This window comes from Streptomyces sp. NPDC038213 (genome assembly GCF_055600495.1).
Genome location: NZ_JBVJYM010000019.1, coordinates 54,373 through 146,107 on the forward strand (window position 1 = coordinate 54,373; position 91,735 = coordinate 146,107).

Annotated in this window: 89 protein-coding genes and 2 pseudogenes (1 of these 91 cut by a window edge); 49 read left to right on the plus strand and 42 right to left on the minus strand. The window is 73.3% G+C overall.

Annotation, left to right across the window (positions count from 1 at the left end; genetic code table 11):
* On the plus strand, positions 1–538 hold the end of the coding sequence (locus ACZ7JZ_RS23885; RefSeq protein ID WP_470942661.1) for a tetratricopeptide repeat protein. 2,522 nt of this gene lie to the left of the window's left edge; only the last 538 of its 3,060 coding nucleotides appear in the window; its start codon lies beyond the left edge, outside the window; it ends in the stop codon at positions 536–538.
* Between the two features lie 149 nt (positions 539–687).
* On the opposite strand, the gene ACZ7JZ_RS23890 is transcribed toward ACZ7JZ_RS23885, so the two are convergent.
* Together ACZ7JZ_RS23890 and ACZ7JZ_RS23895 are read right to left on the minus strand one after the other, a co-directional pair.
* Complete coding sequence (locus ACZ7JZ_RS23890) at positions 688–1,194, minus strand: NUDIX hydrolase (RefSeq protein ID WP_470942662.1); 507 nt, start codon at positions 1,192–1,194, stop codon at positions 688–690.
* A gap of 35 nt (positions 1,195–1,229) precedes the next feature.
* Entirely contained in the window at positions 1,230–1,961 is a 732-nt protein-coding gene (locus ACZ7JZ_RS23895) for a DUF998 domain-containing protein (RefSeq protein ID WP_470942664.1), read from the minus strand.
* A gap of 268 nt (positions 1,962–2,229) precedes the next feature.
* Here ACZ7JZ_RS23895 and ACZ7JZ_RS23900 point away from each other — a divergent pair, with 268 nt between their 5' ends.
* Together ACZ7JZ_RS23900 and ACZ7JZ_RS23905 are read left to right on the plus strand one after the other, a co-directional pair.
* Positions 2,230–2,484: a hypothetical protein gene (locus tag ACZ7JZ_RS23900; protein ID WP_470942666.1), complete on the plus strand. Its 255-nt coding sequence runs from the start codon at positions 2,230–2,232 to the stop codon at positions 2,482–2,484.
* A gap of 50 nt (positions 2,485–2,534) precedes the next feature.
* Positions 2,535–2,885: a MazG-like family protein gene (locus ACZ7JZ_RS23905; protein WP_470942667.1), complete on the plus strand. Its 351-nt coding sequence runs from the start codon at positions 2,535–2,537 to the stop codon at positions 2,883–2,885.
* Positions 2,886–2,906: 21 nt separating this feature from the next.
* Here the strand turns inward: ACZ7JZ_RS23905 and ACZ7JZ_RS23910 are convergent, their stop codons facing one another.
* The 5 genes from ACZ7JZ_RS23910 to ACZ7JZ_RS23930 all read right to left on the minus strand — a co-directional run bounded on the left by ACZ7JZ_RS23910 (position 2,907) and on the right by ACZ7JZ_RS23930 (position 5,966).
* Positions 2,907–3,917 (minus strand): 5'-nucleotidase, encoded by a 1,011-nt coding sequence (locus ACZ7JZ_RS23910; protein WP_470942668.1) that lies wholly within the window; start codon positions 3,915–3,917, stop codon positions 2,907–2,909.
* Positions 3,918–4,077: 160 nt separating this feature from the next.
* Positions 4,078–4,443 carry a fic family toxin-antitoxin system, toxin component gene (locus tag ACZ7JZ_RS23915; RefSeq protein WP_470942669.1) on the minus strand — a complete coding sequence of 122 codons (366 nt, stop codon included), beginning with the start codon at positions 4,441–4,443 and terminating at the stop codon, positions 4,078–4,080.
* Positions 4,444–4,482: 39 nt separating this feature from the next.
* Positions 4,483–4,755, minus strand: a complete 273-nt coding sequence (locus ACZ7JZ_RS23920) for a hypothetical protein (protein ID WP_470942670.1) — start codon at positions 4,753–4,755, stop codon at positions 4,483–4,485.
* A gap of 64 nt (positions 4,756–4,819) precedes the next feature.
* Positions 4,820–5,047: a DUF4287 domain-containing protein gene (locus ACZ7JZ_RS23925; protein WP_470942672.1), complete on the minus strand. Its 228-nt coding sequence runs from the start codon at positions 5,045–5,047 to the stop codon at positions 4,820–4,822.
* Between the two features lie 64 nt (positions 5,048–5,111).
* Positions 5,112–5,966: an alpha/beta fold hydrolase gene (locus tag ACZ7JZ_RS23930; protein ID WP_470942674.1), complete on the minus strand. Its 855-nt coding sequence runs from the start codon at positions 5,964–5,966 to the stop codon at positions 5,112–5,114.
* A 176-nt stretch (positions 5,967–6,142) separates the two neighbouring features.
* Between ACZ7JZ_RS23930 and ACZ7JZ_RS23935 the strand changes: the two genes are divergently transcribed.
* The 6 genes and pseudogenes from ACZ7JZ_RS23935 to ACZ7JZ_RS23960 all read left to right on the plus strand — a co-directional run bounded on the left by ACZ7JZ_RS23935 (position 6,143) and on the right by ACZ7JZ_RS23960 (position 9,295).
* A complete protein-coding gene (locus ACZ7JZ_RS23935; protein ID WP_470942676.1) occupies positions 6,143–6,751 on the plus strand; it encodes a TetR/AcrR family transcriptional regulator in 609 nt (202 codons plus the stop codon).
* 227 nt (positions 6,752–6,978) lie between these two features.
* On the plus strand, positions 6,979–7,779 hold the full coding sequence (locus ACZ7JZ_RS23940) for a hypothetical protein (RefSeq protein WP_470942677.1): 801 nt from the start codon (positions 6,979–6,981) through the stop codon (positions 7,777–7,779).
* Between the two features lie 65 nt (positions 7,780–7,844).
* Positions 7,845–8,264: a hypothetical protein gene (locus ACZ7JZ_RS23945; protein ID WP_470942678.1), complete on the plus strand. Its 420-nt coding sequence runs from the start codon at positions 7,845–7,847 to the stop codon at positions 8,262–8,264.
* Between the two features lie 137 nt (positions 8,265–8,401).
* Positions 8,402–8,836: a type I-E CRISPR-associated protein Cas5/CasD gene (locus tag ACZ7JZ_RS23950; RefSeq protein WP_470942680.1), complete on the plus strand. Its 435-nt coding sequence runs from the start codon at positions 8,402–8,404 to the stop codon at positions 8,834–8,836.
* A 107-nt stretch (positions 8,837–8,943) separates the two neighbouring features.
* Positions 8,944–9,052 (plus strand): annotated as a pseudogene (locus tag ACZ7JZ_RS23955) (type I-E CRISPR-associated protein Cas6/Cse3/CasE); the annotation flags it as partial.
* Between the two features lie 75 nt (positions 9,053–9,127).
* Positions 9,128–9,295: a type I-E CRISPR-associated protein Cas6/Cse3/CasE gene (locus ACZ7JZ_RS23960; protein WP_470942682.1), complete on the plus strand. Its 168-nt coding sequence runs from the start codon at positions 9,128–9,130 to the stop codon at positions 9,293–9,295.
* A gap of 622 nt (positions 9,296–9,917) precedes the next feature.
* Here ACZ7JZ_RS23960 and ACZ7JZ_RS23965 read toward each other — a convergent pair.
* Positions 9,918–10,373 carry a hypothetical protein gene (locus ACZ7JZ_RS23965; RefSeq protein WP_470942684.1) on the minus strand — a complete coding sequence of 152 codons (456 nt, stop codon included), beginning with the start codon at positions 10,371–10,373 and terminating at the stop codon, positions 9,918–9,920.
* An 814-nt stretch (positions 10,374–11,187) separates the two neighbouring features.
* On the opposite strand from ACZ7JZ_RS23965, the gene ACZ7JZ_RS23970 reads away from it, so the two are divergent.
* From ACZ7JZ_RS23970 to ACZ7JZ_RS23995, 6 genes are all read left to right on the plus strand, one after another.
* Positions 11,188–12,360: a bifunctional DNA primase/polymerase gene (locus tag ACZ7JZ_RS23970; protein WP_470942686.1), complete on the plus strand. Its 1,173-nt coding sequence runs from the start codon at positions 11,188–11,190 to the stop codon at positions 12,358–12,360.
* 572 nt (positions 12,361–12,932) lie between these two features.
* On the plus strand, positions 12,933–14,312 hold the full coding sequence (locus ACZ7JZ_RS23975) for a DNA primase family protein (RefSeq protein WP_470942687.1): 1,380 nt from the start codon (positions 12,933–12,935) through the stop codon (positions 14,310–14,312).
* Complete coding sequence (locus ACZ7JZ_RS23980; protein ID WP_470942689.1) at positions 14,309–14,710, plus strand: DUF6009 family protein; 402 nt, start codon at positions 14,309–14,311, stop codon at positions 14,708–14,710. Before ACZ7JZ_RS23975 ends, ACZ7JZ_RS23980 begins: the two co-directional genes overlap by 4 nt.
* A 124-nt stretch (positions 14,711–14,834) precedes the next feature.
* Positions 14,835–15,647: a hypothetical protein gene (locus ACZ7JZ_RS23985; protein WP_470942690.1), complete on the plus strand. Its 813-nt coding sequence runs from the start codon at positions 14,835–14,837 to the stop codon at positions 15,645–15,647.
* Positions 15,648–16,761: 1,114 nt separating this feature from the next.
* Positions 16,762–17,301, plus strand: a complete 540-nt coding sequence (locus tag ACZ7JZ_RS23990; protein ID WP_470942692.1) for a cupin domain-containing protein — start codon at positions 16,762–16,764, stop codon at positions 17,299–17,301.
* The gene (locus tag ACZ7JZ_RS23995) at positions 17,298–17,735 is read left to right on the plus strand and encodes a VOC family protein (RefSeq protein WP_470942694.1); all 438 of its coding nucleotides are present in this window, start codon (positions 17,298–17,300) and stop codon (positions 17,733–17,735) included. Before ACZ7JZ_RS23990 ends, ACZ7JZ_RS23995 begins: the two co-directional genes overlap by 4 nt.
* A 124-nt stretch (positions 17,736–17,859) precedes the next feature.
* Here the strand turns inward: ACZ7JZ_RS23995 and ACZ7JZ_RS24000 are convergent, their stop codons facing one another.
* A complete protein-coding gene (locus ACZ7JZ_RS24000) occupies positions 17,860–18,450 on the minus strand; it encodes an SMI1/KNR4 family protein (RefSeq protein ID WP_470942696.1) in 591 nt (196 codons plus the stop codon).
* A 313-nt stretch (positions 18,451–18,763) separates the two neighbouring features.
* Here ACZ7JZ_RS24000 and ACZ7JZ_RS24005 point away from each other — a divergent pair, with 313 nt between their 5' ends.
* The 3 genes from ACZ7JZ_RS24005 (at position 18,764) to ACZ7JZ_RS24015 (ending at position 22,155) form a co-directional block, all read left to right on the plus strand.
* Positions 18,764–19,495, plus strand: a complete 732-nt coding sequence (locus ACZ7JZ_RS24005) for a nucleotide-binding protein (RefSeq protein WP_470942697.1) — start codon at positions 18,764–18,766, stop codon at positions 19,493–19,495.
* Positions 19,492–20,709 (plus strand): ParB/RepB/Spo0J family partition protein, encoded by a 1,218-nt coding sequence (locus ACZ7JZ_RS24010; RefSeq protein ID WP_470942698.1) that lies wholly within the window; start codon positions 19,492–19,494, stop codon positions 20,707–20,709. Before ACZ7JZ_RS24005 ends, ACZ7JZ_RS24010 begins: the two co-directional genes overlap by 4 nt.
* A gap of 324 nt (positions 20,710–21,033) precedes the next feature.
* Positions 21,034–22,155 carry a DUF7638 domain-containing protein gene (locus ACZ7JZ_RS24015; protein ID WP_470942699.1) on the plus strand — a complete coding sequence of 374 codons (1,122 nt, stop codon included), beginning with the start codon at positions 21,034–21,036 and terminating at the stop codon, positions 22,153–22,155.
* A gap of 25 nt (positions 22,156–22,180) precedes the next feature.
* Here the strand turns inward: ACZ7JZ_RS24015 and ACZ7JZ_RS24020 are convergent, their stop codons facing one another.
* The gene (locus ACZ7JZ_RS24020; protein ID WP_470942700.1) at positions 22,181–22,576 is read right to left on the minus strand and encodes a RidA family protein; all 396 of its coding nucleotides are present in this window, start codon (positions 22,574–22,576) and stop codon (positions 22,181–22,183) included.
* Between the two features lie 135 nt (positions 22,577–22,711).
* On the opposite strand from ACZ7JZ_RS24020, the gene ACZ7JZ_RS24025 reads away from it, so the two are divergent.
* From ACZ7JZ_RS24025 to ACZ7JZ_RS24035, 3 genes are all read left to right on the plus strand, one after another.
* Positions 22,712–23,734 carry a helix-turn-helix transcriptional regulator gene (locus ACZ7JZ_RS24025; RefSeq protein ID WP_470942701.1) on the plus strand — a complete coding sequence of 341 codons (1,023 nt, stop codon included), beginning with the start codon at positions 22,712–22,714 and terminating at the stop codon, positions 23,732–23,734.
* 107 nt (positions 23,735–23,841) lie between these two features.
* Positions 23,842–24,456: a hypothetical protein gene (locus ACZ7JZ_RS24030; RefSeq protein ID WP_470942702.1), complete on the plus strand. Its 615-nt coding sequence runs from the start codon at positions 23,842–23,844 to the stop codon at positions 24,454–24,456.
* 644 nt (positions 24,457–25,100) lie between these two features.
* A complete protein-coding gene (locus ACZ7JZ_RS24035; RefSeq protein ID WP_470942703.1) occupies positions 25,101–25,343 on the plus strand; it encodes a protealysin inhibitor emfourin in 243 nt (80 codons plus the stop codon).
* 58 nt (positions 25,344–25,401) lie between these two features.
* Here the strand turns inward: ACZ7JZ_RS24035 and ACZ7JZ_RS24040 are convergent, their stop codons facing one another.
* A complete protein-coding gene (locus ACZ7JZ_RS24040) occupies positions 25,402–27,654 on the minus strand; it encodes an MMPL family transporter (protein ID WP_470942705.1) in 2,253 nt (750 codons plus the stop codon).
* A gap of 346 nt (positions 27,655–28,000) precedes the next feature.
* Between ACZ7JZ_RS24040 and ACZ7JZ_RS24045 the strand changes: the two genes are divergently transcribed.
* The 3 genes from ACZ7JZ_RS24045 to ACZ7JZ_RS24055 all read left to right on the plus strand — a co-directional run bounded on the left by ACZ7JZ_RS24045 (position 28,001) and on the right by ACZ7JZ_RS24055 (position 30,402).
* The gene (locus tag ACZ7JZ_RS24045) at positions 28,001–29,260 is read left to right on the plus strand and encodes a sensor histidine kinase (RefSeq protein ID WP_470942707.1); all 1,260 of its coding nucleotides are present in this window, start codon (positions 28,001–28,003) and stop codon (positions 29,258–29,260) included.
* An 89-nt stretch (positions 29,261–29,349) separates the two neighbouring features.
* On the plus strand, positions 29,350–30,018 hold the full coding sequence (locus tag ACZ7JZ_RS24050; protein WP_470942806.1) for a response regulator: 669 nt from the start codon (positions 29,350–29,352) through the stop codon (positions 30,016–30,018).
* Between the two features lie 171 nt (positions 30,019–30,189).
* Entirely contained in the window at positions 30,190–30,402 is a 213-nt protein-coding gene (locus tag ACZ7JZ_RS24055) for a DUF6458 family protein (RefSeq protein ID WP_470942709.1), read from the plus strand.
* Between the two features lie 429 nt (positions 30,403–30,831).
* Here the strand turns inward: ACZ7JZ_RS24055 and ACZ7JZ_RS24060 are convergent.
* Positions 30,832–31,830 (minus strand): annotated as a pseudogene (locus ACZ7JZ_RS24060) (glycoside hydrolase family 26 protein); the annotation flags it as partial.
* 161 nt (positions 31,831–31,991) lie between these two features.
* Positions 31,992–32,486 (minus strand): GNAT family N-acetyltransferase, encoded by a 495-nt coding sequence (locus ACZ7JZ_RS24065; protein ID WP_470942711.1) that lies wholly within the window; start codon positions 32,484–32,486, stop codon positions 31,992–31,994.
* Positions 32,487–32,652: 166 nt separating this feature from the next.
* On the opposite strand from ACZ7JZ_RS24065, the gene ACZ7JZ_RS24070 reads away from it, so the two are divergent.
* Together ACZ7JZ_RS24070 and ACZ7JZ_RS24075 are read left to right on the plus strand one after the other, a co-directional pair.
* Positions 32,653–33,174, plus strand: coding sequence for a MarR family winged helix-turn-helix transcriptional regulator (locus tag ACZ7JZ_RS24070; protein ID WP_470942713.1), 522 nt, complete (start codon positions 32,653–32,655; stop codon positions 33,172–33,174).
* 49 nt (positions 33,175–33,223) lie between these two features.
* A complete protein-coding gene (locus ACZ7JZ_RS24075) occupies positions 33,224–33,451 on the plus strand; it encodes a hypothetical protein (RefSeq protein WP_470942715.1) in 228 nt (75 codons plus the stop codon).
* An 8-nt stretch (positions 33,452–33,459) separates the two neighbouring features.
* On the opposite strand, the gene ACZ7JZ_RS24080 is transcribed toward ACZ7JZ_RS24075, so the two are convergent.
* Entirely contained in the window at positions 33,460–34,053 is a 594-nt protein-coding gene (locus ACZ7JZ_RS24080) for a nucleotidyltransferase domain-containing protein (protein ID WP_470942717.1), read from the minus strand.
* Positions 34,050–34,808 (minus strand): hypothetical protein, encoded by a 759-nt coding sequence (locus ACZ7JZ_RS24085; RefSeq protein WP_470942719.1) that lies wholly within the window; start codon positions 34,806–34,808, stop codon positions 34,050–34,052. The genes ACZ7JZ_RS24080 and ACZ7JZ_RS24085 overlap by 4 nt, the downstream gene beginning before the upstream one ends.
* 175 nt (positions 34,809–34,983) lie before the next feature.
* Between ACZ7JZ_RS24085 and ACZ7JZ_RS24090 the strand changes: the two genes are divergently transcribed.
* From ACZ7JZ_RS24090 to ACZ7JZ_RS24110, 5 genes are all read left to right on the plus strand, one after another.
* Entirely contained in the window at positions 34,984–35,448 is a 465-nt protein-coding gene (locus tag ACZ7JZ_RS24090; protein ID WP_470942721.1) for a hypothetical protein, read from the plus strand.
* Positions 35,449–35,530: 82 nt separating this feature from the next.
* Complete coding sequence (locus ACZ7JZ_RS24095; protein WP_470942723.1) at positions 35,531–36,256, plus strand: DUF6766 family protein; 726 nt, start codon at positions 35,531–35,533, stop codon at positions 36,254–36,256.
* A complete protein-coding gene (locus ACZ7JZ_RS24100) occupies positions 36,256–36,837 on the plus strand; it encodes a cysteine hydrolase family protein (protein WP_470942725.1) in 582 nt (193 codons plus the stop codon). The genes ACZ7JZ_RS24095 and ACZ7JZ_RS24100 overlap by 1 nt, the downstream gene beginning before the upstream one ends.
* Positions 36,838–37,007: 170 nt before the next feature.
* Positions 37,008–38,228: a zinc-dependent alcohol dehydrogenase gene (locus ACZ7JZ_RS24105; RefSeq protein WP_470942727.1), complete on the plus strand. Its 1,221-nt coding sequence runs from the start codon at positions 37,008–37,010 to the stop codon at positions 38,226–38,228.
* Positions 38,229–38,284: 56 nt separating this feature from the next.
* Complete coding sequence (locus ACZ7JZ_RS24110; protein ID WP_470942729.1) at positions 38,285–39,331, plus strand: DNA topoisomerase IB; 1,047 nt, start codon at positions 38,285–38,287, stop codon at positions 39,329–39,331.
* Here the strand turns inward: ACZ7JZ_RS24110 and ACZ7JZ_RS24115 are convergent.
* A complete protein-coding gene (locus tag ACZ7JZ_RS24115; protein WP_470942731.1) occupies positions 39,282–39,665 on the minus strand; it encodes a hypothetical protein in 384 nt (127 codons plus the stop codon). The genes ACZ7JZ_RS24110 and ACZ7JZ_RS24115 overlap by 50 nt on opposite strands.
* Before the next feature lie 135 nt (positions 39,666–39,800).
* On the opposite strand from ACZ7JZ_RS24115, the gene ACZ7JZ_RS24120 reads away from it, so the two are divergent.
* Positions 39,801–40,571, plus strand: coding sequence for a tetratricopeptide repeat protein (locus tag ACZ7JZ_RS24120; protein ID WP_470942733.1), 771 nt, complete (start codon positions 39,801–39,803; stop codon positions 40,569–40,571).
* Between the two features lie 36 nt (positions 40,572–40,607).
* Here the strand turns inward: ACZ7JZ_RS24120 and ACZ7JZ_RS24125 are convergent, their stop codons facing one another.
* On the minus strand, positions 40,608–41,618 hold the full coding sequence (locus ACZ7JZ_RS24125; RefSeq protein ID WP_470942735.1) for a TIGR03557 family F420-dependent LLM class oxidoreductase: 1,011 nt from the start codon (positions 41,616–41,618) through the stop codon (positions 40,608–40,610).
* A 678-nt stretch (positions 41,619–42,296) separates the two neighbouring features.
* On the minus strand, positions 42,297–43,028 hold the full coding sequence (locus ACZ7JZ_RS24130; RefSeq protein ID WP_470942737.1) for a hypothetical protein: 732 nt from the start codon (positions 43,026–43,028) through the stop codon (positions 42,297–42,299).
* 263 nt (positions 43,029–43,291) lie between these two features.
* On the opposite strand from ACZ7JZ_RS24130, the gene ACZ7JZ_RS24135 reads away from it, so the two are divergent.
* The 5 genes from ACZ7JZ_RS24135 to ACZ7JZ_RS24155 all read left to right on the plus strand — a co-directional run bounded on the left by ACZ7JZ_RS24135 (position 43,292) and on the right by ACZ7JZ_RS24155 (position 46,902).
* Complete coding sequence (locus tag ACZ7JZ_RS24135) at positions 43,292–44,797, plus strand: cytochrome P450 (RefSeq protein ID WP_470942740.1); 1,506 nt, start codon at positions 43,292–43,294, stop codon at positions 44,795–44,797.
* A 179-nt stretch (positions 44,798–44,976) separates the two neighbouring features.
* The gene (locus tag ACZ7JZ_RS24140) at positions 44,977–45,657 is read left to right on the plus strand and encodes an HAD family hydrolase (protein ID WP_470942741.1); all 681 of its coding nucleotides are present in this window, start codon (positions 44,977–44,979) and stop codon (positions 45,655–45,657) included.
* Between the two features lie 449 nt (positions 45,658–46,106).
* Positions 46,107–46,316, plus strand: a complete 210-nt coding sequence (locus ACZ7JZ_RS24145; RefSeq protein ID WP_470942742.1) for a hypothetical protein — start codon at positions 46,107–46,109, stop codon at positions 46,314–46,316.
* Positions 46,313–46,627 (plus strand): SCO4225 family membrane protein, encoded by a 315-nt coding sequence (locus ACZ7JZ_RS24150; RefSeq protein WP_470942744.1) that lies wholly within the window; start codon positions 46,313–46,315, stop codon positions 46,625–46,627. The genes ACZ7JZ_RS24145 and ACZ7JZ_RS24150 overlap by 4 nt, the downstream gene beginning before the upstream one ends.
* 68 nt (positions 46,628–46,695) lie before the next feature.
* Positions 46,696–46,902, plus strand: coding sequence for a hypothetical protein (locus ACZ7JZ_RS24155; RefSeq protein WP_470942745.1), 207 nt, complete (start codon positions 46,696–46,698; stop codon positions 46,900–46,902).
* Here ACZ7JZ_RS24155 and ACZ7JZ_RS24160 read toward each other — a convergent pair.
* Both ACZ7JZ_RS24160 and ACZ7JZ_RS24165 read right to left on the minus strand, forming a co-directional pair.
* The gene (locus tag ACZ7JZ_RS24160; RefSeq protein WP_470942746.1) at positions 46,860–47,702 is read right to left on the minus strand and encodes a hypothetical protein; all 843 of its coding nucleotides are present in this window, start codon (positions 47,700–47,702) and stop codon (positions 46,860–46,862) included. The genes ACZ7JZ_RS24155 and ACZ7JZ_RS24160 overlap by 43 nt on opposite strands.
* A 334-nt stretch (positions 47,703–48,036) precedes the next feature.
* Positions 48,037–48,804 carry an NPP1 family protein gene (locus ACZ7JZ_RS24165; RefSeq protein ID WP_470942748.1) on the minus strand — a complete coding sequence of 256 codons (768 nt, stop codon included), beginning with the start codon at positions 48,802–48,804 and terminating at the stop codon, positions 48,037–48,039.
* Positions 48,805–49,000: 196 nt separating this feature from the next.
* On the opposite strand from ACZ7JZ_RS24165, the gene ACZ7JZ_RS24170 reads away from it, so the two are divergent.
* Complete coding sequence (locus tag ACZ7JZ_RS24170) at positions 49,001–49,690, plus strand: hypothetical protein (RefSeq protein WP_470942749.1); 690 nt, start codon at positions 49,001–49,003, stop codon at positions 49,688–49,690.
* Between the two features lie 64 nt (positions 49,691–49,754).
* Here the strand turns inward: ACZ7JZ_RS24170 and ACZ7JZ_RS24175 are convergent, their stop codons facing one another.
* A complete protein-coding gene (locus ACZ7JZ_RS24175; protein WP_470942751.1) occupies positions 49,755–51,581 on the minus strand; it encodes a putative Ig domain-containing protein in 1,827 nt (608 codons plus the stop codon).
* 192 nt (positions 51,582–51,773) lie between these two features.
* On the opposite strand from ACZ7JZ_RS24175, the gene ACZ7JZ_RS24180 reads away from it, so the two are divergent.
* On the plus strand, positions 51,774–54,857 hold the full coding sequence (locus ACZ7JZ_RS24180; protein WP_470942753.1) for a helix-turn-helix transcriptional regulator: 3,084 nt from the start codon (positions 51,774–51,776) through the stop codon (positions 54,855–54,857).
* Positions 54,858–54,887: 30 nt separating this feature from the next.
* Here ACZ7JZ_RS24180 and ACZ7JZ_RS24185 read toward each other — a convergent pair whose 3' ends face one another.
* The 6 genes from ACZ7JZ_RS24185 to ACZ7JZ_RS24210 form a co-directional block, all read right to left on the minus strand.
* Positions 54,888–55,526, minus strand: coding sequence for a GNAT family N-acetyltransferase (locus ACZ7JZ_RS24185; RefSeq protein ID WP_470942754.1), 639 nt, complete (start codon positions 55,524–55,526; stop codon positions 54,888–54,890).
* On the minus strand, positions 55,523–56,710 hold the full coding sequence (locus tag ACZ7JZ_RS24190; protein ID WP_470942756.1) for a ThiF family adenylyltransferase: 1,188 nt from the start codon (positions 56,708–56,710) through the stop codon (positions 55,523–55,525). The genes ACZ7JZ_RS24185 and ACZ7JZ_RS24190 overlap by 4 nt, the downstream gene beginning before the upstream one ends.
* A gap of 162 nt (positions 56,711–56,872) precedes the next feature.
* Complete coding sequence (locus tag ACZ7JZ_RS24195; protein WP_470942758.1) at positions 56,873–60,883, minus strand: tetratricopeptide repeat protein; 4,011 nt, start codon at positions 60,881–60,883, stop codon at positions 56,873–56,875.
* Between the two features lie 180 nt (positions 60,884–61,063).
* A complete protein-coding gene (locus ACZ7JZ_RS24200) occupies positions 61,064–62,305 on the minus strand; it encodes an NAD(P)/FAD-dependent oxidoreductase (protein ID WP_470942760.1) in 1,242 nt (413 codons plus the stop codon).
* Between the two features lie 95 nt (positions 62,306–62,400).
* On the minus strand, positions 62,401–62,613 hold the full coding sequence (locus tag ACZ7JZ_RS24205) for a DUF397 domain-containing protein (protein ID WP_470942762.1): 213 nt from the start codon (positions 62,611–62,613) through the stop codon (positions 62,401–62,403).
* Positions 62,610–63,485, minus strand: a complete 876-nt coding sequence (locus tag ACZ7JZ_RS24210) for a helix-turn-helix domain-containing protein (RefSeq protein ID WP_470942764.1) — start codon at positions 63,483–63,485, stop codon at positions 62,610–62,612. Before ACZ7JZ_RS24210 ends, ACZ7JZ_RS24205 begins: the two co-directional genes overlap by 4 nt.
* A 301-nt stretch (positions 63,486–63,786) precedes the next feature.
* On the opposite strand from ACZ7JZ_RS24210, the gene ACZ7JZ_RS24215 reads away from it, so the two are divergent.
* Both ACZ7JZ_RS24215 and ACZ7JZ_RS24220 read left to right on the plus strand, forming a co-directional pair.
* The gene (locus ACZ7JZ_RS24215) at positions 63,787–64,254 is read left to right on the plus strand and encodes a hypothetical protein (RefSeq protein WP_470942766.1); all 468 of its coding nucleotides are present in this window, start codon (positions 63,787–63,789) and stop codon (positions 64,252–64,254) included.
* Between the two features lie 103 nt (positions 64,255–64,357).
* Complete coding sequence (locus ACZ7JZ_RS24220) at positions 64,358–64,963, plus strand: class I SAM-dependent methyltransferase (RefSeq protein WP_470942768.1); 606 nt, start codon at positions 64,358–64,360, stop codon at positions 64,961–64,963.
* 22 nt (positions 64,964–64,985) lie between these two features.
* Here the strand turns inward: ACZ7JZ_RS24220 and ACZ7JZ_RS24225 are convergent, their stop codons facing one another.
* Positions 64,986–65,438, minus strand: a complete 453-nt coding sequence (locus ACZ7JZ_RS24225) for a hypothetical protein (protein ID WP_470942770.1) — start codon at positions 65,436–65,438, stop codon at positions 64,986–64,988.
* Between the two features lie 60 nt (positions 65,439–65,498).
* Here ACZ7JZ_RS24225 and ACZ7JZ_RS24230 point away from each other — a divergent pair, with 60 nt between their 5' ends.
* The 3 genes from ACZ7JZ_RS24230 (at position 65,499) to ACZ7JZ_RS24240 (ending at position 71,156) form a co-directional block, all read left to right on the plus strand.
* Positions 65,499–66,341 carry a hypothetical protein gene (locus ACZ7JZ_RS24230; RefSeq protein ID WP_470942772.1) on the plus strand — a complete coding sequence of 281 codons (843 nt, stop codon included), beginning with the start codon at positions 65,499–65,501 and terminating at the stop codon, positions 66,339–66,341.
* A gap of 210 nt (positions 66,342–66,551) precedes the next feature.
* Positions 66,552–69,968, plus strand: coding sequence for a S8 family serine peptidase (locus tag ACZ7JZ_RS24235; protein WP_470942773.1), 3,417 nt, complete (start codon positions 66,552–66,554; stop codon positions 69,966–69,968).
* A 249-nt stretch (positions 69,969–70,217) separates the two neighbouring features.
* Positions 70,218–71,156 carry an ALF repeat-containing protein gene (locus tag ACZ7JZ_RS24240; protein WP_470942775.1) on the plus strand — a complete coding sequence of 313 codons (939 nt, stop codon included), beginning with the start codon at positions 70,218–70,220 and terminating at the stop codon, positions 71,154–71,156.
* Positions 71,157–71,230: 74 nt separating this feature from the next.
* On the opposite strand, the gene rocD is transcribed toward ACZ7JZ_RS24240, so the two are convergent.
* From rocD to ACZ7JZ_RS24275, 7 genes are all read right to left on the minus strand, one after another.
* The gene (gene rocD, locus ACZ7JZ_RS24245; protein WP_470942777.1) at positions 71,231–72,484 is read right to left on the minus strand and encodes an ornithine--oxo-acid transaminase; all 1,254 of its coding nucleotides are present in this window, start codon (positions 72,482–72,484) and stop codon (positions 71,231–71,233) included.
* Complete coding sequence (gene ddaH, locus ACZ7JZ_RS24250) at positions 72,481–73,305, minus strand: dimethylargininase (protein WP_470942807.1); 825 nt, start codon at positions 73,303–73,305, stop codon at positions 72,481–72,483. The genes rocD and ddaH overlap by 4 nt, the downstream gene beginning before the upstream one ends.
* 170 nt (positions 73,306–73,475) lie before the next feature.
* Positions 73,476–74,015 (minus strand): Lrp/AsnC family transcriptional regulator, encoded by a 540-nt coding sequence (locus ACZ7JZ_RS24255; RefSeq protein ID WP_470942779.1) that lies wholly within the window; start codon positions 74,013–74,015, stop codon positions 73,476–73,478.
* A 222-nt stretch (positions 74,016–74,237) separates the two neighbouring features.
* On the minus strand, positions 74,238–74,735 hold the full coding sequence (locus tag ACZ7JZ_RS24260) for a hemerythrin domain-containing protein (protein WP_470942781.1): 498 nt from the start codon (positions 74,733–74,735) through the stop codon (positions 74,238–74,240).
* 57 nt (positions 74,736–74,792) lie between these two features.
* A complete protein-coding gene (locus ACZ7JZ_RS24265; protein ID WP_470942783.1) occupies positions 74,793–75,320 on the minus strand; it encodes a cupin domain-containing protein in 528 nt (175 codons plus the stop codon).
* 158 nt (positions 75,321–75,478) lie between these two features.
* Positions 75,479–76,339: an endonuclease/exonuclease/phosphatase family protein gene (locus ACZ7JZ_RS24270; protein WP_470942809.1), complete on the minus strand. Its 861-nt coding sequence runs from the start codon at positions 76,337–76,339 to the stop codon at positions 75,479–75,481.
* Between the two features lie 109 nt (positions 76,340–76,448).
* Positions 76,449–77,120 carry a hypothetical protein gene (locus ACZ7JZ_RS24275; RefSeq protein ID WP_470942785.1) on the minus strand — a complete coding sequence of 224 codons (672 nt, stop codon included), beginning with the start codon at positions 77,118–77,120 and terminating at the stop codon, positions 76,449–76,451.
* A gap of 313 nt (positions 77,121–77,433) precedes the next feature.
* Between ACZ7JZ_RS24275 and ACZ7JZ_RS24280 the strand changes: the two genes are divergently transcribed.
* A complete protein-coding gene (locus ACZ7JZ_RS24280) occupies positions 77,434–80,538 on the plus strand; it encodes an NPCBM/NEW2 domain-containing protein (RefSeq protein WP_470942787.1) in 3,105 nt (1,034 codons plus the stop codon).
* A gap of 234 nt (positions 80,539–80,772) precedes the next feature.
* Here ACZ7JZ_RS24280 and ACZ7JZ_RS24285 read toward each other — a convergent pair whose 3' ends face one another.
* Entirely contained in the window at positions 80,773–81,642 is an 870-nt protein-coding gene (locus ACZ7JZ_RS24285) for a glycosyltransferase family 2 protein (protein ID WP_470942788.1), read from the minus strand.
* Positions 81,643–81,659: 17 nt separating this feature from the next.
* Positions 81,660–83,018: a tetratricopeptide repeat protein gene (locus tag ACZ7JZ_RS24290; RefSeq protein WP_470942789.1), complete on the minus strand. Its 1,359-nt coding sequence runs from the start codon at positions 83,016–83,018 to the stop codon at positions 81,660–81,662.
* Positions 83,019–83,266: 248 nt separating this feature from the next.
* Here ACZ7JZ_RS24290 and ACZ7JZ_RS24295 point away from each other — a divergent pair, with 248 nt between their 5' ends.
* Both ACZ7JZ_RS24295 and ACZ7JZ_RS24300 read left to right on the plus strand, forming a co-directional pair.
* A complete protein-coding gene (locus ACZ7JZ_RS24295; protein ID WP_470942790.1) occupies positions 83,267–84,319 on the plus strand; it encodes an NAD-dependent epimerase/dehydratase family protein in 1,053 nt (350 codons plus the stop codon).
* A gap of 35 nt (positions 84,320–84,354) precedes the next feature.
* Complete coding sequence (locus tag ACZ7JZ_RS24300) at positions 84,355–85,095, plus strand: LbetaH domain-containing protein (protein ID WP_470942791.1); 741 nt, start codon at positions 84,355–84,357, stop codon at positions 85,093–85,095.
* A gap of 17 nt (positions 85,096–85,112) precedes the next feature.
* Here ACZ7JZ_RS24300 and ACZ7JZ_RS24305 read toward each other — a convergent pair whose 3' ends face one another.
* Complete coding sequence (locus ACZ7JZ_RS24305) at positions 85,113–85,556, minus strand: winged helix-turn-helix transcriptional regulator (protein WP_470942793.1); 444 nt, start codon at positions 85,554–85,556, stop codon at positions 85,113–85,115.
* Between the two features lie 90 nt (positions 85,557–85,646).
* Between ACZ7JZ_RS24305 and ACZ7JZ_RS24310 the strand changes: the two genes are divergently transcribed.
* Positions 85,647–86,492, plus strand: coding sequence for an NAD(P)H-binding protein (locus ACZ7JZ_RS24310; RefSeq protein ID WP_470942795.1), 846 nt, complete (start codon positions 85,647–85,649; stop codon positions 86,490–86,492).
* A gap of 27 nt (positions 86,493–86,519) precedes the next feature.
* Positions 86,520–86,738, plus strand: coding sequence for a hypothetical protein (locus ACZ7JZ_RS24315; protein ID WP_470942797.1), 219 nt, complete (start codon positions 86,520–86,522; stop codon positions 86,736–86,738).
* Positions 86,739–87,190: 452 nt separating this feature from the next.
* Here the strand turns inward: ACZ7JZ_RS24315 and ACZ7JZ_RS24320 are convergent, their stop codons facing one another.
* The 4 genes from ACZ7JZ_RS24320 to ACZ7JZ_RS24335 all read right to left on the minus strand — a co-directional run bounded on the left by ACZ7JZ_RS24320 (position 87,191) and on the right by ACZ7JZ_RS24335 (position 91,608).
* A complete protein-coding gene (locus ACZ7JZ_RS24320; protein ID WP_470942811.1) occupies positions 87,191–88,303 on the minus strand; it encodes an ABC transporter substrate-binding protein in 1,113 nt (370 codons plus the stop codon).
* Positions 88,304–88,462: 159 nt separating this feature from the next.
* Positions 88,463–89,998, minus strand: coding sequence for an NAD(P)/FAD-dependent oxidoreductase (locus ACZ7JZ_RS24325; RefSeq protein ID WP_470942798.1), 1,536 nt, complete (start codon positions 89,996–89,998; stop codon positions 88,463–88,465).
* 236 nt (positions 89,999–90,234) lie between these two features.
* Positions 90,235–90,960, minus strand: a complete 726-nt coding sequence (locus ACZ7JZ_RS24330; protein WP_470942799.1) for an RICIN domain-containing protein — start codon at positions 90,958–90,960, stop codon at positions 90,235–90,237.
* 36 nt (positions 90,961–90,996) lie between these two features.
* Entirely contained in the window at positions 90,997–91,608 is a 612-nt protein-coding gene (locus ACZ7JZ_RS24335) for an RICIN domain-containing protein (RefSeq protein ID WP_470942800.1), read from the minus strand.
* Between the last annotated feature and the right edge of the window lie 127 nt (positions 91,609–91,735).

Sequence of the window (91,735 nt, forward strand, 5' to 3'; positions counted from 1 at the left end):
CGCGGCCGCAGCCGCGCGGGCCTTCGCCGACCTCCTGCACTCCCAGGTGCAGGTACTGGGCGAAGACCACCCCGACACCCTCATCACCCGAAGCGACCTCGCCACCTGGCAAGGCGAGGCCGGGGACCCGGCCGGAGCCGCGCGGGCCTTCGCCGACCTCCTGCACTCCCAGGTGCAGGTACTGGGCGAAGACCACCCCGACACCCTCATCACCCGGGGCAACCTGGCCACTTGGCGAGGGCGGGCCGGGGACCCGGCCGCAGCCGTACGGGCCCTCACCGACCTCCTGCGGTCCACCGTGCGGGTGCTGGGCGAGGACCACCCCATCACCTTCACCACCCGGAACAACCTCGCCACCTGGCAGGGAGAGTCCGGGGACGCCGCCGGAGCCGCACGGGCCTTCGCCGACCTCCTGCACTCGATGGTGCGAGTGGCGGGACCGTACGACGCCGACGTGCAGATCGTTCGGCAGAATCTCGACCTCTGGCGGAGAGAGGCAGGGATGACGACCGGATCGTCGGGCGGCGGTCATGCGTGAGCGGCGTCAGGTGCGGTGTCAGCAGCCACGTCGTCTTCGGCGCCTGCCGGGGTCTCCCGCTCCGGGAAGCTGCCCTCGACCTCGGGGACGCGGACCAGGGCGGCGGGCAGCTGCCGACCGGAGCCGCCCGCGGCCCCGGTCCCGTACGGCTACGTCCCGACGTACCCCAGGTCGACCGGTGCCGCGGGCGGCCCGTCCCGCCGGACGGCCGCGAGGAGTTCGGGGAGTTGTGGCGGCCAGAGGGCCTCGGTGGCGGTGGCGAGTTCCTGCGGCGACCACCAGCGCCAGCGCAGGATCCGGTCCTCCGCGTGCGCGCCCGCGAGGTCGCCGACGGGGTCGCGGTGCGGTCCGTAGGCGAGGTAGATGTGCTCGTGCTGGCGTACGGGGATCCCGGCCCGGGTGAAATCGTGCTCCCACAGGCAGAGGACGGGGGCGGGTGCAGCGCCGGCGCCGGTGCCGCCGAGGTCGATGTCGGTCCAGCCGGTCTCCTCGCGGAGCTCGCGGCGGGCCGCTTCCAAGGGGGACTCCCCCGGGTCCGTGCCGCCGCCGGGCATGGCCCAGTGGACCCCGACCTCCGTGTTGTCGTACCGGAACATGAAGACCGAGCCTCCGGGGCTGAGCACGGCGACTCTGGCCGCCTGTCTGGGTATCCGCATCCGCCCAGCCTGCCAGCGCCCCGCAGCCCTGTCGATCATGAAATGCGCGCCGGACCCGCCGCCCGTACGTCGGCCAGTCCCCGTACGTCGGCCCGCAGCCGGGCGGCGACCGCGGCGAGGGCCAGCAGGCCGAGCCCGGCCCCCGCCGTGAAGGCGAGCACGGTGGCGCCGGAGCTGGCGAATCCGGCGAGGATCCCGAGCGGGACGAGTCGGCAGGCGAGGGCGTGGCCGCGGCGGCCGCCCGCCGCGGCGAAGTGGCGGGCGAACACGAGGAAGGCGGCGCAGAGCGCGAGGTAGCCCACCATTCCGCTGAGCATGTGCAGCACGCCGGAGGTGCTCAGCGTGGTGGCCGCCGCCTCGGGGGCGCCGGCGGGGAAGCCCGCGCCCGGATCGGCGGGGAAGACCGCGGCGAACAGGAACGAGATCCCGAAGACCCCGATCAGCCGCGGGGCCCACGTACCGCCGGGCGCTCCCCGCAGGAGCTGCCGCAGCCCGGCCGCGCCGGCGATGAGCAGCCCGCCGGTCAGCACGAAGAGGGCGACCTGTATCCAGCCGGGCCCGCCCAGGCTGAGCTGGCTGAGGGCGTTGCGCGAGAAGTCGAACCCGTCGCGTACCAGGCCCTGCACGAGCCCCGCCCCGAGGAACAGCGGCCCGGCGACGACGGCGCCGACTGCGGCGAGGGCGGGGATGGGGGCGGTGGTTCGGCCCGTGCCGGGCGTGCCGGGGGTACGCGTCCGGGCAGGGTTCTGGGTCTGCGTCTGGGTCATGGGGTGCCTTCCTCTTCTGGCGTGCGTGCGCGCCACAACGGGAACCGGAAGAACTTAGGAACTAGACGGTACAGTACTTAAATGAGAACTAGACTGTCCAGTACCTATCCACTCTCCATTCCGCGGAACGGCTACTACGGGAGCGCACCGAGGGTTCGGCGGCTGCTCACCGCTATCGGACTTCGCCGCCAAGCGGCCCGACCACCCCGGCACCCCGTCCGAGTGAATCGGCTTGCGCCGGAAATCGAACACCTGGCCTAATCGACTCATGGAGCGCACAACCTTTCCCGACGACCTCCTGCTCACCCAGATCCGGGTGCTCCAGGCGTACGCCGCCCTCGCCCGGCCGCACATAGACCACACCGCGAACCTGCGGTACGAGCTGATCGAGAACCTCCGCCTGCTGTACGCCCACCCGTACTGGACGCAGCCGGGGCACTCCCACGCCGACCTCGTGGAGCTCCGCCGCGCAGCCAGGGCCCGGGCCTCGGCCCGCGGCGGGGACTGGGCCTCGGCGGCATGAGCGGGGACGGACACAGGGACGATGACGGGGACGGGGACGAGGAGGGGGCCATGGACGAGGTGTGGAAGACGGTCGACGAGCTGGCGCGGCGGTTCGCCGAGCGGGACGGCGAGCGCGGGGTCGCGCGGGAGCAGCAGTGGACGCTGCAGGTGCTGAAGATCGGGGAGGAGTTCGGGGAGGCCGCACAGGCGGTCATCGGTGCGATGGGCACCAATCCCCGGAAGGGCCTGTCCCACACCTGGGACGACGTGCACGCGGAGGTGGCGGACACGGCGATCACCGCACTGGTGGCGCTGGCGCGGATGCGGGGAGGGGGCGCGGAGGCCGCGGCCTTCCTCAGGGAGGTACTGGAGCAGAAGTCCGCCGCGTTCCTGGGGCCGGCGGGCAGACAGGAGCGGTGAGCCGGCCCGGGCAGCGGAGCCTCAGGGCTCGCCGGGGTCTGAGGGGTCCGGTGTGGAGGGCGCAGGGGTCTCGTTCAGCCGGCCGAAGGGGACGTGGACGCCCGGCGTCGCGGGGGAGCTGCCCGTCAGGTGTCTGACCTGGTCGTCGAAGAAGATGTGGGGCCTGAGCACCGGCATGATCGTGCTCTTGTCTATGCCGCCGAGGAAGAAGGCGTCGTTGACGGTGAGCCCCCAGCCCTTGAGGCTGCGTACGGCGCGTTCGTGGGCGGGCGCGTTGCGGGCGGTGACGAGGGAGACGTGGACGCGGATCCGGTACGCCGGGTCCTTGGCCCGCTCTTCCTCCTCTCGCTGCTGGAGGCGGTTGACGTTGGCCAGGAAGTCCCGCAGCGGGCCCGGGTCGTGCGGGGTCGCGGCGTTGACGGTCTCGTGGGAGCGGAACCGCTCGATCCCGTCTGTCTGGTAGACCCGCTCCGAGGAGTCGTCGGCGAGCACCCCGTCGAAGTCGAAGGCGATGCGCAGGTCCTGGTCCCCGTACCCGTCCGGGCCGTCCAGGCCTTCCGCGCCCGACTCCTCCTGCGCCCCCGCCCCGGAACCGAGCACCCGGCCCGCCGGCAGCCCGAGGGCCACGGCCTCCCGTACGTCGGTCTCGTTCGCCGACAGGAACAGCGACATGTTGAGGGCGGGCATGAAGTGGTACGGCGAGCGGCCCTGCATGAAGATCGCGCGGCTGATGGGCAGCCCGTGCGACTCGATGGACCGCATCACCCGCAGACCGGTGTCCGGGTCGTTGCGGGACAGGACGATGACCTCGACGAGGGGGTCGTCGGGAGTGCTCAGGTCGTTCAGGGATAGCAGCCTGCGGATGAAGGAGAACGCGACCCCTTTGCCGAGGGTCTCGTCCAAGTGCTGTTCCTGGTAGGCGCGGTAGGCGTCCTCCCCCTGCTCCCGGAAGACGGCGTCCGCCTCGGTCAGGTCGAAGAGCGCACTGGACGCGATCCCGATGACCAGGCGCTTCTCAAGGTCGTAGGCCACGCCGTCGCCTCCCTCCCCCGCGCGGATACCGGGGTCCGCGCGTGCCCATCATGGCAGCAGCCCCCGCTCGAAGAGCGCTCGAGACCTTCTGGAGAGGCGGTCGGAACCGCCTCAGGACCGGGTCGCCGGGTCCCGGGTCACCGCGTCATCGGGTCACGGATCACTGGGTCCAGCCGTGCAGGGCGGCGGCGGCCTTCCGTACGTCGAGCCCGCCGCCCGCGACCTGCCGGACCAGGTCCACGACCTCGATGGGATCGGCCGTGACCCGGTACCCGGAGGCGTGCAGGTAGCCGGCCGCGACCGCGGCGGCGAAGAGTTCGTTGGAGTGCTCCAGCGCGGGTACGAGCACCAGTTGCTGGAGGAGCGCCGCAGCCCGCTGGTGCGCCTCCTCGTACACGGGGGTGTCCATCACGCGGAAGGCGTGCCGCGCCCGGGCGGCCTCCAGGCTCCCCCAGTCCACCACGTCCGGCTCACCGGGCACCTCGCGCTGCGCGACCTCCAGCAGCCACACCAGATCGATCTGCAAGAACATGCGCCTGCGCCCGGCCTCTCCAGATCCCGCGGCTCAGGCGGCGTCGACGCCGTGGCCGCCGACCGCGGGCCGCCCGCCGAGCTCACCGCCCAGGGCCCCGCCCAGACAGCCGCCGAAGTGCTCGGCGAACGCGTCGGCGTTCCGGCCGATGAACTCCCGCGCCCCGTCCCGGAACCGGGCCCCGGCGAGCCCGCGATCCAGCAGCCGGCCCGCATAGTCCTCCGCGGCCACGCGCTGCTCCGCCGCGGAGCGGAGCAGCTGCTCGTACGCCGCGTCACTGATTTCGATACGGATCTCCCGGCCCATGTTTCCTACGGTAGCCCCCCGTCCGCACCCCGCACAGGCCGATGCGCGAGCTCCCCGGCGCGGGTCAGGAGCCGGCCGCCGCGGCATCCTCGGCGCGGGTGTGCGCGACGAGCGCGTTCGCGTGCCCGTGGCCGAGCCCGTGCTCCGTCTTGAGCCAGCCGACGAGCTCCATGTGCTTGGTGAGGGGCGAGGAGCGGATGAGCTCCTGCCATTCCGCAATCGGGCGGCCGTACTTCTTCTCGATCGACGGGAAGTAGCTGGTGGGGTCGCCCTTGGGAGGGGTGGTGGCCATGGTGCTGCCCTTCTGGAGAACGGTCGTGGGTTCAGGGTGTGCGCAGAGAGTCGGGCCGGCCCGCTCAGCCGCGGCTGAAGAATTCGGTGAGGACGGGCGCGAGGGACTCCGCGGCGATGTCGTGGTGCTCGCCGGGGAAGGTGCGCAGGGTGAAGTTGTCGCCGAGCGCGGCGAGTTCGCGGGCGCCGGTGAGCATGTGGGGCGCGCCCGCGTCCCCGCTGCCGACCAGGACGGGGACGGTGACGGCCCGCCAGCGGCCGGTGCGGTCGGCGGGCAGCGGGTGTCCGGACATGGTGCTGCCCATGACCCGGCCGTCGTACGGGAGGGAGCGGGCGGCGGCCTCCATACCGGTCCAGAACGGGGCCTGCCGCATCCCGGCGACGGCCTCGGGCGGCAGCCCGACGGCGGCGGTCAGGAAGTAGGCGGCGGCGTCCCCGTACGCGCCTCGCCCGACGAGCGCGTCGAGGTGGGCGACGTAGTCCCCGGGGAGCGGCGGCCGGCTGTCGTCGGTGACGAACGGCGGCTCGTACAGGGCCAGCCGCGTCACGGCGCTCCCCCGGGCGGCGGCCTCCAGGGCGAGTACGGCCCCGGAGGACATCCCGAACAGCATGGCCCCGCGCCCGTCCCCGTCCCCCTCCCCCTCGGCCCCGGCCTGCGCGATGAGCGCGTCGATGTCCTCGACCTCGCGCTGTACGTCGTACTGCGGGCCGTCACCGCTGTCGCCGCGGCCGCGCCGGTCGTAGGTGACCACGGTGAACCGCTCGGCCAGGAGGGCCGCCAGCGGAGCCGAGGCCTGCCGGGTCATGAAGGCCCCGCCGACCAGGACCACCAGCGGCCCGGACCCCTGCCGCTCGTAGACGATCGGCGTCCCGTCCTCCGAGACCACTTTCCCCGTACCGGTGCCCACCTGCACGTTCATGCGTAACCACTTCCCCTCACGGATGAATCCGGACCTTCCCGGCCCGGCGGCCTCACCCCCGGACTGGAACTAGACCGTACAGTACTACCGCGAGTACTGGTCAGTCCAGTACTCTTTCCGTACGGGTCCCGCCCCACAGGTCCCGGCAGCCGCGACGAGAGGGAGGAACGAGCGACATGGACAGCCGTTCGGAACGCAAGCACCAGGCGATCCTGGAGGCCGCGACCGCCGTATTCCTGAACAAGGGGTACGCGGGCACGAGCATGGACGACATCGCGAAGCTCGCCGCGGTCTCGAAGCAGACCGTCTACAAGCACTTCGCGGACAAGGAGAAGCTGTTCTCCGAGATCGTCCTGGCCACCACCGACCGCATCGACGGCATGATCGACCTGGTGGCGGACGTCCCGGCGGACGCCGAGGCCCTGGAGGCGAACCTGACCCACCTCGCCCAGCAGCTCCTGACCGGCCTGACCCAGCCCCAGGTCCTCCAGCTGCGGCGGCTGGTGATCGCCAACGCCGACGCGTTCCCCGCGGTCGGCGCCGCCTGGTACGAGCAGGGCTTCGAGCGGGTCCTCGGCACCCTGGCCGACACCTTCACCCGCCTCCGCGACGCGGGCCTCCTCAAGACCGCCGACCCGCTGCTGGCCGCCCACCACTTCGCGGGCCTGCTCCTGTGGATCCCGGTGAACAAGGCGATGTTCCACGGCTCCGTCCAGCACGACACGGCCGAACTGAACGCCTACGCCGCCGCCGGCGTCCACACCTTCCTGGCCGCCTACCGCTGACGCGCCGCGACGCGCGCCCGTCCCCCGCCCGCAGTGCGCGCACCCCCGTGACACGCAGCGGAACCGCCGCCCACGACGGCCCGGGACGGGCACCCGCCCGGCTTCCAGGACCTTAGGTCGGAACCCGCAGGAAAATCAACCGGAGTTGAGTGAGAAACAGTTCCCGTTGATGTTTGAACCGCAGACCCCCTGCACCCACCCTCCACGTGCGATGAGAAGATCACCAGATGCCCGAAACCACCCCGTTCATCACCGACCGCTGGCCGATCGCCCCTTCTGCGGAGACCGACTGGCTCGAGGAGCTGGCGGGGTGCGGCGTCCTGGGGTTCCTGCCCCCCGCGCACCCGGACGCCGCCTGGGTCCTCAACGCGATGTACGAACACCCGCAGGCCCCTGCCGACGTGTCCTACGACGACGTCCACCGCGCCCGCCTCGCGGACGGGACGGCGGCACCGTTCACCCTCGCCGGGATCGACTGGAACACGGTAGGCACCGCCACCGGCGGGGGTCTCGGCCGCGCCGAGCACCCCGGCCCCGGCTGGCAGCGGCTGCGCTGGTCGGAGCTGTCCCGGCGGACGGGCGACCCGATCGTGCCGGAGGGCCTGCTCCCCTCCTACCACTGCTTCCCCTCCGCCCGTACGGAAGGGAGCTGGCCGCTGTCCTTCGCACCGCCCACGGAAGGCAGCCTCGACCGCCCCACCTGGGACCGCCTGGTCGACGTGCTCATCGACCACAGCCCGGCCGGCCCGGACACCCGCTGCCTGGCCTACTACAACCCGCTCATGCTCCCGGACGTCGACGTCGACAACCTGCACGTCCGCTCCGGGAGCCTGGGTGACGCCAAGGCTCTCTATGACAACCCCGAGGTGGACTACAGCCCGTCCAACCTCTGGGCCGCCGACCACTCGTGGATCGTCGGCACCGACTACGACTTGTGGGCCACGAAGGTCGCCGGCCCCACCCCCCTGATCGAGGCCCTCCTCACCGACCCCGACCTGGAGGCCGTCCGCCTGCCGTGGGCCCCCTGACTGCGGCCATGCCCCGCAGGCCGCCGCGGCCCGACCGTCAGCCGTGGCGGGCGCGAACGGACCCGATGCTGCCACGCGTTCACGGTGCACGAGGCGGAGCAGGTCGACAATTTCTACGCCCCGCGGACGACGCCAAGCTGGAGCGGAAGAAGAACCCGCCGGAGGGGGAGAAGAACTCGACCGCTTCGACGGGCTCCCTGCCGGCCCTCGTCCTCGCCTTCGAAGGCGAGCGTCCGTACAACTACGCCGGCGCCTTCCAGGCGCCGATCGATGAGAACCCGTCCCAGAAGGGCGGCGAGGGCCCCGCCGGACCGGCGGCCGTCCGCCGGCTTCTGAAGCACCACGCCTTCGTCTCCGAGCGCAGGCCCGACATGAGGGCGAGCCGCGTCCTGACCTACGACCCGCAGATCGGCTCCCTGCTGGACACCCCCGAAGTCCCGCGCTGCGCCTCCCCCGTGCCCTCAGCCCGGGAGCTGACGGCGTGACGCACGTGCTGCTGGTACGGCTCGCCGCCCCCTCCAGTCCTGGGGGGCGGTGTCCCGGTTCTCACGGCGCCACACCCACCGCCGGCTGCCGATCCGGTCTCCGGAGCCCTGGTCTCCAGCGAGCCTTCCGTTCGACCATGGTCACCGAGCGCTGGTACCTGTCCGATGCGACCTTCCTCGTCGGCCTCCAGCACGAGAACGCGGACTGGCTGGAGGAGATCGGGTACGCCCTCGAACACCCGAAGCGGCTGCTGTGGCTCGGGCGGAAGTCCTGCCCGCCCTCCGGAACCCTCGCCCTCGGAGTCGTGACCGGCACGATCACGGAGGTGTTCCGGACCAAGCAGCTCCTTCCCGGGGCCGCTGTGCACGAGTCCCCCGACGCGCGGGGCTCTGCCGGCTGCCGCGTGCCGACGTGGATCGAGACCGCCCCGGGTGCCCGGGCGGCGTCCGCGGTCAAGGACCAGCCAGTCAGCTTCGCCCCGGAGCGCCGGGTCCACGCCACCCGCTGGGAAACCCGTACGCGCATCACCATCCCCGCGACCGCAGACTCCTGGGAGAAGTTCGTCCTGTGACCACGGAACGCTCCTCCTCCCCCGCCCGGTTCGTCACCACCCATGCCGTCCTCACCCTCAACGCCCACCACCCTGTCGTCGCCAAGTCCCTGGTCGACGCCCAGGAGATGCACAGGACCGTGATGAGCGGGTTCCGCGGCTGGGTGGCGGACGGGGACCCGGACGCCCGCGCGCAGATAGGCGTCCTGTCGACCTGGTCGGTGGACTTGAAGGCAGCCGCGCTCGTCCTGGTCGTGGAGTCCTCCGTGCCCGGCGACTGGACCCGCATCCCCCGAGACCCTGACCGTCCGCATGCTTCCGACGGTCTCCAGCTCCACCACCCGCAAGGGGCTGCGCATCGCCCGCGCAGAAATCCGCGGCTCGCTCACGGTCACCGACCCCGAGGCTTTCGTACGGACCCTCACGAACGGCCTGGGGCACGGGCGCGCGTACAGCTGTGGCCTGATCCTGACCCGGTGAAATTCAACCGCCCTTCGGGGTCTCAATAATGTGCACCGCTCTCCCGGCCCCCGGCTCATTCACCCGAGTTGGGGGCTTTCCCCATGGAAAGATATACGTATTCATGCAGTCCCCTGCGTTCTTGCCTCCGGCGGAAATTCATATGTGGCTCCCATTTGTCGCAACAGGATGTGTCGAAGCCGCCCACCCCCACATCAACTCGCTACTGTCATGGTGCAGGGAACCCTGGGACCGGGTTCCTGCACACTCTGCACTCGCTTTGGCCTTTGCGAATATCGGCCTTATTCCTCTGGCGTTGACACATGCTCAACTCGCCGCTCAACCTCATGCCGCGCATATGGCACAAGGAGGGTCAGCCAGCGCACCGATGCCTCCCCATACTCCCTCGTGCTATCCCTGGTCACATGCCTACCAGGCACTGGCCTCAGCCAGGGAGGCCCAGCAGGCGCTGGGCCTCATCAGGTGCCAGCAAGCGCCGGCACAACGTAGTCAGCACACCTCATGGCGCAAAGCCCAGCGACAGGCCCGGATCGCATGAGGTGTGGAAAGCTCCGGCCATGACCCGCATGGCGCGGTCGAAATTCTCACGCCGCTCTTCACCGATCTTTCCGCTACCCGAGATTCACCCAAGGCCGTACCCTCTCTGCTCTCCAAATTCGCGGAGCTTCACCCGTTTGCGGTCAATGTGGATCCACCTTTGACACGGGAGATCCGGGAGGCTGGTATCGGCTATACCCGTATTTACACTGCTGACTGGCCACCCCAGTCTGTTATCGTGCACGCACTGCTCAATCAAGCCGCCGGCGAGCAGCCAGAACAAGAACTCAGGTGGCTCGAATTCGAACTCGGGAATCGTGGGGTCCGCTACATGCCCCATTCGGCAGTAGCTGTTCTGTATGCCGCTCTGGGTGACGTGCAACGCGCTGTCTTCGTTGCGACTCAGCACCCTGAGCCGCTGGGACGTGCCGCTGCGCTTGGTGCCTTCACTGTGGCGGTCCAGGACCTTGCTCTCGCTCTGGCACCCCTTGGGCCTCCGGGAGACGAAGAACTTCGAGATGCTCGGGAGCTGGTCGGGCAAGTGGTCGAGAGAACTGGGTGGTACTACGCACTCCCTGGACTTGCCCGGGTTGAGCCGGAGGCCCTTGGACCCCTTTTGGATGCGGCGTTCTCGTAGGTGGAGGTTCAGGCGAATCCTGCAAGCGGCGGGGGAAGGTGCCGGGCTGGGGTGGGGGCCGGGTGCGGGGTGGGTGGGTGTTCGGGGTTTGGTCGCTTCGGTCGCTTGGGTCGCTCGGGGTGTTTCGGTCGCTGGTGGGTTGACCGTTCGGTCGCTGTCGGCGGCTTCAGTCGCTTGGGTCGCTGCACCTCAGAGGGGCAGCGACTGAACCGCGAGCGACTCAGATGGTTCAGTCGCTGCTTCAGTCGCTAGGTGTTTGTGCAGGTCAGAGGCTATGCAGGGGGTTCTTAGCGACCGAAGCGACTGAAGTTCCCACATATGAAGACATTGGCGTGCGCGTGTGCGTGTCATAGATGGGACCCTTGAGTCGCTTCAGTCGCTATTCTAGTGTGTGGACACGGTCTGAGCTGCGGAAACGGGTCAGCGACTGAAGCAGCGACTGAAAACCTTGAGTCGCTGGCGTCTACGCGTTCAGTCGCTGTGGGGTGAGGGGGCGGACCGGGTGGGAGGGAGTGGGTCGCTTCGGTCGCTGCTTTGTCACCCGAACGCCACGCCGACACACTCCCATCCGAAGGCGTGATCGTCCGCTAGTGTTGCCTTGCCCCATTGTTGAGTTTCAGTCGCTTCGGTCGCTGTTGGAGTCGCACATGCCCCCTGAGCTGCAGTTTTTGTGCAGCGACCGAAGGGCCGGCTCAGTCGCTGAGGGACAGGAAGCCCCGTGAACCGCCGCGCCGCAGGATTCGACACGCCCGAGAGCCGCACCATTGCACGCTGGTGTGCCGAGAAGGGCTGGCCCGTGCACCCGCTTGCTGCGGGCCAGAAGACTCCGCCGAAGAACTGCATGCTCTGCCAGGGGCACGGACACCAGCCTGCCGAGTGCGAGTGCATCCCGGCCGGGCGCTGGTGCCACGGTTTCCATGCCGCGACCACCGACCAGGTCCGGATCGAGAGCTGGTGGGGGGCTCAGCCGCTGATGGGTGTGGGGGTGGCGACGGGTCCGGCCGGGCTCGTCGTGATCGACGTGGATGCGCACGGCGGGGACGTGCCGGCCCGTGACCGGATCCTGCCTGGGATTCCCATCGGGGAGTACGTGGACCTGCGGGGGCTGGAGAACGGCTACCACACGCTCGCGTTGCTCGCTGCGCTGCGCGGTGCCCAGGACCCGGCGTGGGACGAGGACACGATGAGGGTGCGGACGCCTTCGGGAGGACTGCACCTCTGGTACCGGGCTGGCGAGGGACGGGCGTGGCAGTGCTCGGCCGGCAGCAGTCGTACGCGTGCGCTGGCTTGGCAGGTCGACGTACGGGCGACCGGCGGGTACGTCGTCGCGCCGGGAAACGTGACCAAGCAGGGGGCGTACGAGCTGCTCGGACCGTGCCGGACGCCTGCGGAGCTGCCGGGGTGGCTGGCGGAAGAGCTCGTCAGGACAGGGCATTTGGTGAAGAACGAGCGGGAGGGCGGCACGACGGGCGCGGTGGTGAAGGCGCGCGCCAAGTCGGGCCGAGGGGCTGTGGGGGCCGCTGAGGGGCTTTCGGGGCGTCGGAGGGTTCGTACGCCCGGGACGGGAGTTGAGGGGCTCCAGCGGGCCTCCAAGGGCTCTGTGGGGGCGCAGAAGGCTGCTGTGGCGGCGCTGACGACCGTGCTGAGCGAGGTTGCCGAGTGCCGGAGCCAGAGCCAGGGCACCGGTTTCTCCGAGAAGTTGAACCGTGCCGCGTACACCGTCGGCGGGCTCGTCGCCGCCGGGCACCTCTCCGAGGACGCCGGTGCCGAGGCCCTGCGCGCCGCCGCCGAGCACGCCCGTCCCGGCCAGGAGGCCAGGGCCCGGCAGATCATCACCAGCGGTATGAACGCCGGTCGCACGAAGCCCTTGTACGCCGGAGGCCGCGGATGAACCGGTTCGACGGCTCCGGGGCGGGCACGGGTGCGGGGGCCGGTTCGGACGGCGGCGGTGCGGACTTCGACCCGGTCGCGGTCGCGCGGCAGATCCTGGCCGGACCGCCGCAACAGCTCGAACTGCCCGCCCAGCACGCCCCCGAGGAGGAGGCGGCGCACGGCGCAGGAGAGGATGGGGGCCCCGCGGGTGCGGAGGGGCTGGAGGGGGACGTCGGGTTCGTGATGGAGGGGGAGCTCTTCCCCGTTGCGGGAGTTGTGCCTCCCGGGACGGGACAGGTTGCCGGGCAGGGGTCGGGGCAGTTCGTCGTCCAGGCCCAGGCGCAGGGACAGGCCGGGGGGCAGGGTTCGGGTTCGCCGGCCGGCTCCGGTGGTTCTGGTTCCGGGTCGGGTACGGGTGCTGGTCCAGGTGTCGGCTCGGGTGCCGGGTTCTCCGTGCCCGCGCCTGCCCAGGCACCGGCATCGGCGGCGCCCGCAGCGGCTGCTGGGGGGACGGCATCAGGCGGGTCCCGCGGGCGGGTTCAGGCGCAGGCGCAGACCCTGCCCCCGGTGCCCGGTACCCCGCGCGGGCTGATGCCCGACAGTCTCACCGACCGCGGCAACGCCAAGCTGTTCGTACGGCTCTACGGGCGCGAGTACCGGCACGTGCCCGGCCTCGGCTGGTACCGGTGGTGCGGGCACCGCTGGGAGCTCGACGAGGACGACACCGTCATGTGGGCCGCCGGCGAGATGGCCGAGCAGCTCACCGACCACGACCCCGAGGGCCTCTACACCACGACCAACCTGCGCCAGCACCGCCGCCGCGCGCTGTCCACCTCCGGGATGAAGGCCATGCTCATGCAGGCCAAGTCCGCCCCGGGGATGGTGCTGAGCGCGACGCAACTGGACGCCGATCCGTACGCGCTGTGCACCCCCGGCGGGGTCGTCGACCTGCGCACCGGGGTGATCCACGCGCCGGACCCGGGCAAGCACTACCACTCCCGGGCGACCTCCGTGGCGCCCGAGGACATCCCGACCCCGCGCTGGCAGCTGTTCCTCGAGGACACCTTCGGCGACGACGCGGAGGGCAAGGAGGTCATCAGCTTCCTGCACCTGCTGCTCGGTTACTCGATCACCGGTGATGTCGGCGCGCAGATCATGCCGTTCCTGTACGGGATGGGCAAGAACGGCAAGTCCGTGCTGCTCGACGTGATGGTCAAGCTGCTCGGGGACTACGCGGACGCCGCGCCGCCCGGCTTCCTGATGGCCAAGCCCTTCGAGGGGCACCCGACCGACCTCGCCGAACTCCACGGGCGGCGCGTGATCGTGTGCTCCGAACTCAAGCCCGGCGACCGGTTCGACGAGGCGCGGGTCAAGCTGCTGACCGGTGGCGACCGGATCAAGGCGCGGCGGATGCGCCAGGACTTCTTCAGCTTCGACCCGACGCACAAGCTGTGGCTGCTCGGCAACCACCGCCCCGAAGTGGGCACCGGCGGCTTCGCGTTCTGGCGGCGCATGAGGCTGATCCCGTTCGAGCGGGTCGTGCCCGACCACCGCAAGGTGGACAACCTGGCCGACGCGCTCGTCCACGAGGAGGGGCCGGGCATCCTGGCCTGGCTGATCTCGGGCGCGCGCCGGTACCTTGCCGGGGAGAAGGACCTCACGGGGCCCGACCGGGTCCGGATCGCGACGACCGCCTACGCCGAGACAGAGGACCACATGGGTCGCTTCATCAGCGAGGCCTGCGTCCTGCAGATGGGCTTGCGTGCCGAACAGGCCACGATGTATCAGGCGTACCGGCAGTGGTGTGCCGACGAAGGGGCGAACCCGGTGACCTCGCGCGCGTTTGCGGCGCGGGTCCGGGAAACCCTCGGAATGAGCAGCCCGAAGGGCATGCTCACGTCCAACCAGAGGAAGTACTACCCGGGGATCGGCCTCCTCGCCGACCCGGACCATGAGGAGGAGGGTACGTGAGCGCGCTTATCGAACCCCAGCAGATCGCTCACGAATCCGAGATCGTCTGGCTCGAGCCCATCGACGGTCTCGACTACGTACGGCAGAGCCTGGACCGGCTGCAGAACCGCCGGGGCCGGCCGCCGTACCACCGCGACGGCCGGATGGTCGGGTACGCGACCCTCGCCTCGAGCGCCCGTGCCTCCCGCGCCTCGGGCACCTTCCTGCGCCGGGTGTTCTGGCTCCTCCCCCACGACCGGGACCAGCAGCCGGACGGCAGCTACGCGTCGAGCTCGCCCTCGGAGGCGATCGATCCGCGGACGATCTCGCCGAAGGTGACCGGGCACAAGACGCAGCGGTCGGCGGGTCCGCCGTCCCCGGCGATGCGCGAGCTGGGGATAACGCTTCCGGAGAAGTGAGCGGAGCGGGCCTGCGGCTCGAAAGCCGCCGGTTCGGAAACGGTCGCCTCACGCACCCTGTTCGGTCGGCTGTGGCGTCCGTACGATCGGGAACCCTCGTGATCTGACACGGAGGGGGACCGTGGTGAGCGCAGAGAACACCGATCTGGCGGTACGCGCGTTAGGCCTGCTGGAGCAGGCCGGCGGCGAACCCGGCGCGTCGCGGCATCTGATGAGGCTCCGCGTGCTCGTGGAGGACCGCTTGCGGACCACCGAGCTGGGGGCTGCCGCGCTGGCCCGGCTGAGGGCGGAACCGGGCGAGGGGGCACTCGCGATCGCCGTCACCGTCCTGGCCGACGAGATCCTGCGGGACGAGGCCTATGCCTGGGTCCTGGCCGAGGCGGTCGACTCCGGGGGCGGGGGGTCGGACGGCTCCCCCGGTGCGGCGGCCCTGCCGCCTCTGGTCCCCTCCCCTACCGCGACGGGGCAGAACCCGCATCCTCAACCACCCCCACCGGTGCAGCCGCACGTCCAGAGCATGCCGGCCTATCCCCCGCTGAAGTTCCCTCCGCAGGCTGCCCAGGTGCCGCGGTCCCCGGGTCTGACCCCTCCTTCGGCCGACGGTTCATGGCCCTGGCACGGAGCGACCGACTTCACGACACTTCAGGTGCGTCCCCCACTCCCTCCGCATATGAGGAACAGGGTGCTGTGGGTCTGGCTCCTCGGACTGCCGGCCGTCTTCGTCATCAGCCTGGGGTTCGTGCTGGTCGCCGAGTTGACCGGTCACTTCTTCTTCGCCCTCCCCTTGGCGGTGCTGGGCGGGCTCGTGTCGCTCGGAGGATCCGTGGTGTGGGCGGTCGTGCTGCTGCGGCGGCACACCAGCGCCGGGCTGGTGGCTGCCGCCATCGTGAACGGGCTCCTCTTCCTCCTGTTCTTCCTCAGCCGCTTCCTCGTCTGAACGGCTCAGCGGGGACGCCCAGGCCGGATCGTGGCGGTCCCGGCTCGTGAGCCGGGCGAGCAGGTGGTCGGCCGCGGGCTGTGCGGTGTCGCGCGTGGCGCCGAGCGAGATGAGCGCGGCGGTGACTCGGTTCCCGGCGGTGGCCGGGAGGTCCGGCTCGTTGAGGAGGGGCAGGAGCAGGAGGAGACGGGCCTCCGGATCCTGTACCCCGTCGGTCGTGCTCGCCGATGCGGTCGCGCTCGCCGTTCCGGTGGAGGCATCCGCGATGCGGATCAGCTCCTGCCACGCCAGCCCCGGCCCGGACCGCTCCCCCTCCCAACTGGCGGCGTGCTCGGGCTGGGTGCGGCCCGGGTGGGTGAGGAGGTAGTCGATGCCGTACTCCCCCGGGAGGTTCCGCCAGACCACCGTGACCCCGGTGCCGCCCTGCACCGGCAGCCGGAAGACCGGCCAGGCATCGGGGTCACAGAGGACTTCGGACAGGGCATCGGCATCGGCCTCGTCCTCCCCGGTCCATTCGGGGGTCGCGCTCTCCGCGTCCGGCTCTCCGGCGTAGATGGCCATGAGGTGGTTGAACCAGAACCCGGGGCGCGCCATCAGCCCCTCCCCCGCGACGAGCGGGCCTCCGTCGTATCCCTCGATCAGCATCCCCGGATCCTGCCACCCCCCGGTGAGCGGTTGGGCTGCGGAGTGGGCGGAGGGCTCCGGCCTCATCTTCAAAACCCGGTTTTGAAAGGGGCGAGGGTCGAGGGGCGAGGGGTGAGGGGTGAGAGGCGAGGGGTGAGGAGTGTGCGGGGAGTCGGGGGTGGGGGATTTCAAAACCCGGTTTTGAAGAGGGGTGGCTGAGGGGCGTCCCGGGTGGGCTCTGAGGATGGCTGGGCGGCGGCGCGATGGGTGCGGGTGGGTGTGAGTTCAAAACCGGGTTTTGAGAATCGGGGTGGAGTGACCCCTCCCCCACTCCCCCACCCGACGGATCCGGTGGGCTTCGTGGGGGCGGTTTCAAAACCCGGTTTTGAGTTGGGTGGGTGCGAGGGGGCTGGAGGGGTGTGAGGGGGCCATGAGGGGGGGTGGGGAAATGGTCTGGAGGGAGGGGCTGGGAGGACGTACGGTCGTGATCATGAATGAGACGACAACCTCCGGAGGGGCGGTTCAGGGTGGGGCCGGGTCCACTCCCCCGCTTCTGACCCGTTGCGCGGAGGCCGAGACCTGTGCCGACCCGAGCAGTGTGATGACGCTGCTCGGGGAGTCGGGGGCCGCCGGGGACGCGGGTGGGTTCACGAGTTACCGGTCCACGTTCGCCGAAGGTGCGGTCGGCGCTCCCGCCCACTTCCACACCAAGGCGACCGAGCTGTTCTTCGTGATCAGTGGATCCCTGCGGGTGCTCGTGGGCGAGGAGGTCAGCGTGTTGAACGCCGGCGACTTCCTCGCCGTACCCCCGCACACCCCGCACGCTTTCGCCGCCGCCCCCGGATCCGAGGCGGACGTGCTGTTCGTGTTCACCCCGGGCATGGGCCGGTTCGACTACCTCCGGCTGCTGAGCCGGGTGCTGCGCGGCGAGGCTGATCCGAGTGAGATCGCCGCGTCCGGCGAGCGCTACGACAACCACTACGTGGACAGTCCGGTGTGGCGTGCAGAGCTGGAGGGTTCCGCGGCATGAGTGGTGGACTGGGTGATGGCCGGGTGGCGGACCAGGTAGTGGGGCCCGGGATTCATGTGCGGGTTGCTCGGCCTACGCGGGATCTTGCCGCGGCCGAGCGTTTCTACGTGGACGGCCTCGGGCTCGAGGTGCAGTGGCGGACCACTGAGCGGGTCCCCGGGAAGCACGATCTGCTGATGGTCGGTCCGGTTGGCGGTTCCTGGCACTTCGAGCTGACCCATGATCCGGAGAACCCGATCGAGCCCACGCCGACCGTCGAAGACCTGTTCGTCCTCTATCTCGGCGGGCCCGTGGACGAGTCGCTCGTGGCCCGGCTGGTTGCCTCGGGCGGTACGCGGGTCTCGAACCACAACCCGTACTGGGACGAGTTCGGGGTGACCGTCGAGGATCCGGACGGGTACCAGCTCGTGCTGAGCACCCGTACCTGGGGCTGAGGCAGGGCGGCGGAGACGTGGGAAGGGGGCTGTTTTCAAAACCGGGTTTTGAAGACAGCCCCCTTCTTTGGCTCCGGGCCGCTCGGTCAGCCGCTCGGTCAGCCGCTCGGCCCAGCCGCTTGGCTCAGCGGCAGAGCGCTTCGATCGCCGCGCTGAAGCCCGCGAACTCTGCCTTGGCGGCCGAGGTCACCTCGGCGGCGGACTGCCGGCGTCCGGCGGCGTACTGCTCGGCGAGGGCGGTCAGGGCCGGGGCGGGGGTGCCTTCCGTGCTCCCGAACTCCACTGCCTCCATCGGGCCCACGCCGCCCGCGAGGAGCCAGAGGAACGCGGCCAGGTCGCAGGCGACGGGGCCCGTGGCGCCCTCCGAGCCGAGGAAGACCACCGGCTGTTCGTCCAGTGGGCGGCCTTCGCGGACCATCCAGAAGGCGGCGTAGCCTCCGGTGCCGTCCTGCCCGAACACCCGGAAGGCCCCGCCCTCGGCCTCGGTGTTGCCGGTCCAGGCCTGGATCCAGTCGGCGGTCTCGTCCGCGGACATGAACGCGTCGAAGGGTTCGTAGTCGATGGAGGTCGGGGCGGCGTCCGCATCCGCTTCCTCGGCTTCGTCGCCGTACGAGTAGGGGATCTCGATGCGGGAGAGGGCGATGAGGGCCGGGGGGAAGGTCCGGTCGGTGGGGAGGGCGGGGGCCGCGGGGGAGTGCTCTTCTCGGGTGGTCACGGGGGGAGGTTAGGGGATGGGCCCGGCAGGGACCGCGGCGGGAGGGGGGCGGGGAAGGGACGAGGAGGGCATGGGAGGGCGCGGGGGTGGGGATCAACACCGGCTGCTCGGAGCGGTTTTTCAAAACCCGGTTTTGAAAGCGGAGGCCCAGACCGCCACTTCGGCGCCTGATGTGCCGTATTTCTCACGAAAGTGACACGGTTTTCCGCGGTGCGAGATTCCGACGAAACTCCTTGACGTGCAATGCTGTCCAGGTCCGCAGTACCGGCCCCCGTGGCTGGGAAGCACACGGAATCCAAATGGAGAACCATCCATGGCACGCATCACTGCCGTCATCAACCGCAAGGGTGGGGTCGGCAAGTCGACCCTCACCGTCAACATCGCCGCCGTCGCGGCCGAGGTCCTGGGCGAGGCTCCGTCGGGGGAGCCCGACTACGTGGTCGCCGTTTCCAGCGACCCGCAGGGTTCGGCGACCTGGTGGTCGGAGCGGGTGGGCAACGACCTCCCCTTCTCCTTCATCCAGACCAAGTCCCGCAAGGACCTGACCTATTTCCCCGATCTGAAGAAGACCCGCAAGGTCAAGCACGCCTTCATCGACACCCCCGGCTGGATGGACCTGCCGGAGGACGAGGTGCAGCAGGCCGGCGACCCCTTCGGCGACAGTGCGGCGGCCGACGCCATGCGCGCCGTGCTCGCCAACGCCGACGACCTGATCATCCCCGTCGAGCCCGAGCCGCTCGGCTTCATCCCGACCCAGACCACCATCGAGGAAGTCGTCAAGCCGCTGGGCCTGCCGTACTGGGTGGTCATCAACAACTGGGATCCGCGTGACGGAATGGCCGACCTGGAGGACACCCGGGCCTTCATCGAGGGCAGCGGCTGGAACCTCGCCAACACCGTGATCCGCCACTACAAGGTCCATGCACGCGCTGCCGTCGAGGGCACCGTCGTGACCCGTTACAAGAAGAACCGCGTGGCCATGGAGGCCCGTGAGGACTTCTACAAGCTCGCCCTGGAGATCGGAGCGGGGGCCAAGCGTCGATGAGCAAGCGCACCAACTTCGCCAGCCTGATCGGCGACAAGGCCGCGGCGGCTGCCGCGGGCGGCGGGGGAGAACCCGAGAAGAAGCTCCCGCCGAACTCGGCCCTCATGCACACCCTCGTCGGCAACCCCGACAACCCGCGGGGGGAGGGGGAGTACAGCACCGATGACCCCGGGTTCGAGGAGCTGATGGCCACCCTCCGGGAGGTCGGGCAGCTCCAGCCGGTCGCGGTGGTCTCGCGCGAGGTGTTCCTGCGGCTCAAGCCGCAGCATGCCAAGGCGGTCGGTACGGCGGACTGGGTGGTCGTCAACGGCAACCGCCGCCATGCGGCCGCCCGCCAGCTCGGCTGGACCCGCCTCGACATCAAGGTGCAGGATCACCTCGGTGATGGTAAGGGCCTCCTCGACGAGGCCGTCATCATCGAGAACATCCACCGCAAGGCCATCGAGCCCTGCAAGGAGGCGGCGTTCCTCCAGGGGCTGGTCGAGCGGTACGGGTCCCAGGACAAGGTGGCCCAGCGCATCGGCAAATCGCAGATGTACGTCTCGCACCGGCTCTCCCTGCTGAGGCTGGCGCCGGAACTCCAGCACCGGGTGGACGCGGGCACGTTCAAGCTGAAGGCGGCCCGGGAGCTGGCCGCCCGGACGGCGGACCACGAGGAGCAGCGGGCCCAGTTCGCGGAGCACCTGCGGCAGTCCCAGCTGCCGAAGCCGGTGCCTCAGCCGGCCGCGCAGCCGGCGGCCGCTCCGGCGGCTGCGGTTCAGGAGCCTGCGGTGCAGCCGCCTGCGGTTCAGGAGGCGGCGGCTCCGGTTTCGGCTGCGGCTCCGGCATCGGCGGAGGTTCCCGTGGCGCCGGTCGCTCCGGTCGCTTCGGTCGCTCCTGTGGAGCAGGTTCCCGTGGCTCAGGAGCCCGTGGTTCCCGCTGAAGCGGGGACTCCGGTTCAATCGGCGACTCCGGTCGCTTCGGTCGCTCCGGTCGCTCCCGCAGATCCGGACGTACCGGCTGAGGCGGTCGTTCCGGCTTTCGTCCCCGCACCCGTGGTGAAGCCGCGGACCGCGGAGCCCGAGACCGGGGGAGTGGTGGACGATGTGCTGCCGCTGCTGTCGGCCGTACTGGACGTCGTCCACACGCCGGAGGATCTGGTCAACGGCCTCCGTGCGCTGACGGACAGCTCGTACCGGCAGCGGGTCGCCGAGCTTCTGCTGGACCAGCTGTAAAGCGGATGGTCGTTAAGTAGCACCAAGTTCAAAACCCGGTTTTGAAAAATATGGCCCGCAGGCCTCTCCGGAGGCCTGCGGGCCATCTGCGTGGGGTGGGAGGTCGTACAGAAAGGGCTGTGCGGCCCCGTGAGGGCCTGTCAGGTGCCGATGGGTCGGATCATACGGACCCCATGGAGATCGGGCCTCTAAGGGGCCATTCTGCGGTTCGCTTTTCAGGTGGATTTGGCGAATTGCCGGAATCTCGGGTTGCTGGGCGGTCGGGAGGCCTGGCCGACGGGAAAATCGCTGCCGGCCTCGCGGTCGCCGCGGCACAATCCGATGATGATCGGCAACCGGATCACCCATCGCACTGCGGACGGCATCCGCATACCCGGAACCTGGCGGCCCGCTTTCATCTGCAACGGCGGCCAGTACTTCCTCACCGACCTCTTCATCTACGCGGACGCGCTGATCGACTGCTGGGGACTGGTCACCCTGGAGGAGTTCGAGGAGAAGGTGCGCACCGGTTGGGTGGCGACCAGCTTCCCGGAGGGTGCCGACGCGTCCGTCCACGAGCTGGCGGACTGGAGGTTCGGCGAGCCGGAGAGCTGGCTCACCCCCGAGTTGCTGATCGCCGAGGTCCGCGACTCCATCGACGAGTTGAACGGCCGGCCCGATTCCACCGACCGCTGCCTCGCCGCCGTCGACGTCTTCCTCGCCGACCGGACCGAGGAGAACCGCGAGGCGGTCCGGACCGCCTTCCTGGCCGTCCCCGAATCGCAACGACGCTTCGCGCTGGGCGATATGGACCGCAAGGACTGGCCGCTGCGCATCCTGGCGGCCGGGCCCGGCGGCCGGACCTACGTGTCCTTCGACGGCACGGTCACGCAGGAGGACTACGAAGGCGCACTCGCGTACTTCGAGGAGCGGGCCCGGTTGAGGGCGGCGAGGGCCGCGAGCCTGCCCGAGGACGGGCCGGCGGCATCGTACGCACCGGCCGTCCAGCTCTCCCACTCGTACCCGGGCAAGCCGGTGGCCGACCCCGGGAAGCTCGGTCTGCGCCACGACTACCCCGCCCCGATCACGTTCGCGGGCGCGGACTACCCCTCCGCCGCCCACGCCTACTGGGCCCTGTCGGCCGCCGACCCCGGGAGTCGGGACGCGATTGCGGCGGCGGGCTCCGCGGCCGCGGCGCGTACGCTCGCGGGCCGGGGAGCCCGCCGGGAGGGCTGGGAGCAGGCCCGGACCGCGGTCATGACGCGCCTGCTGCGCGCAAAGTACGAGCAGCACCCCGAGTTGGCCGAGATCCTGCTGGGGACGGACGACGCCACCGTGATCTACGGGGACGCCGACTCGGACTTCTGGGGTGACAACTCCGGGCGCGGCCGCAACTGGTCGGGGCGGCTTCTGGAGCTCGTCCGCTCGGAACTGCAGGCGCGGCGGGCGGGGATCCTGGAGGGTTGAGTGGGAGGCCCTCCCGAGAGACGGCCTAGGCGACGGCGGTGCCTTCCAGCTCGACCAACTGGCCCGGGACCGCGAGCCGGACCACCCCGAGCAGGGTGGTGGCCGGAGCTGCCGCGGCGGCGCCCAGCCGGGTGGCCAGGACGCCGTAGTGGGGCAACAGCCCGTCCACGTCGGTGGTGTAGACGTTGAGCCGGACCAGGTCCGCCAGGGTCATGTCGGCCTCGTGGAGTACGGCCTCCAGGTTGTCCAGGCTCAGGGCCAGTTGCGCGGCCATGTCGCCCTCGTGCTGCGGCTTGCCCTCGGCGGACATGGCCGTCTGCCCGGAGCAGTAGAGGGTGCGGGTGTGTCCGGAGACCAGCTCGCCCTGGTTGAAGCCCAGTTCTGCGGACCAGGTCACCGGGTTGACTGCGGTGCGTTCCATCGGCTCTTCAGCTCCGTTCCGTGCGGTGTGGTGCGGTGTGGTGCGGCACCGCGCCGGGGCGGTGCCGCTGTCCGTGGGAAGGAGCCTGCCGGGCAAACACGACACCTTCTGTCGTGTATTGGCTACGCTCTTCGGGTGCGTGCCGACCGGCTGGTCTCCCTGGTCCTGCTGCTGCGGCAGCGCGGGCGTCTGACGGCGGACGCGCTGGCCCGCGAGCTGGAGGTCTCCACCCGTACGGTGCTGCGCGATATCGAGGCGCTGTCGGCGGCCGGGGTGCCGGTGTACGCCGAGCGCGGGCGGCACGGCGGGTTCGCGCTGCTGCCGGGCTTCCGTACCGGTCTGAGCGGGCTCACCGGGCTCAACCAGGACGAGGCCCTCGCCCTGCTGACCGCCGGGGCGGGGCGCACCGGGCAGGCGCTCGGGCTCGGTTCGGCTCTCGCGTCGGCCCTGCGGAAGGTGGTCGACGCGCTGCCCGAGGGGCACCAGGCGGTGGCGGGCGATGCGGCGCAGCGGTTCCTCGTGGAGCCGGAGAGCGACCTGCTGTCGCGGCGGCGGCAGCCGGGGGAGGAGGTGCCGGCGGCGGCGATGGCCGAGATCCGGCGGGCGGTGCTGGCCGGGCGCAAGCTGCGGATCCGCTACGCGGCCGCGGGGCAGGAGCCGCGGTGGCGGACCGTGGACCCGATCGGGCTGGTCACCGTACGGGACCGGGGCTACCTGCTGGCCGTACGGGCCGGCGCCGACCGTACGTACCGGCTGTCGCGGGTGCTGGCCGCCGAGGAACTGCCCGAGGCGGCCGAGCGGCCGGAGCGCGTCGACCTGGACCGGGCCTGGCGGGAGCGCTCGGCACGGTTCCTGTCGGAGGGCCACATCGCCGTACGGGTACGGGTGCACCCGGCCCGCCGGGAGGACCTGCTGAACACCGCGGTGGCGGTACGCGCCGCCGGGGCGAATGGAGCGTGCCCGGATGCGGCGGGGCCGCAGGCCGGTTGGCCCTGCCTGGAGGCCGTGTACCAGGACCTGTGGCACGCGGAATGGGCCCTGTGGCAGCTCGGTACGGACGCGGAGGCCCTGACCCCGCCCGAGCTGCGGGAGGCCCTCCGCACCCGCGCCGCCGTGCTGGCAGCCCGCTACGGGGCGGGCGGCGCGGAGCCGTCCTGAGGGCGGGGAGGCGGGGTGGCGGTCGGCCGGGGCTCGTCCCGGGGGTGCGCGGGTGGGCCGGAAACCGGAGGGGGGTTCGGTGCGTCTCCGCTTTCGGGGTGGTGCTCGTGGGCGGGATGGATCCCCGTACGGGGGCGGGGTCGCGCAGGGCCGGTGCGGTGCTGGTGCTGGTGGCCGGGGTGCTGGTCTACGGCTGGGCGCAGTGGTGTTTCGGGGGTGGGGGTGCGCCTGCCGCGGTGGTTGCCGTCGTGGTCGGCGGGGTGCTGGTCCTGGGGGCCGTGGTCGTGTACCTGCGGCTGGTGCGGGGGAGTGCCGGGGTGTTCGGGGCGTTCCTCCTGGCGATGGGGCTGCTGACGGCGGTGGCGCTGGCCGACCGTACGGCTGCGCGGGAGGCGGTCGCCGAGTGCGTGGTGTCGAAGGTCCACGAGAAGGTCGAGGTCAGCACGGGCGACGGCGCGCCGCCGCCGCGGACCGTGTACCGGCATGTGCTGGCGTGCCCCGGCGGGTATCCGGACGAGCTGAAGGACGATCGCCGGCTCGCGGGGAAGGGGGAGCGGATCAGGGTCGCGTACGACCCCGATCGGCGGGTCTCCCCGGAGCCGGAGGGTGAGCGGTCGCCGTGGGCGTCGCTGCTGCTCGGGCTGGGGCTGCTGGGCGGGGCCGCGGGGGTGGCGGCCCGGCGCCCGTCGGCAGCGTCAGGTGGCCGGGCCGGGGGCCGGTAGCGGCCCGGGGAGGGGGCCGGGCGGGGGGCCAGGCTTCGGGCGGGGCGTGGGGGGCTGGGGGTCGGGTTCGGGGCGCGGCCGGGTGGGCGATACGGGGTCCGGGCCGGGGGCCGGTACGGGGCCGGGGAGCGGGCCCGGTTGCGGGGCGGGGCCGGGGCCCGGGGGCGGGGTGGGGCTCGGGGGGACGGGATCGTTGGGGGGCGTGCTCATGGCGACTCCTTCCCTTGCGGGCCGGTTCCGGGGGCCGGGGGTCGGGCTCGGGCCGGGCGCCGGTGGTGGGTGCGCGCTCGGGTCCGGGCCGTTCCGTTCGGCGTCCCTTCGGGTCGGGCCGGTCGGCTCGACGGGTCCACAGGGGCGCCTGCCCGGGGAGGGCCGGGTTATGCGCGGGCTTTGTGCGGGGTGAGTGCCGGGTGCGTGCCGGCTGTTCGGGAGCTACGCGCGGGGTGCGTGCCGGCTGGGTGCGGGGTGTTCGGGGGCTGCGTGCCTCGGCGGCGTGAACCGGCCGTGGAAGGGGTGGGTTTCGGTCGTTCGTCGGGTGGGGGTGGGTCCGGTGGGGGAGGGGTGCGGGGTTCGGGGCAGGCGCGGGTTCGGCGGTGGCTGTTCGCCTTCGCCGGTCAGTGCACTCGCGAGCCGGAGGAGCAGTCATGTTGATCACCGTCACCCGGTCCGGCGGTTTCGCCGGAGTCGAGAAGACCCGCGTACTCGACACCGGCACCTGCACGGACGCCCTGCAGGTCGAGGAACTCGCCCTCCGGGCGGTGGCGCCCTCGGCGGACGGCTTCCAGTACCGCATCACCGTCGACGACCAGGTCCTCGACGTGCAGGACCCCTGCCTCTCGGAGGAGCAGCGGGCGCTGATCCGCACTGTTCTCGAGGCAGGGGCCTGAAGGCTGAGGCCTGAGGCCTACGGCCTGAGGGCTGACCGGGAGGGGCCGGACGGGTCGGTCAGGCGAGCTGGTCGGCCCGGTTCCTGTTGTTGGTGTGGTCCGGGCGGTCGTCGGTCGTGCGGGCCGGCGGGAACACCCCGGGGGCCGCGTTGCCGGTCTCCGTGTCCGCGGACGGTCGCAGGGGCCACCACAGGCGGCGGCCCAGGAGGACCGCGGCTGCCGGCACCAGGACCGAGGACAGGACGAACGCGGACAGCAGGATGCCCAGGGCGGTCGCGAAGCCGATCTGGCGGGTGGACGGGGCGGCGTTGACGGCGAGGCTGCCGAAGGAGGCGGCCAGGACGATGCCCGCGGTCGCGATGGCGGGGGCGGTGTGCCGTACCGCGCGGGCCACTGCCGCCCGTACCGGGCCGGGGCGGGCCATCTCCTCGCGGATGCGGTCGCTGATGAGGATGTTGTAGTCGGTGCCGAGGGCGACGACGAAGAGGAACAGGACCAGCGGGAGGACGAAGTTCACGCCGGGCTCGTCGCCCAGGTGCTGGAAGACGAGGGCGGAGGCGCCGAGGGTGGCGGCGAAGCACAGGCCGACGCTGATCATGAGCACGACCGGCGCGAGCACGCTGCGCAGCAGCACCAGCAGGATGAGCGCGATGAGCGCGGCGGCCACGGGGAACACCCGCCGCAGGTCCTGGTCCACGGCCGTGGAGACGTCCGCGAAGACCGCCGCCGTACCGCCGACGTGGGCGGTCAGACCGGCGGGGGTACGGGCGGCCGCGGTGTCCCGTACCGGGCCGGAGACCAGGTCGCGGGCCTGCTGGGTCTGGGAGTCGGCCTCCAGGTAGAGGTCGATGCGGACGGCCTTGCGGTCCGGGCTGAGGACGGGGGTGCCGACCCGGCCGACGCCGTCGACGCCGGCCAGGGAGCGGGGCAGGTCCCCGAGGGCGGCCGTGGTCAGGGGGCGGCCGTCGCGGGAGGTGACGTACACGTTCGCCGGATCGGAGACGCCGGCGGGCAGGACGCGGGCGATCTCCGCCGCCGTGGCGGCTGCCGGGGTCGCGTGGGCGCCACCGGTAGTGCCGAAGTCCATGCGGATGCCCTGGAGTCCGGCGGCGAGTGCGCCGAGCAGGGCCACGGAGCCGAGGGCCAGGGCGAGCGGGCGGCGGGCGACGAGCTTGCCGAGGGCGCCCGCGGCGCCGGGGCGCGGGCTGCGGGTCAGGGCGCGGGACGGCCAGAACATGCGGCGGCCGGTGACCGCGAGCAGGGCGGGCATCAGGGTGAGCGAGGCCAGCAGCATGACCAGGACGGATACGGCGACGGCCGGGCCGAGCACCCGGAACTGGCCGAAGGTCGCGATGCCCAGGGTCGCGAACGCCGCCACGATCGTCAGGGCCGCGGAAGTCACGGCGGTGCCGACGCGCGCGCTGACGTGGGCCGCGACCACGCGCGGCGGCAGGCCGGGGTGCGACCGCAGCTCCTCGCGGAAGCGGTAGAGGAGGAAGAGCAGGTAGTCGATGCCGATGCCGATGAGGACGACCCCGATGAGACCGGGGGTGGAGGTGTCGAGGCGGATCCCGGTGAGGAGGGCGGTCCCGACGACCGCGCCGGTGGCGGCGCCGCCGACGATCGTGACCGCGAGCAGCGGCAGGAGCGCGGCGAGGAGGCTGCGGAACACCAGGATGTGGATCAGTACGATCAGCCCGGTCATGGCCAGCCCGACGGCCTTCTGCGTGGGCGCGTCCGCGTCGGCGGTGTCCACGGTGTCGGCGAGGCCCCCCGTGAAGCCCGTACGCAGGCCGCTCCCGGCGAACTCGGCCTCGGCCCGGTCCCGGAAGGTGCGGTACAGGTCGTGCATCCCGGGGTCGGCGGAATTGCCCTTCAGGCGGACGGACAGCAGGTCGAAGCTGCCGTCGGGGGCGGTCATGGCCGGGCTGACGGCGGGGGTCTGCGAGTGGTCGATGTTCAGGAGCGGAGGCGCGTCCTTCGGCTCGGGCATCTGCACGCGGCTGCTGCCGAGCCGCGCGGCGGCCTCCCGTACGCGGCGGTGCTCGGCGGCAGTCAGGGGTTTGCCGTCCTCGCGGCCGACGAGGACGGTGACGTGGTTCTCGTCGGGCCGTACGCCGAAGTGGTCCTCGGCGGTGCGCAGGGCGGCGGCCGAATCGTAGGAGCGGGGCAGGAAGTCCCCGCCGGCGGGCTGGGTGACGCGGTGGACGAGCGCCTGGCCGAGGACGGCCAGGGAGATGCCGAGCACCGCCCACAGGGCGATCACCCGCCATGGGTTGCGGGTGGCGAATCCGGTCAGGGCGCGGATCACGGAGGGGCCTCCGGGGGGTGGGTCGTGGGCTGCTGGTGGGCTGCCGGTGGGCTGGTTTCCCGTGGGTCGGCCGGGTTCCCCGAGGGGTTTGCGGGCCGGTTCCCGGCTGTGGTTCCAGCTCATCAGCGGGCGGGGGCCCGTTCGTCGGGGCCGGGGAGGAGATCGCGGGTGGGAGCAGGGGACCGGCCGCCTCCGCCTCTGGGAGCCTGCTCCCAGACGGGTACGGGACCGGGGGCGGGCGGGGGGCGGCGGGGCGCGGTGGAAGAATGGATCTCCGGGCGGATCGGGTGTACCGGACATCCGGCGCGTCGACAGGGGGAGGAACCAGATGCCGTGGACGCCAGGGATGCCGTGGACGCGTAACGACGCGCTGGTCGCGGTCGGTGCCGCGGCCGTGGACCTGACCGGCTACTCGCTCGCCACCCAGAGCGACCTGGGCCGGGTGCCCGCCCTGGGCTGCCTGCTGATGCTGGTCTCGGCGCTCCCGCTGCTGGCCCGGCGCCGGGCCCCGCTGGCCGCGCTGGCGGCCGTCCTGCTGGCCGGGCTGGCGCTCAACCTGAGCGTGCCGATGGAGCAGCACTTCAACGCGGCGGTCAGTGTCGCCCTGTACACCGTGATCCGGTCCTCGGGCCCGGCGGTGGCCTCCGTCGCGGCCCTGGTGAGTGTGACGGTGCCGCTCGTGGGGCTGAGGACCTGGCCGCCGTCGGCGCTGGGACTGGCGGGCAACGCGGCCGGCGCGGCCCTCGTCGTGGCCGGGGCGCTGGTGATGAACCGCTGGCAGCGCGAGATCGAGGAGAACCGCCGCCTGCTCGCCGACCGCGCGGTCGCCGCCGAACGCCGCCGCATCGCCCGCGAACTGCACGACATCGTCGCGCACCACATCACCACCATGCAGCTGATGGCCGGCGGCGCCCGCGCCAACCTGGCGGGCGACCCCGAGGTGGTGCGAGAGGCCCTGGTGGAGCTGGAGGGCTCCGGGCGGATGGCGCTGCGGGAGATGCGGCAGCTGCTGGACGTGCTGCGGGCGGACGAGGACGAGGCCGCGGTGGCGGTGGCGGCGGCTTCTGGCGTCGGTAGCCCCGAGGCCCCGCAGCCGGGGATCGGGGACCTGCCGCGGATCGTCGCCGAGTCCTGCCGGGCGGGCCTGCCGACCTCGTTCGACGTCCGGGGGGAGGCGCGGGAACTGCCGCCGAGCGTGGCGCTGGCCGTCTTCCGGATCGTGCAGGAGTCCCTGACGAACGCCCGCAAGTACGCGGGCGGGGCGCGGGCCGCGGTGGTGCTGGAGTACGAGGGGGAGGGGGCTGCGGAGGCGGTACGGGTGGACGTGTCCGACGACGGGGCGGCGGCCGGGGGCGGGCTCGGATCGGGGTCGGTTCCCGGCTCGGGGTACGGGCTCGTGGGGATGCGTGAGCGCGTCGCGCTGCACGGGGGGACGCTGGACGCCGGTCCCGTGGCGGGCGGCGGCTTCCGGGTGGCGGCCCGGCTGCCGGTGGGGTCCGGGGGCGTACGGGGTGTGGGGGCTGGTGCTGGTGGTGCTGGTGGGGCTGGGCTGCGTACGGCGTTGCCCGGCCCGGCGGGGGAGCGGGAGCAGGAGCGGGCGGCGTGAGCGATACGACCGCGCCCCACCCGAGCGCCTCCCCGCCCCCCGAGGGCCTTCCTCTACGAGCCCCCGCCCCCGTCCCCGCCCCCGTCCGCGTGCTGATCGCCGACGACCAGCCGCTCGTCCGCCGGGGCCTGGCGCTGATCCTGTGGCCCGACCCCGGTTTCGAGGTGGTCGGTGAGGCGGCGGACGGCGCTGAGGCCGTCGAACTCGCCCACAGTCTGCGCCCCGACGTGGTCATCATGGACATCCGGATGCCGGTCCTCGACGGCGTGGCCGCGACCGGGCGGCTCGCCTCGGAGCTCCCGGACTGCCGGGTGCTCGCCCTGAGCACCTTCGACATGGACGAGTACGTGGTGGCCGCGCTGCGCGCCGGGGCCTGCGGTTTCCTGCCCAAGGACGTCTCGCCGGAGGACCTGGTGGCGGCGGTCCGCGTGGTGCACACGGGCGAGGCGGCCGTCGCCCCGCGGCTGCTGACCCGGCTGATCTCCTCGTACGTACGCAACCCCGCCGGGACCCCTGCACACCCGGTGACGCCCGCCGATCCGGAGGCCGGCGACCTCACGGCGCGCGAGACGGACGTGTGGCGGCTGATCGCCACCGGCCTCGACAACACGGAGATCGCGGCCGCGCTGGACATCAGCCCGTCGACGGTGAAGAACCACATCACGGGGCTGTTCGCGAAACTCGCCGTCCGGGACCGGGCCCAAGCGGTGATCGCGGCGTACGAGTCGGGCCTGGTCAGGACGGCCGCCGGGCACTGAAGCCGGGCGCCGCTGCGAACTCCCGTACCCGGGCCCGCATCAGGCTGCCGGAACCGGGCAGACGCGCGGTATGACGACCGCTCAGCGACCTTGCACGTACGGGCACTTGGCGGGCCGTCACCCCGTCACCGAACGGAAGCCCCGACTCCCCGCCCGACAGGAGGCACACTCATGGCCGGCATAGGCGGTTGCATCGCCCTGATCGTGGTGGGGGCCGTCCTCACCTTCGCGAGCGACTGGAAGATGGAGAGCGTCAACCTGGACGCCGTCGGCCTGATCATGATGGCCGCCGGCCTGCTGGGCCTCGCGGTGTACGCAAGCGTCCTGCGCCGCCGCCGCACCCCGGCGGCCCTCCCGGTGGTCGACGAGACCCACCACCACTGAGCCGTGAGCCCGCGCGGCGGGCGGGTGGCGGCGGTATCGGGACGACCCCGGCGCGCACGGGGTGGGGAGAGCGGCCGGAAAACCGGCCCGGCCGTGCCTGCGGGACCGTACCGCCTGCACGACGCATCCCCTCCGGGGGGCGCCCCCGAGCCATCGCAGCCGAGAGGGGCTTCCCTCACTACCCCCGGCGGCGCAAGGCTGCCCGACTCGACCATGTGCCGATGCCCAGGCCCGCCGCCTCCCCAGAACCCCCCCAACGACCCGCCCCTCTTGCCTGAGACCACCCTGCCCCCACTACGCGCCCGGCACTCCCCCACCTAACTCCCGAAGGGGAATCCGCGAAAGTACCCAAAAACCCACTGTCCCCCATCTAAAGCTGCTGGTCATCCGCTCTGCTCCCCGCGCACGCGGGGGTGGGGGTTAGAGGTGGGGCTTCTTGGGGGTCAGGGAGGTTTTGAAGGCTTTGGTTGAGTGGGGGTTTTTGGTGCATTGCCAGACGCCGTGGGGGCAGTAGTCCGTGATGCTCTGGTAGAGCGGGCGGTGTTTTTTGAACCAGGCGAGCATGCGGCGGACGTATTCGGGGTTGTCGCCGTGGCGGAAGAGGCCCCATTCCGGGTACGAGAGCTGTTTGCCGTGGGTGCGCGCGAAGTCGACCTGGTGTTGGAGGCCGTACGGCTGGGTGATGTGTTCGTCGAAGGTGCGGCCCGGCGGCTGGTCGTACGAGTCCATGCCGATGATGTCGACCACGTCGTCGCCCGGGTAGCAGCGGGTCCAGGCGATCGCGTCGCTGCCGCGGTTGGGGGCGAAGTCGAAGCGGAAGGCCTGGCCGGGGACGGATCGCATGGCGGAGACGATGCGGCGCCAGTACTCCTTCCAGGCCTCGGGGTTGGGGCGGCAGCGGTGGGTGTAGTTGAAGCCGTTCATCTCCCAGCCGAGGACGAGGACGGTGTCCGGCAGGCCCAGGGCGACCAGTCGTTTGGCGAGGCGGTGGAAGTGGTGGTCGTACGTGCCCTCCGCGCCCGCGTGGAGGAGTTCGGCGACCCGGTCGTCGGGGTACCCGGCCTCGTTGCGCTCCAGCATGGGGACGTTCAGGACGAACAGCCGGTCGGCCCGTGCCTTGCGCCACCGCGCCCAGGTGCGCAGCGAATCAGGGGCGCCCTCGATGTTGGCCCAGGTGTCGCCGGGGAGGTACGTGTGGCCGGCGCGCAGTTCGGCGCCGCCGAGCCAGCGGGAGAGCGCCTGCATGCGGTCCACGCCGGGGGAGCCGTAGTGGAGGTAGGCGCCCACGGCGGTGGGGGGTGGGGTGGGTGCGGGTGCCGCGCGGGGTGGGGGTGGGGGCAGGGAGCCTGCGGTGAGGAGGAGGGCGGCGGTGACCGTGCTCGCCCAGGCGCCCACCAGCCGACGGCTCCGGCGGCTCCGACGGCGCATGGTGCCTCCATGGACGTTGCTGCGGGTGCGTACGGCTGCGACGTTAGGGGGCTTGTTGCGGTACGGCCTGTTCGGGGGGCGGATGCTGGGCCGTTCGCGGGAGAGGGGGTGGGTGTGGGGCCGCACGGGTGAGGGGGAGGGGGCGGGGGTGAGGACAGGGGTCAGGCCGCCTGGTCCGGGTGGCGGGAGGCGACGAGCTCCTCGTCCTCGTGGTCGCCCGTGGGCGTGAAGCCGAGGGAGGCGTAGAGGCGGGCGGCCGGGGTGTTCGCCGGGTGGTAGGAGAGGCGGATCTCGCGGCAGTCCGGGAGGGCGGAGAGGCGGCGGATCAGGGCGCGTACGGCCGCCCGGCCGACGCCGGTGCCCTGCTCGGGGGCGTTGACGATCATGCCGCCGATCCAGTGGGCGCCGTCCTCCTCGTCGTACGCCCACATGACGTGGCCGGCGATCTCCCCGCCGGCGCGGATGCCGAGGGAGTTCCAGACCCCGCCGCGCATCGAGAGCAGGAGGTAGCGGGCGGCGAGCGCGGCGACGTACGGGCGCTGCTCGTCGGCCGGGGCCACGTCCGCGACCGCGCGCCAGTTGTCGTCCGTGATCTCCTCCAGGGTCACGGGGCGGTTCAGGCGGTCGGTGGGGACTGCGTCGGTCGGTCGGCTCATCTGTCCTTGGTTCTGGTGTGGGGCAGGGTGGTCAGCGCCTTTATACGCGGGGGTGTGCGGGGAGGCGTAGGGGTTTTTCGGGGGCCCGCGGCGCAGACATGGTGCCCGGGTCGTCCTGACCCGGCGGGGAAGTCTCTCGATGGTTGAGGGATCTTATGCTGGGGGGATGCCGAGGCCAGACCGCTCCACGACCCCGCCCGCCGCCGAAGGCGGCGGTGACCCTGCGCTCGGGCTGCAGTCGTTCGCCGTGTTGCTGCGCGGGCTGAACGCGGAGTTCAACCGCATCTCCCAGGAGTTCGCCCACGCCCAGGGCCTCCACCTGACCGACGTGCAGGCCCTCATCGCGATCCTCGACGCGGGGGAGGAGACCGGGGGCGGGAGCGGGGAGGAGGGGCCGATGACGCCCGGGCGGCTGCGGCAGAAGATGAACCTGACCTCCGGCGCGGTGACCGCCTGCCTGGACCGCCTGGAGAAGGCCGGGCACATCCACCGGGTCCGCGCCGCCGACGACCGGCGCGTCGTGCACCTCCACTACGCGCCCGCGGGCCGGATCGCGGCCCGCGAGTACTTCCGGCCGCTGGCGGCGGCCACGCGGGACGTGTGCGGGGGGTTCGACGCGGACGAGCTGCACGTGGTGGTGCGGTTCCTGGCCGCGATGAACCGGGAACTGGCGGGCATACGGCGCTGAGGAGCAGGAAGGGCGCCGGAGGGCTGTCGTCCGCCGGCCGGTAGCGCGGATGGCCGACAGCTGGGACGGGGAACAGCTGACCGGGGTCGGCTTCGAGCGCGTACGCCGAGTTGGAGTGGTACGACGGCCCCGCACCGCGAGCCACCGCAGGGGCCGGGAACCGGCGGGCGAGCGGCAGTGGCGGCTGGTGGCCGAGCTGCGCTGGGCCGCCGGTGCCCGCTACCGGGTCGGGGGGCTCGACTACTGGTTTCGGTGGAGCCCGGTGGGTGGTCGCTGAAGGGGCGTTCAGGCTTGGAGCGGGGCGTTCGCCGTGAGGGCCGCTTCCAGTCGGGCGATGTCCTCGGCGTCCTTTGTACGGCGGGGGCGGCCCGGTACCCACACCGGCATCATCCGCTTGATCTCGATCTGCGCACGGGGCGCGATGATCCGGCAGCGTACGGAGCCCAGGCCGCCGACCGGGCCGTCGAGCATGTCCGCCGGCCACGGCTCCCCGGCCCAGGGGCCGCCTGCGACCACGACCCGCCCGGACGAGTCCTTGGCCAGCAGGGCGAAGCTGCTCTCCACGCCGTCCTTGAGGAAGTCGAGCTGCTGGTCGGCGGGTGCGCCGGTGGACTGGAGCAGGTGTCCGGAGCGCAGCAGGGCGGCGGCCAGCGCGGGGGCGTCCTCGGCCCGGGCGAACCAGTCGACGTCCTCGTGGTCGCGGGTCATCTGCCCGCGGAAGAAGTCCGGGGCCCACCCGCCGCGCAGCCACAGCTCCACGCCGAGCGCCGCCGCCAGTTCTGCCGTCTGGCCGATCAGGTGGAGCTGAGCTGCTCCCTTCGTGTGGGGGTGGAGGTGGGCTCGGAGCTGGTGGTGGCGGGTGCCGGGGGCGTCGGTCATGAGCGCGGCTGGATCCAGAGGGCCTCGGCGGTGGCGCAGAGTTCGCCGGTGGCGGTGGCCAGGGCGGTGCCGACGGTGTATTTGCGGCCTTCGCTGGTGAGCAGCCAGGAGTAGGAGACCAGGGGGGTGGCGGCCGGGACCGGGCGCAGGAGGCGGGCGGTGAGGGAGGCCGTGACGGCGCCGGCGGGGCGGGCGTCGAGGAGGCGGCCGGCGGCGTTGCCGGGGCAGTCGAGGGCGCCCCAGACCAGTTCGGGGGGCAGCAGCCCGTCCGGGCCGGCCAGGTCGGGGGCGGGGGTCCAGGCGGTGGCGACCAGGTCGCGGCCGGGGACCGTACCGCAGTGCAGGCGCAGTCCGGTGGCCGGCGTGCGGTCGAGGCCGCAGCCGAAGCAGTCGACCTGGCCGGGCGGCGGCGCGGCGCGGTAGGCCTCGGCGGCGGCCAGGGCCTCGTCCCAGGTGGGGGGCCGGGGGGTGGCGGCGGCCGGGGTGGTCCCGAGGGCAGCCGCGGGGGTGGCGAGGGCCAGGAGGGTTTCGCCCGAAGTGAGTGCGCAGCCGCCCTCGGCGGTGGTGGACAGGAGGACGGGCTGCTCGGTGGGGACCGGGCGCCGGAAGTCGACCCGTACCGGCTGCGCGGCCGCGCGGACGGCGAGCAGGCCCGCCACGTAGCCGCCGAAGGCCACCCCCGGGTACCCGTGGAGGTGTTCCGGCACCTTGATCGTTTCGGTGGTCGCGGCAGGGGCCTTCTCGGACTCGTTCATGGGGCCAGCTCATCACAGGGGGTGGGGCGGGCTCCAGTGCCTTCGGCGGACGGCCGGTGAGGGCGGCCGGATCCGGTCGGGTGGGCCGGTCGGGTGGGTGTCGGCGGGGCGGTCCGGGAGGGCGCGGGGTAGGCGGGGAGCAGGCGTACGTTGTGGCCGGTCGCGGTGTTCCCTGGTGGAGGCGAAGGCGAAGGCGAAGGCGGAGGTGGCGGTGGGAAGGGCTGTACGGGGGCTGGTGTGGGCCGGTGTCGTCGGGGTGCTGCTGGCGTGTGCCGGGTGCGGGGCGCCCGCGGGGCGGGTGGAGGGGGCGCGGGGGGCCGGTGAGGAGTTCGGGAGGGCTGCCGCCGCCGGGGAGTGGGTGCGGGCCTGCGGGCTGCTGGCGCCCGGGACGCTGGAGGAGTTGGAGCAGGGGGAGGGCGCGGAGTGCGTGCGGGCGCTGCCGGCGGTGGCCGGGGAGTCGCCGCTCGCGGCGGGTGCGGTACGCGAGACCGAGGTGTACGGGCGGCAGGGGCTGCTGCGCTTCGACGCGGACACGGTGTTCGTCTCGCAGTTCGACGGCGGCTGGAAGGTGGTCGCGGCCGGGTGCGAGCCGCAGGGCGGGCAGCGGCCGTACCGCTGCGAGTTGCACGGAGGCGGTTGAGGATGAGGTTCCTTTTCGTGGCCTGTCTCGTCGCGGTGGTCGGCGGGCTGGCGTACTTCACCGCGATCGGGGCGATGCACCGGTGAGCGGCGGGAAGGGGAGTGGCAAGGGCGGGGGAGCGGAGAAGGGGCAGCGGCGCGGGTTCTGGCGGGACAACAGCCTGACCCTGGCCTTCGGGATCGGCTTCCTGCTGGTGCTGGCCGGGCAGGCCTTCGCCGGACACGCCGAGTTCAACGACCAGCTGGACGTGGAGGGCTTCCAGCAGATCGGGCTGGCCGAGTACCTCACGACCTCCGATTTCGCCGTGGACGTCACCGAGAACTGGCAGTCGGAGTTCCTCCAGTTCTTCCTGTTCATCTTCGGGACGGTGTGGCTGGTCCAGCGCGGTTCGCCCGAGTCGAAGGAGCTCCACAAGGTCGGCACGGAGAGCGACCGCGAGCAGCGGATCGGTGCGCACGCGGAGGCGGACTCGCCCAAGTGGGCGGGTACCCGGGACTGGCGGCAGCGGGTCTACTCCCGCTCCCTGGGCCTGGTCATGGGCTGCCTGTTCCTCGGTTCGTGGGCGGCCCAGTCGGTCGCGGGCCGGGCGGCGTACGACGAGCAGCGGCTGCGGCAGCTCCAGGACCCGGTGGGCTGGCTCTCGTACCTCTCCCGGCCGGACTTCTGGAGCCGCACCCTCCAGAACTGGCAGTCCGAACTCCTCGCCGTCGCCGCCATGGTCATCCTCTCCGTCTACCTGCGCCAGCGCGGCTCACCGGAGTCCAAACCCGTCGGCGCCCCGCATGCGGCCACGGGGGTGGAGGGCTGATGGGGGTAGCGGTCGAACCGGGGGCGCAGGCGGATCCGAAGGGCGAAGGCGACACCGCCCTGGTCGTCATCGACATGATCAACACGTACGAGCACGAGGACGCCGACCGCCTGGCGGAGCAGGTCGAACGGATCCTGCCGCCGCTCGTGGGCCTGCTGGAACGGGCCCGCGCACGCGGGGTCCCGGTGGTCTACGCGAACGACAACTTCGGCCGGTGGCGCTCCCACCACGGCGAACTGGCAGAGGCGGCGCTCTCCGGCCGCCGCCCCGAGCTGGTGCGCCCGGTGCTGCCGGAGGAGGACTCGCTGTTCGTGGTGAAGGCCCGCCACTCGGTGTTCTACGAGACCCCGCTCGCGTACCTCCTCAGTACCCTCGGCGTCCGCAGGCTCGTCCTCACCGGGCAGGTCACCGAGCAGTGCGTGCTGTACTCCGCGCTCGACGCGCACGTGCGCCACCTGGAGGTCGCCGTCCCCGCGGACGCCGTCGCCCACATCCACGAGGACCTCGCCCGGGCCGCGCTGCAGATGATGGAGCGGAACATGGGGGCCGCCGTCACGAGGGCCGCCGACCACTTCCGCTGAGGGGGAGGGCGGAGGGGCGCAAGAGGCAGGGGTGAGGGGCGGGGACCCTGCACACCCCGGCCGGCCCCTCACACCCGGCGTGTACGGGCATGTACGGGCGGGCAGCGGGCAGCCGCATCCATGGGACGGCTGGACCGTCTGCCCCGCCCGAGGCCCCGAAGGAGGCACCCATGCGCGCACTGACCTGGCAGGGCCGCGAGGACGTCCGTGTCGAGACCGTGCCCGATCCCCGCATCGAGGATCCCACCGACATCGTCATCAAGGTCACCTCCACCGGTATCTGCGGCTCCGACCTGCACCTGTACGCCGTCCTCGGCGCGTACCTCGATCCGGGGGACGTGCTCGGGCACGAGGCGATGGGGGTGGTCGTGGAGACCGGATCCGAGGTGCGGACCCTCCAGCCGGGGGACCGGGTGGTCGTACCGTTCAACATCTCCTGCGGCCACTGCTTCATGTGCGACCGCGGGCTGCACTCGCAGTGCGAGACCACGCAGGTGCGCGCGTACGGCAAGGGCGCGGCGCTCTTCGGGTACACCAAGCTGTACGGACAGGTCCCGGGCGGGCAGGCCGAGTACCTGCGGGTGCCGTTCGGGGACACGCTGCCGGTGAAGGTGCCGGAGGGGCCTCCCGACGAGCGGTTCGTGTACCTGTCCGACGTGCTGCCCACCGCCTGGCAGGCCGTCGAGTACGCCGATATCGCCCCGGGCGGCTCCGTCACCGTCCTCGGGCTCGGCCCGATCGGGCAGATGTGCGCCCGGATAGCCCAGCGGCGCGGGGCGGGCCTCGTCGTCGGCGTGGACCTCGTGGACGCCCGGCTGGAACGGGCCAGGAGCGCCGGGGTGCACGTCCTCGACCTGCGCGAGCACGGGGGAGGGCGTGGCGGAGACGGTGGGGGCAGTGCCGACCACGGCCTCGTGGACGCCGTCCGCGAGCTCACCGCCGGGCGCGGCACCGATGCCGTCATCGACGCCGTCGGCATGGAGGCCCACGGCAGTACCGCCGCCTCCCTCGCGCAGAAGGCCACCGCCCGGCTCCCCGGAGCCCTGGCCCGGCCCCTCATGGAACGGGCCGGAGCCGACCCCCTCGCCGCCCTGCACACCGCCATCGGCATGGTCCGCCGCGGCGGCACCGTCTCCGTGTCCGGGGTCTACGGCGGGGCCGTCGACCCGATGCCCCTGCTGACCATGTTCGACAAGCAGATCCAGCTGCGCATGGGCCAGGCGAACGTACGCGCCTGGACGGACGAGATCCTGCCGCTGCTCAACGACGAGGACCCCCTGGGCGTGGAGGGCTTCGCGACGCACACGCTGCCGCTGGACCAGGCCCCGGAGGCCTACGCCCGCTTCCAGGCCAAGGAGGACGGGATGATCAAGACGCTCCTCGTGCCATGAGCGCGGGGAGCGGTGAAGGGGAGGCGGGGCGGCCCGGCCGGCCCGAGGATGGATCCGTGAGTTCCCGTCGGCGCCAGCCGCCCCGCCCCCGCCTGCGCACCAGCGACCCCCACCGCCCCGGCCTGCGCCGCGTCCGGCACGGGAGGGGTTTCCGCTACCTCGACCCCGCGGGCGAGCCGGTGGACGCGGCCGAGCGCGAGCGGATCCGCGCCCTGGCCATCCCGCCCGCCTGGGAGGACGTGTGGATCTGCCCCTGGCCCAACGGGCACGTCCAGGCCCTCGGCACCGACGCGGCCGGCCGCCGCCAGTACCTCTACCACCCGCTCTTCCGGGAGCAGCGGGACGCCGCCAAGCACGCGCACGTACGGCAGGTGGCCCGCGCCCTGCCCCGGCTGCGCGCCGCCGTCGCCGAGGACCTCGGCGGGCGCGGGCTGACCCGCGACCGGGTCCTCGCCTGCGCCGCCCGCCTCCTCGACCTCGGCTTCTTCCGGATCGGCGGCGAGCGCTACGCCCGCACCAACGACAGCTACGGCCTCACCACCCTGCTCCGCGAACACGCCGCCTGCCCCGGCCGGGGCGAGGTCTGCCTCGACTTCCCGGCCAAGTCGGGCAAGCGGCAGAGCCGGGCCCTGGTCGACGCGGACGCGCTGGCCGTCGTACGGGCCCTGCTGCGGCGCCCCGAGCCGGGGCCGCGGCTGTTCGCGTACCGGGAGGGCCGTACCTGGCACGAGGTACGGGCCGAGGACCTCAACTCCTACCTGCGCGAACGCTCCGGCCGGGACATCACCGCCAAGGACTTCCGCACCTGGCACGCCACCGTGCTCGCGGCCGTCGCCCTCGCCGTGTCCGCCCGCACCTCCGACGGCAGCGCGGCCGTCCGCAAGCGGGCGATGGCGCGGGCCGTCCGCGAGGTCAGCCACTACCTGGGCAACACCCCTGCCGTCTGCCGCGCCTCGTACATCGACCCGCTGGTCTTCGAACGCTACGAGGAGGGCGTCACCATCGCCCCGGCCCTGGCCCGCCTCGGCGAGGACGCCGACTTCGGCACCCCGGCTACGCGGGGGGCTGCGGAACGGGCGGTGCTGAGGCTGCTGCGGGACTGAGGGCGGTGCGGGCGGCGGTGATGAAGGCCTGGTGGGCGGCGTGGTGTGCGGCGGCCGGGGCGCCGCTCGTGAGGGCGTGCTCCAGGGCCTCCGCCGGGGCCGTCACCGAGTCCGGGCCCTCCAGGCGGATGATGTCGAGACCCTCCCGTACGGCGGCCATGGCGGAGTCGTACGCCTCCCTGCCCGACGCTCCCGCGGTGGTGCCCAGGGCGTCCTGCCAGGTCCGCAGCCGCCGGCGCGCGGTATCGGTGCGGCCCAGGTACGCGACGTAGGCGGCCCGGCGCACGTCGCGCTCCATCGCGAGGGCCTGGGCCTCCAGGGTCCGGCGGGCCACCTCCAACTGCGCCCACGGGGGCGGGGACGGGGGCGGATACGGATACGGGAGTGGGCGCGGGCGCAGCGACCGAAGCGACTGGAGCGACCGAAGTCCGGGGGACGATCGAGGTCCCGGGGACGGCGGGCTCCGCGGGTGCGGCGCGTACGACCGAAGCGACCGAAGCGACCGGAGCGACCGACTCCCGGGGTTGGGTCGACGAGGGGGTGCTGTTGTTCGACCTCGGGAGCGTCCTCGGCCTCCTGGACGACCGGCTCGGCGCCCGGGAGGCCCTCCGGGCTGGCCGATCCCGAGGTCACCCCGCTGGCGCTCAAGGCCCTGCTCGCCCCCGCGGAACGCGCAACCCGCCTCGAGGAGTGGGCGGACGGGGGCCACCCCGAGACCGCCCCGGCGGCCGCCCTCCTCCTGGGCCGGCTGCTCGCCGACCGGGGCGAGGCCCCGGCGGCCGTCGCCGCCTGGGAGCGGGCCGTGGCCTCCGGGCACCCCGAGCACGCGCCGCACGCCATGTACGAGATCGCCCTGACCTGCGGCGGCCGGGACCTGCCGGCGGCCCGCGACTGGTACCGCCGCTGCATCGGGGCGGGTCCGTCCGCCATCACCCCGTACGCCGCCGTGAACCTCGGCGGGGTCCTGAACGCCCTCGGCGACCCGGAGGGCGCGGCGGCCTACGGGCTCGCGACCGCCTCCGACAACCGGGAACAGGCGGGCCTCGCCTGGGTCAACCTCGGTGTCATGCACGTCCAGCGGGGCGAGCCCGCACAGGCCGAACACGCCTGGCACCAGGCCCTCGGCACCGCGGCCGGCCCCCAGCGGGCGGCCATGCGGTACCTGGAGCTGCTGCGACGAGGGGAAGGGGCGGACCCGGATCCTGACCCGGACCCGCCCCCGCAGAGCACCCCCACCTGAGCCCGGAACTGATGTTCAGCCCACCTGCCCGGCCCCTCAACGTGTCAGGGCGGGCAGCACCTTCTCCCCGTACGCGGCGAAGAAGGCCTCGTCGTCCGGGCCGATCTGGCCGACGTACACCTCGTCGAAGCCCGCGTCCGCGTAGGCCCGGATCGCCGACACGTGCTCCTCCAGGTCGTCGCCGCACGGCACGCCGTCCGCGACCTGCTCCCGGGTGACCAGCGTGCTCGCCTGCTCGAAGTGCGCCGGGGTCGGGAGGATCTGGTTCAGCTCGCCGGGCAGGTGCTCGGTGGGCCACAGGCGGTACGCCGTGTCGACCGCGGCCTCCCGGTCCGGGCCCCAGCACACCTTCAGCCCGCCGATCACCGGCTTCCCGGCCCCGCCCGACTCCCGGAACACCCCGATGGTCTCCTCGTCGGGGCCCATGAGCACGCAGCCGTCCCCGATGCGGCCGGCGAGTGCGGCGGCGTTCGGGCCGAACGCCGAGACCGGGATGGGGATCCGGCCCCCGCGGGGGGCGGTGTACAGGCGGGCGTTCTCGACGGTGTAGTACTGCCCGCGGTGGCTGATCTGCTCGCCCGTGAACAGTTTCCGCATCACCTCCACCGCCTCCTCCAGCATCGCGGCCCGTTCGGCGAAGGGCGGCCAGCGGTCCCCGAGGACGTGCTCGTTGAGGGCTTCGCCCGTACCGACGCCGAGGGTGAAGCGGCCGTTCAGCAACCGGCTGGAGGTGGCGGCGGCCTGGGCGGTGACTGCCGGGTGCAGGCGGACGGTCGGGCAGGTCACGAGCGTGGTGACGGGCAGGTCCACGGTCTGCGACAGCGCCCCGATCATCGACCAGACCAGCGGGCTGTTGCCCTGCGCGTCGTTCCAGGGGTGGAAGTGGTCGGAGATCGCGAGCCGCGTGAACCCGGCGTCGGCGGCCCGGCGGGCCTGTTCGAGCAGCCGGTCCGGGGAGCACTCCTCGGAGGACAGGAAGTATCCGTACGAGGTCGTCGCATTCGTCGCATTCGACGAATGCGTCGAATTCATTGAGGTCTTCGTCATTTCGCGGCACCTCATCCGGATCCGGTCGCGGGACGGTGGGGACGGTTGCGCGGCCGGGGCCGGTGATCGCCTGCGGGACCGGAGCCGGACCCGTCCCCGGGTACGTCGCCCCGTAGGCGCCCAGACCGCAGCAGGCCCTCCAGCGCACCCTGGACCGCTGCCTGCTGCGCCGCCCTCCGAGCGGCCAGCAGCGCCGCGATATGCCACAGCGCTCCCGCCCGGAACGGACCGATGGTCCGCCTGCGGTGGAACAACCTGCTGAAGGCGGGATGCCCGCCGAGCTCCAGGGCAACGAGCCCGGACTCCGTTGCGGCCTCCCCACCCGCTTCCGGACCAGTACCGTCCGGCGCCTCCCCGGGCCCCTTCTCCCCGGACCCCTTCCGCCTTGCGACCGACATACGACCAGCCTCCTAGGACGACGGGCTACTGCCCTCCGCGCCTGCTCGCCGCCAGCCACTTGAAACGCCGGGCGACGGGCGCGACGGGTACGGCCCCCCAGCCCCGGACCCCACCCCCGGCCCGTGCAGCACCGGGCGGGGTGCGGCCCCCGTCGCAGCCCTTGATGGCCGGGACCGCACCCCGCACCGGGCCCCTACCCGGCCACGTACCCGGCACACGGCCCCGCTCTCCGGTCCCGCCCCTCGGTCGGCCCGGGCCGGCCTTCCTCCACGGGCCCCCTCAAGGCGGGAGCGGCCCGCACCCGCCGCCTGGTCCGGCGGGAAAGCCGGGGCCCGGCGGGGGTACGGGCCCCTGGTCGGCCGCCCCCTCGAAAGGTTCCGCTTCCTCCGGTCGTGCCCGCTCTCCCGGACCTCCTTGAACCGAAGTGGCGACAGTGGCGACGGTGTCCGGGGAAGCGCCCGGACCGAAGACCCGTACCACCCCTTCGCCGCGCATCCCCTCCAACTGCCGCACCCGCTCCTCGGCGCGGTCCAGCAGCCGCTGCACCTCGGCGGTGTCCACCCGCGCGTCGCCGCCGCCGGCCAGCGCCTGGAGCGTGCGCAGGGCGCAGGCCGTGCCCTCGGTGCCGAGCCGCAGGCCCTCCAGTTCGAGGAGGTCGCTGAGCGGGGAGCGGGTGACCAGGTGCCCGTTGAGCTTGAGCCGCCCGGCCCGCTCGGCCAGCCGCCCGAGGGCCAGGCGGCCGCGGGACACGGGGATCCCGAGGTCGCCCATGATGCGCCGCAGGGCCTCCCGGTCCTCGGCGAGCTCCTGGCACAGGGCGGTGAGCGGCGGTCCGAGCGCCCTGCCCCGGTGGGCGCGCGCGGCGCGGTCGGCCAGGGCCACGGTCGACTCGGCGGAGGTGAGGTGGTCGTTCAGGTAGATGCGGAGGAGGGCGCGGGGGCCGGAGATACGGGAGTCACGGGGACGGCGGGGGTTACGCGGCGTACCTGGCTCGCGCGGGCGGGGACTCACAGCAGCTCCCTGGTCCGGTGGGGTGGCGGCGGCTGGGGTCCCGGCGGCGAAGGACGCACGGGCTACGACGGAGAACTCCGGGACGACAGCCCGAGACCGCCGGGCGGTGCCCCGCGCCTACCCGCTGCCCCGAGCGCCAACCTGCCCCTCAAGGCGACGGCGCGCGCGGCTCGCGCCGGGGGGTGCCCCGTCCGGTCCCCCCTCACCCCGGGGGAGCGCCCCGGCGGGGGAGTGCAGGACCCGTCGACGGGTAGGCGCGCGCCATGTCGTCCCCCGTGATCGACCACACCCTTGCCCTGCTGGCCCGCGGCTACGCCTGGGCCCCCGCCCTCCGGCGCCGCCACGGCAGCGCCCCCGCGACCCCCACCCGCCTGATGGGCCGCCCCGCGGTCCTCCTGCACGGTCCGGCCGCGGTGCGGTTCTTCTACGACGAGCGGAACGTCCTGCGCCAGGGCGCGCTCCCGGGACCGGTCCTGGACACCCTGTTCGGCCGTGGCGCCGTACACACCCTGGACGGGGACGCGCACCAGGTCCGCAAGACCATGATGATGACCCTCCTGACCGCCCCGGGGCAGGTGAACGCCCTCGCCGAGCGCGTCCTGGCCCACTGGGACGCCGAGATCGGCGCGCGCGCCGCAGTCCCCGCCGATCCCGGCCATCCCGGCCGCCCCGGCCCCCGCCCGGCAAGTCCCCCGCCCACCCCCCTCTTCGAGGAGGTGGCCGCCGTCCTCGCGCTGGCCGTCTGCGACTGGGTCGGGGTGCCGATCCCGGAGGACGCGGGGAGGGAGGTCGCGGAGGACTGCGTGGCCATGGTGGACGGCTTCGCGACCGCCGGCCCGCGCCACTGGCGGGCCCGCCGGGCCCGGGCCCGGCAGGAGGCCTCCCTCGCCCGTACGGTCGAGGCCTTCCGCAACTCCCCGCCGGCGACGGCCGACGAGGACCGCACCTGCCTCGCGACGGTGGCCCGCCACCGCGACTCCTCGGGCAACCTCCTCGACCCGCACACCGCGGCCGTGGAACTCCTCAACATCATCCGCCCCACGGTGGCCATCGCCTGGTACGCGACCTTCGCCGCCCACGCCCTCCACCGCGACCCGGCCCTCACCCGCGACCTCCGCGAGTCCACCCCGGACCGAGGCCCCGCCCGCTGCCCCGAGAACGCCGCCGCCCCCGAGCCGGACCACACCCACCACCCCACCCCTGCCGAACCCGACCCCCGAACCCCCTCAGCCCCGATCCCCCCAACCCACCCAACCCACCCAACCCACCCCACCCCCCACATCCCCCGGACGTCCTCCCCTCTCGCCCGCGCCTTCGCCCACGAAGTCCGCCGCTTCTACCCCTTCGTCCCCTTCGTCGGCGGCCTGGCAGCGCGCGACCTGACCTTCGAAGGCCGGCGCATCCCGGAGCACTCCCTCGTCCTCCTGGACGTCTACGGCCACCTGCACGACCCCGACATCTGGCCCGACCCCTACCACTTCGACCCCCTCCGCTTCCTCCACCGGGAGCCGGCCCCCGACACCCTGATCCCGCAAGGCGGGGGAGACGCCCGTACGGGCCACCGCTGCCCCGGCGAGGACATCACGGTCACCGTCCTGGCAGCCCTGGCCCAACCCCTCGCGAGCCTGCTCTCCACCACCCGCACCCCCGCCCACCAGGACCTGCGCATCCCCCTGACCCGAGTCCCGACCCGCCCCCGCAGCGGCTTCCTCCTCTCCCTCCCCACCCCCCAAAGGCCCTCCCATGCCCGCAACGCCCCCCACCCCTAACCACCACCCCGACCCCCACCTCCACCACCCCCACCCGCCCACGCACCTCCGGAGCCCCGCCCACGAGCAGTTCCACGCACCCGTACAACGCTTCCACCCCCACGGCCGCTCCACCGCGGACCGCCCCGAGAGCAAGCGCCGCAGCCCGGCCCATCGGCCCCGTCCCGGCAGGTGACCCCGTGCCCCAGCCCAGCCCGTCCCCCCGCGCCGCCCTCTTCGACGTGGACGGCACCCTCACCGACACCAACCACCTGCACGTCACCAGCTGGTGGGAGGCCCTGCGCCAGGCCGGCCACCGCGTGGCCATGCACGACATCCACCACGCGATCGGCCTCCCCGGCGAAGACCTCCTGGCCCACCTCCTGGGCGACGCCCACGACCCCTCCGAGAACGACCGCCTGACCGCGGCCCACGACGCCCTCTACGCCACCTACTTCGACCGCCTGGCCCCCCAGGAGGGCGCGGCCGACCTCCTGCGCGAACTGGCCCGCCGCGGCTGGCGCGTAGTCCTGGTCACCTCGGCCACGAGCACGGAACTGGACGCACTCCGCAAGGCCATCGACGCGGACGACGCGATCCACGCCACGGCCTCCTCGGACGACGTGGAGGAGGGCAAACCGTCCCCCGACCCCGTCCACCACGCCCTCACCCTCGCCGAAGCCTCCGCCCAAGACGCGGTCTTCGTGGGCGACTCCACCTGGGACATGAAGTCCGCGACCCGAGCCGGCGTCCCCCCGATAGCCCTCCTATGCGGCGGCATCCCCCACCCATCCCTGACCAACGCAGGCGCCACCTCCACCTACGCAACCCCCGCAGACCTCCTCACCCACCTCCGCACCACCCCCTTCACCCCCCACTAACCCGCCCCCCGGGCCTCCCACCCAAACCGCCGATTCACCGCCCGAGCAACGCCAGTCCTGGGAGAATGCCACGGGCACCCGCAACGAGTTCACACGCAGATCGATGCACCCGATAGGCAAAATGTCCGTTTCCTCGAAAGTGGTCAAAAACCAGACGCAAGCCGAGTAAACCCCCAGGTCACCGGCTGCTCCCCGCGCACGCGGGGACGGACCCCGTGCCTGCGGTCTGCCGACTCCTCGGCCCCGCTGCTCCCCGCGCACGCGGGAATTCGTAGTGGGGGTGGGGGGGGGAGGTGGTCGTGCTGGGGATTGAGTAGGCGTACTCAGGCGGGCGGCCGCGGGGGCGGGGAGTATGGGGGAGCAACGGGGTCCGGGCGGGACGGCGTTGGGGGGTGTTCCGTGCGGCGGTCCGTTGGTGAAGCGACCACCGTCCTCAAGCAAGGAGCGCCATGTCCGACCGGCCGCTGGGCGCGATCGACCGTCTCGACTTCGGCGATCCCGGCTTGTGCCTCTGCCTGGGCCTTGCGGTTCTGGCGGTGGAGGTCGGGGTGCGGGTCTTTGCGCCGGAGGCGGCCCCGGTCGTGCAGAGCGCGGCGGTCGTCCTGTGCTGCTCCGGGGGAGTTGAGGCGTACGGGCAGGGTGCGGGGGTCGGAGTGTGAACGGCGTGGTGGGGTGCGCGGGGCGGGTGCTGCGCGGGTTCGGGCGGGCCGCGTTCGGGAACCTGCTCTCGGGGTGCTACCTCCTGATCGCGCTGCTCGCCCTCGTGATCGGCGGTGACGTGGCCGGGCTGCTGGCGCTCGCACTCGCCCTGCCGACCGGGGCGCTGCTGCTCTCGTTCGTCAACTCCCTCGGCGCCTGGGCCCAGACCGGCGCCGTCGTGTACGCGATCCTGATCGTCTCGTACGTCGTCAACGCCTTCCTGCTCGGGCTGCTGGTCCGCGGCGGGCGGCGTCTGCTCCTCGGTCGGTAGGGGGTAGGGAGGGGAGGGGGGCCGTTGTCGGCGTACGTTCGCTTGTTTTCTTTGGTGAGGAGAGATCGATGAGTACGCCCGTGAATCCCGGCAGCGGCACGGCCCGGAGGCGCATACCGGGGCTCGACCCGGGCGCCCGGCCGCCGAAGCCGTGCATGTGGTGTGGGCGGCCGGTGCCGCAGGCGCTGCCCGTGTACCGCAAGCTCTACTGCAACAACCGCCACTGGCTCCGCTACGTCCGCGAGAACTTCTGGCGCAACCTCTTCAACCTCTGAGCCGGCTTCTGCCGCTTGTCCGGCGCGCGGACCGCGGCGGCCAGGGTGCTTCGCAGGTCCGCGAGGTGCTCGGTGTCCGGGGGGAGGGACAGGGAGTCGAGGAGGCGGAGCGCCGCGGACGGTTCCAGGTCGCCATACGCGTCGTGGTGGCTCGTGAGGAGCGCGTGGAAGAGGTCGGGGTGCAGGGCGGGGAGGCGGGCGGCGGTGCGGTACGCCGGCTCCTTGACCGGCCAGGGCACCGGGCCCGAGTGCCGCAGCACCCGGCGGGTGCGGCGGAGCAGGGCCTCCGAGGGGTCGGCCTCGGGGAGGAGCCGGTCGAGGTCGTTCCCCAGTACCTCGGCGAAGGCCGTCGCGGCGGTGGCGGGGTCCTCGAACCAGTCCACCCACAGGGAGTACGTGACCGCCTCCACGGTGCGGGCGGCTCCGGACGTGTCGTCCGCGGCCACCGCCGCCTCCAGGCGGTCCCGGTAGCCGGACCAGACCAGATCTGCGGGGAGACGGTTCTCCGGGGTGCCGCCGCGCAGCGTCGCCCGGTAGATCTCGGACGTGACCCAGTACTCGCCGAGGAGGTCCAGCAGGCCGAAGGCCAGGCGGGCCCGTTCGGCCGGCTCCAGGCCCTCGGAGGCCAGGGCTGCGGCGGTCCACTCGTGCGCCACGTCGTTGGGCGTGAGCAGTACGTCCGGGTGCTCGTCGCTCACCCAGCCGGCGCCGCGGCCGTCCGCCCCCTCGGGGGTCCGGTGCGGGGCCTGCCTGATGCCGCGGTCGGCCAGCCAGCGGCGGGCGTCGTCCGCGGGTTGCACGGCCGCCGAGGGTCCCACGGCCTCTGCGGGCTCCGTCGGCGGCTGAGTGGCTCGGATTTTCCCTTCCATGGGGAAAGTATCGCAATTCATTCGAAAGACGGGCCGGGGCGGCCGTCAGAGGATGTTCATGAGGATGACCGCCGCCCAGCACAGCATGATCACCGACATGACGGCGGTGACCGCGAGCCACGCTCTTCGTGATTCGTCCATGCGACCGGTCCGCTCTGGCGAGGGGGCAGGGGTACGGGGGCCCTCCCGCCCATCATGGACCCGCGCCCCCCGCCCCGCCGCCCGGGACGGTTCCCCGCCGCCCGGGAAGCGGACCCGGCGTCCCCTACGCGTACGGGTCGAAGGGGATCCCCGCCGGCTTCGCCTTGGCCAGGTGGGACGCGAAGGAGCCGTCCTTCAGGCCGAAGTGCGCGCTGCCGAAATCGGCCTGGGTGAGCTTGTCCCGGATGCCCGCCGGGTAGCCGTCCCAGCCGACGAGGGTCGGGAACTGCCAGGTGCGGCGGTGGTTCTCCGGCGGCTCGTCGTTGCCGTTCGCCGGGCGGAAGCAGTGGGTGCTGATGCCGTCCTTGTGGTAGACGATCTTCGGGTGGGTCCCGTCCCAGCGGATCCGGTCGCGCGCGTGGATCGCGAAGTTCCCGTGCTCCGAGGTCGCCACGTACTTCGCCTCGCCGCTCTGCACCCACACCACCACGTGCTCCCAGTCGTGCCGGTGCCCGCCCCAGCTCACCCCGTCGAGCGCCTGGTCCTTCTCGAAGTACAGCCCGTAGATGACCGCGCACCAGCCGTTGTTGCACTTCGCGCGCGCGTAGCCGTTGGTGTTCTCCAGGTCGCTCGCGTCCCGGCAGTTGCCGTTGAGGGCGCCGGTCGGCTTGAGGCCGCCGTTCAGCACCCCGTTCGAGCCGATGGCCGGGGTGGGGTAGCAGCCGTCCGTGTCGTAGTCGAAGGCCGGCTGGTACGTGGACTCCAGCGCGGAGGCGTTGCCGGGCAGCGCGGGCGGCGGGGCCGCGAACGCCGCGCCGGGCAGGGCGACTACGAGGGCGAAGGCGGCGGCGACGACGGCCGCGGACCGCGCGAGGTGCTGACTCGTACGCAAGGGGGGTCTCCTGAGGGCTGGTCATGGACGGCCGCTGCGTGTCCTGCTGTGTCCTGCCGTCTCCTGCTGTGTCCTGCCGGTGCGGCCGGGGCGCCCGCAGCATCATTGGTCAGCGGAGGCGAGGCGGCAAGAGCCGGGAGGCCCGCCCGTCCGATACGCGTGCGATGTCCCCGACTGCTCTTAAAACCAACGGGAGTTGAACATCCAGATGCCCGATACCGCCCAGCCCGGTGACGAGGTCGCGGACCTCCAGGTGGACGTGGCCGCCCTCCTGCTGGAGCACGTGTACGCGCCCCTGCTGGACGCCCACCACGTCCGGGGCGTGCTCCCCGCCCCCGCCGGCACCCCCGCCGTCCGCATCGTCATCGGCGCACGCGGCGCCTGCGAGCCCGCCCTGCTGACCGGGTACGAGGTGCCCGTCCGTACGGGCGGGGACGGCCTGCGCACCGCGCACGACGTGGTCGCGCTCGTACGGGCCGCGCTCACCGGCACCCACATCTACTCCACCTCCCGGATCACGTCCGTCCTCGGCATGGACCTGTACCACCTCGATCCGGACGAACTGACCGGAGCCCCCTTCACCACCGACGACTGGGCGGCCACCCTCCTCCGCTGCCTCGCACACCCCGGACCGGCGGCGGAGCAGCAGACCGACGCCCGGCTGCGGGGCTTCCTCTTCCGCGAGGGCGGGCTGCTGCGCCTGTACATGGACACCGACCGCAGGCCGGGCGTGATCGGCGCCGACGTCCGGCCCGGCGGCGCACTGACCGCCCTGCTGGCCGCGCTGCCCTCCCTCGTCGAGGACGACTGGCCCCCCGCGCCGTCCTCGGGATCCGGGGCGGGGGACCCGCACTGCACGGTCCTGGCGGACCTCACCCACTGGTGACCAGCTGACCAGTTGACCAGCCGGCCAGCTGACCCGGGCCCGGAAGCCCGGGTCACCCCCGGCGCTAGAAGTACACGTAGAACGTGAACGACGTGCTCGCGCTGCGCCCCGCCCCGTCCGTCACCGTCACGGTCGCCGTCCGGAAGCCCCAGGCGGACGGGGTCCCGGTCACGGTGCCGGTGGCCGCGTCGATGCTCAGCCCGGCGGGCAGGTTGGCGGCCGTCCAGCGGTACGGGGCCGTGCCGCCGGTCGCGCGCAGGGGCAGGGTCACGGGCCGGCCGACGTACACCGTCTGGCCGCCCGGGTTCTCCAGCACCGGCGCCCCGCCCGTGTTCTGGGTGACCGTCCAGCCGAAGGACACCGAACCGGCCGCCCCCGCGGCGTCCGTGGCCGTCAGCGTGACCGTGGAGGTTCCGGCGGCCGTCGGGGTCCCGGAGACCGTACCCGTCGCCCGGTCGACGGACAGGCCGGCGGGCAGGCCCGAGGCCGTCCACGTGTAGGGCGCCGTACCACCCTCCGCGCTGTTCTTCAGGACCACGGCCGCGCCCACCGCCCCGCTCTGCGCGGCGACCGGCGCCACGGTCACCTTGCCGGGCTGCGGGGGAGCGGAGGTGAGCAGGGTCGCGCCGAAGCGGGTGAGCGCCTCGTTCACCGGCTGGAAGATGGTGAACTTCTCGCCGCTCCCGGAGGAGCAGGTCGCACTGCCCCCGCCCGAGTGCAGGCCCACCGCCTTGCCTCCGGTCGCCGTCACGTACGCGCCGCCCGAGTCCCCGCCCGCCGAGCAGGCGCTGCTGTACGACAGCCCGTCGATGACCACGTTCCCGTAGTCCACGCTCTGGTCGACCTTGGTGACCTCGCCGCAGCGCAGCCCGGTGGTCTGCCCCGAGCGGCACACGGCCGTGCCGACCACCGCGTCCGCCGAGCCGGTCACCGCGATATCGGCCTGCCCGTGCCCCGACACCTTCGCCGCGAGGTTCCAGCCCTGCTGGTCCACGTCCACGATGCCCATGTCCCCTTCGCGGGCGTTCACCGAGCCCGTGCCGCCGCGGTTCGACGTGCCGACGCGGGTGCCGTCCCTGCCGTACGCGGCCTGGTTGACGTCGTTGGTGCAGTGCCCGGCGGTCAGGAAGGCCTTGGCCCCGGTGTCCTTGCGGGTCACCGCGAAGCCGATCGAGCACGGGCTCTCGCTGCCCGGCACCCACTTCTCCCCGCCGACCACGTCCGCCTGCTGGTACGCCGCCCCCGCCGCGTCCGCCACCGCCACCAGCGCGCCGAAGCGGTCCAGCTCCCGTACGAAAGCATCGGTGGACGCGTCCGCCGCGGACCGGTCCACCCGCACCTCCACCCGGTTCGCCCGGACGTCCGGCCCCCAGCCGACCACCCCGGGTATCCCGGAGCCGACCCGCGCCGCGATCACCCGTACCGCCGCCCGCAGTTCGGCGCCCGTACGCTCCACCCGGTGCGGTACGGCCCCGGCGGCCCGTACCGCCTCGGCGTCGGCGGCGCCGGTCACGGCCGCGTGCAGCCGTCCGTCCGCACCGTCGAACCAGACCCCGGCCGTCCGCTCGCCGAGCGCGCCCCGCACCCGCACGGCGGCCTGCTGGGCCCGCGACTCCTGCCCGAGCCGGCCCAGCGCCTGACCGGCGGTCAGGCCGAGGTCCCGCTGGAGGGCGCGCAGCAGTCCGGCGGAAGGGGAAGCGGAGGGGGAAGGGGAGGGCGCGGGCGTCGGGGCTGCGGAGGCGGAGGCGGAGGCGGGGGAGGCGAGGCCCGCCACGGTCAGTACGGCCGCCAGGCAGCCCGACCAGACGGGGAGGCCCGCAAGGGCGCGGGTGCGGCGGGCATTCCCGGCATCGTTACCGGCAGGGGGGTTGGTGCGGGCGCGGTTGCGCATGGCGGAGTCTTCCTCTCGGAGTGGGGATCACCCGGCTCCGCCACGTACGGCGGGCGGCGGCCGGGGTGCCCCACAGCGTGGACCCGCTCCGCCCCCGGATCACCAGAGGAAACCCCTGACTTGGCCCGGGTACGGGTGCGGGTCGCACCACCCCGTTGCCCCCGCCGTCCGCCCGCGCCTACGGTGCGGCCCGTGACCCCGCCCCCGCTCCCGTACCCGCTGCCGTCCGCCGAGGCGCTCGGCCTCCCGGCTGCCCGTCCCGCCGGGCACCCGCTGCCGCCCCTGCCCCTCCCGGCGCGGGCTCCGGTCCCGGTTGACGAAGGCTGGCGGGAGCTGCTCGCTTCGGCCGCGGAGGTGCTGGCGGCCACCGGCCGGGTGGTGGTGACCGGGCCCTGGGGGTCGGGCCGCACCACGGTCCTCGATGCCCTGGCCGCGCGTGCGGCACGCCCGGAACCCCACGGGCCGCGCGTGCTCACCCTCCGGACCCGGCCCGAGGACCGGTCGGTCCCGGGGGCGGGCCTGGCCCAACTGCTCGGCCAGTGCGGGCCCGACGACCCCGTCGGCGGGCTCGACGTACTGCTGGGCGCGGTTCCGGAGCCGGGCCGGACGCCGACACCTCCTCTGCCGCGGCCACCGGCCCCGACCACGCCCACCTCCCCTGCCACCCCCACCTCCCGCCCCACCCCCCTCGCATTCCGTCTCGCCCTCACCCGACTCCTCGCGGACCGCCCCACCCTGCTCCTCGTCGACGGGGCCCAGTGGCTGGACGGCCACACCCGGGACGCCCTCGGCCACGCCCTGCGCACCCTCCCGCCCGACCGGCTGGCGGCGGTGGCCGCCGAGCGGACCGCCCGGGGACCCTCGCCCGCCACCTCGGCCCTGCTCGGCGGGCACCCGCGCCATCTCGCCGTGCCCGCCCTCACCGTCACCGAGACCGCCCGGATGCTCGACGCCGAGGGGCTGCCGGTCCGCTGGGCCGCGGCCGTCCACCGGTACTGCGGCGGCCACCGGCTGCTCACCCGCCAGTGCTGCGAGGAGCTCGCCGCCGGTCCGGCGCCCGATCCGCACACCCCGGTCTGGCCCCCGGGCCCCGCCGAACTCGCCCGCGCCTGGCTCGCCGCCCTGCCCGCGCCCGTACGGCACACCCTGCGCACGGCGGCCCTCGCCCGCCACCCGAGCCCCGAACTCCTGCGCCGCGCAGGCCTGTCCGAGGCAGAGGACCACCTCGCGACGGCCGCCGCCCAGGGCGTGGTGCACCGCGCCGACCCGGCCCGCGCCGCGTTCACGTCCGGAGCCCTGGCGCGCGCGGCCGCGCTCGACGGGCCGCGGGCGGGGCGGGTACGGGCCCACCGCCGCCTCGCCGGGGCCGTGGACGATCCCGTGCAGCGGGTCCGGCACCGCGCGCTCGCCCACACCGGCACCGACCGCGGGCTCGCGGACGAGGCCGAACGGGCCGCCCGTACCGCCCGGGGCGCGGGGGACCGCGACACCGCGGCCGAACTCCTCATGCTGGCCGCCGCCCTCACCCCCACCCGTGCAAAGGACCCCGGTACGCACCCCCGCCTCGACCGGCTGGCCGCCGCCGCCCGTGCCGCTGCCGCGGCCGGGCGGGCCGACCTCGCGCAGGAGGCCGCCGACGCTCTCGCCGCCGCCCGGGCCGGGGCGGAACAGCAGACCGTCGCCCTTCTCGCGCTGTTCGACGCGTACGGGCAGAACCTGGGGGCCGCCGGTCTCCTGCTGGCCCGCGCCCGCCGCCTCGCCGCCGGTGCGGGCCCGGCCCCCGGTACGGGTGAGGCCCCCGCCGGGACCACTGCCCCCGCCCCCGGCACCGGGACGGCCGCCCCCGCCGCCCCCCTCCGCCCCCGCCTCCTCGCCGCCGTGGAACTGCGGGCCGCCATCCGCGCGAACATCGCGGACGGGGACCCCGCCGAGGCCCTCGCCCGGGCCACCGAGGCCGCGGCCCTCGCGCAGAGCGCGCGGGACGCCCCCCTCCACGCGGCGGCCCTCACCATGCGCGCCCGCATGGAGCGGATCCTCGGCGACCCCGGCACCGCCGCCCGCACCCTCGGGCGCGCGCTCGCGCTCGACGTGCCCCCGGAGGCGGGCGGGGTCCGCAACAGCGCCGCGTACCTCGCGGCCCGGCACGCCGTCTTCGACGACCGCCTGCCCGAGGCCCGCGGGCGGCTGCTCCCGCTGCTCGCCCTCGCCGAACAGGACGGCGACGCCGAGGACATCGTCGACGTACTGCGCAGCCTGGCCGAGACCGACGCCCGTGCCGGTTCCTGCGCCGAGGCCCTGCGGTGGGCCGCGCGGGCGCTGGACCTGACCCGGGAGGCGGGGCTGTCCCCGGGGCCCGCCTGGTACACGGCCGCCCTGGCGCAGAGCGCGGGCGGCTCCCTGGAACGGGCGCGGGAGTACGCCGCCCAGGGCGTGCGGGCCTCCCGCGAGGAGGGGGACGCGCCGTACACCGCGCGCAGCCTGTGGCTGCTGGCCTCCGTGGACCTGCACACCGGCCGTCCCGCCGAGGCCGCGCAGCTGCTCGCCGAGGTGGCCCGCCTCGACGCGGCGCAGCGGGTGGCCGATCCGACCATGCTGCGCTGGGCCCCCGACGCCGTGGAGGCCCTCGCCGCCGCGGGGCGGCCGGCGGAGGCGGAGGCCCTGCTGCGGGAGCGCGCGGGGGCCCGTGACCCGGGAGGACCTGACGCGGGAGGACCCGGCGCGGGGGGACCCGGCGCGGACGCGGTCCGGCATCCGGGCACCCATGCCGCCCGGCTGAGGGCGCTGGCGCACTGCCGGGCGTACGCGGGGGACCCGGACGCGGCGGCCGAGCTGCTGGCCGAGGCGGCCGGGGTCTTCCGCCGGGCCGGGCTGCCGCTGGAGGAGGGCCGGACCCACCTGGCGCACGGGCGCTTCGAGCGGGCCCGGCGCCGCCAGGCCGCCGCCCGCGCCGCCTGGCTGCTGGCCCGCGACCGCTTCGAGCGGGCCGGGGCCCGGCCCTGGCTGGGCCTGGCGGACGAGCTCCTGTCGCGGCTGGTACGGGCCCCGCACCCGGCCGGTTCCGGCGGGCCGCCGCGGGGCCCGGGGGAGGTGCTGACGGAACGCGAACTGCGGCTGGCGGCGCTGGTGGCGCGCGGCGCGGGCAACCAGGAGGCCGCCGACCGGCTGTTCGTGTCCGTCAAGACCGTCGAGGGGATGCTGAGCCGGATCTACCGCAAGCTCGGCATCCGCTCCCGCACCCAGCTGGCGGCCCACCTGACGGACCACCTGACGGGCTGACCTGCGGGGCGGACGCTGCCGCCGCGCCGCTCAGGCCGGTTGCAGGGAGGACTCGTACGCCGTCCCGTACGAGCCGTACGACCCGTCCAGCAGGGCCAGTTCGGCCGGGCTCGCCCCGCTCTTCCACTCGGGTGCGAGGGCGCTGTACGTCGTCACGTCGTGCCAGCAGCCCCGGGTGCGGAAGAGCTGGCGCAAGGTGGCCTCCGGCCGCAGCCCGGCGGCCCGCATCACCGGGGGCATGTGGCGGTGGTCCGCGCGGTGCCCGGCCCAGATCCGGTGCAGGCCGAGGGCGCCGAACCCGTACGCCATCAGCAGCCGCCCGGCCTCGTGCCCGTGGCCGGAGACGGCGGCGCCGGGCAGCAGGACGAGGGAGGTCAGCATGGCGTTGGCGCCGTAGTCCTCGACCAGCAGGCCCATCGTGCCGAGCATGGTGGGGTCGCCGGGGGCGCAGACCGCCATGGTGTAGGCGCGGCGGGGGGTGGAGAGGGGCTGGGCCAGGGCGCGGACGAAGGCGGTGTGGGCCTGTTCGGCGTCCATGCGGTCCGTGCCGAGGTAGCGGGTCAGGACGGGGTGGGTGGCGATCCGCTCGTACGCGGTGTGGTCGCCGGCCCGCAGTTCGCGCAACCACAGCCGTTCGCCGTGCAGTTCGGGGACGCGGGCGGGGTTCACGGGGCGGCTCCGTCGGAGGCGGGGATGAGGGTTTCGAGGTCGACGTAGTAGCGGCCGGAGGGCAGGGGGCGGCCCAGGAGGATCCGGCGGGCGGTGTCGGTGACCAGCGCGGCCCCGAGCATGACCCCGCTGGCGAGCTGGGGCCAGCTGGACAGGGTGCGGCCGATGCGGGGGAGGGCGTCGGCCATCTGCGGGCTCAGCTTCGACTCGTCGACCACCCGCAGGAGGAAGCGGACCAGGTCCGGGCCGGTGAGGTCCTGCACGTCGTCCGCGGTGAGGTCGCCGGTGCGGCCGTGGAAGAGCGGGCGGTCCGGCTCGGTGTCGAAGCGCTCCACGTCCAGCAGGCCGCGGTCGTTGGCCTCCATCAGGACGGGTACGCCGAGGCGGCGGGCGTGCTCGCGGGCGGCCACCTTGACCCAGGGGGTGTCGCACTCCTCCACGAGCAGGTCCAGCCCGGACCCGTCCCCCGACCCGGCGCTGGTGCCGCTGCCGCTGAAGAAGTCGGCCACCGAGTCCGCGGTCACGCCCTCCCGGTAGACCTCGATGTCGAGGTACGGGTCCAGCTCGTACATCCGGCGGGCGCACAGCACGGCCTTGTTCAGGCCCAGTTCGTGGACGCCGGCCCGCAGCCGGTTGAGGTTCGACAGGCCCAGTCGGTCGAAGTCCGCCAGCCGGAAGGAGCCGCCGACCCCCTCCATCGCGCAGGCCAGGGCGGCGCTGCTGCCCACCGACAGGCCGATGACCCCGATCCGGCGGCCCAGCAGGTGCTGCTGCTCGGCCGGGGTGATCTTGTCGCGGTTGCGGTCGGTGCGCACCTGCCGGAAGGCCTCCTCGGGCAGCACCCGCACCAGCCGGCCGCTCCAGGGGTACCAGGCCCAGGTGCCGTACGCATCGGGGGCCACACCGCCGCGCGCGTCGGCCGCGGCCTGCTCCAGGGCGGCCGGGCTGAACGATTCGCCGGGCGCGAGGCAGGACACCAGCTCCTGGAGCTGGGCGTCGATGCGGTCGTGGACCTCCCGGACGGCGGAGGAGTCGAGCAGGTGCTTCAGGGTCTCCGCGTCCTCGGGCAGGGCGGGGTCCAGGAGCAGTGGACGAAACGATTCGTCCCTTGGGGGCTCCGGGGGCGCACCGGAGTCGGGCCGCCCGGGGAAGCCGAGGGAGGAGGGAGTGGAGTGCTGGATCACGCCGCCGAAGCTAGCAACCGGGCGATCTTGGATCCGGGGCGATCACCTCCCCGCGCACGCTCGAATTGATCTTCTAATGCCGCGCGCCGTGGTGCGCGAGCGCGCGGCGGCGCGCGGGTGCGGTTGCTTCGCGCCCCCTGTCCGGCTGGACAGGGGTGCGGGCTACGGGTCGGGCTCTTCGAGCTGGGTCACCGTCTCCAGGGCCTCCTCCAGGGTGCTTCCGAAGACGTCCGGCTCCGCTTCGGCCAGGCCCCGGTAGTGGTCGACGGCCTCCCTGGCCGCTGCCAGGGCCTCCTCCCGCCGCTCGGCCCTGCTGAGGTGGCGCGCGAGGTTGTTCAGGGCCAGGGCCAGTTGCGGAAGGTGCGCGGCGGGGTGGCCGTCGGCCAGGGCGCGCTGGTGTACGACGGCTTCCTCGATTGCTGCCAGGGCTTCTGCCTGCTGGTCCGTGCCGTCGAGCCGGAGCGAGAGGTTGTTGAGGCTCTTGGCCAGATCGGGGAGGTGCGCACCGGGGTTGTCCGCGGCGAGGGTGCGGTAGTAGCCGACGGCTTCCCGGATCGCCACCAGGCCCTCCTCCTGCTGGTCCGTCTCATTGAGCGAGAGGGCGAGGTTGTTGAGGGCGCTCGCGAGGTGGGGGAGGTTCGCGTCGGGGTTGACCTCCGCGAGGCCGCGCCGGAGGCCCACGGCCTCCCGGCACACGGCCAGCCCCTGCTCCGGGCGGCCGGCCTCGCGCAGCAGGACGGCGAGGGTGTTGAGCGCCATGGCGAGGTGGGGGAGGTGCGCTTCGGAGTTGCCCTCCGCGAGGGCCCGGTAGAGGTCCACGGCCTCCTCGGCCGCGGCCACTGCCTCCTCCCGCCGGCCGATGACGGCGAGGTCGAGGGCGATGTTGTTCAGGACACCGGCGAGTTGGGGGGCGTACGCCTCGGGGTTGGCCTCGGCCAGGATGCGTTGGAGGCCGATCGCCTCCTGCACGGCGGCGAGGCCCTCCTCGCGCCGGCCGAGCTCGCCGAGCGGGACGGACAGGTTGTTGAGCGTCATCGCGAGGTGGGGGAGGTGTGCGTCCGGGTTGGCTTCCGCGAGACGCCGGAAGATGGTGACGACTTCCTGTGCGGTGGCCAGGCTGGCTTCCCACCGGCCGGCTTCGCCGAGCCGCAGGGAGAGGTTGTCGAGCGCCACGCCGAGGCGGAGGAGGTAGGCGTCCGGGTTGGCCTCCGAGAGGGCCCGGAGCGGCTCGACGGCTTCCTGCGCGGTGGCCAGGGCGGCCACCCACCGGCCGGCTTCGCTGAGTCGCAGGGAGAGGTTGGTCAGGGACAGGGTGAGGTTGGGGAGGTGTGCGTCGGGGTTGGCTTCCGCGAGGGTCCGGTAGTGCCCGACGGCTTCCCGGGCCGTGGCCAGACCGGCTCTCCAGCGGCCGGCCTGGCCGAGCTGCAGGGAGAGGTTGGTCAGGGCCATGGCGAGGTGGGGCAGGTGCGCGTCCGGGTTGGCTTCCGCGAGGGCCCGGAAGTACCGGGCCGCCTCCTGGGCCGTGGCCAGGGCTTCCTCCCGCCGACCGAGCTCACCGAGCTTGATCGCAAGGTTGTTGAGCGCCATGGTCAGGTGGGGGAGGTGTGCGTCGGGGTCGGCTTCCGCGAGGGCCCGGTAGTGCCCGACGGCCTCCTGGACCGTGGCCAGCCCCTCCGCCCGCCGACCGGCTTCGCCGAGCCTGAGGGAGAGGTTGTTGAGGATCATGGCGAGGTAGGGGAGGTGCTCCTCCGTATCGGTCTCCGCCAGGGTGCGCTGGATGTCGACGGCCTCCTGCGCCGCGGCCAGGCCGGCCTCCCACTGGCCGGCTTCGCCGAGCCGCAGCGAGGCGTTGCTGAGGGCCATGGCGAGGTCCGGGAGGTAGGCGTCCGGGTCGGCTTCCGCGAGGGCCCGGTAGTGCCCGACGGCCTCCTGGGCCCTGGCCAGGGCCGCCTCCCGCCTGCCGAGCTCGCTGAGCCGGGCGGAGAGGTTGTGCAGGGCCATGGCCAGATCGGGGAGGTACCCGTCCTGCCCGGCCTCGACGAAGGCGCGGCAGCGGTCGGTGATGGCGAGGGCGAGCCGTACCGCGGTCGGGGCCAGGCGGTGGCTGCTGTACGGCCAGTCGTCGTGGAGGTCGGTGAGGTCGTCGTAGTCCGCCGCCGGGTCCGTGGCGATGGTGTCGAGGGCGGCGATGAGGGGCCGCGGGTGGTTGGTGCGGGTGGCGGTGATGACGACGAGGCGGGTCAGCCGGGCGCGGTGGCGGAGGCACAGGTCGGTGAGCTGGGCGTCGAGGGCGCCGTGGAAGACGCGGTGGGCCGCGGCGCGGCTGTAGACGGTGAGGAGCTGTGCGGCCCGTGCCTCGTCCGCGTCCTCGACGAGCCGGTCGGCGAGCTGCGGGTTGCGCACGAGGGTGTTGCCGATGTGCCGTTCGGCGAGGCGGTCGGGTTGCAGCGCGCCCCAGGGGCGCCCGCCCGGCAGGGTGCCCGACGGCGGGTACAGGGCGGCTAGCCAGGCGGTGACCTGGTCGCGGCGGTCGCGCGGCTGGTCGGCGAGGGCGGGGACGCGCAGCCAGAGCCGGTCGGCCGCCTCGGGGTCGGCGGCGTCGGTGAGGTGGGCCGCGGCGAGCGCGGTCCTCAGCGCGGCCAGGCTCAGGACGGGGCCGGTCAGCCCGTGGGCGGTCGCGGTGTCGCGCCAGTACCGGCTCTCGTGCTTCAGCAGCCGGTCCTCGACCCCGTCGGCGCCCTGCGCGGCCGCGGCCGGGACCGGACCGCCCGCATCCGCGCCGCCGGATCCCGCCCCGGCGGAGTCCAGCAGCCCCGCCAGCGCCGTCATGTGGAGCGTGAGGGCGTTGCCGTACGCGCTCTCGCCCAGGTTCGGCGGCGGGCGCAGCGCGGTCGCGGCAGTGGTCCAGTCGTCCGCGGTGAGGCCGTCGACCAGGGGGAGCGCGGCGGCCAGCTCCCTCGCCGCGTCGTGGAAGTGGGCGGCCCGCTGCTCGGGGTCGTCCTCCAGCGGGGCGAGGTGGTGGGTGCGCGAGTTGCCGAGGTAGTCCTCGGCCTGGCTGCTCGCGTCCTGGGCCTGGTGCCACCAGTCGCCGCTGGTGCGGGCGAGCAGGAGCATCTTGAACCGGCTGTTCTTCGGGTGTTCCGCCGCCGCGTCGACCAGGGCCCTGAGCTGCGCCGGCCGGGTTTCGGCGTAGTCGAGGACGACCAGCAGCGGCCGGGCGGCGTGCCGGAGCTCGCGCAACCGGTCCGCGGTGGCGTCGGCGCCCGGCCACAGCACCGTCCAGCCGGCGGCGGTGAGCCGGTCCGCGAGGTGGTGGGCGAGGCGGGTCTTGCCCTGGCCGCCCGGCCCGTGGACCAGCCAGGCGCCGAAGCCGTCGAGCCGGGTCCAGGCCGCCAGTTGGGCGAGGAGCGGCTCGCGGCCGTGGAAGGAGACGATCTGCCGCCCCGCCTCCAGCAGTCCGGCCGGGGTCGCCGGCCTGCGCCGCCGCGCCGGGTCGTGTGCCGGGTCGGACAGGTCGCGGAACTCCACGGCCGCGAGGCCGGGCGCCGCCGGGGCGCCGTGCTCGGCGAGGGCGGTGCGGAAGGAGGGGGCGTCGGCCAGGACGTAGGCGGGTACGACGTTCAGGCGGGCGTGCGCCGCCCGGGCGCGGTCGGCGGCGACCACGCCGGTCAGGATGCCGTCGCAGAGCACCGCGGCACCGGAGAGGCCGGCCCACGGGGACCCGGTGCCGGACGGCCACTGCGGGGGCTGCTGGAGCAGGTCCATCACGTACTGGTTGTTGACGAACCCGGTACCGGGGTTGATCCGCCCGGCCAACTGCTCGGCCTCCTCGACCAGTCCGGGCCGCAGGGCCTCGTCCGGCACCCCCCAGGTCTCGCACTCCGCGCCCGGCCGGTGGGTGACCAGCCGCCCCCACCGCACCGGGCCGCCGGGCGGCTGCCAGTACGGCGAGTCGTCGACCCGTACGAGCGCCGCATCGTCCCGCCCTTCCGGCGTGCCCGCCCACACCACCGTCCCGTCCGCGGCCCCCTCACCGCCCGGGTGGTACACCTCTACGGTCGATCCCACCGGTCCCGTGACGTGCGCGGACGTCAGCACCAGCCGGCCGCCCACCGCGTATCCCGACCCCGCTCCGCCCGCCCCGCCCACCGACGCCAGACGCTCCTGCTCCACCCCGGCCCCCCAGTCCCCGCCGCACCCGCCCCTTCACGGACCCGACCCGTGGTCACAGCCGTGCCCCACACCGTAGGACCCGGGGACGACCCCCGCAGGGGAAACCGGAGTTCGGCAGGAGCCGCGGGAACAGGGAGCCGTGCGGGGTCGGGGCGCGCGTCCCCGGCCCCGCATCACCCCTCAGCGGCGCAGGTCGGCCATCACCTCGCGGGCCGCCCGCGCGCCCGAGGCCAGCGCCCCTTGCAGGGAGCCCGTGGCGCGGTGGTCCCCGCAGACGTAGCGGCCGCTGCCGAGGCGGGTGGTCCGGGACAGGAGCAGCGGCGGGGCCATGGCGGGCAGGGCGTCGCGGACGGTGATCCGGTGCACGAGCTCCCAGCCGTCGGTGTCGGCGCCGTACGCCTCCGCGAGGGCCATGCGGACCACCGCCTCCTCCGCCGGGCCGGGCGCCCCGAGCACCGAGGTCGACACCAGCGCCCGCCCGTCGGGCGCGTAACCGGGCTGCACCTCGCTGATCACGCAGGTGTTCAGGAACCGCCGCTGCCCGTCCACGACGAGCGTCGGCTCGCGCAGCGGGGACCGGGCGGCCGCGTGGTAGAGGGTCGTGACGGTCCGTCCGGCGGGTACGGCGAGCCCCGGCAGCAGCCGCGCCGCCGCGGCCTGCCCGGTCGCCACGACCACCGCCCGCGCCTCGCGCACCGACCCGTCGGGCAAGGTGACGCCCTCCGGCGCGAGGCCCGCCACCGGGGTCTCCAGCTCCACCACCCCGTCCGGCAGGTGGTCGGCCAGCTGCGCCGGTACGGCCCCGATGCCCTCCGCGGGCAGGCACAGCGAACCCCGGATCATGCTGCGCCACACCAGGTGGAAGAAGCGCGACGAGGTCTCCAGCCCGTCCTCCAGGAACACCCCCGACAGGAACGGCCGCAGCACCGACTCGACCGCCTCCGCCGACAGCCCGGCCTCCGCGAGCGCGGTGAGGGTGGTCCGCTCGGGCCGGGCCCGCAGCCGGCGCGGCGGCAGCAGCACGTCACCGGCCGTCAGGACGGACAGCGCGGCCAGGTCCCGCCCCGCGAGCAGCCGCCCCGGCAGCAGGTCCCGGCTCTCGCGCAGCCGACGCGAAGGGTCGGTGAACCGCCGCAGCCGCCCGTCCCCGGTGTGGACGAGCATCCCCGGCGTGAACGGCCGGGCCAGCAGCGGCCTCAGCGACACCCGCCGCTTGACCTGCGGGTACGAGGTGTTGAGCACCTGGAACCCGCGGTCCACGACGAATCCGCCCACCCGGTCGGTCCGCATCCGCCCGCCGACCGCGTCCCCGGCCTCCAGCAGCCGGACCCGCATCCCGCGGGCGACCAGATCGCCCGCACACGCGAGCCCTGCGGCTCCTGCCCCGACCACGACCACGTCCACCGCGCCGCCCCGTGCCATACGGCCCACCTGCCCTCACCAGCCGCCCGACCACCACTCCGACACGAGCACGCTACGTCGTACGGGGTGTGGGTGGTGTGAGACAGGCCGTCCGCTCAGCCCCGACCCCCACCGACCGCCCCGGCAAACGCCGCCCACGCGGGTCCGCTGACGCGGATGACGGGGGCGGCGGGGTCGTCCGTGCGCTTGGAATCGCGGATGAGGACGGCACCGGGCTGGGGGCAGGCCTCCAGGCAGTTGCCGTTCGCGTCTCCGCTGTACGAGGACTTGAACCACTCGCCGTCCGGACGGATGTTGGTGCTGATCATGACTGTGTCACCTCTCGTGCTACTCGTTTCAGGAACGCGGGGGTCTCATGGGAGGGCAGGGCGCCCTGGGCCAGGAAGTCGAAGCGCCGGACGAACTGCTTGACGGGCCGTACCTTCGACAGGCACTTCATGCCCTGGTCCACCGTGCTGCTCGCGACTACAACGGGGTCCGGGAGTTCCTTGCGGTCGAAGTCGAGAACCTGGAAGTCGCCAAACACGCGGTAAGTGGGTGCGGAGAAGGGGACGATCCGTACCGAGACGTTGGGGAGGGCGTTGAGGCGCTCGATCTCCGCGTACTGCTCTCGCATGATCGACGCGTTGCCGACCATGTTGCGCAGTGCCGACTCGTCCATGACGCAGATCAGCTCCATGCCGTCTTCGGTGATCCGCTTCTTGCGGTGCATACGGATCTCGACGGCGCTGTCAACGAAAGCCTGGGTGCGGTCGTCGGCCGCGCGTGCGGATTCGAACAGCGCACGGGCGTAGGGCTCGGTCTGCAGAAGCCCGTTCACCACCATGGGTGTGCACGCCCTGACGGACTTGGCGCCCGACTCGAACGCGAGGAACAGACTCATCCCGGAGGGCAGGACGGTTGCCGCCGGGCCCCACCAGTCGTCCGCCTTCGCGTTCCGGTACCAGTCTGTGAGCACTTCCTGGCCTTCGAAGGGCACCTTGTAGGCGTCGAGCAGCTTGCCGAAGTGCTCTATGCGCTGGAAGCCGGAAGTGCCGTTTTCGACTCGGCTGATCGCGGAGGGGGCACACCCCACGGCTCGCGCCGCCTGCTCTCCCGTGAGCCCCGCCTGTTCGCGGAGTCGGATGAGTTCGGCGCCGAGCACGATCCGCAGGAACGTCGCCCGCACGTTGGCTGCCATTCCGCTCCTCCCTATCGGTTCGGACCGCGTGAGCCGCGGCCCTGATGGTGACAGTTCTGGTTCGGTTCACGCGACCCGTGGTTCGTCTGCACCGGCTCGCGGTGTGCCACGGAGGCACTTCGGTTCGCCCGCTGTCATATACCAATCCACCCCCTATCGCAATTGCTCGGGCGATTCTGATTGCGCTTCAACTCCCTTTACCAGGACCGTAATAGAGCCACCGGAGCCCCGGCCCCCGCCCACCCGCGGGCGGCCCGCTCGACGGGGCGAACCCCTGGTCATGCCCTCAGAGGAGTACGTCGTGACGCCCTTCGCCGCCTCCCGGCCGCCCGTCCTGACCGGACGCCGGAAAACCCTCGCCCGCCTCCACGGCGTTCGCACCAACGGGGTACGCGCCGCCGTTGAAACCCTCCGCCGGCGGGGGCGGACCCCGCGTGTGGTCCGGTACGTGCGGACGCCCGAAGTCGCGGCCGCCGTCCGGTTCGAGGCGCTCGCGCGGGCCGCCCGGGAGCGGGAGCTGCTCGTGTGCGAGGAGGTGTTCCGGGACCCGGTGGCCCCGGCGCTGCTCACCGACCGGCCGGGTCTGGCCGCGGCGCAGGCCCTGCTGCGGGCCGGGTTCGCGGACGGGCTGCTCGTCCCCTCGTACCTGCACGTCAGCCCGGACCTCGCCGAGTACGAGCTGTTCCTCGCGGAGGCGGCGCTGCGCGGCTGGTTCGTGGAGCTGGTGCGGCCGGAGGCGGCGGTGGCGGCGGTGGTGAGCGGTGGATGAGTACGGGGAAGCGCAGGCGGGCGCGGTGGCGGGACTGGGCGCCGCAGGTGCTGATGGTGCTGATCACGGGCGGGCTGATGGCCGCGTACTGGATCAGCAGCCGGTGAGGGGGACCGGGGCCGCGGAGTCGCGGACCCGCCGGTACTGGGACCGGGGCTACTACAACCCGGGGCTCTACGCGCCCGTACCCGTCGACGCCGACGAGCGGCGCCTGCTGCGCGAGTACGCCGTGCCCCCGGGGGCCCGTACCGCCGTGGACGTGGGGTGCGGGTGGGGGATCCTGGCCGCGCAGCTCGCGGAGGCCGCACAGGCGGGGCTCGCCGTCACCGGGTACGACTGGTCCCCGCCGGCGGTGCTGGCCGCGCGCGAGCTGCTGAACCCGGTCACCAAGCCCGGACTCGCCTTCGAGGAGCACGATTTCGCGGCGGACGGACCGCCGCCGCCCGGGGTGGTCCCGGGCGGCGTCGACCTCGTCCTCGCGCGGCTCGTGCTCCCGTACCTGGACGCTGACCGGCTGCTCGCACAGGTGCGGACCTGGCTGCGGCCCGGCAGCGGGACCCTGTACGCCGTCGTACCCGCGCGGCACGCCGACCCCGGCGGCTACACGGAAGCCTGCCTGGAGCGGCTCGCCCGTGGCTGGACCTCCTGCCACCGGGCCTCCGTCGGGCCCGGGGGCGCGTACGCGGCGCTGGTCCTGCGGGGCCCCTGACGGGTCCCCCCGCGGGCGGGACTCAGGGCACCAGGACCACGCCCGTCAGGGCCGTCGCCCCCACCGCGAAGCCGACGACCGCCATCCACACGGCCTGGCGTACGTACCCTTCGCGCTCGGCGCGCTCCTTGCGTGCACCGGCGAGCGTGCCCAGACGGATGTTCTTCGAATGGTGCGGAAGCCGCACCAGCGGATACGAGTCGCCCACGACGTGCAGGGGGTTGGGCAGGACGCCGACGCTGTGCACGGCCCGGAGGCCGTCCGCGGTCGGGTACTCGTACATGGCGTCCAGGGTGGTGCTGTACGACAGCGGGCGCAGGGCGACCAGGACCGCGGGGACCTCGACGCCCTCCGCCTCCAGCTCCCGCATCTTCTTGACGTTCTTCCGCTCGCCCTTGATGCACATCAGGCCGAACCAGAACAGGCAGGCGCCGGCGCACAGGTACGCGACGAGTATGAGGGTGATCAGGTCCACGCCCGTGACGGTACGTCTTCGGGGTACCTCTGAGGAACCCCTGCCCTTACGATCACACGCATGTCGATCATCTCGCCCATACCCGTCCTGCTGGGCGCCGGAGGATCCGAACTCCGCTCGGAGGAGGGCGGGTTGCTGCTGCGCCGACCGCATGAGGAGGTCCGCATCCCGCTCGCTGCCGTCGCACGCGTGCAGGCCGACGGGCGGGCCGCGGCCGTGGAACTGACCGCTCCAGCCGGGGCCGCCCCGGTCGCGTACCGCATCGAGGACGTGAGCCGCGCCGCGGCGGCCGTCTTCGCGGACGCGGTGAACGGCTCGCTGCCGGAGCGCCCCGCCGGGGAGGAGTCGGTGGACGGTTCGGCGCTGGTGACGGTCGTACCGCGGGAGACGGCGGCGGACACGCGCTCGGTGGCCGACGAGGAGCAGTCGGCAGAGCGGACGGCACCGGGCGAGCATGTGTTCCGCGGGGTGGCGGCTGCGGCCGCACTCGGGCTGCTGGCCCTGGCCGCGGCCGTGGTCATCGGCGGGGGCCACCCGAGCCGGGCGCTCGCCGTCCTACTGGTCGGCGGCACCGCCCTGGCGGCCGGCTGGGGGGCGGCCCGCGTGTTGGCGGCCGGGTGGAACGCCTGGTACCTGCCCCGGCACGGCATCACGGTCGAGGCCCGGCCCACCCTGATCCACGGCCAGGTCGCCTTCGGCTACACCGCCACCGACGGCCGCCTCCGCCGCGCCCCCGTCGGCAGCGCGCGCCCCGTCGCCTACCACCCCCGGTATCCGGCGCGCGTGGCGGTCTGCAACGCGGGCGGGATGGTCGGGGGCCTCGTGCTCGATGTGGTGTGCGTGTCCATCACCGCCCTCCTCGCCTGGGGCGCGATCGCCCTCGCCCTCCCGGCGTTCCGCTGAGGTCCCGAGCCGTGCGCGTGTGAGCCCGCTGCCCGCGAACGTGCCGAGATCCCTCCACGCGAACGCGAGGAGGTCCGGTGAGGCTCCAATTCCATTTCTGAGCTGGGGAATTACCGGGAATCCGAGAACCGGACGCCCTGCGGCTGCGTGATACCGGGGACAGCGGACTGCGCTGTGGCTGGGACACGACACGGGGACGGGGGTGCCTGGATGCGATCCACGGCACGGGTGAGGACGGCGGCGGTGGCCGCCGCGGTGGTGGGGGCGCTGGTCACGGGGGCGCTCGCGGGCGGGGGCCCGGCGGTGGCGCTGGCCGCGGGGCCGGGCCCGGACGGGTCCGCCGGGGCGCGGGGGAGCGCCGACGGGGGTGGTCAGGGGAATCTGCGGGGGAAGGCGAAGGCCAAGGGGGCCGGGGAGGCCTCCGTCACGCTCATCACCGGTGACCGGGTGGTCGTCAACGCAGACGGTACGGTCAAGCGGTTCGTGCCCGGCAAGGGCCGCACCGGCGTCGGCTACTCCGAGCGCCGCGAGCCCGGGCACACGTACGTCGTCCCGCAGGACGCCCTGCGCCTGGTCGCGGACGGGGTGCTCGACCGGCGGCTCTTCGACGTGGCGAAGCTGGTCGCCGACGGGTACGGCGACGCGCGCCGCTCCACGCTGCCGCTGATCGTCAGCTACCGGGGGAGCTCCCTCGCGGCGGCGGCCCCCGCCCGCGACCCCTTCGCCGGGGTCGCCCGTACCGCCCGCGTGCCGCTGCCCGCCGTCGGCGGTGAGGCCTTCCACGCGCCCAAGTCCGAGGCGGCCGCCCTGTGGTCGGCGGTCACGGGGGGCCGTACCGGAGCCGCGCTCACCGCCTCCCCGGTGCCCGTGCGGCCCGCCGTCGCCCGCGTCTGGCTCGACGGCAGGGTCGAGGCGGCCCTCGACAAGAGCGTCCCGCAGATCGGCGCGCCCGTGATGTGGAAGGCCGGGCACACCGGCAAGGGCGTCAAGGTCGCCGTCCTCGACACCGGCGTGGACGAGACCCACCCGGACCTCAAGGGCGTCGAGATCGCGCAGAAGAACTTCAGCAGCGCACCCGACACCAAGGACCGCGCCGGGCACGGTACGCACGTGGCCTCCATCGTCGGCGGGCGGGGAGTCAAGAGCGGCGGCAAGAACAAGGGCGTGGCCCCCGGGGTGCAGATCCTCGACGGCAAGGTCCTCGACGACTCCGGCAGCGGCGACGAGTCCGGCATCATCCGCGGCATGCAGTGGGCCGTGGACCAGGGCGCCAAGGTCGTCAACATGAGCCTCGGCTCCCCGGACAGCCCCGGCCTCGACCCCAAGGAGGAGGCCGTCGCCCGGCTCTCCGGCAAGGCGCTGTTCGTCGCCTCCGCCGGCAACCAGGGCACGGAGCACGCCGTCGGCTCCCCCGCCAGCGCCCCCGCCGCCCTCGCCGTCGGCGCGGTCGACCGGCAGGACGGGCTCGCGGACTTCTCCAGCCGCGGCCCGACCGCCGACGGCGCGCCCAAGCCCGACCTCACCGCCCCCGGCGTCGACATCGTCGCCGCGCAGACCACCCAGGGCGGCTTCCCGCCGGGCACCGGCTACATCCCGATGAGCGGCACCTCGATGGCCGCCCCGCACGCCGCGGGCGCCGCCGCGCTGGTGCTCCAGCAGCACCCGGGCTGGAGCGGGGCCAAGGTCAAGGCCCTGCTGACCGGTTCGGCCAGGCCGAACCCGGCGCTCAACGCCTACGAGCAGGGCGCGGGCCGGGTGGACCTGGCGCGGGCCGCGACCGCCACCGTGGTCTCCGAGCCCGGTTCGCTCGGCTTCGGCAAGCAGCTGTGGCCGCACGCGGACGACAAGCTGCTCGCCAAGACCCTCACGTACCGCAACTACGGCACCCGGCCCGTCACCCTCGCCCTGAGCACCGCCGGCACCGACTCCCGGGGGCGGCCCGCCCCGGCCGGGATGTTCACCGTCAAGGACGCCAAGCTCACCGTGCCCGCGGGCGGCACCGCCAGGACCACCGTCACCGTCGACACCCGCAAGGGCACCGCAGACGGCCTGTTCGGCGGCACCGTGCTCGCCTCCGGCGGCGGCCAGCAGGTCCGTACCGGTCTCGTCGTCGAGCGGGAGGTCGAGTCGTACGACGTCGTGCTCCGCCACACCGCGCTCGACGGGACCGCGCCGCCCACCTACGCCACCATGATCACCAAGGTGGTGCCGGACGGGCCCGCGGTCCGCGTGGAGGCCCCGTACAGCGCCAGCGGCACCGTCGTCCAGCGCCTGCCCAAGGGCACCTACCAGCTGGAGAGCCTCGTCTTCAGCAAGAACAACGAGACCGCCTTCTTCGTCCAGCCGGTGCTGAAGGTGGCCGCGAAGAGCACCGTCGTCCTCGACTCCCGCAAGGCCAAGCCCTTCGCCGTCACCCCGCACGACCGGGCCGCGAAGCTGGTCAGCTACACCGTCGGGTACCTCGACCTGGACCTCGGGGTGTCCAACTCCTGGTCCTCCAGCGGTGTGCCGCCGCTGCGCACCCAGGCCCTGGGGGCCGCCTCCGCCTCGATGCGGGCCCAGTTCAACGGCCTCTGGAAGAACCCCGGCGCCGCGTACAAGAACACCGACCACCGGCTGACCTTCCACCGCAAGGGCACCTTCTTCACCGGCCTGACCAAGGCCGTCACCCGCGCCGAGGTCGCCGAGGTCAAGGTCGGATTCGGCACCTCCGCCGCCGGATCCAAGGGGTCCGTGCTGCTGACCCCGCTCAGCGAGGACGGCTTCAACGTCGGCGGCGTACCGGACCCGGTGATGCGCGCCCTGCCCTCGACCACCACCCACTACCTGACCACCGAGGGCGTCCGCTGGTCCTGGAGCGCGGCCCACTACAACCCGCAGGGCCGATTCCGCTTCGCCCACACCAAGGACGCGGCCTCCTACCGGGCCGGCTCGACCAGGACGGTCCTCTTCAACACCGCCGTCACCGGCCCCGACCTGGCCGCCGCCGGCGAGCAGCCCCAGGAGGTCAGCCGCACCGGGGACTACTTCGCCTCCCACGTCGGCCTCTTCACCGACGGCAGCGGGCACTACGGCACCTCGGTCGCCACCGGCGGCTTCGCCCGGCTGGAGGCCGCCGACGGCCGGATCCTCGGCTCGACCAAGCCGAACGAGTGGCTGAGCGTCAAACTCCCCGCCGCCAAGGCCGCGTACCGGCTGCGCATGGAGGCCACCCGCTCCACCGCGGACGCGGCCACCAGCACCAGGGTCGCCGCCGTCTGGTCCTTCACCTCGGCCCGCCCGGCCGGGACCGCCACCGCCCACCTGCCGGTGTCCACGGTCCGCATGACCCCGAAGACCAGCCTCCGCGGCACCGCGGCCGTCGGCAGCACCCTCAAGATCCCGCTGACCGTCGCGGGCGCCGCCGCCGGCACCGGCAGGCTCGCCGCGCTCGCCGTCAAGGTCTCGTACGACGGCGGCCGCACCTGGAAGCCCCTCACGGTCGCCACGGAGACCAACGGCACCCGCACGGTCACGGTCAAGCACCCGACCGCCCCCGGCGGGGTCTCGTACCGCATCGACCTGAAGGACAGGAACGGCAACACCACCCAGCAGACCATCACGAACGCGTACCTGCTGGTCCGGTGACCTGAGGGGGCCGGATACCGGATTCCGGAAACCAGGGGCTGGGGGCCGGGGGCTGGGGGCCGGGGGCGGCCGCCCGGCCCCGGCCGCCTGCCGGCCGTCGGCCGTCGGCCGTCCCGGGGCCGTACGACGGCCCCCGGTCCGAACGCCCGTCCGACACTGCGTTACGTTGCGTGGGAAAAGGGGGGTATCGGCCGGGGACCCCGTCGCCCGGCCGCTCCTGCACGAAACGAACAAGGACTGACCATCCTCATGAAGCTCAACCGCATCACCGCGGCGCTGACCGGCGCCGCCCTCGCCCCCGCGGTCCTGCTGGCCTCGGTCGGCTCCGGCGCCGCGTACGCCGCGGACCGGGACCGGCCTGCCGACCGCAGTGCCGCCGCCCCGGTCTCCGCCGGGGACGTCACGCCCGAGCAGGACCTCGAGAACCAGATCCGGATATCCCAGCTGATCAACGCGGGCGGCCCCGGGGTGCGGGAGGCCGGGAAGAAGGCGCTCAAGGGCACCCCGGCCGACCGCGTCGCCTTCCTGGAGACCGGTTTCCGGCTGGAGCAGGCCGACGACGACCGGGTGGAGATCGCCCGGATGACCAACTTCGGCGGCATCTCGCTGCGCGAGGGCGCCAAGGAGATGCTCCGCTCCCACGTCGCCCCCGAAGAGCTGCGCCACTTCGTCCTCGTCACCCAGTACGAGCTGCGCGACGTGGACAACAGCGTCCGGATCTCCCAGCTGATCAACGCGGGCGGCCGGGGTGTGAAGGAGGCCGGGAAGAAGGCGCTCCGCGGCACCATGGCGGACCGGACCGCATTCCTGGCAACCGGATTCCGGCTCGCCCAGGCCGAGGACGACCGGGTGGCCATCGCCCGCCTGACCACCGGCGCCGGCCCGCTGCTCAAGCGCGAGGCCGTCAAGATGATCTCCGGCGGCACGCCCGAGCAGCTGCGCCAGTTCCTGCTGGTCACCCAGCACGTGCTGCGCGACGAGGACAACCGGGCCGAGATCACCAGGATCATCGCCAAGGGCGGCCCCGCCGTGAAGGCGGCGGGCAAGAAGGCCCTCGCGGGCACCCGCCTCGACCGCCGCGACTTCCTGGCCAAGGGCCAGCACGAGGCCCGCGCGAAGGACGAGGCCGCAAAGCCCAAGCCGAAGCCGAAGCCCAAGCCCAAGACGAAGGTCCAGGCGAAGGCCTAAACGCAGAGGCTAAACGCAGAGGCAGGTGCGGGCCGGGGCCGGGGCTTCGGTCCCGGTCACGGCCCGCACCCGGCTCAGGCCAGCACCCTGCGGAGGGCGGTGAGGGCCGTTTCCAGTTCCTCCCCGGTGATGGTCAGGGGCGGGGCGAGGCGGATCGTGGAGCCGTGGGTGTCCTTCACCAGGACGCCTTCCGTCAGGAGGCGCTCGCTGATCTCGCGGCCCGTGCCGAGCGCGGGGTCGATGTCCACGCCCGCCCACAGGCCCCGGGAGCGGTACGCGGTGATGCCGCAGCCCGCGTCGGTGAGGGCGGCCAGGCCGCGGTCGAGTACGGCGCCCAGTTCGGCCGCGCGCCGCTGGTACTCGCCGGTGGCCAGCAGGTCCAGTACGGCCGAACCGACCGCCGCCGACAGGGGGTTGCCGCCGAAGGTCGAGCCGTGCTCGCCGGGCCGCAGCACCGAGAGCACCTCGCGGCGGGCGACGACCGCGGAGACGGGCACGATGCCGCCGCCGAGGGCCTTGCCGAGCAGCAGGACGTCCGGCACCACCGCCTCGTGGTCGACGGCGAGCGTGCGGCCCGTACGGCCCAGACCGGACTGGATCTCGTCCGCGATGAACAGGCAGCCCGTACGGCGGGTCAGTTCGCGGACCCCGGTGAGGTAGCCGTCGTCGGGGATCAGCACCCCGGCCTCGCCCTGGATGGGCTCGATCAGCACGGCCGCCGTCGTCTCGTCCACGGCGGCTTCCAGCGCCGCCAGGTCGTTGTACGGGACCACCCGGAATCCGGGCGTGAACGGGCCGAAGCCGCCGCGCGCCGACTCGTCCGTCGAGAAGCTCACGATGGTCGTCGTACGGCCGTGGAAATTGCCGTCCGCGACGACGATCGTCGCCCGGTCCGGGGCCACTCCCTTCACCTCGTACGCCCACTTGCGGGCCACCTTGACCGCGCTCTCCACGGCCTCCGCCCCGGTGTTCATCGGCAGCACCATGTCGAGCCCGGTCAGCTCCGCCAGGCGCTCGGCGAAACCGGCCAGGCGGTCGCTGTGGAAGGCCCGGGAGGTCAGCGTGACCTGGTCCAGCTGCCGGTGCGCGGCCTCGACCAGGACGGGGTGGCGGTGCCCGAAGTTCAGGGCCGAGTAGCCGGCCAGCATGTCGAGGTACCGGCGGCCCTCGACGTCCTCCACCCAGGAGCCCTCGGCGCGGGCGACCACCACGGGCAGCGGGTGGTAGTTGTGCGCGAGGACGGGGGCCTCGGCGCGGATCAGCTCGCCGGAGCTGCGGGTCTCCTGCGGGGCGGCGAGGGACGCGGGGGTGGTGGCGGGGGCGGTCATGCGCGGATCTCCTGGGTGCAGCACTTGATGCCGCCGCCGGACTTGCGGAACTCCGACAGGTCGACGGGGACGGGTACGTAGCCGCGCTCGGCCAGCGCAGCGGTGAGGGCGCGGGCCTGCGGGTCGATGAAGACGTGGCGGCCGTCCGACACGGAGTTGAGCCCGAAGGACAGCGCGTCCTCCTCGGTGGCGACCACCGCGTGCGGGTAGAGGCGGCGCAGCACCTCGCGGCTGCCGGGGGAGAAGGCCGGGGGGTAGTAGGCGATGTTCCCCACCCCGGTCCCTGCCCCTGCCTCCGCGCCCGAGCCCGCCTCCTGGCCGTCCTCCTCCAGGAGGAACAGGGCCGTGTCCAGGTGGTAGAAGCGCGGGTCGACCAGCTCCAGGCCGATCACCGGGCGTCCGAAGAACTCCTGCACCTCGCGGTGCGCGGTCCGCGTGGTGCGGTAGCCGGTGCCCGCCAGCACGTACCGCCCCGTCGGCACGAGGTCGCCCTCGCCCTCGCACACGGACTCCGCGCGGTGCACCTCGTACCCCGCCTCCTTGAACCAGGCCTCGTACGCCGCCGCCTCCGGCCGCCGCTCGGGGGCGTGGAAGGAGGAGCCGAAGACGCGGCCGTCCAGGACGAGCGAGGCGTTCGCCGCGAACACCATGTCGGGCAGGCCCGGCACCGGGGCGGCCGTCTCGACCGTATGGCCGTGGTCGCGGTACGCCTGGACGAGCGTGCGCCACTGGTCGAGCGCGCGCTCGGGGTCGACGGGGGTGTCCGTGTCCATCCAGGGGTTGATGGCGTAGCGCACGTCGAAATGGCGGGGCTCGCACATCAGGTAGCGCCGGGTGCGGCCGACGGGCCTGCGTCCTACGGGCACAGGGGGAACCTCCGCTTCCTGCGGTGACGACGGGGGAGTGTGCCACCACGGTAGAAAGCGGGCGCCTTACAGGACAAGAACCAAGAGCTGCGCGCCCACGCAGGAATCCTGCGCGTTCCGGCGGCTCAGGGCAGGATTTCTGCTCCCCCGACGAGGTCCCCTCCGGAAGCTGCCCCGCCGCCCGCGGGGGCGGCCGCGCTGGCCCCCGCCTCCGGGCTCTCGGGCAGCAGGTGCGACAGCACCATGTAGCTGATCGTCTTGCGGATGAAGGGCTCGCTGCGGATCCGCTCCAGCACCTCTTCGAAGTGCTCCACGTCGGTGGCCCGGATGTGGAACAGGGCGTCGGCGGCCCCCGTCACCGTCATGGCCGCCACGATCTCCGGGTACTTGCGGGCCACTTCCGCCAGCCGCCGGGGCGGGGCCGCGCTGTCGCAGTACACCTCGATGTACGCCTCCGTGCGCCAGCCGAGCGCGGAGGGCCGCACGGCGGCCCGGAACCCGGTGATCACGTCTGCCTTGCGCAGCCGGTCCACCCGGCGTTTGACGGCGGTGTCCGACAGGCCCACGGCCGACCCGATCTCGGAGAAGCTCGCCCGGGCGTTCTCCATCAGCATCGCGACGATCTTCCGGTCGAGCTCGTCGAACGGCACGGACTTGGCGGTCATGGCAGGCGGCCTTCTCCTCGTACACCCCACCCCGGAGGGGGGCCCGGGCTGGATCGCCCCGGACGGGGACCACTCTGCCCTACACGGCGCGGCCGCCGGCCGCAACGGACCGGCGGCCACGCCGCCTTGCGGGGCGCCGTCCACGCCGTCCTGCGGCGCGCCGACCACGCAGCCGCGGTACCGGGCGCGGGGATCCGGGCGGGACCCCCGCACCCGGGCCGGTCAGGCCGCGCGCAGGCTCGGGCCCCGGTCCTCCGCGCTCGGTACGGCCAGGGGGTCGCGCGGGGCGCGCTCCTTCTCCTGCTGCATCCGCTCGCCCAGTTCCACCAGCCTCTTGCGGCCCATCGCCTTGCGGACCTCGGGGAACCACTCGTCCTCTTCCTCCTCCACGTGGTGGCGGACGTTCTCCATCAGGACGGTCATCTTGGCCTTGAACCGCTCGTCGGACGCGTCCATCGTCTTCAGCTCCGACAGCATCCACACCACCGCGTGGTGCTCCTCGACGCTCTCCAGGATGTGGTCCGTGGTGTCGGGAGCGGCCTCGCGGGCGGCCGGGTAGAGGATCTGCTCCTCGATCCAGGCGTGTGCGGTGAGCTCCCCGACCACCTCGTCGACGATCGCCCGCCGCTCCTCCGTGTCCCCGTCGTCCGTCTTCTCGAACCGCTTGAACAGCTTCTCGACCGTCTTGTGGTCCTCGCGCAGCATCACGATCCCGTCCATGGGGGCGTGCCTCCTGTCCGTTCTCCGTGGGTGTGGTTGCGGGCTCCTGCCCGCGGGTCAGCCCGGCCAGTCGTCGCGGTGCCCCGCGAACACGTGCACGCTCACGGTCGGGCCCGCGTCCTGGGCCGCGCGGATGCGGTGGTAGAAGGTCTCGTCGAAGCAGAAGCCCGTGCCCGCGCCGACCTCCGCCACGTGCGGGGCGCTGCCCAGGCGGGCGCGCTCGTGGGTGAGGGTCCCGCGGGCCACGTACACCGCCCCGCGGACCCGCTCGTGCTCCAGGTAGCAGGTGCCGGGCGGCAGCCGGTCCCAGCCGACCGCCCACACGCCGAGCGCGTCCGCCCGGAACAGCTGCACCCAGCTGCCCTCGCCCCCGGGCTCCGCCAGCCGCGACCGCCAGCGCGGGTAGTCGCGCCCGACCTCGCAGGCGATGGAGAGCAGCTCCTCCGGCGCGGGTACGGGCCCCCGCCCGGAACCGGAACCGGAAGCGGAACCGGACCCCGGACCGGATGCGCCGGCGGATCCGGCAACGGCGACGCGCGCGGGGGAGGCGACGCGCGCGGGCTGGGTCGTCAGCGGTCGCTCCATGGGACGCTCCCGGCGGGCTCGTACTCCACTTGGTACGCGGTCCCCCGGTACACGGGGACCGTGACGCGCGTACCCCGTGGGGCCGGGAGCATGTCTGCGTCGTCGGGCGGATCCGGGACGGCCGGGGGTGGCCGTCGCGCCGAGCGGCCCGCCCCTGCTCAGTGGGCGGGCGCGGGCTCCACGTCGACGTCGGCGTAGAAGAGGTCGTGGTCCGACCAGCGGGTCGGGACCACGCGGTGGGCGAGGGGGACGGCCCCGCGGAGGAAGGCGTAGTCGAACTTGCGCTGCCAGTCGGTGGTCGGCTTGCAGGCGGCGGCAGCGGCTGTGGTGGCGGTGGCCGCGGGGCGGCAGCCCGGGTCCGCGTCCTCGGCCAGCGCCCACATGGGCTGGATCTCCGGGGAGTCGGGGACCGCGTTGAAGTCCCCGAGGACGATGGCCCGTTCGTGGCGGGCCACCTGGGCGGCGAGCACGCGGATCTGGGCCGCGCGCACCCCCTCCTGGCGCCGCTGGGCGAGGTGGGTGTTGAAGACCCGTACCGGGCGGCCGCCCACGGTGGTCGTGACCGCCGTGTACCCGCGGTCCTCGGAGCCGCCGTCGGGGTACTCCGCCTTCACGACGTCCGTCATCGGGGCCGCCGACAGCAGCGCCTGCCCGAAGCCGCCCGGGTTCCAGGGGCTCCCGCCGCAGCGGCCCAGGTTGCGCAGCACCGGCCCGTACTCGACGTGGTAGGCCAGCCCGTACACGCTCCGCAGGTAGTGCCGGATCCGCTCCGCGTCGGCGACGCAGGTCTCCTGGAGGGCGATGACCTGGGGCGCGTACGCGGCGATCTGCGCGGCCCGGTCCACGTTGCTCTCGCCGCAGGGGTTGCAGATGTTCCAGGTCATGACGCGGTTCGGTACGAGCTCGCGGACCGCGTCGGCGGGCAGCTGGCGGGCGTAGACGGAGCCGCTGGGGGCGCTGGGGCCGACCAGGGCGAGGCCGCCGAGGACGGCCAGCGCGCCGCCGGCCCACCAGAGCACTCGGCCGGGGCGGGTCCGGCGCTCCGGCCGGCCGGGTGTGTCGTTCCCGCCGCCCCGGCGGGCGCTTTCGTGCCTCACGGGTGCAGTCTGTCCGCGCCGGGGGCAATGATCAAGCGCCTCCGTGCGGAGACGGGTCCGGAGACCGGCCCGGCTGTCGGTCCGGCCCGTGGTCCGGCCGTCGGTCGGTGTCCGTGGCCACGGCCAGCTGGCGCAGCCGGCCGGCATACCAGGCGGTGGCCAGGCAGACGAAGACGTAGATGCAGACGGCCTGGAGTGCGAAGTCCGGGTAGCTGAACACCCACCGCTCCGCGTCCGGGTCGCTGCCGAAGGCCGGGTTGTCCCAGATGTACGGCCGGAACCAGGCGACCAGCCCGCCGACGCCCTGCGCGGCGAGGTACAGGACGGCGAACTCGGCGAGCCGTACGGAGTACCCGCGCCGGTCCTCCCTCCGCAGGGCCCGCACGCGCGCCCGCGCCGCGCCAGGCCGCCAGTGCCCGCCCGCCGGGGCCACCCGGGCGCTGACCTCGGGGGCGTAGGCGACGGCGGCGACGACCAGCGCCAGCAGGAGCGCGCTGAGGAGCCCCATCGTCAGCTCCGAGCCGACGCGGCTGCGGGTCTGCGGGGTCAGGAGCACGGCCAGGACGGGGAGGTTGGCGAGGAGGGAGGCGGCGTGCACGCGGCCGAGGACGCGGAGCGGGGGTATCGGGCCGTAGCCGCGGCGCCAGGGGCGGGGGCGGGGGCCGGGGGTGCTGCGGGGGCGGTCCGTTCTGGTGGGGTCCATGGCCGGAGCCAAGCACAGGCGGGGGTGCGTCTGCCGGGGTTTTCCTGTGGGTTTCTGTGTGGTTCGCAGGGCCCTGGCGGCCAGGACCCTACTGAGGCCGCCTAGGTGTGCAAGGGCTTAACTGCCCCTGGATGAAGACTTTCTGAAATCTCGTCATCCGTATGTTGCAAGAGTATTGACAGTCCTTCGCCCTGAAGCCTCAATAGTCAACACAGTTCAACAACTTCCAACAACATCACACCGCCACGGCGTGTGCGGCGCCGGCGCTCCTCCCCTCCCCAGGGGACCCCCCACCCGAAAGGACCGACTGCACATGCGTCGTTCTGCCCGTGCCCTGACCGCCGTGCTCGCGGCCGTCGGCACTGCGATCACCCTCCCGGGAGGCCCGGCCACCGCGGCCCCCGTCCCCGCGGTCTCCGCCCCCGCTGCGGTCGCCTCCGCCGCCGCAGGCCCGTACGTCATCGAGGCCGAGAGCATGTCGCTCTCGAACTTCGCGATCGACACCGTCCACCACACGTGGAACGGCAACACCGTCGACAACGTCACCTACGCCCGCGGCTCCGCCGGCCAGACCAGCACCGCCCGCACGACCTTCTCCGGCACGGCCGGCACGTACGACCTCATCACCCGCTACAACGGCAAGGCCGCCGACGGCGTCAAGTACAAGCTCACCGTCAACGGCGAGACCGTCGACTCCTGGGGGACGTCCCACCGCTACGGGCGCGACCACACCGACCCCGTCAACATCGACACCCGTACGTCGAGCAGGATCGCCCTGCGCCCCGGCGACGCCATCGAGCTGACCGCCGCCTCCACCACCGAGGCCCCGCGCGTCGACCGCATCACCATCCAGGCGTACGTGGGCCCGCCGACCAGCACCCTCGCCATCAAGTCCCCCAACGCCGCCCTGAACGAGGGCTTCGCCTGGGGCCGCGACCGCGCCCTCGCCATGGCCTTCTACCCGGGCAACCCGATGATGGGCCACGAGCCGGAGTGGTGGCGGCTGAAGACCTCCGCGCACCCGAAGGTGGAGCCCGGCTACTGGGGCGCGTACACGAACCGCGAGTCGTACTACAACCGCGACATCTCGCACCAGTCGGACGGCGCCCACGCGGTCGGCCTCAACGACGAGACCTTCCACATGATGAAGACCTTCGCCGCCGACGCCGACGACCCCGGCCAGAACGGCTGGCCGCTGTGGGCGCACAGCTCGTACGGGGCGATGTACTACATCGACGGCACCGGCTTCCGCGAGCTGCCCTCGCCGTTCAACCTGATGACGAAGGCGTACAAGCAGTACCAGTGGACCGGCGACCGCAAGTGGCTCGACGACCCCGACCTCTCCGCCTTCTACGACTCGACGATGGGCACCTTCCTCGACGGCCACGAGGTCCGCTGGAACGACGCGAACCCGGCCGCCGAGCAGCCCGTCTCGCGCAAGCAGCCCGGCGAGTACACGGCCACCTTCTTCGAGTTCCCGAACGAGAACCTGGTCTCCGCCGCCGACTCCCTCGGCTACCAGTACCAGTCGATGCTCGCGTACGCGGAGATCCTGGCGGACCGCGGGGACGCCGCCGGCAGCACGAAGTGGAAGCAGCGCGCGCAGCGCGTGCGCACGCACTTCGAGTCGAACTGGTGGGACGCGTCCCACAACCGCTACATCCGCGGCAAGGACGCCGCCGGCACCGGCTACAGCAGCTGGGGCCACGAGGCCAGCTTCCTGATGATGCTGACCGGCCTGGGCGACCACGGCCCGCGCACCGGCTCCTACCTGGACTTCATCGCGGCCAACGACGACGACCTGAACGTCGAGGCGACCTCCTACCTGCCCGAGATGTACTACCAGTACAACCGCTCGGGCGAGGGCTGGGCCTGGCTGAAGAAGCTGATGAAGGACCGCAACAACTACCCCGAGATCTCCTTCCTCGCCGTCAGCAGCGTCATCGACGGCATGATGGGCGTCCAGCCCGACGCCCCGAACGACAAGGTGGCCACGGTCTCGCGCCTGACCCCCGAGACCCCCTGGGTGGAGATCGACCACCTCAAGGTCGGCGACAGCGACCTCAAGCTCCAGCACACCGGCACCACCGCCTCCAAGCTGACGAACCACTCGGGCTCCGGGGTGAACTGGGAGGCCCAGTTCTACGGCGCCCACGACACCGTCACGGTCAACGGCACCGCGCACACCGCGCGCACCAAGACCCTCTACGGCAAGACCGTCTCGTACGTCACCGTGCCGGTCGGCGCCGGCGCCGCGGTGACCGCCACCGCGGGCACCCCCGCCCCCGACACCATCGAGCCCACCGCGCCGACCGCCCTGAAGGCGGCCCGCACCACCGCGACCGGCATCGACCTCGAATGGACGGCCTCCGCCGACGACACGGGCGTCACCGGCTACCAGGTCTACCGCGGCACCACCCCCATCGGCACCACGACCGGTACCGGCACCCGCTTCACCGCCACCGGCCTCGCGCCCTGGACCCCGTACACCTTCACGGTCAAGGCCGTCGACGCCGCCGGGAACGTCTCCGCGGCGAGCAACACCGTCAGCGCCTCCACCGTCGGCGCCGGCACCCCCGTCGACCTCAGCGACCTGAACTGGACCAGCGCCCAGACGGACTTCGGCACCACCCGCAAGGACCGCAGCATCGACGGCAACCCGATCAGGCTGAACGGCACGACGTACGCCAAGGGCCTCGGCACCCACGCCAACAGCACGATCACGTACGCCCTCAACGGCGGCTACGAGCGCTTCCAGTCCTCCGTCGGCGCGGACGACGAGGTCACCTCGCACGCGACCCTCCGCTTCGAGGTCTGGGGCGACGGCCGCAAGCTGTACGAGTCGCCGGCCCCGATGACCCCGAGCACGCCGACGGCCTCGATCGACGTGGACGTCACCGGCGTCACCACCCTCACCCTGAAGGCCCTGGACGCGGGCGACGGCATCAACAGCGACCACGCCGACTGGGCCGGCGCCCGCCTCATCACCCGCCCGACCACCCCCACCGCCCTCAGCGACCTGAACTGGACCAGTGCCCAGACGGACTTCGGCACCACCCGCAAGGACCGCAGCATCGACGGCAACCCGATCAGGCTGAACGGCACGACGTACGCCAAGGGCCTCGGCACCCACGCCAACAGCACGATCACCTACGCCCTCAACGGCGGCTACGAGCGCTTCCGCTCCGCGGTCGGCATCGACGACGAGGTCACGGCGAACGCCACGGTCCGCTTCGAGGTCTGGGCCGACGGCCGCAAACTGTACGAGTCCCCGGCCCCGATGACCCCGAACACGCCGACGGCCTCGATCGACGTGGACGTCACCGGCGTCACCACCCTCACCCTCAAGGCCCTGGACGCGGGCGACGGCATCAACAGCGACCACGCCGACTGGGCCGACGCGACCCTGATCCGCTAGCCGCCCCTACCCCTCCATCCCCCTCAGCGCCCTCTCGGATCTTGAGTCATCGACCAAGATCACTCGGGGATGGAGGGCTTCGGCGGGCGACCGGATCCGATCCTCATCGCCCAGCTGGGCCGCGAGCCCGTATATCTCTGCGGAGGCCCAGCTTGGCGCGTTCATGGCGCACATCGTGCTGGGGTCGTTTCCAGGGGCGGCCGTTCGAACCAGGTGGGCAGCCGTTGGCGGTAGTCAGACGACCGGGGGGCGGCCCAGCTTGGTCATCCGCCACACCGTCCGCCACCGCATGGGCCGTCGCGGTGGGCAGGGCACCCGTACCCCTTCGAAGAAGCCGGCCCACCAGGCGGTCAGGCCTGACAGCGGGGGCCGCTGCGCGATCGTGTATGCGGCCCATGTGCCGAGGTAGACCGGGACCAGGACGGCGGGCAGGTGCCGCTTGGCCAGCCAGACGCGGTTCCGTCCGGTGTTGCGGTAGTAGACCGCGTGCCGGGACGCCTCGGTGCGGGGGTGCTGGAGCACCATGTCCGCCCGGTAGTCGATCTCCCAGCCGGCGTCCAACGCCCTCCAGGCGAAGTCCGTTTCCTCGTGGGCGTAGAAGAACTGGGTGGGGAAGTCGCCCACCTGGTCGATCACCGTCATGCGGATGGCGTGGCCGCCGCCGAGGAACGTGGTCACCGGCCCGGACACCATGGGGTTCTTGCCACCCAGACGGGGGACGTGGCGACGCTGACTCTCCCCGGTCTCGTCCGCGATGCGGAAGCCGGCGACACCCAGGCGGGGCCTGCCGGCGAACGCCTCCCGGATCAGCCGGAAGGTGTCGGTGCGGGGCAACAGGCCGTCGTCGTCAAGGACCACGACGACGTCCACGCCGCCGCGCTCACGCAGCCAGGCCACGCCGGCGTTCCGGCCGCCGGGGATCCCCAGGTTCTCCGGCAGCTCCACGCCGTCCACGGCGTCCGGGAGGGGCGGGAGCTTCACGCCTTGGCCGAGGACCACGACGGTCGCCGGATCGCCTTCCTGGGCGGCCACGGAGTCCAGCAGGGCTCCCAGTTCTGCAGGCCGGTCGCCCATGGTGAGGACCACAACCCCGATTTTCGGCATCCTGGTGTCCGTTCCTTTCACGCCTGGTTGTTGAGCAGTTCGGTGGCGCGCTGGTTCAGGCTCGCCGCGCCGGCCACACCGCGTCGGCCGTACCGGGCCGCCGCCGCCTGGATCTCCCTGACCGCCTGCCGGTTGCGGTCGGAGACCACGCCGCCCATGAAGGCCAAGGACCGGGTCCACAGGCCCACGGCCTCCTCGTGCCGGTGCTGCCCGGCCACCGATCGCCCCAGGTTGGCCATGGTCAGCCCGTGCTTGAGCTGGTAGGTGCCCGGGGTTCGGCCTTCGAGGGCCCGGCGGTAGTGCCGTTCGGCCGCGGTGTGGTCCTTCAACGCGGTCAGGGTCTTGCCCATGTGCGAGGCGACCGTGGCCGCCACCGGCCCTGAGGCGGCGGCGTAGGCGGGGACCGCGTCCCGGGTGTCCGTCACGGCGTCCTCGGCCGCCAGAAGCGCCCGCGCGGCCTTGGTACCGTTCCCACCGACCCCGTAAGCCCTGGCACACGTGACCAACAGCAGGGCCTCGGTCTGCCGGTCCACCTTGCCCGCAGCTCTGCCCAGGGCCGCCTCGGCAAGCTCGGGGCACGAGCCGGGGTGGCCCAGGTCGAGGGCCTGGTGGGTCAGGGCCCGCATCATCCACGCGGCGTGGCCGTTCCGGTCAGCCTCGCAGGCGAGTTGGTAGCCCAGCAGGTAGTACCGCTGGGCGGCGCCCTCTCGGCCGAGGTCGTGGTGCTTCCAGCCGACCAGGCAAGCCAGTTGGGCCGCCGCTCCGAACGCCTCGGAGCGGATCACGGTAGACGGGAACCGGGCGGTCAGCATCGGTGCGACAGTGTCTGTCAGGTATGCGGTGACGGTGGTCAGTCCGTGGCCGCCGCCCAGACGCTCGTCCGCGCTGCGGAACGTCTCAGTCAGGTGGCGGACCGTCGTCACCTCGGTCGAGCCGACGCTGCCGCCGGTCTCGGCCGCGCGGAGCGTTGCGGCGACCGCCTCGTGGTCGTAGGCCAGGGGCAGACCGACGGCAGCAGCGGTGAACGTGGCGCCGAGGAAGTCGCGGCGACGTTGCATGACGGACCTCCCGAGATCGGCGATGACGGCCAGTGGATCGGCTTCCATGGCCCCGCCGGCTTCGCAGCCTAGACCGATCTCAGCAACGGTCACCCGGCGCTTGGTCCGTCTCGTCAGAGCCTCGGCGATGTAGAACGGCGTCAGGCCGGACGGTGTACCCCCAGCGACCCAGTAGGCGACGGCCGACGGCCCTGTGCTCAACCGCTGGCCGGCCTCGGCCGCCACAGAGCGGATCTCCCTGGCCAGCGCGTAGTACGTGGCCCCGGACTCGGCGATCACGTCTGCTAACGCGCTGTTCGGCGTTCGGTCCCCTGCCAACTTCGGCCCCCTTTAAGGCGATCTTGAACGGGTTGAACGGGTTCCTGCCTTCCCCACCGTACTCAGCTCTGGCCCAGCGGAGTTCACTGTTCATCACGCTTCCCGGGGCTGCACCACCGGTCCGTTCCGGTAGCGCCTACCCCTGCCCAGGGCGGTGCCTGCCGGGTGGCGGGGAGGCGGTCCCAAGCTGGCCCGGTCGCAACCTCCCCGCCCCCTTGTCCCCCCTGCCGAATCCGAGGAGAACCGCTGTGCCGCTGAATGACGCTGACCTGTCCGCCGCCCTCGCGGGCTCAACCGTGGTCGTCACCGGGGGCGGGGGCCTGGTGGGCTCCCGCATCACCGCCCGCCTTCGGGCAGCCGGGGCCCGCGTGATCGCCGTGGGCAAGCTGGACGCCTACCCTGCCACCGTCTACGCCGACCTGTTCGGCGTGCACACCACCGACCGGGACACCATCGTGGGCGACATCGCCGACGCCACCCTGATGGACCACGTCGTCCGGGAAGCGGACTACGTGATCCATGCCGCGGCGGTCGCCGACGTCGCCGCCTGCACCCGCAACCCCATGGCCGCGATCCAGACCAACGTCACCGGCACGCAGGTCCTGCTCGACGCGGTCCGCCGCTGCAACGCCCGCGTACGGCGCTTCGTGTTCGTCTCCTCGGCGGCCGTCTACGGCAACGGAGACCCCAAGCGCCGCGACGTCCAGACCTGGCACGAGGACCAGCCGCTGGCACCCCTGTCGGTGTACGCGAACACGAAGGCGTGGGGTGAGGCCCAGACCGCGCTTGTGCTGGGCAAGGCGCAGATCTCCCACACGTCGGTCCGGTACTTCTCCGTCTACGGTGAGCCCCAGACCGTTAAGGAGGGCTCGCACTCCTGGGTGGTGGCCTGGATGGCGATGCGCGCGAAGCTCGGCCTTCCCCTGCACCTGAACGGCGGCGGCCGACAGGTCCGCGACTTCGTCCACGTCGAAGACGTCGCCGAAGCCACGATCCGAGCCATGCTCGCACCCGGCGCCGACCGGCAGACCTTGAACATCGGCACCGGCCAGGCCACGTCCATCGCCGAGGTGGCTCAGCTCATCCGCGGCCACTACTGGGAGGCCGAGTTCCAGGACAGGCCGCTGCCCGAGGGCGACCCGCTCGGCGGGACGGCTGACACGACCCGCACGACCGCCACCCTGGACTGGGAACCCCGGATCCATGTGGCTGCCGGCGTGGCCCGCTACGTCGCCTGGCTCGACAACACCCCCGCCGCCCTCCCCCACTTCCTGCGGCGTGAGGCCGCCGAAGCCGCCTGATCCTCCCGCCCCGACGACGACCAGGAGCAAGCCAGGTGCCCGAGTCCATCCGTATCGGTGACTACGTCCTCGGCCCCGCAGCGTCCGGCCTGGACCCCACCGGCTACGCGAAGATCAGCGAGTTCGAGCTGTCCGACTTCCTCACCCGCTGGGACAGCCTCCACGACGAGGCCCTCCAGGTGGTGCCGGTGCGGATCCACCCCACCGCGCGGATCCACCCCACCGCGATCATCGGCGAGGACGTGATCATCGGGCCCGGGGTCCGCGTCCACGAATTCTCGACCGTCCGCAAGCGCTCCGTCCTCGCCGCCGGCGTCTCAGTCGGCTTCGGATGCGAGGTCACCCACTCCTTCGTCGGCGAGAACACCGTTCTCGGCCACCAGGTGGGCATCGGCCATTCCATCATCGGGACCGACGCCCACCTGTCCGCGAACCTCGTCATCGCGGCGATCAGCCTGTGGAACTACGACATGCGCCTACCCGTCAAGGAGATCGTCCTTCACGGCCCCGGCGACGAACCGCCCTACCGGTGCACCACGTCCCAGTTCGGGGGCCTGATCGGCGACCACGTCCAGACCGGCAGCATGATCACCCTCGGCCCCGGCATCGCCGTGGGCCGCCACTCGACCATTGCCGCCAGCGTCTGCATGGGCAGCGCCATCGTCCCTGCCGCCAGCGTCGTGAGGTCTTCCTCGCCCGAGGTGGTCATCGAACCCCGCCGCAGCTGGCCACCCCGACCGAACTCCGCGAGCGGGCAGCCCATATGGCCGGGCTGACCCGTGCCGGGGCGGGGCTAGCGGATTTCGTGGGTGGGGTGGGACTGGTCGTAGGCGTGGCGGGAGGCGGCGATGGTGGGGCGGTGGGTCAGGGACCAGTCGGCCAGGGCCTTCAGGAGGTGGGTGAGGCCGGCGCCGGTGTCCGTGAGGCGGTAGTCGACCTGGGCGGGGACGGTCGGGTAGACCGTGCGGTGGACGAGGCCGTCGCGTTCCAGGCGGCGTACGGTCAGGGTCAGCATGCGCTGTGAGATGCCGTCGATCGCGCGCTGGAGCTCGCGGAAGCGGTGCGGGCCGTTCGCGAGCCGGACGATGACGAGTACGGACCACTTGTCGCCGATGCGGTCGAGTACGTCGCGGATGCCGCAGTCCGGGTGGCCGTCGTCCGGGTTGCCGCAGGGGGCGAGTTCGGCGGGGGCGGCCGCTCCGGCGGGGGTGGTTACCTCGGTGTGCGTGGGTGACATGCAAGTGCCTTCTTGTGGGCGGTGTGCGGGCGGCCGACGATCAAAGGGTAGTTACTGATCGGAACCACCACGGGAAGACGGCGATCGACGATGATTCTGGTGACCGGCGCGAACGGCAACCTCGGCTCGGCCGCGCTCGCAGCCCTCCGTACCCGCGGCGCCGCTGCGATCGGCGGCAGCCGTACGCCGGGGGCGGGGGCGGGGGCGGAGGCGGGGCCGGGTCACCGGTACCTCGACTTCGACCGGCCCGCCTCCGCGCTCGACCTCCGCGGCGTGGACACGCTGGTGCTGGTGTCGGCGGGGTACGCCGAGGACGACCAGGTCGTGGCCCGGCACTCCGCGGTCGTGGAGGCCGCCGTACGGGACGGGGTGCGGCACCTCGTCTACACCAGCCTGACCGCCGCCGGGGACCACCTCGGGTTCGCGCTGGCGCACCGCGCGACCGAGCGTCTGATACGGGCGAGCGGGCTGCCGTACACGATCCTGCGCAACGGGCTCTACGCCGAGTTGTTCGGAGCCCTGCTGGGGTGGGAGGGCGACGGGCTGGTGTCCGGATTCGGGGGCGGGGGGCTGGCTGCGGTGGTGCGGGGGGACCTGGCCGAGGCCGCCGCCGTGGTGGCCGCGCAACCGGAACGGCACGCGGGCCGGGTGTACGAGCTCGTCGGTACGCCGGTCAGCGCGGAGGCGGTGGCAGCAGCGCTCGGGGTGCCGCACCGCGCGATCCCCCTGGGCGAGTACCGCCGCCGACTGCTCGAGGAGACGCCTGGGCTGCTGCCCTTCCAGCCGCCGATGCTCGTCTCCATCGCGACGGCGGTCCGCCACGGCTTCCTGGCGGACCCGTCCCCCGACCTGGCCCGACTCCTCGGCCGCCCGCCCCGCGACCCGCTGGCGGCGGCTGCCGCAGTGGCCGCGCTCAGCCGGCCCGACTCGGCCTGACACGGCCCGGTGTCCGAGGGCGGGCGCATGACCGACACCCCCCCGCTCGCCACCGCCGAGGAGATCCGCACCCACCTCGTGGCGGAGCTGAATCTCGCGCTCCGCCGCCCCGGGGCGCACGGCGGCGAGCCGGCCCTCCGGGTCCGGCTGGACCACCTGCGCTGCGTCGAACGTCAGCCGGACGCGTTCCGCCGGCAGCAGCGTGCCCGGAGGCCGGCCGCCTTCCAGACCAGGCCCTCGGCGTAGGGCCGGGCCGAGACCACGAAGGGCGGCGGCCCCGGCCGGGTGCCCGGGTACCAGAGGTACGTGAACGTCCGGGCCGCGGCGTCCACTTCCGCGTCCACGTTCACTTCCGCGTCCGTGTCCACTTCCGCGCCCGCGTCCGGTTGTGCAGACGGCTCCTCGTCCGGCCGCTCGGCCGGCCCGGCAGCAGCTGCGCGAAGAGGTCCGTGCGGAGCTGCCGGGCGGCCACCTCGCCATACGTGCCGGTCAGGCCGGTGGTCGCCAGGGCCGGTGAGTCGAAGCGGTCAGCTGCGCCGACAGGGCGGTGAAACGGTGGACCTCTTCAGTGGGAGCACCCGGGCATCGGTGCCCGCCCGCGGACCCGCCCGTGCCGCAGGACCGGGGAACGGCCTGATCCCGACCCGGGGTGCTCCCTCGCAGGACCGGCGGCGTGTGGACGAGCGCTCGGGATCTGCTCACGCGTTCTCGGGGTGGGTGTGCAAACGGCGGAAGCCGCCCCTCGGACCGCCGTCCCCGCCCCCTCCCGTGCCCTCCGCCACCTGGACGGGCGGCCACGCCCACTGCCACACCCCGGTCCCGGGCTGCCGGGAGAAGCGGACCGTCCCCCGCGTACCCTCCGCGGAGACGTCCGCCCAGCCCGCTGCGACGACGTCCGCGCGCTCCGTACCGTGTGCGCGCAGTACGGCGGCCAGGACGAGGACCGTGTCGTAGCCCTCGAAGGCGACGAACGACGGTGCCCGGCCCAGCCGTTCGCGCAGGGCCGCCTCCACCCGGACCGCGAGGGGGCCGGGGGAGTCGGACAGGTAGCGGAGGAAGGGGACGCAGTCGCCGTCCGCGCCCAGCAGCTCCGCCCACTCGTCGAACTCCGGCTGCCCGGCCGGGGCCCCGACCAGCACCCCGGCGAGGCGCGGATCGCTGCGGACCGCGCGGACAACCGGCACGGCCGGATCGGGGGTGCCGGCCAGCAGCAGGAGGGCGGTGGCCTCCTCCCGTACCAGGGCCTCCGCGACCTCCGCGGGGGAGTGCCGGGGCAGGTCGAGGACGGTGAGCTGCGCCCCGTGCGCGGCGAGGCGTTCGCGCAGGATGCCGGTGCCGGAGGCCCAGTACACGTTGTCCTGGGCCGCGGCCGCGATCCGCCGGTGGCCCGCGCCGGCCAGGAAGTCCGCGTACGCCCGCCAGCCCCTGGACTGCGGCGGCGCGAGGCGTGCGACCAGGTCGGACGGCTTCTCGGTGAGCGCGTCCAGCACCGCCGAGGAGCAGAGGAACGGCAGCCCGAGGGCCTCCGCGCGGGCGGCCGCGGCCCGGGCCACCACGCTGTGGTACTCGCCGGCCAGGGCCGCCACGCCCAGTTCCGCGAGCTCCGACACGGCCGCCACGGCGCGCTGCGGGTCCGCCGCGGTGTCCCGTACGACCAGCTCCAGCGGCCTGCCGCCGATCCCGCCGGCCTCGTTGACCTCGCGGGCGGCGAGTTCGAACCCGGCCAGCAGGTGGCGGCCCGCCTCCACCCACCCGGGCGGGGTGAGCGGGGCGAGGACCCCGATCAGGACGGGCCGGTCCCGCTCCGGCACCTGCCCGTGTGCCTGTTCCTGCTCGCGTCCCTGTTCCTGCGCGTGTGCCCGTTCCTGCGCGTGTACGTGCTGGGTGTTGATGGCTGCGCCTCCCGCTTCCGTCCGTACCGTGATCACCGGCCATTAGCCGACAGCCGGAGGCCGCCCGACAACCGAATATCAGCGGCTGACGGAATGAGGGCGCTCCGCCCCGAGCCCGGCGGCCTCCACCCCGAGCCCGGACCCTTCGGCCCGGCGACCGGCAGGGCTCGCCCCGCGACCGGCACGGCTCGCCCCCCGGGCGGCCACGGCCTCCCACTCCGCGCGGCTCGGCCCGTCCGGGACGGGGGTGAACTCCGGGTGGGCGTCCAGCCAGGCCGTCACGTGCCGGGTCACCTCCTCCGTCCCGTACGCCTCCTTCGGGGTCCGCAGCAGGTGGCGCGCCTGCGCGCGGGCCCGCATGACCACCGGGTCCTCGAAGGCGCAGACCGCCTGGGCCGCGGCCCGCCGGTCCGAGGCGGGCGCGGCCTCGGCGAGCCCCTGCCCGAGGGCCCGGTCGGCCGCGGTCTGCGCGTCGAACCACGGGCGCAGGGCCCGTACCGCCCAGGCGTGGTACACGGCGGGGTCGGCGGCGATCTCGTCGGCGTGCGCGCCGAGGTGCTGGGCGGCCAGGAGGCCGAGGGCCACGCCGTGGCCGAAGGTGGGGTTGGTGTGGATGAGGCTGTCACCGGCGTTGACCAGCCCGGTGACGACGGGGCCGGACGCGTCGGTGAGGGAGGTCCAGCGGTTGTCGAGTCCGGCCATGGCCAGGACGTCCGACTGCGGTACGGGGTCCAGGCCGAGCCAGGCGGCGCAGGCCGGGAAGCGGCGGGCGAGGGCCTCGAACACCGCCGGGTCGGTGAGCGCGCCGCGGGTCGGGTCGGCGGTGGACACCACGATGTTCACGGCGAAGGTGTCGTTGTCGGAGGGGAACACCCCGGCGAACGCGTACGGCCCCGCCGAACCGGTCTTCACCCGCCCCGGATCCCGCGGCCCGTCCTCCCGCAGCCGGTACCAGCGGCACAGGTACGCGATCCCGGTGCGGTGGCTCTCGACCACGGGCGGCCGGCAGCCCGCCGCCTTCAGCCAGGCGGGTACGGGCGAACGCCGCCCCGTGGTGTCGACGACGAGATCCGCCGCATGCACCTCCGGGCCACCGGTCCGCACCCCGACCACCCGCGGCACACCGCCCCCGCCGCCCGGGCCCCCCTCGCCACCGTCCCCGCCCCCGGCGGGCGGCGCGAAGACGAGCCCGCCCACCCGCTGCCCCAGCCGCACCTCGACCCCCGGCTCCCGCCGCACCGCCGCGGCGAGCGCGGCCTCGACCACGATCCGCCGGGTGCGCAGGGTCACGAGGTCCTCGTCGCCGGGACGGTGCGGCGGATGCTCGCCGAACCAGTCGAAGTCGTGCCACTCCCGCGCCCCGCGCGCCAGCAGATCGGCGTACACGTCCGGCGCCTCGGCCAGCAGCACGGTCCGCACGGGCGCCAGCAGCGAATGCGGCTGCACCGCCTGGGGCGTCCGGGGCCGGTGCCACCGGTGGAAGTCCTGGTCGAGGTCCTCGCCGGCCTGCCGCCCGTCCTGCTCGAACAGGGTGACCGCATGTCCCCGCCGCCCGAGCATGAGGGCCGTACCCAGCCCGCTGATCCCCCCGCCGACCACTGCAACCCGCGCCACTGAAGCTCCCCTTCGCGTCGTGTTGCAGAACGACCCTACCCGCTGTGGATCTTTCCCGAGCCGCCGCTCCCGCCCCGGGGCCGCGCTGAGTGCCGCCGTATGCCCGGGGTGGGCGAAGGGGCCGGTACTCGGTCGAGTACCGGCCCCTTCAGGGCCGCCCGCTCATGCCGGGCGGGCCGGTTCCGTCGATGCCAGGCCAGCGGGCGGGGGAGTCCGAAGACGCCCGACCGGCCGGCTCACTTGGCGAGCTGGATCTTCCACAGCTGCGCCTCGCTGCGGTTGCAGGTCCACAGCTGGGTGTTGATGCCGTTGTCCGTCTTGGCGCTCGGTACGTCCAGGCACATCTCGTCGGTGTGCATCGGCTGGAGTTCGAACAGCTTCTCGGCCGGGTCGACGAGGTTGAGCTGCCAGCGCATCTGGCCGCCCCCGGTGCACTTCCAGGTCTGGACGACGGCGCCGTTCTTGGTGCCGCTGTTCTCGACCTCGAGGCACTTGTCGCCGACGGCGGAGCGCAGCTCCCAGCTGGCGTTGCCGGTGGCGACGGCCTTCCACTTCTGGTTGTTCACGCCGGCGCACGTGTACTGCTGGACGGGCACGCCGTCCGTGGTCTTGCCGCCTTCGAGGTCCAGGCACTTGCCGCTGTTGGCCGAGACGACGTTGACCATCGTCTGTGGCATGGCGGCGCGGCTCTTCGCCTCCATCGCCGCGCCCTGCGCGGTGACGGCAGCCTCCCGCGCGGCTTCCGCGGCTTCGCGCGCGGCCTCCTTAGGGTCGGTCGCGGTGCGGTGGGCGGCGGCAGCGGCCGCGGCGCGGGCGGCGTCGGCGGACGCGGCCTGACGGGCCGCAGCGGCCGCAGCGGCGGCAGCGGAGTCACCGCCGTCGGCCTGCACGGAGGTCGCGGTGCCGGTGAGCACCACGAGGGCGGCGCCGGTCGCAAAGGCGGTCTTGATGATCCGGGACATGGGGGGATCCGTTTCCTCTCGCGTGTTTCGGGGTGCTCAGGCGGCCGAGACGGGCGCGAAGCGCCACTTCTGGGCCGTCGTGCCGTTGCACGCGTACAGCTGGGTGGCCGCGCCGGACTCCTTGGAGCCGCCCTTGACCTCCAGGCAGCGGTTGCCCTTGCCCGGCAGGTGGGCGGGGCGCAGCTCGTACAGGTCGTTGACGATGTCGACGTTCACCAGGCGCCAGCGCTGCTGCTCCTGCTGGACGCACCACCACTGCTGGACGACCGTGCCGGTCTTGGTGCCGGAGGCCTCCACGTCGAGGCACTTGCCGGTGTGCTTGAAGCGCACCTCGACGGTGCCCGCGCCGGTGAGCGACAGGTCGAACCGCTGGTTCTCGGCCCCGTCCTCGCAGGTGGCCTGGGTGGCGTTGACGCCGTTGCGCAGGCTGGCGGAGGGGATGGTGAGGCACAGGCCGCTGTTCTCGGCCCTGAGCTGTACGGGGATGCGCGCGGCCGCGGCCACGGGCGCTACGGGCGCCGCGGCCTCGGAGCGCTGCGCCTTCTGCGGGCCCTGCGCGGAGTCCTCGGCGGTGGTGAAGGTCAGGGTGGCGGCGATGGCCGCGATTCCGGCGCCTGCGGCCAGCGCGGGTCGGACGATCAGGGGCATGGTGGTTCCGTTCTGGTGAAGTCTGCGGGGAGAGGCTGCTGTTGCCGGGTGGGTGGGTGGTGCGGCTTCAGCGGGCGAGGGGGACGGTGATCTTCCAGGAGGTGTCCTGGAGGAACTCCTTGTCCGT

Excerpts from the sequence above, each read along its gene's own strand:
- ACZ7JZ_RS23925 (WP_470942672.1), bottom strand. The coding sequence starts at position 5,047 with ATGGCCACCACCCCTCCCAAGGGCGACCCCACCAGCTACTTCCCGTCG.
- rocD (WP_470942777.1), bottom strand. The coding sequence starts at position 72,484 with ATGACCGCCCCCGCCACCACCCCCGCGTCCCTCGCCGCCCCGCAGGAG.
- ACZ7JZ_RS24305 (WP_470942793.1), bottom strand. The coding sequence starts at position 85,556 with ATGTCACCCACGCACACCGAGGTAACCACCCCCGCCGGAGCGGCCGCC.
- ACZ7JZ_RS24135 (WP_470942740.1), top strand. The coding sequence starts at position 43,292 with ATGTCGTCCCCCGTGATCGACCACACCCTTGCCCTGCTGGCCCGCGGC.
- ACZ7JZ_RS24315 (WP_470942797.1), top strand. The coding sequence starts at position 86,520 with ATGACCGACACCCCCCCGCTCGCCACCGCCGAGGAGATCCGCACCCAC.
- ACZ7JZ_RS24205 (WP_470942762.1), bottom strand. The coding sequence starts at position 62,613 with ATGATCAGCACCAACATCCGTCCGGACGGCGAGTGGTTCAAGTCCTCG.
- ACZ7JZ_RS24005 (WP_470942697.1), top strand. The coding sequence starts at position 18,764 with ATGGCACGCATCACTGCCGTCATCAACCGCAAGGGTGGGGTCGGCAAG.
- ACZ7JZ_RS24235 (WP_470942773.1), top strand. The coding sequence starts at position 66,552 with ATGCGATCCACGGCACGGGTGAGGACGGCGGCGGTGGCCGCCGCGGTG.
- ACZ7JZ_RS24275 (WP_470942785.1), bottom strand. The coding sequence starts at position 77,120 with ATGGACCCCACCAGAACGGACCGCCCCCGCAGCACCCCCGGCCCCCGC.
- ACZ7JZ_RS23900 (WP_470942666.1), top strand. The coding sequence starts at position 2,230 with ATGGAGCGCACAACCTTTCCCGACGACCTCCTGCTCACCCAGATCCGG.
- ACZ7JZ_RS24125 (WP_470942735.1), bottom strand. The coding sequence starts at position 41,618 with ATGACGAAGACCTCAATGAATTCGACGCATTCGTCGAATGCGACGAAT.
- ACZ7JZ_RS24070 (WP_470942713.1), top strand. The coding sequence starts at position 32,653 with ATGCCGAGGCCAGACCGCTCCACGACCCCGCCCGCCGCCGAAGGCGGC.
- ACZ7JZ_RS23950 (WP_470942680.1), top strand. The coding sequence starts at position 8,402 with ATGGTCACCGAGCGCTGGTACCTGTCCGATGCGACCTTCCTCGTCGGC.
- ACZ7JZ_RS24035 (WP_470942703.1), top strand. The coding sequence starts at position 25,101 with ATGTTGATCACCGTCACCCGGTCCGGCGGTTTCGCCGGAGTCGAGAAG.
- ACZ7JZ_RS23895 (WP_470942664.1), bottom strand. The coding sequence starts at position 1,961 with ATGACCCAGACGCAGACCCAGAACCCTGCCCGGACGCGTACCCCCGGC.
- ACZ7JZ_RS24285 (WP_470942788.1), bottom strand. The coding sequence starts at position 81,642 with ATGCCGAAAATCGGGGTTGTGGTCCTCACCATGGGCGACCGGCCTGCA.
- ACZ7JZ_RS24155 (WP_470942745.1), top strand. The coding sequence starts at position 46,696 with ATGAGTACGCCCGTGAATCCCGGCAGCGGCACGGCCCGGAGGCGCATA.
- ACZ7JZ_RS24045 (WP_470942707.1), top strand. The coding sequence starts at position 28,001 with ATGCCGTGGACGCGTAACGACGCGCTGGTCGCGGTCGGTGCCGCGGCC.
- ACZ7JZ_RS24210 (WP_470942764.1), bottom strand. The coding sequence starts at position 63,485 with ATGGCAGCCAACGTGCGGGCGACGTTCCTGCGGATCGTGCTCGGCGCC.
- ACZ7JZ_RS24280 (WP_470942787.1), top strand. The coding sequence starts at position 77,434 with ATGCGTCGTTCTGCCCGTGCCCTGACCGCCGTGCTCGCGGCCGTCGGC.
- ACZ7JZ_RS24015 (WP_470942699.1), top strand. The coding sequence starts at position 21,034 with ATGATCGGCAACCGGATCACCCATCGCACTGCGGACGGCATCCGCATA.
- ACZ7JZ_RS24255 (WP_470942779.1), bottom strand. The coding sequence starts at position 74,015 with ATGACCGCCAAGTCCGTGCCGTTCGACGAGCTCGACCGGAAGATCGTC.
- ACZ7JZ_RS24020 (WP_470942700.1), bottom strand. The coding sequence starts at position 22,576 with ATGGAACGCACCGCAGTCAACCCGGTGACCTGGTCCGCAGAACTGGGC.
- ACZ7JZ_RS24055 (WP_470942709.1), top strand. The coding sequence starts at position 30,190 with ATGGCCGGCATAGGCGGTTGCATCGCCCTGATCGTGGTGGGGGCCGTC.
- ACZ7JZ_RS24310 (WP_470942795.1), top strand. The coding sequence starts at position 85,647 with ATGATTCTGGTGACCGGCGCGAACGGCAACCTCGGCTCGGCCGCGCTC.
- ACZ7JZ_RS24080 (WP_470942717.1), bottom strand. The coding sequence starts at position 34,053 with ATGACCGACGCCCCCGGCACCCGCCACCACCAGCTCCGAGCCCACCTC.
- ACZ7JZ_RS24200 (WP_470942760.1), bottom strand. The coding sequence starts at position 62,305 with ATGGCACGGGGCGGCGCGGTGGACGTGGTCGTGGTCGGGGCAGGAGCC.
- ACZ7JZ_RS24260 (WP_470942781.1), bottom strand. The coding sequence starts at position 74,735 with ATGGACGGGATCGTGATGCTGCGCGAGGACCACAAGACGGTCGAGAAG.
- ACZ7JZ_RS24330 (WP_470942799.1), bottom strand. The coding sequence starts at position 90,960 with ATGTCCCGGATCATCAAGACCGCCTTTGCGACCGGCGCCGCCCTCGTG.
- ACZ7JZ_RS23935 (WP_470942676.1), top strand. The coding sequence starts at position 6,143 with ATGGACAGCCGTTCGGAACGCAAGCACCAGGCGATCCTGGAGGCCGCG.
- ACZ7JZ_RS23995 (WP_470942694.1), top strand. The coding sequence starts at position 17,298 with ATGAGTGGTGGACTGGGTGATGGCCGGGTGGCGGACCAGGTAGTGGGG.
- ACZ7JZ_RS24100 (WP_470942725.1), top strand. The coding sequence starts at position 36,256 with ATGGGGGTAGCGGTCGAACCGGGGGCGCAGGCGGATCCGAAGGGCGAA.
- ACZ7JZ_RS24065 (WP_470942711.1), bottom strand. The coding sequence starts at position 32,486 with ATGAGCCGACCGACCGACGCAGTCCCCACCGACCGCCTGAACCGCCCC.
- ACZ7JZ_RS24230 (WP_470942772.1), top strand. The coding sequence starts at position 65,499 with ATGTCGATCATCTCGCCCATACCCGTCCTGCTGGGCGCCGGAGGATCC.
- ACZ7JZ_RS23940 (WP_470942677.1), top strand. The coding sequence starts at position 6,979 with ATGCCCGAAACCACCCCGTTCATCACCGACCGCTGGCCGATCGCCCCT.
- ACZ7JZ_RS23930 (WP_470942674.1), bottom strand. The coding sequence starts at position 5,966 with ATGAACGTGCAGGTGGGCACCGGTACGGGGAAAGTGGTCTCGGAGGAC.
- ACZ7JZ_RS23945 (WP_470942678.1), top strand. The coding sequence starts at position 7,845 with ATGCTGCCACGCGTTCACGGTGCACGAGGCGGAGCAGGTCGACAATTT.
- ACZ7JZ_RS23990 (WP_470942692.1), top strand. The coding sequence starts at position 16,762 with ATGAATGAGACGACAACCTCCGGAGGGGCGGTTCAGGGTGGGGCCGGG.
- ACZ7JZ_RS23975 (WP_470942687.1), top strand. The coding sequence starts at position 12,933 with ATGCCCGACAGTCTCACCGACCGCGGCAACGCCAAGCTGTTCGTACGG.
- ACZ7JZ_RS24010 (WP_470942698.1), top strand. The coding sequence starts at position 19,492 with ATGAGCAAGCGCACCAACTTCGCCAGCCTGATCGGCGACAAGGCCGCG.
- ddaH (WP_470942807.1), bottom strand. The coding sequence starts at position 73,305 with ATGTGCGAGCCCCGCCATTTCGACGTGCGCTACGCCATCAACCCCTGG.
- ACZ7JZ_RS24265 (WP_470942783.1), bottom strand. The coding sequence starts at position 75,320 with ATGGAGCGACCGCTGACGACCCAGCCCGCGCGCGTCGCCTCCCCCGCG.
- ACZ7JZ_RS24105 (WP_470942727.1), top strand. The coding sequence starts at position 37,008 with ATGCGCGCACTGACCTGGCAGGGCCGCGAGGACGTCCGTGTCGAGACC.
- ACZ7JZ_RS23905 (WP_470942667.1), top strand. The coding sequence starts at position 2,535 with ATGGACGAGGTGTGGAAGACGGTCGACGAGCTGGCGCGGCGGTTCGCC.
- ACZ7JZ_RS24335 (WP_470942800.1), bottom strand. The coding sequence starts at position 91,608 with ATGCCCCTGATCGTCCGACCCGCGCTGGCCGCAGGCGCCGGAATCGCG.
- ACZ7JZ_RS23890 (WP_470942662.1), bottom strand. The coding sequence starts at position 1,194 with ATGCGGATACCCAGACAGGCGGCCAGAGTCGCCGTGCTCAGCCCCGGA.
- ACZ7JZ_RS24240 (WP_470942775.1), top strand. The coding sequence starts at position 70,218 with ATGAAGCTCAACCGCATCACCGCGGCGCTGACCGGCGCCGCCCTCGCC.
- ACZ7JZ_RS24085 (WP_470942719.1), bottom strand. The coding sequence starts at position 34,808 with ATGAACGAGTCCGAGAAGGCCCCTGCCGCGACCACCGAAACGATCAAG.
- ACZ7JZ_RS23960 (WP_470942682.1), top strand. The coding sequence starts at position 9,128 with ATGCTTCCGACGGTCTCCAGCTCCACCACCCGCAAGGGGCTGCGCATC.
- ACZ7JZ_RS23920 (WP_470942670.1), bottom strand. The coding sequence starts at position 4,755 with ATGGGCCGGGAGATCCGTATCGAAATCAGTGACGCGGCGTACGAGCAG.
- ACZ7JZ_RS24175 (WP_470942751.1), bottom strand. The coding sequence starts at position 51,581 with ATGCGCAACCGCGCCCGCACCAACCCCCCTGCCGGTAACGATGCCGGG.
- ACZ7JZ_RS24145 (WP_470942742.1), top strand. The coding sequence starts at position 46,107 with ATGTCCGACCGGCCGCTGGGCGCGATCGACCGTCTCGACTTCGGCGAT.
- ACZ7JZ_RS24075 (WP_470942715.1), top strand. The coding sequence starts at position 33,224 with ATGGCCGACAGCTGGGACGGGGAACAGCTGACCGGGGTCGGCTTCGAG.